At 37.3% G+C, this 115,343-nt stretch carries 113 protein-coding genes (2 of these 113 cut by a window edge); 45 read left to right on the top strand and 68 right to left on the bottom strand.

Annotation, left to right across the window (positions count from 1 at the left end; genetic code table 11):
* The 3 genes from ACO052_RS20615 to ACO052_RS20625 form a co-directional block, all read left to right on the top strand.
* Nucleotides 1–687 carry the 3' portion of a glycoside hydrolase family 53 protein gene (locus tag ACO052_RS20615; RefSeq protein ID WP_422105703.1) on the top strand. Its footprint begins 432 nt before the window's first position, so the window shows 687 of its 1,119 coding nt (coding positions 433–1,119); its start codon lies off the left edge, out of view; it ends in the stop codon at nt 685–687.
* Nucleotides 688–1,016: 329 nt separating this feature from the next.
* Nucleotides 1,017–3,068 carry a tetratricopeptide repeat-containing sensor histidine kinase gene (locus ACO052_RS20620; RefSeq protein WP_422105704.1) on the top strand — a complete coding sequence of 684 codons (2,052 nt, stop codon included), beginning with the start codon at nt 1,017–1,019 and terminating at the stop codon, nt 3,066–3,068.
* Between the two features lie 171 nt (nt 3,069–3,239).
* Nucleotides 3,240–3,872: a chromophore lyase CpcT/CpeT gene (locus tag ACO052_RS20625; protein WP_422105705.1), complete on the top strand. Its 633-nt coding sequence runs from the start codon at nt 3,240–3,242 to the stop codon at nt 3,870–3,872.
* 135 nt (nt 3,873–4,007) lie between these two features.
* On the opposite strand, the gene ctlX is transcribed toward ACO052_RS20625, so the two are convergent.
* Nucleotides 4,008–4,940 carry a citrulline utilization hydrolase CtlX gene (gene ctlX, locus ACO052_RS20630; RefSeq protein WP_422105706.1) on the bottom strand — a complete coding sequence of 311 codons (933 nt, stop codon included), beginning with the start codon at nt 4,938–4,940 and terminating at the stop codon, nt 4,008–4,010.
* A gap of 112 nt (nt 4,941–5,052) precedes the next feature.
* Here ctlX and ACO052_RS20635 point away from each other — a divergent pair, with 112 nt between their 5' ends.
* Nucleotides 5,053–6,804: a M14 family metallopeptidase gene (locus ACO052_RS20635; RefSeq protein WP_422105707.1), complete on the top strand. Its 1,752-nt coding sequence runs from the start codon at nt 5,053–5,055 to the stop codon at nt 6,802–6,804.
* A gap of 320 nt (nt 6,805–7,124) precedes the next feature.
* On the opposite strand, the gene ACO052_RS20640 is transcribed toward ACO052_RS20635, so the two are convergent.
* Complete coding sequence (locus ACO052_RS20640) at nt 7,125–10,499, bottom strand: T9SS type A sorting domain-containing protein (protein ID WP_422105708.1); 3,375 nt, start codon at nt 10,497–10,499, stop codon at nt 7,125–7,127.
* Between the two features lie 126 nt (nt 10,500–10,625).
* Nucleotides 10,626–11,207 carry an NUDIX hydrolase gene (locus ACO052_RS20645; protein ID WP_422105709.1) on the bottom strand — a complete coding sequence of 194 codons (582 nt, stop codon included), beginning with the start codon at nt 11,205–11,207 and terminating at the stop codon, nt 10,626–10,628.
* A gap of 112 nt (nt 11,208–11,319) precedes the next feature.
* Here ACO052_RS20645 and pyrE point away from each other — a divergent pair, with 112 nt between their 5' ends.
* Nucleotides 11,320–11,964, top strand: a complete 645-nt coding sequence (gene pyrE / locus ACO052_RS20650) for an orotate phosphoribosyltransferase (protein ID WP_422105710.1) — start codon at nt 11,320–11,322, stop codon at nt 11,962–11,964.
* Between the two features lie 28 nt (nt 11,965–11,992).
* Nucleotides 11,993–12,388 (top strand): SRPBCC family protein, encoded by a 396-nt coding sequence (locus tag ACO052_RS20655; protein WP_422105711.1) that lies wholly within the window; start codon nt 11,993–11,995, stop codon nt 12,386–12,388.
* On the opposite strand, the gene ACO052_RS20660 is transcribed toward ACO052_RS20655, so the two are convergent.
* A complete protein-coding gene (locus tag ACO052_RS20660) occupies nt 12,385–13,116 on the bottom strand; it encodes a biotin--[acetyl-CoA-carboxylase] ligase (RefSeq protein ID WP_422105712.1) in 732 nt (243 codons plus the stop codon). The genes ACO052_RS20655 and ACO052_RS20660 overlap by 4 nt on opposite strands.
* A 92-nt stretch (nt 13,117–13,208) precedes the next feature.
* Between ACO052_RS20660 and rsfS the strand changes: the two genes are divergently transcribed.
* From rsfS to ACO052_RS20690, 6 genes are all read left to right on the top strand, one after another.
* Nucleotides 13,209–13,580, top strand: a complete 372-nt coding sequence (gene rsfS, locus ACO052_RS20665) for a ribosome silencing factor (RefSeq protein ID WP_422105713.1) — start codon at nt 13,209–13,211, stop codon at nt 13,578–13,580.
* A 32-nt stretch (nt 13,581–13,612) separates the two neighbouring features.
* Nucleotides 13,613–15,556, top strand: a complete 1,944-nt coding sequence (ftsH, locus tag ACO052_RS20670; protein ID WP_422105714.1) for an ATP-dependent zinc metalloprotease FtsH — start codon at nt 13,613–13,615, stop codon at nt 15,554–15,556.
* A 102-nt stretch (nt 15,557–15,658) separates the two neighbouring features.
* Nucleotides 15,659–16,267 carry an LUD domain-containing protein gene (locus ACO052_RS20675; protein WP_299521567.1) on the top strand — a complete coding sequence of 203 codons (609 nt, stop codon included), beginning with the start codon at nt 15,659–15,661 and terminating at the stop codon, nt 16,265–16,267.
* Nucleotides 16,267–17,088, top strand: coding sequence for a phosphatidate cytidylyltransferase (locus ACO052_RS20680; protein WP_422105715.1), 822 nt, complete (start codon nt 16,267–16,269; stop codon nt 17,086–17,088). Before ACO052_RS20675 ends, ACO052_RS20680 begins: the two co-directional genes overlap by 1 nt.
* Entirely contained in the window at nt 17,078–17,731 is a 654-nt protein-coding gene (locus ACO052_RS20685) for a phosphatidylserine decarboxylase family protein (RefSeq protein ID WP_422105716.1), read from the top strand. Before ACO052_RS20680 ends, ACO052_RS20685 begins: the two co-directional genes overlap by 11 nt.
* A complete protein-coding gene (locus tag ACO052_RS20690) occupies nt 17,728–17,994 on the top strand; it encodes an acyl-CoA-binding protein (protein WP_422105717.1) in 267 nt (88 codons plus the stop codon). Before ACO052_RS20685 ends, ACO052_RS20690 begins: the two co-directional genes overlap by 4 nt.
* 5 nt (nt 17,995–17,999) lie before the next feature.
* On the opposite strand, the gene ACO052_RS20695 is transcribed toward ACO052_RS20690, so the two are convergent.
* From ACO052_RS20695 to ACO052_RS20705, 3 genes are all read right to left on the bottom strand, one after another.
* Nucleotides 18,000–18,914 (bottom strand): dimethylarginine dimethylaminohydrolase family protein, encoded by a 915-nt coding sequence (locus ACO052_RS20695; protein ID WP_422108089.1) that lies wholly within the window; start codon nt 18,912–18,914, stop codon nt 18,000–18,002.
* A 423-nt stretch (nt 18,915–19,337) separates the two neighbouring features.
* Complete coding sequence (locus tag ACO052_RS20700) at nt 19,338–20,822, bottom strand: hypothetical protein (protein ID WP_422105718.1); 1,485 nt, start codon at nt 20,820–20,822, stop codon at nt 19,338–19,340.
* A 141-nt stretch (nt 20,823–20,963) separates the two neighbouring features.
* Nucleotides 20,964–22,250, bottom strand: a complete 1,287-nt coding sequence (locus ACO052_RS20705; RefSeq protein WP_422105719.1) for a citrate synthase — start codon at nt 22,248–22,250, stop codon at nt 20,964–20,966.
* A 215-nt stretch (nt 22,251–22,465) separates the two neighbouring features.
* Between ACO052_RS20705 and ACO052_RS20710 the strand changes: the two genes are divergently transcribed.
* Nucleotides 22,466–23,218 carry a DUF481 domain-containing protein gene (locus ACO052_RS20710; RefSeq protein WP_422105720.1) on the top strand — a complete coding sequence of 251 codons (753 nt, stop codon included), beginning with the start codon at nt 22,466–22,468 and terminating at the stop codon, nt 23,216–23,218.
* 31 nt (nt 23,219–23,249) lie between these two features.
* Here the strand turns inward: ACO052_RS20710 and ACO052_RS20715 are convergent, their stop codons facing one another.
* The 36 genes from ACO052_RS20715 to rpsL all read right to left on the bottom strand — a co-directional run bounded on the left by ACO052_RS20715 (nt 23,250) and on the right by rpsL (nt 45,554).
* Nucleotides 23,250–23,762 (bottom strand): DUF350 domain-containing protein, encoded by a 513-nt coding sequence (locus tag ACO052_RS20715; RefSeq protein WP_422105721.1) that lies wholly within the window; start codon nt 23,760–23,762, stop codon nt 23,250–23,252.
* A gap of 1 nt (nt 23,763) precedes the next feature.
* The gene (locus tag ACO052_RS20720) at nt 23,764–24,570 is read right to left on the bottom strand and encodes a hypothetical protein (protein WP_422105722.1); all 807 of its coding nucleotides are present in this window, start codon (nt 24,568–24,570) and stop codon (nt 23,764–23,766) included.
* Between the two features lie 386 nt (nt 24,571–24,956).
* On the bottom strand, nt 24,957–26,249 hold the full coding sequence (eno, locus tag ACO052_RS20725) for a phosphopyruvate hydratase (protein WP_422105723.1): 1,293 nt from the start codon (nt 26,247–26,249) through the stop codon (nt 24,957–24,959).
* 202 nt (nt 26,250–26,451) lie between these two features.
* Nucleotides 26,452–27,555, bottom strand: coding sequence for a glutamine-hydrolyzing carbamoyl-phosphate synthase small subunit (gene carA / locus ACO052_RS20730; RefSeq protein WP_422105724.1), 1,104 nt, complete (start codon nt 27,553–27,555; stop codon nt 26,452–26,454).
* 199 nt (nt 27,556–27,754) lie between these two features.
* Nucleotides 27,755–28,237, bottom strand: coding sequence for a 50S ribosomal protein L17 (gene rplQ / locus ACO052_RS20735; protein ID WP_422105725.1), 483 nt, complete (start codon nt 28,235–28,237; stop codon nt 27,755–27,757).
* 122 nt (nt 28,238–28,359) lie between these two features.
* Entirely contained in the window at nt 28,360–29,352 is a 993-nt protein-coding gene (locus tag ACO052_RS20740) for a DNA-directed RNA polymerase subunit alpha (protein ID WP_299361133.1), read from the bottom strand.
* Between the two features lie 96 nt (nt 29,353–29,448).
* On the bottom strand, nt 29,449–30,054 hold the full coding sequence (rpsD, locus tag ACO052_RS20745) for a 30S ribosomal protein S4 (RefSeq protein WP_422105726.1): 606 nt from the start codon (nt 30,052–30,054) through the stop codon (nt 29,449–29,451).
* A 184-nt stretch (nt 30,055–30,238) separates the two neighbouring features.
* Nucleotides 30,239–30,622, bottom strand: coding sequence for a 30S ribosomal protein S11 (gene rpsK / locus ACO052_RS20750; RefSeq protein WP_422105727.1), 384 nt, complete (start codon nt 30,620–30,622; stop codon nt 30,239–30,241).
* 104 nt (nt 30,623–30,726) lie between these two features.
* Nucleotides 30,727–31,101: a 30S ribosomal protein S13 gene (gene rpsM, locus ACO052_RS20755; RefSeq protein ID WP_422105728.1), complete on the bottom strand. Its 375-nt coding sequence runs from the start codon at nt 31,099–31,101 to the stop codon at nt 30,727–30,729.
* Between the two features lie 100 nt (nt 31,102–31,201).
* On the bottom strand, nt 31,202–31,318 hold the full coding sequence (gene ykgO, locus ACO052_RS20760) for a type B 50S ribosomal protein L36 (RefSeq protein WP_008269159.1): 117 nt from the start codon (nt 31,316–31,318) through the stop codon (nt 31,202–31,204).
* Between the two features lie 80 nt (nt 31,319–31,398).
* Nucleotides 31,399–31,614: a translation initiation factor IF-1 gene (infA, locus tag ACO052_RS20765; RefSeq protein ID WP_007094967.1), complete on the bottom strand. Its 216-nt coding sequence runs from the start codon at nt 31,612–31,614 to the stop codon at nt 31,399–31,401.
* 82 nt (nt 31,615–31,696) lie between these two features.
* Nucleotides 31,697–33,061 (bottom strand): preprotein translocase subunit SecY, encoded by a 1,365-nt coding sequence (gene secY / locus ACO052_RS20770; RefSeq protein WP_422105729.1) that lies wholly within the window; start codon nt 33,059–33,061, stop codon nt 31,697–31,699.
* 12 nt (nt 33,062–33,073) lie between these two features.
* Nucleotides 33,074–33,526, bottom strand: coding sequence for a 50S ribosomal protein L15 (rplO, locus tag ACO052_RS20775; RefSeq protein WP_422105730.1), 453 nt, complete (start codon nt 33,524–33,526; stop codon nt 33,074–33,076).
* A gap of 15 nt (nt 33,527–33,541) precedes the next feature.
* Complete coding sequence (rpmD, locus tag ACO052_RS20780) at nt 33,542–33,721, bottom strand: 50S ribosomal protein L30 (RefSeq protein ID WP_422105731.1); 180 nt, start codon at nt 33,719–33,721, stop codon at nt 33,542–33,544.
* Nucleotides 33,722–33,732: 11 nt separating this feature from the next.
* On the bottom strand, nt 33,733–34,257 hold the full coding sequence (rpsE, locus tag ACO052_RS20785; protein ID WP_299361147.1) for a 30S ribosomal protein S5: 525 nt from the start codon (nt 34,255–34,257) through the stop codon (nt 33,733–33,735).
* A gap of 6 nt (nt 34,258–34,263) precedes the next feature.
* On the bottom strand, nt 34,264–34,620 hold the full coding sequence (gene rplR / locus ACO052_RS20790) for a 50S ribosomal protein L18 (RefSeq protein ID WP_422105732.1): 357 nt from the start codon (nt 34,618–34,620) through the stop codon (nt 34,264–34,266).
* A gap of 10 nt (nt 34,621–34,630) precedes the next feature.
* Nucleotides 34,631–35,173, bottom strand: a complete 543-nt coding sequence (gene rplF, locus ACO052_RS20795; protein WP_422105733.1) for a 50S ribosomal protein L6 — start codon at nt 35,171–35,173, stop codon at nt 34,631–34,633.
* Nucleotides 35,174–35,185: 12 nt separating this feature from the next.
* On the bottom strand, nt 35,186–35,584 hold the full coding sequence (gene rpsH, locus ACO052_RS20800; RefSeq protein ID WP_422105734.1) for a 30S ribosomal protein S8: 399 nt from the start codon (nt 35,582–35,584) through the stop codon (nt 35,186–35,188).
* 117 nt (nt 35,585–35,701) lie between these two features.
* Nucleotides 35,702–35,971 (bottom strand): 30S ribosomal protein S14, encoded by a 270-nt coding sequence (gene rpsN / locus ACO052_RS20805; protein WP_299361157.1) that lies wholly within the window; start codon nt 35,969–35,971, stop codon nt 35,702–35,704.
* Nucleotides 35,972–35,973: 2 nt separating this feature from the next.
* Complete coding sequence (gene rplE / locus ACO052_RS20810) at nt 35,974–36,525, bottom strand: 50S ribosomal protein L5 (RefSeq protein WP_422105735.1); 552 nt, start codon at nt 36,523–36,525, stop codon at nt 35,974–35,976.
* Between the two features lie 2 nt (nt 36,526–36,527).
* Nucleotides 36,528–36,839: a 50S ribosomal protein L24 gene (gene rplX / locus ACO052_RS20815; protein ID WP_422105737.1), complete on the bottom strand. Its 312-nt coding sequence runs from the start codon at nt 36,837–36,839 to the stop codon at nt 36,528–36,530.
* 12 nt (nt 36,840–36,851) lie between these two features.
* Complete coding sequence (gene rplN / locus ACO052_RS20820) at nt 36,852–37,220, bottom strand: 50S ribosomal protein L14 (RefSeq protein ID WP_111685487.1); 369 nt, start codon at nt 37,218–37,220, stop codon at nt 36,852–36,854.
* A 2-nt stretch (nt 37,221–37,222) separates the two neighbouring features.
* On the bottom strand, nt 37,223–37,480 hold the full coding sequence (gene rpsQ / locus ACO052_RS20825) for a 30S ribosomal protein S17 (RefSeq protein WP_111685488.1): 258 nt from the start codon (nt 37,478–37,480) through the stop codon (nt 37,223–37,225).
* Nucleotides 37,481–37,497: 17 nt separating this feature from the next.
* The gene (gene rpmC / locus ACO052_RS20830; protein WP_299361176.1) at nt 37,498–37,689 is read right to left on the bottom strand and encodes a 50S ribosomal protein L29; all 192 of its coding nucleotides are present in this window, start codon (nt 37,687–37,689) and stop codon (nt 37,498–37,500) included.
* Nucleotides 37,690–37,700: 11 nt separating this feature from the next.
* Nucleotides 37,701–38,120 carry a 50S ribosomal protein L16 gene (gene rplP, locus ACO052_RS20835; protein WP_111685490.1) on the bottom strand — a complete coding sequence of 140 codons (420 nt, stop codon included), beginning with the start codon at nt 38,118–38,120 and terminating at the stop codon, nt 37,701–37,703.
* Nucleotides 38,121–38,140: 20 nt separating this feature from the next.
* Nucleotides 38,141–38,854, bottom strand: a complete 714-nt coding sequence (gene rpsC / locus ACO052_RS20840; RefSeq protein WP_076620335.1) for a 30S ribosomal protein S3 — start codon at nt 38,852–38,854, stop codon at nt 38,141–38,143.
* Between the two features lie 9 nt (nt 38,855–38,863).
* Nucleotides 38,864–39,271 carry a 50S ribosomal protein L22 gene (rplV, locus tag ACO052_RS20845; protein WP_422105738.1) on the bottom strand — a complete coding sequence of 136 codons (408 nt, stop codon included), beginning with the start codon at nt 39,269–39,271 and terminating at the stop codon, nt 38,864–38,866.
* Between the two features lie 5 nt (nt 39,272–39,276).
* Entirely contained in the window at nt 39,277–39,555 is a 279-nt protein-coding gene (gene rpsS, locus ACO052_RS20850; RefSeq protein WP_111685493.1) for a 30S ribosomal protein S19, read from the bottom strand.
* Nucleotides 39,556–39,565: 10 nt separating this feature from the next.
* Complete coding sequence (gene rplB / locus ACO052_RS20855) at nt 39,566–40,393, bottom strand: 50S ribosomal protein L2 (protein WP_299521545.1); 828 nt, start codon at nt 40,391–40,393, stop codon at nt 39,566–39,568.
* Nucleotides 40,394–40,487: 94 nt separating this feature from the next.
* Nucleotides 40,488–40,778 (bottom strand): 50S ribosomal protein L23, encoded by a 291-nt coding sequence (gene rplW / locus ACO052_RS20860; RefSeq protein ID WP_111685495.1) that lies wholly within the window; start codon nt 40,776–40,778, stop codon nt 40,488–40,490.
* Between the two features lie 7 nt (nt 40,779–40,785).
* Nucleotides 40,786–41,415: a 50S ribosomal protein L4 gene (rplD, locus tag ACO052_RS20865; RefSeq protein ID WP_422105739.1), complete on the bottom strand. Its 630-nt coding sequence runs from the start codon at nt 41,413–41,415 to the stop codon at nt 40,786–40,788.
* Nucleotides 41,415–42,032 (bottom strand): 50S ribosomal protein L3, encoded by a 618-nt coding sequence (gene rplC, locus ACO052_RS20870; protein ID WP_422105740.1) that lies wholly within the window; start codon nt 42,030–42,032, stop codon nt 41,415–41,417. The genes rplD and rplC overlap by 1 nt, the downstream gene beginning before the upstream one ends.
* A gap of 194 nt (nt 42,033–42,226) precedes the next feature.
* Nucleotides 42,227–42,532: a 30S ribosomal protein S10 gene (rpsJ, locus tag ACO052_RS20875; RefSeq protein WP_007650482.1), complete on the bottom strand. Its 306-nt coding sequence runs from the start codon at nt 42,530–42,532 to the stop codon at nt 42,227–42,229.
* 13 nt (nt 42,533–42,545) lie between these two features.
* Nucleotides 42,546–44,672, bottom strand: a complete 2,127-nt coding sequence (gene fusA, locus ACO052_RS20880) for an elongation factor G (RefSeq protein WP_422105741.1) — start codon at nt 44,670–44,672, stop codon at nt 42,546–42,548.
* Nucleotides 44,673–44,680: 8 nt separating this feature from the next.
* Nucleotides 44,681–45,157, bottom strand: coding sequence for a 30S ribosomal protein S7 (gene rpsG, locus ACO052_RS20885; protein ID WP_299361193.1), 477 nt, complete (start codon nt 45,155–45,157; stop codon nt 44,681–44,683).
* A gap of 22 nt (nt 45,158–45,179) precedes the next feature.
* Nucleotides 45,180–45,554, bottom strand: coding sequence for a 30S ribosomal protein S12 (gene rpsL / locus ACO052_RS20890; protein WP_008269190.1), 375 nt, complete (start codon nt 45,552–45,554; stop codon nt 45,180–45,182).
* 178 nt (nt 45,555–45,732) lie between these two features.
* Here rpsL and ACO052_RS20895 point away from each other — a divergent pair, with 178 nt between their 5' ends.
* From ACO052_RS20895 to ACO052_RS20915, 5 genes are all read left to right on the top strand, one after another.
* Nucleotides 45,733–47,418: a POTRA domain-containing protein gene (locus ACO052_RS20895; protein WP_422105742.1), complete on the top strand. Its 1,686-nt coding sequence runs from the start codon at nt 45,733–45,735 to the stop codon at nt 47,416–47,418.
* A 48-nt stretch (nt 47,419–47,466) separates the two neighbouring features.
* A complete protein-coding gene (locus tag ACO052_RS20900) occupies nt 47,467–49,101 on the top strand; it encodes an aryl-sulfate sulfotransferase (protein WP_422105744.1) in 1,635 nt (544 codons plus the stop codon).
* Between the two features lie 67 nt (nt 49,102–49,168).
* A complete protein-coding gene (rlmB, locus tag ACO052_RS20905; RefSeq protein ID WP_422105745.1) occupies nt 49,169–49,909 on the top strand; it encodes a 23S rRNA (guanosine(2251)-2'-O)-methyltransferase RlmB in 741 nt (246 codons plus the stop codon).
* A 345-nt stretch (nt 49,910–50,254) separates the two neighbouring features.
* On the top strand, nt 50,255–53,482 hold the full coding sequence (locus ACO052_RS20910) for a SusC/RagA family TonB-linked outer membrane protein (RefSeq protein ID WP_422105746.1): 3,228 nt from the start codon (nt 50,255–50,257) through the stop codon (nt 53,480–53,482).
* Nucleotides 53,483–53,488: 6 nt separating this feature from the next.
* Nucleotides 53,489–54,829 carry a SusD/RagB family nutrient-binding outer membrane lipoprotein gene (locus ACO052_RS20915; protein ID WP_422105747.1) on the top strand — a complete coding sequence of 447 codons (1,341 nt, stop codon included), beginning with the start codon at nt 53,489–53,491 and terminating at the stop codon, nt 54,827–54,829.
* A gap of 202 nt (nt 54,830–55,031) precedes the next feature.
* Here the strand turns inward: ACO052_RS20915 and ACO052_RS20920 are convergent, their stop codons facing one another.
* Nucleotides 55,032–55,784 (bottom strand): rhomboid family intramembrane serine protease, encoded by a 753-nt coding sequence (locus ACO052_RS20920; RefSeq protein ID WP_422105748.1) that lies wholly within the window; start codon nt 55,782–55,784, stop codon nt 55,032–55,034.
* Between the two features lie 102 nt (nt 55,785–55,886).
* Between ACO052_RS20920 and ACO052_RS20925 the strand changes: the two genes are divergently transcribed.
* Nucleotides 55,887–57,164, top strand: a complete 1,278-nt coding sequence (locus tag ACO052_RS20925) for a replication-associated recombination protein A (RefSeq protein WP_422105749.1) — start codon at nt 55,887–55,889, stop codon at nt 57,162–57,164.
* Nucleotides 57,165–57,177: 13 nt separating this feature from the next.
* On the opposite strand, the gene ACO052_RS20930 is transcribed toward ACO052_RS20925, so the two are convergent.
* The 4 genes from ACO052_RS20930 to radC all read right to left on the bottom strand — a co-directional run bounded on the left by ACO052_RS20930 (nt 57,178) and on the right by radC (nt 60,733).
* The gene (locus ACO052_RS20930; RefSeq protein WP_422105750.1) at nt 57,178–57,969 is read right to left on the bottom strand and encodes a hypothetical protein; all 792 of its coding nucleotides are present in this window, start codon (nt 57,967–57,969) and stop codon (nt 57,178–57,180) included.
* Nucleotides 57,966–58,652 (bottom strand): YjjG family noncanonical pyrimidine nucleotidase, encoded by a 687-nt coding sequence (locus ACO052_RS20935; RefSeq protein WP_422105751.1) that lies wholly within the window; start codon nt 58,650–58,652, stop codon nt 57,966–57,968. Before ACO052_RS20935 ends, ACO052_RS20930 begins: the two co-directional genes overlap by 4 nt.
* Nucleotides 58,649–59,944, bottom strand: coding sequence for a polysaccharide deacetylase family protein (locus ACO052_RS20940; RefSeq protein ID WP_422105753.1), 1,296 nt, complete (start codon nt 59,942–59,944; stop codon nt 58,649–58,651). The genes ACO052_RS20935 and ACO052_RS20940 overlap by 4 nt, the downstream gene beginning before the upstream one ends.
* 90 nt (nt 59,945–60,034) lie before the next feature.
* On the bottom strand, nt 60,035–60,733 hold the full coding sequence (gene radC / locus ACO052_RS20945) for a RadC family protein (RefSeq protein ID WP_422105755.1): 699 nt from the start codon (nt 60,731–60,733) through the stop codon (nt 60,035–60,037).
* A gap of 59 nt (nt 60,734–60,792) precedes the next feature.
* On the opposite strand from radC, the gene ACO052_RS20950 reads away from it, so the two are divergent.
* The 6 genes from ACO052_RS20950 to ACO052_RS20975 all read left to right on the top strand — a co-directional run bounded on the left by ACO052_RS20950 (nt 60,793) and on the right by ACO052_RS20975 (nt 64,886).
* Entirely contained in the window at nt 60,793–61,236 is a 444-nt protein-coding gene (locus tag ACO052_RS20950) for a DUF1569 domain-containing protein (RefSeq protein WP_422105756.1), read from the top strand.
* A 97-nt stretch (nt 61,237–61,333) separates the two neighbouring features.
* The gene (locus ACO052_RS20955; protein WP_422105757.1) at nt 61,334–61,924 is read left to right on the top strand and encodes an FMN-binding negative transcriptional regulator; all 591 of its coding nucleotides are present in this window, start codon (nt 61,334–61,336) and stop codon (nt 61,922–61,924) included.
* A 39-nt stretch (nt 61,925–61,963) separates the two neighbouring features.
* The gene (locus ACO052_RS20960) at nt 61,964–62,851 is read left to right on the top strand and encodes a dienelactone hydrolase family protein (protein ID WP_422105758.1); all 888 of its coding nucleotides are present in this window, start codon (nt 61,964–61,966) and stop codon (nt 62,849–62,851) included.
* Nucleotides 62,852–62,900: 49 nt separating this feature from the next.
* Nucleotides 62,901–63,701, top strand: coding sequence for a hypothetical protein (locus ACO052_RS20965; protein ID WP_422105759.1), 801 nt, complete (start codon nt 62,901–62,903; stop codon nt 63,699–63,701).
* Nucleotides 63,702–63,903: 202 nt separating this feature from the next.
* Complete coding sequence (locus tag ACO052_RS20970) at nt 63,904–64,371, top strand: Crp/Fnr family transcriptional regulator (RefSeq protein ID WP_422105760.1); 468 nt, start codon at nt 63,904–63,906, stop codon at nt 64,369–64,371.
* A 71-nt stretch (nt 64,372–64,442) separates the two neighbouring features.
* Nucleotides 64,443–64,886, top strand: coding sequence for a hypothetical protein (locus ACO052_RS20975; protein ID WP_422105761.1), 444 nt, complete (start codon nt 64,443–64,445; stop codon nt 64,884–64,886).
* A gap of 18 nt (nt 64,887–64,904) precedes the next feature.
* On the opposite strand, the gene ACO052_RS20980 is transcribed toward ACO052_RS20975, so the two are convergent.
* Complete coding sequence (locus ACO052_RS20980) at nt 64,905–65,549, bottom strand: hypothetical protein (protein WP_422105762.1); 645 nt, start codon at nt 65,547–65,549, stop codon at nt 64,905–64,907.
* Nucleotides 65,550–65,785: 236 nt separating this feature from the next.
* Here ACO052_RS20980 and ACO052_RS20985 point away from each other — a divergent pair, with 236 nt between their 5' ends.
* Entirely contained in the window at nt 65,786–66,673 is an 888-nt protein-coding gene (locus ACO052_RS20985; protein ID WP_422105763.1) for a DUF2268 domain-containing putative Zn-dependent protease, read from the top strand.
* A gap of 28 nt (nt 66,674–66,701) precedes the next feature.
* Here the strand turns inward: ACO052_RS20985 and ACO052_RS20990 are convergent, their stop codons facing one another.
* From ACO052_RS20990 to ACO052_RS21025, 8 genes are all read right to left on the bottom strand, one after another.
* Nucleotides 66,702–68,120 (bottom strand): hypothetical protein, encoded by a 1,419-nt coding sequence (locus tag ACO052_RS20990; RefSeq protein WP_422105765.1) that lies wholly within the window; start codon nt 68,118–68,120, stop codon nt 66,702–66,704.
* 62 nt (nt 68,121–68,182) lie between these two features.
* Entirely contained in the window at nt 68,183–69,535 is a 1,353-nt protein-coding gene (locus ACO052_RS20995) for a TlpA family protein disulfide reductase (protein WP_422105766.1), read from the bottom strand.
* Nucleotides 69,536–69,580: 45 nt separating this feature from the next.
* Nucleotides 69,581–70,933 (bottom strand): UDP-N-acetylmuramate--L-alanine ligase, encoded by a 1,353-nt coding sequence (locus ACO052_RS21000; RefSeq protein ID WP_422105767.1) that lies wholly within the window; start codon nt 70,931–70,933, stop codon nt 69,581–69,583.
* Nucleotides 70,934–71,227: 294 nt separating this feature from the next.
* Nucleotides 71,228–72,634 (bottom strand): TolC family protein, encoded by a 1,407-nt coding sequence (locus ACO052_RS21005; RefSeq protein WP_422105768.1) that lies wholly within the window; start codon nt 72,632–72,634, stop codon nt 71,228–71,230.
* Entirely contained in the window at nt 72,635–73,990 is a 1,356-nt protein-coding gene (locus ACO052_RS21010) for an HlyD family secretion protein (protein ID WP_422105769.1), read from the bottom strand.
* Nucleotides 73,991–74,001: 11 nt separating this feature from the next.
* Nucleotides 74,002–75,663 (bottom strand): peptidase domain-containing ABC transporter, encoded by a 1,662-nt coding sequence (locus tag ACO052_RS21015; RefSeq protein ID WP_422105770.1) that lies wholly within the window; start codon nt 75,661–75,663, stop codon nt 74,002–74,004.
* The gene (locus ACO052_RS21020; RefSeq protein WP_422105772.1) at nt 75,650–76,342 is read right to left on the bottom strand and encodes a TetR/AcrR family transcriptional regulator; all 693 of its coding nucleotides are present in this window, start codon (nt 76,340–76,342) and stop codon (nt 75,650–75,652) included. Before ACO052_RS21020 ends, ACO052_RS21015 begins: the two co-directional genes overlap by 14 nt.
* Before the next feature lie 117 nt (nt 76,343–76,459).
* Entirely contained in the window at nt 76,460–77,413 is a 954-nt protein-coding gene (locus ACO052_RS21025; RefSeq protein ID WP_422105773.1) for a tetratricopeptide repeat protein, read from the bottom strand.
* Nucleotides 77,414–77,564: 151 nt separating this feature from the next.
* Between ACO052_RS21025 and ACO052_RS21030 the strand changes: the two genes are divergently transcribed.
* Nucleotides 77,565–83,858 carry an alpha-2-macroglobulin family protein gene (locus ACO052_RS21030; RefSeq protein WP_422105774.1) on the top strand — a complete coding sequence of 2,098 codons (6,294 nt, stop codon included), beginning with the start codon at nt 77,565–77,567 and terminating at the stop codon, nt 83,856–83,858.
* On the opposite strand, the gene ACO052_RS21035 is transcribed toward ACO052_RS21030, so the two are convergent.
* Entirely contained in the window at nt 83,859–85,136 is a 1,278-nt protein-coding gene (locus ACO052_RS21035; RefSeq protein ID WP_422105776.1) for a hypothetical protein, read from the bottom strand.
* Between the two features lie 162 nt (nt 85,137–85,298).
* Here ACO052_RS21035 and ACO052_RS21040 point away from each other — a divergent pair, with 162 nt between their 5' ends.
* A complete protein-coding gene (locus tag ACO052_RS21040; protein ID WP_422105777.1) occupies nt 85,299–85,670 on the top strand; it encodes a DoxX family membrane protein in 372 nt (123 codons plus the stop codon).
* A gap of 44 nt (nt 85,671–85,714) precedes the next feature.
* Here the strand turns inward: ACO052_RS21040 and ACO052_RS21045 are convergent, their stop codons facing one another.
* From ACO052_RS21045 to ACO052_RS21060, 4 genes are all read right to left on the bottom strand, one after another.
* The gene (locus tag ACO052_RS21045; protein WP_422105778.1) at nt 85,715–86,998 is read right to left on the bottom strand and encodes a hypothetical protein; all 1,284 of its coding nucleotides are present in this window, start codon (nt 86,996–86,998) and stop codon (nt 85,715–85,717) included.
* A gap of 207 nt (nt 86,999–87,205) precedes the next feature.
* Entirely contained in the window at nt 87,206–87,727 is a 522-nt protein-coding gene (locus tag ACO052_RS21050; protein ID WP_422105779.1) for a DUF4136 domain-containing protein, read from the bottom strand.
* A 432-nt stretch (nt 87,728–88,159) separates the two neighbouring features.
* The gene (gene obgE, locus ACO052_RS21055; protein WP_422105780.1) at nt 88,160–89,158 is read right to left on the bottom strand and encodes a GTPase ObgE; all 999 of its coding nucleotides are present in this window, start codon (nt 89,156–89,158) and stop codon (nt 88,160–88,162) included.
* 35 nt (nt 89,159–89,193) lie between these two features.
* Nucleotides 89,194–90,306, bottom strand: a complete 1,113-nt coding sequence (locus ACO052_RS21060) for an adenylate kinase (protein ID WP_422105781.1) — start codon at nt 90,304–90,306, stop codon at nt 89,194–89,196.
* A 167-nt stretch (nt 90,307–90,473) separates the two neighbouring features.
* On the opposite strand from ACO052_RS21060, the gene ACO052_RS21065 reads away from it, so the two are divergent.
* The 9 genes from ACO052_RS21065 (at nt 90,474) to ACO052_RS21105 (ending at nt 98,535) form a co-directional block, all read left to right on the top strand.
* Nucleotides 90,474–91,628, top strand: coding sequence for a 5-(carboxyamino)imidazole ribonucleotide synthase (locus ACO052_RS21065; protein ID WP_422105782.1), 1,155 nt, complete (start codon nt 90,474–90,476; stop codon nt 91,626–91,628).
* A gap of 134 nt (nt 91,629–91,762) precedes the next feature.
* Complete coding sequence (gene purE, locus ACO052_RS21070) at nt 91,763–92,242, top strand: 5-(carboxyamino)imidazole ribonucleotide mutase (protein ID WP_422105783.1); 480 nt, start codon at nt 91,763–91,765, stop codon at nt 92,240–92,242.
* Nucleotides 92,243–92,430: 188 nt separating this feature from the next.
* A complete protein-coding gene (locus ACO052_RS21075; protein ID WP_422105784.1) occupies nt 92,431–94,461 on the top strand; it encodes a M3 family metallopeptidase in 2,031 nt (676 codons plus the stop codon).
* Nucleotides 94,462–94,489: 28 nt separating this feature from the next.
* Nucleotides 94,490–95,269, top strand: a complete 780-nt coding sequence (locus ACO052_RS21080) for a hypothetical protein (RefSeq protein WP_422105785.1) — start codon at nt 94,490–94,492, stop codon at nt 95,267–95,269.
* 47 nt (nt 95,270–95,316) lie between these two features.
* A complete protein-coding gene (locus tag ACO052_RS21085) occupies nt 95,317–95,820 on the top strand; it encodes a GbsR/MarR family transcriptional regulator (protein WP_422105786.1) in 504 nt (167 codons plus the stop codon).
* 61 nt (nt 95,821–95,881) lie between these two features.
* The gene (locus ACO052_RS21090; protein WP_422105787.1) at nt 95,882–96,775 is read left to right on the top strand and encodes a fatty acid desaturase; all 894 of its coding nucleotides are present in this window, start codon (nt 95,882–95,884) and stop codon (nt 96,773–96,775) included.
* 4 nt (nt 96,776–96,779) lie between these two features.
* A complete protein-coding gene (locus tag ACO052_RS21095; RefSeq protein ID WP_422105788.1) occupies nt 96,780–97,661 on the top strand; it encodes an SAM-dependent methyltransferase in 882 nt (293 codons plus the stop codon).
* 57 nt (nt 97,662–97,718) lie between these two features.
* Nucleotides 97,719–98,273, top strand: coding sequence for a sigma-70 family RNA polymerase sigma factor (locus ACO052_RS21100; RefSeq protein WP_422105789.1), 555 nt, complete (start codon nt 97,719–97,721; stop codon nt 98,271–98,273).
* A 4-nt stretch (nt 98,274–98,277) separates the two neighbouring features.
* The gene (locus tag ACO052_RS21105) at nt 98,278–98,535 is read left to right on the top strand and encodes a hypothetical protein (RefSeq protein WP_422105790.1); all 258 of its coding nucleotides are present in this window, start codon (nt 98,278–98,280) and stop codon (nt 98,533–98,535) included.
* On the opposite strand, the gene ACO052_RS21110 is transcribed toward ACO052_RS21105, so the two are convergent.
* Nucleotides 98,518–99,300 carry a hypothetical protein gene (locus ACO052_RS21110; RefSeq protein WP_422105791.1) on the bottom strand — a complete coding sequence of 261 codons (783 nt, stop codon included), beginning with the start codon at nt 99,298–99,300 and terminating at the stop codon, nt 98,518–98,520. The two genes, ACO052_RS21105 and ACO052_RS21110, sit on opposite strands and share 18 nt — an antisense overlap.
* A 173-nt stretch (nt 99,301–99,473) precedes the next feature.
* On the opposite strand from ACO052_RS21110, the gene gcvP reads away from it, so the two are divergent.
* The 5 genes from gcvP (at nt 99,474) to ACO052_RS21135 (ending at nt 105,978) form a co-directional block, all read left to right on the top strand.
* Entirely contained in the window at nt 99,474–102,323 is a 2,850-nt protein-coding gene (gene gcvP / locus ACO052_RS21115) for an aminomethyl-transferring glycine dehydrogenase (protein WP_422105792.1), read from the top strand.
* 107 nt (nt 102,324–102,430) lie between these two features.
* Nucleotides 102,431–103,489 (top strand): 3-oxoacyl-ACP synthase III family protein, encoded by a 1,059-nt coding sequence (locus ACO052_RS21120; protein ID WP_422105793.1) that lies wholly within the window; start codon nt 102,431–102,433, stop codon nt 103,487–103,489.
* Nucleotides 103,490–103,521: 32 nt separating this feature from the next.
* A complete protein-coding gene (locus ACO052_RS21125) occupies nt 103,522–104,049 on the top strand; it encodes a methyltransferase (RefSeq protein ID WP_422105794.1) in 528 nt (175 codons plus the stop codon).
* A 54-nt stretch (nt 104,050–104,103) separates the two neighbouring features.
* Nucleotides 104,104–104,949, top strand: a complete 846-nt coding sequence (locus ACO052_RS21130) for a glycosyltransferase family 2 protein (protein WP_422105795.1) — start codon at nt 104,104–104,106, stop codon at nt 104,947–104,949.
* Between the two features lie 861 nt (nt 104,950–105,810).
* Nucleotides 105,811–105,978 carry a hypothetical protein gene (locus ACO052_RS21135; RefSeq protein ID WP_422105796.1) on the top strand — a complete coding sequence of 56 codons (168 nt, stop codon included), beginning with the start codon at nt 105,811–105,813 and terminating at the stop codon, nt 105,976–105,978.
* Nucleotides 105,979–106,046: 68 nt separating this feature from the next.
* Here the strand turns inward: ACO052_RS21135 and pafA are convergent, their stop codons facing one another.
* Nucleotides 106,047–107,693 (bottom strand): alkaline phosphatase PafA, encoded by a 1,647-nt coding sequence (pafA, locus tag ACO052_RS21140; RefSeq protein WP_422105797.1) that lies wholly within the window; start codon nt 107,691–107,693, stop codon nt 106,047–106,049.
* A gap of 113 nt (nt 107,694–107,806) precedes the next feature.
* Here pafA and ACO052_RS21145 point away from each other — a divergent pair, with 113 nt between their 5' ends.
* Together ACO052_RS21145 and ACO052_RS21150 are read left to right on the top strand one after the other, a co-directional pair.
* Nucleotides 107,807–108,544, top strand: a complete 738-nt coding sequence (locus ACO052_RS21145) for an MlaE family ABC transporter permease (RefSeq protein ID WP_422105798.1) — start codon at nt 107,807–107,809, stop codon at nt 108,542–108,544.
* Complete coding sequence (locus tag ACO052_RS21150; protein WP_422105799.1) at nt 108,544–109,311, top strand: ABC transporter ATP-binding protein; 768 nt, start codon at nt 108,544–108,546, stop codon at nt 109,309–109,311. Before ACO052_RS21145 ends, ACO052_RS21150 begins: the two co-directional genes overlap by 1 nt.
* On the opposite strand, the gene ACO052_RS21155 is transcribed toward ACO052_RS21150, so the two are convergent.
* The 4 genes from ACO052_RS21155 to ACO052_RS21170 all read right to left on the bottom strand — a co-directional run bounded on the left by ACO052_RS21155 (nt 109,312) and on the right by ACO052_RS21170 (nt 114,392).
* Complete coding sequence (locus ACO052_RS21155) at nt 109,312–110,802, bottom strand: DUF389 domain-containing protein (RefSeq protein ID WP_422105800.1); 1,491 nt, start codon at nt 110,800–110,802, stop codon at nt 109,312–109,314. It lies immediately after the preceding gene.
* A 2-nt stretch (nt 110,803–110,804) separates the two neighbouring features.
* Nucleotides 110,805–111,896 (bottom strand): mannose-1-phosphate guanylyltransferase, encoded by a 1,092-nt coding sequence (locus ACO052_RS21160; protein WP_422105801.1) that lies wholly within the window; start codon nt 111,894–111,896, stop codon nt 110,805–110,807.
* A 223-nt stretch (nt 111,897–112,119) separates the two neighbouring features.
* Nucleotides 112,120–112,716, bottom strand: a complete 597-nt coding sequence (locus tag ACO052_RS21165; protein WP_422105802.1) for a SprT-like domain-containing protein — start codon at nt 112,714–112,716, stop codon at nt 112,120–112,122.
* Between the two features lie 86 nt (nt 112,717–112,802).
* A complete protein-coding gene (locus ACO052_RS21170; RefSeq protein ID WP_422105803.1) occupies nt 112,803–114,392 on the bottom strand; it encodes a vWA domain-containing protein in 1,590 nt (529 codons plus the stop codon).
* A 133-nt stretch (nt 114,393–114,525) separates the two neighbouring features.
* On the opposite strand from ACO052_RS21170, the gene ACO052_RS21175 reads away from it, so the two are divergent.
* On the top strand, nt 114,526–115,343 hold the 5' portion of the coding sequence (locus tag ACO052_RS21175; protein WP_422105804.1) for a hypothetical protein. It continues 82 nt past the right edge of the window; 818 of the gene's 900 nt are visible here — the first part of the coding sequence; it begins with the start codon at nt 114,526–114,528; its stop codon lies off the right edge, out of view.

Raw genomic sequence — 115,343 nt, forward strand, 5'->3', positions numbered from 1 at the left:
GTGGTTGCGCAACTAAACGCACAAAACACCTTACCCGACATCATCCAAATTGGCAACGAAACCAATAGTGGTTTTCTTTGGGATTACGGTAGAGTTTGGGACAATTTTAGCGACAATTGGTCAAATTATGCAGCCTTGGTCTCAGAGGCTATCAGGGCGATAAAAGAAGTTGATACAGAAAATAATATTCGTATTATGCTTCATCATTCTGATGTAGAACGCGCTATCTTTTTTTTCAACGAACTGCAGGCTTTTAGTCTCGATTTTGACATCATTGGTCTGTCCTATTATCCACAATTTCACACCAAAGATTTAAATCTGGTGACTTCAAAATTAAATGAGTTAGCCAACACCTTTAACAAAGATATTTTGATGGTTGAAGTGGCCTATCCTTTTACATTGCAATGGAATGACAATCAGACCAATTTTATTGGAAGTTCAGATCAAATTTTGGTTGAGTTTTCTCCCTCACCTCAAGGTCAAAAAGCGTATATCGAATGGTTGATACAAACTGTAAAAAACATACCTGGCAATCATGGCATCGGCTTTTGCTATTGGGCACCCGATTGGGTAGCTTTTGAAGGCAACGAAGTGACCTCAACCTCAGGAACATCTTGGGAGAATCAATGTTTATTTGACTTTGAACTTAAAGCACTGCCTGCGTTAGACGTATTCAATTCTAAATAATTAATTATCAGTATATTACAACAAAAGTGCATTTCATCGATGAAATGGTAGTTTTTCTAGGATTTCTGCCGTTAATCGATACAACTTTTTTTTCGTTAATTTCATCTGTCATTTCATCTAATTTATTAGCATTAAATCCCAAATATTAGCGTTTTTGACCACATTATGGCATTTTTGGTAGGCTATTAAACAATGTCCCAAACATTAATGAGGCTTAATTATCGAACATTAACCACGTTGTTATTGTTTAGTGTTGACTTACTTTTGGCATCCCTCTATAAAAGTTTCGTACACCAAAACATAGTACTTCGTCTATCAACCGCTAAAGGATGAAGCAGTTATTGACATTAGCTGTTTGTCTTATCTCTTTCATTGTACTTTCTCAAAATGAAAGGATAGATGACCTTACGGTACAATTAGCCTACCAAGATGCTGATTCCACTAAGGTAGACCTATCGCTAATGCTCATTAACGAACTCTATGCTATTGAAGATTACAATAAAGCGCTCCGCTACGTTAACGAAACCGCAAAACTTGCCCAAGAATTAAACTATACCAAAGGGCTTGCGGAAAGTACGTATTACCGAGCTTTAATTTATACAGAACGTAACGACTACTACAACGCTATTGATAACTACGATAAATCGCGAAAATACTATCTGCAGATTAGCGACACCCTAGGTGTTGCAAAAGTGAGCAACAGTATTGGCCTTATTGAGATAAAGCGTGGTAATTATGCCATTGGACTTCAAAATTCATTATCAGCTATTGACATTTTCGAAAAACGCGGTTTAATAGACGAGCTGAGTTCGGCTTACAACAATCTGGCCGAAGCTTATTTTAAAACCAATCAAATAGATAAGGCTATAGATTTTAACTTTAAAGCCCTAGATGTTAGAAAACGTATCGACGATCGCGATGGCATTATTGCTTCAACAAAAAACATCGCCGATCTCTATTCTATGCGAAAAGAGCATCGTAAAGCTATAGAGTTTTATGAAAATGTTTTGGATATGTTGAATCCGACCACGGATAAGGATTTGCGTGGTGAAATACTTCCAAAACTCGGTAGTGAATATTTAGAATTTAAAGAGTACGACAAAGCTTCGGAATATTTAGTTGAGGGGTTAAAATACAATAGAAGACAAGGCAACCAAGAAGGTATTTTACTTGCATTGAATGCCATAGGCCATCTAAATCTTCAAAAACAAAAAGTAAGGCTAGCAGAAATTCAGTTGGATGAAGCTTATAATATTGCCCAAAAAATTGATAATAAAGCAGCCTTATTGGAAAACTATAAACTCCACATCGCTTTAGATTCTACACGCGGCTACTTTCAGAATGCCTTCTTTTGGCAAAACAAGTACTACGATTTAAAAGAAAAGCTCTCTGAAATTGACCAACCTACTTTCCCCACGGATGTTGAACCTATTGATTTATATAATCCTAATCCTATTGTAAAGGAAATTGATGATTTAGAAGAGAACCAAAAGGCCAAAAATTCATGGTTAAACCATCCTTTAACCCTTTACGGTGCTCTTGCTGCGGTACTCATTCTTTCAACGCTACTCTTACTCAATTATTTGAAGCGTAGAACCTATAAAGAACTCATTAACGAACAAAACGAAAAACTGGTACAGGAGCAACAGAGAAATGAAGCCATATTAGAGCAAACTCATCATCTAGAAGAAGTTAATCAAGTGAAGGACAAGTTATTCTCTATAGTTTCTCATGATTTAAAAGATTCTATCTCATCCATAAAGGCTTTTTTAGATTTACTAAAAGAAGACAGCATATCTAAGGAAGAATTTAGAGAACTAATTCCAGAATTGAGCGAAAATGCCAACAATGCATCTTCTCTCTTGTTCAATTTGTTGAATTGGTCTAAATCGCAAATGCAAAGTCTTGAGCCCAAACCAGAGCTTTTCAATATCCAAGACGTCTTCCATACTAAAATGGCACTCGTAGAGCAAAAAGTTGAGGACAAACGCATTGTCCTTATTGATGAGTCGCAGCGCGATTTTGTTTATGCGGACCGCAGTATGGTCGAAATTGTGATACAGAATTTAATTACCAATGCGGTTAAGTTTAGTAGAACCGGCGATGTGATAACCGTGTCTAATCAGGATGTCGATGGTAAAGCCTTAATCTGTGTAGAGGACACTGGTGTTGGTATATCTAGAGAAAATATTGATAAACTCTTCAATGCCAAGAATAACTTTACAACGATTGGTACCAAAAATGAGAAAGGAACAGGACTTGGACTAACTATTGCTAAGGATTTAGTAGAACTCAACAACGGAAGAATTTGGGTGGAAAGCACTGTTAATGTCGGTAGTAAGTTCTTTATTGAACTTCCCAAAGCTGCTCCTAAAGCTTAATTAATTTTGTCTATATTTAAGTCTCAAAATATAGCTTTATGAAATGCCCGTTAACAATTTTAGTCGACCCAACGAAATGATGTTAGGGCATTCCATACTAGCACTGAGCCTGCCTGTCGGCAGACAGGCAAAGTCGAAGTGTGACCATTGAAACACAATAAATAATAACAGATGAAACGTTTATTTCCATTCCTAATTTTAGCAATTTTTATTTTTAATTGTAAAAATGAGACTAAATCCGAACCCGTAATTAAGGAGGATACGGAACTCAAAGAACTATTTGCATTGATGCAGGGCTCTTTTAATTCTGAAATACAGTCGCAAGTTGATTCGTCTTATTTTAATATTTCGCTACACATGTATCCTATTTGGGAAGATCAAGGAAATTTTCTTTATGTAGAACAAGCTTTAAACAGCATGCAAGATCGCCCCTATCGCCAGCGTATCTATGAAGTCACCAGATTATCAGATAGTACTTTTAGCTCTGCAGTCTATGCTTTGAATACTGATTCGCTCTGGATTGGTAAGTGGAAAACTCCAAAAGCTTTTGACTCAATTTCATTAAAAGATATTGCTCTTAAAGACGGTTGCGAAGTGGTACTAAAACGCATTTCGGAAAAACACTTCATGGGAAAAACTGGAGACACCACTTGTGTGAGCACTATGCGTGGTGCGTCATTTGCCAGAAGCGAGGTAGAAATACTAGCCGATAAGGTCATCTCTTGGGACAGAGGTTTTGATGCTGAGGGTAACTATGTTTGGGGAGCAGAAAAGGGACCTTATGTTTTTAATAAATTGGATTAGGGAAAATTCCAATCTTTAAAAACCAAATTCCAAAAATCTAAGATATTTCAGATAATTGGTAATCCAAAAAAGGTAACTTATTATGAATTTTTATGGTAAATAGTTTGTCGAATCTAAGTCGATAACTGTTATTTATCATTCTTTCGGCAAAAACACCTCGGCCATCATACAACGCGCACTGCCACCACCACAGGTTTCGATGGTTTCTAAAGAGCTAGAAAGAATTGGACAATAGGCCTCAATGCGTTTAATTTGGTCTTTGGTCAAGCTCTTATGAGCGGCTTCACTCATCACCAAATAGCGTTGGTTATCGGTACCCCGAACTTGTAGCATATTACCGGCAAACTGATGCATTTGGGATTCTGTAATTGCTATAATTTCTTTCCCATCTCCCTTTAAATGCTTTACAACGGTTTTGCGTTCCTTTTTATCATCGATACTATCCAAGCAAATAACAGCAAAATTTTCGGCCAAACACATCATCACATTGGTGTGATAAATCGCTAATCGCTTTCCATCTACAGTTTGATTGGCTGTAAATATGACCGGATTGTATTCAAAGTCTTCACAGAATTCTATAAACAAATCCTCATCCGCTCGTGGAGATAAAGCACAGTATGCTTTTCTATTAACACGATCTAAAGCCACGCTTCCAGTCCCCTCCAAAAATACACCTTCATTCTCAGCTGACGTGTAATCTACAATATGTTCAATATTGAAACCCTCCGCTTCAAGTTGAACAAAAACCTCATCCCGTCTTTCCTTTCTTCTATTCTCAGCAAACATTGGATAAATAGCCACATCACCATTACTGTGAAAACTCACCCAGTTATTCGGAAAAATTGAATCCGGGGTATCATCGCGATCATCATCGCTAGTTACAATAACATTAATACCAACAGCCCTTAATTTTTCAACAAAAGCATCAAACTCCTCCTGAGCCTTAATATTAATTTCAGCATTTTTCAATGCAATGTCTTCCTGAAAGTAATTGTTGACTGCTGTTTGTTCGTTCATCCTAAAATTAACAGGACGAACCATTAAAATCGTTTGGGTGGTTTGTTGCATTTTAAATTTTTGAAGGTTTTGCAAAATTAGTCTTTTTTCTCCTCTGAATTTTACGATATTCACAATTTTTATAACTGAAAAGCTGTAAGTTTGAAACTCAATTACATACACTATGAAAAAGATTCTTATCCTTCTATTTATACTAACCTCTTGCTCTGAAAATTCGGATACCAAAGGTCCAAAAGCATCTAATTTCGATTTTACAACAGTTTTTGAAAAAAGCGAAGGATTGGAAACGGCAACGTATCAAGAAACTATTCAATATTATACAGATTTAGCCGAAAACTATGAAGCGATTTCGATTAGAGAAATCGGTGAGACAGACTCTGGTAAACCATTGCACATTATTACCCTAAATATGAATGGAACGGGGGATGATTTTGAAAAACTAAGAGCTAACAATAGAATCATACTGATTAATAATGGTATTCACCCCGGTGAATCGGATGGTATCGATGCCACGATGATGTTGTTTAGAGATTTGGTTAATGGCTCTATTGAAGCTCCAAAACATACCGTTTTGGTTACCATCCCCATTTATAATATTGGTGGTAGTTTAAATAGAAATTCGGGGACAAGAACCAATCAAAATGGACCAAAAGCCTACGGCTTTAGAGGTAATGCGCGTAACTACGACCTGAACCGCGACTTTATAAAATCCGACACTAAAAACGCCAGAACTTTTGCGCAAATATTCCATTTGGTACAACCCGATGTTTTTATTGACAACCATGTAAGCAATGGCGCAGATTACCAATATACCTTGACCCATTTATTTACACAGCACAATAAATTAGGGGGACCTTTGGGAGGTTATTTGCATAGTGAAATGATGCCTAAACTAGAACAAAAATTAGCAAAAAAACAATGGGACATAACACCTTATGTCAATGTTTTTAATCGTACTCCCGATTCTGGTTTTTCGCAGTTTATGGATTCACCGCGTTACTCTACGGGTTATACATCCTTGTTCAACACCTTGGGTATGATGATAGAAACGCATATGCTAAAACCTTACAAGCAGCGTGTAGAAGGAACTTATGAGCTCATGAAGAGTATGCTAGAAATTACAGAAGAACAAGGCTCAAGAATAACGGAGCTTAGAAATTCGCAAGCAAAAACTTGGTCTTCTGGCAGCACCTATCCTTTAACATGGGCCATTGACACTACAAAATCTTCGACCTTAAAATTCAAAGGTTATGAAGGACATATGATAACAAGTGACTTAACTGGTGCTCCTCGTTTAAAGTACGATAGATCAAAGCCATTCACTAAAGACGTAAGCTATCAAAATTATTTTATACCGACAACTCAAGTCACCATACCAAAAGCTTATATCATTCCCCGAGGTTGGCATAATGTGATAGAATTGCTAAAACTTAACGATGTCCAAATTACCGAGATTAAGAACGACACCACATTAACTGTAGCATCCTATAGAATAGAGGATTACCAAACGCGAACATCGGCTTATGAAGGGCATTATCTTCACTACAACACCAAAGTAAAAACTGCTGAAGAGACCCTAGCCTTTAGACAAGGCGATTATATAATAAGGACCGACCAAAAGGCAATACGCTACTTGGTCGAAACCTTAGAACCCACAGCTCCAGATTCTTTTTTTAATTGGAATTTCTTTGATACCATCTTGCAACAAAAAGAAGGGTTTTCCCCTTATGTTTGGGAGGACAAAGCAAAACTACTCTTAAAGGCTTATCCAAAATTACAAATAGAGTACAATGTTAAGGTAAGCTATGACGAAGAATTTGCCAATAATTGGTTCGCGCAGCTCGATTGGATCCACAAAAAAAGTGAGCATTATGAAAAAGCGCACTTGCAATATCCTGTTTATCGAATAAAATAAAAATTTCTTGAAACGAACTCCATCTGCCAATCCTCCCTGCCTAGTTGGCAGGCGGGCGACGAGACTTCAGAAGGCGGGCCGGTGGATAGGTATCCCCGAGGCAGAGCCATAGAGGTATACTTCGGCAAGCTCAACGTAGCGCATTTTAACCTTTGAGGGTTAAAAACCGAAATTTTATATTTAGATTCCCGTTTTCACGGGAATGACAATTTCAACGGAAACCCCAACGCAGAGCGTCGGGGAATTCTTTTTGATTAAAACTAAAAAGCCACCAAAATTGGTGGCTTTAAAGCCTAAGTCTTCGTGATTATTATGTGCTATTAATCCACTTGAACCTTGGTCGTGAAGTTTCTAAATGCTGAGTTAAGTTGAACAATATAAGTCCCATTATTTAGATGACTCATATCTAATTGGTGCGTCCCATTAGATAAGGTCGTGATAACTCCACTTTTTAATAGTCGACCTTGCATATCAATTATTGAATAATTAATAGTCTCGTCGTCTAATAATGTGGTTTTAATATTTAGATTGGATTTCACTGGGTTTGGATATACAGAAGTCTCGGTTAATTGGTTTAACATCGATTTCTCAAAACTAGTGTAGTCGTTAAACTCATTTGCCCAATTATTTACAGCTTCAACTTCTGGATTTATGCCTCTACCATAACCAAAAAAGTTATTGAAGAAAGTGCAAAAGAATTTGGGTACTACTAAATTAACTGCCCCTCTAACATCTAAGGAAGCGCAAATATCCCCGCCACCTTGTTGCAATAATGGCAGCACATCAAAAGCGGTTGTCACCCCAAATTGAACGATGCTCAAATCTAGCGTACTTGGGTCATAAACCAAGCTATGTATTCTGTAAAATCCTACAGTGTCAATATCAAATGTCGGTGTGGCGGACACATTTAAAATGGTTAAATTAAAGGCATTCGTCAATACAAACAACTGAGAGTAACCGTCTGGGATTACAGGCTCCTGTGCCGTTTCGGCAAAAATTGTTGCAATACCGTCATCTATGCATTGGATTGGATGATCTGAATATAATGTCCCTGCATATGCTAAACATGCTTCCTCTTCGTCAACGTGTATTGGTGCACCTGGAACGTCCAATGCAGCACAAAGGTCGCCACCGCCCTGTACCAATAAGCCATTGACATCAAAACCGGTCGTTATTCCCAATTGTACCACGCTTAGGTCCAGACCTGTCGGATACACCAAGGTGTGGATCGTATAATCGCCTGCCTCGGTCACCGTAAATTCTGGTGTCCCGCCGACCTGCTCTATCACCAAGCCCTCGCCGCTGGTCAATACATAGAGTGTGCTATAGCCCTCCGGAACGTTGGCGTCACCATTTGGTGTTGCCGAGATCATAGCCGATCCCCCTTCGAGGGTCACATTGCTCTCGTTGGCCGTTAGGGTGCCCGCATTAGGATTTGTGATGTGGACCGGTGCTCCTGCGACATCCAACGATGCGCAAAGTTCACCGCCGCCCTGTATCAATAGTCCGTTGACATCAAAGCCAGTCGTTATTCCCAATTGAACGATGCTCAGATCCAAGCCCGTTGGATAGACCAAGGTATGGATCGTATAATCACCGCCGCCCATTACCGTAAACTCCGGTGCAGGACCGACTTGCTCTATGACCAAGCCCTCGCCTCTCGTCAGCACAAACAATGTACTAAAACCTTCTGGAACAAAGGCGTCTCCGTTTGGATGCGCAGAGATCGTTACTTCTCCTGTTGAACAGACCTGCGTCTCGGTCGCCGTGAGCGTTCCTGCTTCCGCCAGGCATGCTTCCTCTTCGTCAACATGTATCGGTGCACCCGGAACGTCCAGTGCAGCACAAAGGTCGCCACCGCCCTGTACCAACAAGCCGTTGACATCAAAACCGGTCGTTATTCCCAATTGTACCACGCTTAGGTCCAAACCTGTAGGGTACACCAAGGTGTGGATCGTATAATCGCCTGCCTCGGTCACCGTAAATTCTGGTGTCCCGCCGACCTGCTCTATCACCAAGCCCTCGCCGCTGGTCAATACATAGAGTGTGCTATAGCCCTCTGGAACGTTGGCGTCACCATTTGGTGTTGCCGAGATCATAGCCGATCCCCCTTCGAGGGTCACATTGCTCTCGTTGGCCGTCAGGGTGCCCGCATTAGGATTTGTGATGTGGACCGGTGCTCCTGCGACATCCAACGATGCGCAAAGTTCACCGCCGCCCTGTATCAATAGTCCGTTGACATCAAAGCCAGTCGTTATTCCCAATTGAACGATGCTCAGATCCAAGCCCGTTGGATAGACCAAGGTATGGATCGTATAATCACCGCCGCCCATTACCGTAAACTCAGGTGCAGGACCGACTTGCTCTATCACCAAGCCCTCACCTCTTGTTAGCACAAACAATGTGCTAAAACCTTCTGGAACAAAGGCGTCTCCGTTTGGATGTGCCGAGATCATTACCTCGCCCGTGGAACAGACCTGCGTCTCCGTTGCCGTTAGTGTTCCCGCATCTGCCAAGCATGCTTCCTCTTCGTCAACATGTATCGGTGCACCCGGAACGTCCAGTGCAGCACAAAGGTCGCCACCGCCCTGTACCAACAAGCCGTTGACATCAAAACCGGTCGTTATTCCCAATTGTACCACGCTCAGGTCCAGACCTGTAGGGTACACCAAGGTGTGGATCGTGTAATCGCCCGCCTCGGTCACCGTAAATTCCGGTGTCCCGCCGACTTGCTCTATCACCAAGCCCTCGCCGCTGGTCAATACATAAAGTGTACTATAGCCCTCTGGAACGCTGGCATCTCCGTTTGGTGTTGCCGAGATCATAGCCGATCCCCCTTCGAGGGTCACATTGCTCTCGTTGGCCGTTAGGGTGCCCGCATCAGGATTCGTGATGTGGACCGGTGCTCCCGCGACATCCAACGATGCGCAAAGTTCGCCGCCGCCCTGTATCAATAGTCCGTTGACATCAAAGCCTGTCGTTATTCCCAATTGAACGATGCTCAGATCCAAGCCTGTTGGATAGACCAAGGTATGGATCGTATAATCGCCGCCGCCAATTACCGTAAACTCCGGTGCAGGACCGACTTGCTCTATCACCAAGCCCTCGCCTCTAGTCAGCACAAACAGCGTACTAAACCCTTCTGGAACAAAGGCATCTCCGTTTGGATGTGCAGAGATCGTTACTTCTCCTGTTGAACAGACCTGCGTCTCCGTTGCCATCAGTGTTCCCGCATCTGCCAAGCATACTTCTTCTTCAGTAATTGTGAACCTGATAACATCTTTATCGCAAGCCCAACCTCTGGCTCCATTGCGCCAATACAACGTCGCGGCAACCTTAAAGTTTCCCGTTCCTAAGTTCCAAGCATTTCCTCCTGCTGGAAATGTGTAAGGCAATACATTCTCAACAATTTGATAAACCGCCCCCGTATCCAGATTTTCGATGCGATACCGGAGACTTTGTGAAAACCCATCTACATGAGCATTGACATAAAATTCATTCGGTAACTCTGAAATATCGTAAGACCCATAGTTCTCAATTTGGGTCGATTCGTTTCCATTGGTAAACTCAAAATTCTCAATGTCACCACACCATCGAGACTCATTTTGAGCAAAACCAAATGTTAAAAAACTAAAGAATAAAACAAATAGGTTGACTTTCAGATTTGGGGTCTCTAGAAGTAACTTGTTTTTCATTGCTTTTTGTTTAATTATTTTTCAATAAAGTTAAACAAAATATAAATTGGACATGATCCGACTTTTAAACTTTAAGAATTATTAACAAGAAATCGGATAAAAAGTTACTTTTTACTGATAAAACGTTTAAACCAAAATTTTGATGTTGGCGTAGCTATTTTCCAAGGCTTTTTGGGATGCCTTATTATCTAACCATTTTACTTGGGTAATCCCTTCTTTTTCTTGTGGATATAATTTGCCATCGAAGTCAGTTTTCATTTCAAACCAATAGGTGACTTTAATTTTGTGATTCCCGTTTCTTTTAAAGATATGATAGGTGGTCGATAAAGGTCTAGTAATTTTTAATCCTTTTACACCGGTTTCTTCCTCTACCTCGCGTATGGCTGTTTCTTCGATAGATTCTTTTAGTTCCACCTTGCCTTTAGGCAAATCCCATTTACTATTCCTATAGATGAATAGCACTTCGTTTTTTGCATTGTAAACCTTACCTCCTCCTGCTACAACATTTGGCAATAGTTTCAAAAAGTGTTTTAAAAGTTTATCAGGATTATGATGTATCAAATGCACCGCTTCTAAATCTGTCGTATTAAGCATTTTAATAACCTTGCCTATGTTTACAGACTTTAACAGAAATGATTTAAATCGCGTTTCCTTTTCGACCTTAGTAGTCAAAACTATAGGCTTATCTCCTACATAAACGGTATACATGGATTTGGTGAGTTATTACTTAACTGTCGTAAAAATATTATTTTTTGCGAAACCAATTTTTAAATTAGAATTTATTTCGTTTAAAACTTATAAAAATCATTAGTTTTGCAAAATGATTTTCAATAAAGAAACCGCAAAAAAAACCGCAGAAGTTTTATTGCAAATAAACGCTATAAAACTACAACCTAAGGATCCATTTACTTGGGCATCTGGATGGAAATCACCGATTTACTGCGACAATAGAATTGTTCTTTCTTATCCTTTAATTAGGAATTATATCCGGGAGACCATGGCCAAGCATATTGAAGACTATTACGGTAAACCCGATGTTATTGCGGGTGTCGCTACTGGTGCTATTGGTATTGGTGTATTGGTTGCTGAATATCTCAATCTCCCATTTGTTTACGTGAGGCCCGAAGCTAAAAAACACGGTCGTAAAAATCAAATTGAAGGTCATATAGAAAAAGGACAGTCTGTAGTCATCATAGAAGATTTAATAAGTACCGGAAAAAGCAGTCTAAATGCTGTTGCAGCGCTTAAAGAGGCCGAAGTGACTATTAAAGGTATGGTCGCTATTTTTTCTTACGGATTTGATCTAGCTACAAAAAATTTCGATGATGCTGGGGTTGAACTCCACACCCTAGGGAATTACGAAAATCTTCTAGAACAAGCTTTAGACACCAACTATATTACTCAAAAAGAACAAGACACTTTAGCACAATGGAATGCTAATCCAAGTGAATGGAACGCAATTTGATAGACACTTTCAAAAAAAAGACAACTAAATGAATTTAGAATCGCCAAAAGTAACATTGGATAAATCCGCAGAAGACACTTTCAATTTTTTATCGGATGTCAAAAATTTTGAAAGTTTAATGCCCGAGAACATTAGTAAATTTGAGGTTTTGGAAGAAGATACATTTCTTTTTGCACTCAAAGGAATGCCAGAAATTACCTTAAAGAAGAAAGAAGCTACCCCAAATCAAAAAATTGTATTGGGAGCGGCCGGTGGAAAATTAGATTTTTCTCTTACTGGGCATATAAGTGAAACAGACACTAATCAGAGCCAAGTACAACTGGTTTTTGATGGTGAATTCAATGCCATGATGGGCATGATGATTAAAGGGCCTATCAGCAAGTTTATTGAGACTTTGGTGTCTAATATGAAGACCGCATTTTAGTACAACAAGGTTATTTCCTTTAGATCAAAGGTCTTAACGATATCGTCTTCCATCCAGATTATTAGTTTCCCGGAGGTCGTTATGCCCTTAATAATACCTGAAATGGTCTCATTGTTAAGGTATTTAAATGTCGACGGCTTTCCCTTTCTGAAAAGAAGGGCTTCATATTGAGTTTTTAACTCTTCGTATTTTTGGGTTTCTAATAATTTGAAATAGAATTGAAGATTCTTTAAAATTTTGGATAAGACCTCATCCTTATCATAGATAATACCGGTAATCAGGCCCATAGATGACGCCTTGGGCAAATCATTAAAAAACTTCTGATTAATATTCAATCCAAAGCCTATAACAGAACCTTTAAACTGATTATTTTTTATGACATTTTCTATTAAAATCCCACATATTTTTTGGTTTGCTGACAAAATGTCGTTAGGCCATTTAATATAAAGTTTCGGAATTTTAAACCCCTTAAGTGTCTTACAAATCGCAAGAGATACGGCCATACTAATATAAAACTGATTTTCTATTTTAAAATCCGTAAACTTCTTAAACACACTGACGGTAAGGTTTTTACCTCTTTCTGAACTCCACTGTGTGCCCATTTGTCCTCGCCCAGTCGTCTGTTGTTCGGCAACCACAACGGTATAGTCCTCTGGTATCGCAACCGACGCCATATCCTTTAGATAGGTATTTGTAGAATCAATGGCATCAAGTTTGATTATAAACATGTCGAAGCGTTCTATTTTATGGTTTTCTTATGAGAATTAGAACCTACAAGAACTAAAAAAATAATAACTTTGCATAAATTTAATTCAATTTAATGACGAAAGACAAAACTAGTGCAGACCAACTCATTACTACAATTATTGGTGGAATAGAAGAGGTTAAAGGAAAAGAAATTACAATTTTAGATTTAAGAGATATTGAAAATACGGTTTGTGATTATTTTATAGTTTGTGAAGGTACTTCGAACACACAGGTTAACGCAATCGTCAACTCCATACAAAAACAAGTTAGTAAAACTACAAAAGATAAGCCTTGGCATGTAGAAGGCACAGATAATGCAGAGTGGATCTTAATGGATTATGTCAATGTTGTTGTACATATATTTCAGAAGCACATTAGAGAATATTATGACATTGAAAGTCTTTGGGGAGACGCTAAAATGACGCAAATAGAAACCAGTTACTAAACAAAAAAGATTACCGCGTTTGCGGCAACAAGATGGCAAAAGACAATAAAAATTTAAATAAAAAACCGAAAGTAAATCCCTATTGGATTTATGGGATAATCATTGCTGTATTTTTATCCATTCAATTGTTTTCTGGAGGTTTTGGTGGATCTACGGGTACACAAACAACTCCATCACAATTTTTAGAATATCTAGACAGAGGAGATGTCTCTAAGGTAGAGATTGTTAATAAACGTGAGGCCCGGGTGTATTTAACGAAAGAAGCTCAGGAACAAGAGGTTCACAGAAAATCCAAACCAAAATCGATTTTACCTTCTGTTACGGCAATGCCAAACTATAAGTTTGAATTTGGTGATCTTCAAAATTTTGAAAAAGACATCCGACAAAGTATCGAAGAAAATAATCTCAGTACTGAGGTCAAATACGAGACGGAACAAAATGTTTGGGGCGATTTCTTGCTGACCTTATTGCCTTTCATCCTGATCATCGGCGTATGGATTTTCATCATGCGACGTATGTCTTCGGGTGCTGGTGGCGGTGCTGGCGGACAGATTTTTAACATTGGAAAGTCTAAGGCGAAGTTGTTTGACGAAAAATCAGATACGAAAACATCCTTCAAGGATGTGGCCGGTTTAGAAGGTGCTAAAGAGGAAGTTCAAGAAATCGTTGACTTTTTAAAATTCCCTGAAAAGTACACTGCCTTAGGCGGAAAAATTCCAAAAGGAGCACTGCTTGTTGGACCTCCTGGAACTGGTAAAACCCTATTGGCAAAGGCCGTTGCTGGTGAAGCTAAGGTACCTTTCTTTTCTTTATCGGGTTCTGATTTTGTAGAAATGTTTGTAGGTGTCGGTGCCTCGCGTGTTAGAGATTTATTCAAGCAGGCCAAAGAAAAATCGCCTTCTATTATTTTTATAGACGAAATAGATGCTATTGGTAGAGCTAGAGGAAAGAACAACTTTTCTGGATCCAATGACGAGCGTGAAAATACATTAAACCAGTTATTGACTGAAATGGATGGTTTTGGCACCAATACCAATGTTATTGTACTTGCGGCGACCAATAGAGCGGATGTTTTGGATAGTGCTTTGATGCGTGCGGGTCGATTTGATAGGCAAATCTATGTAGACCTTCCAGACGTAAGGGAGCGTAAAGAAATCTTTGAAGTACATCTCCGTCCTCTAAAAAAGGAAGAAACACTCGATGTTGATTTCTTGGCAAAGCAAACTCCAGGTTTTTCGGGTGCGGATATCGCTAATGTTTGTAATGAGGCTGCATTAATAGCTGCAAGAAAAGGTAAGAAAGCTGTAAATAAGCAAGACTTTTTGGATGCTGTGGATCGAATTATTGGTGGTCTAGAGAAGAAGAATAAAATTATCACACCAGAAGAAAAACGCGCTGTTGCCTTTCATGAGGCTGGTCATGCCACGGTGAGTTGGATGTTAGAGCATGCTGCTCCACTCGTTAAGGTCACTATTGTTCCGAGAGGGCGTTCGCTTGGTGCTGCTTGGTACTTACCTGAGGAACGCCTGATTGTAAGGCCAGAACAAATGTTAGACGAAATGTGTGCTGCCTTAGGTGGACGCGCTGCTGAACAGGTTATCTTCGGAAAGATTTCTACTGGTGCCTTAAGTGATTTGGAAAAAGTGACCAAACAGGCTAGAGCTATGGTGACTATCTACGGTCTCAGCGACAAAGTAGGCAACCTCACCTACTACGATTCTTCTGGTCAGTCTGAATATGGATTTACCAAACCCTACAGTGAAGAAACTGCTGTTCTTATCGACAAAGAAATATCTGATATTATTGAAGAGCAATACGACCGTGCGGTTAAACTTCTCGAAGCCAATAAGGATAAGCTAACAGAGCTCGCTGAAGTTTTGTTAGACAAGGAAGTGATTTTCAAGGATAACCTAGAGAAAATATTCGGAAAACGGGCTTTTGACAAAAAAGAAGCTGATGCCACAGAGGAAGAGTAAGTGGCATTGCAGTCATATAAAAAACTTAAATTGACGTATTGTTAATTTAAGTTTTTTTATATTTGGAAGTCCCTCAAAAAATAGATTATTAGCAATCATTAAATGAGCTTATTTCGTAAACTCTTCGGAAAAAAATCTGATCAGTCTGAAGAACAGATACCGAATCAGGAACGCGGCAAATACATGCCCGAAATTAAGTTGCCTGCTGATGAACGCTTTACCATAAACTTCAAGGCCAACGGTGGCAAGTTCTTGTATTGTGAAAATATGGATGAAGTTAAGGATAGCTTTAACTCGATATTAGACGAAAATCAATGGCACAACGATAAGGTTTTCTTAATTGATGAACGTTTATCTGCACTTTTTAAAGACTTTAATCTCAACAGTACAACTAAAATATCTGAGAGTTCTTATTTTTTATCCACCTGTGAATATTTAATTTCTGATGATGGCTCTTTACTGATTTCCTCGAACCAAATCGCCGAAAAGAAACTCAAGGAATTACCAGAACACTTTATCATTTATGCCACAACAAGTCAGTTCGTTGAGAACATTGGCGAAGGATTAAAAGGCATAAAAGCTAAGAGTAAAACTAAAATACCAACGAATATTACCACTATAAAGCATTTTAAAACTGCTGACGACAAAGACTTTCTCACTTACGGAAGCAGCGCTAAAAACCTCTACCTACTTCTTTTAGAAGATTTATAATGAAAGAATTATCTATAAGGGCTATCTCTGGGGCTATTTATGTTCTATTACTTATTGGTTCTCTTTATATGCAAAATGCTTTAACTATTTTGTTAGCTGTATTTGGTATTTTGAGTCTTGTCGAGTTGAGCAAATTAATTCATCTTAAGTCATTTGCACAGTATATTATATTCGTACTGTTTTTTGGAGTGTTTTGGTATATGTGCCTATGGAAACATAACCTTAACGGTAGTGACGAAGCCATTCAAATTTTGTTGGTCATTACCATCTTTGTAAACCTCATCCTCATTAAGGATCTATTCACTACCAAAAGAATTCCGTTGTTTAGCTCTAAACGTTACATAGTTACTACCTTTTATCTCACGAGTGGTTTTGTGTTTATGTTATTGATCGCCAACTACCAAAATGTATTTACCCCACTGTTGTTATTAGGGGGCTTTATATTAATTTGGGTTAATGATAGTGCCGCCTATTTAATTGGTAAAAACTTTGGTAAGCAAAAATTATTTCCAAGGATATCGCCTAAAAAAACAGTCGAGGGATTTTTAGGAGGTCTATTCTTTGCCTGCATATCCAGTTATTTTATTTCTTTGTATACAGAAACTCTTGGTTTTACGAGTTGGCTCATTTTGGCAATAATAGTAAGTGTTTTAGGTACCTTGGGAGATTTAATAGAGTCTAAGTTTAAGCGGCAAGCTGGCGTTAAAGACAGTGGAGTCATTATGCCAGGGCATGGCGGTTTATTAGACCGGTTAGATAGTATTATCTTTGTAGCACCGTTTGTGTATTTATTTTTAAGATTGTTAAGCTATGTTTCATAAAGAAGGCCATAAGATTATTTTCGTCACGTTGGTTATTGTTGTCGGTTCGTTTTTTCTAATTGATGAATTTATTTTTAATGAATGGCTTAGAAAAGGCTTGATGATAGCCATTCTTATTTTCTTTATCCTTATTCTTCAATTTTTCAGAAATCCAAAGCGTTATACACATGCTAACGAAAAGCAAGCCCTATCTCCTGTCGATGGCAAGGTTGTGGTCATTGAAGAAGTTATGGAAAATGAGGTGTTTAAAGATAAACGAATTCAAGTCTCTGTATTTATGTCTCCATTGAACGTTCATGTGACACGTTATCCTATAGGTGGTCGTATAAGCTTTAGTAAATACCATCCAGGAAAATATTTAGTCGCATGGCATCCTAAAGCCAGTGAGGAAAACGAGCGTACTACGGTCGTGGTAGAAAATGATGGGTTTGGTAAAGTGCTTTACAGACAAATTGCTGGTGCCTTGGCTAAGCGGATTGTCAATTACGCAAAAAAAGATACCGCAGCGGTTCAGGGAGCTGACTCTGGATTTATAAAATTTGGGTCTAGAGTAGATTTATTTTTACCTTTAGATGCCGAAATAAAGGTTAAGCTCAACCAAAAAGTTAGAGGAGGCGAAAGCATCATTGCCGAGATGAAATGACACCTGAAGAATTACATACAGAGTTTGAAGAAGCCGTAGAGCGTATTAACGCGCATACCGAACCTTTTCCTGCTGATTTTTTACTTCGTCTTTATGCCTATTATAAAAAGGCTACTAACGATTATGGAAGGCCGAGTAGCCGCAAACCCATCATCAATGCCTTTAAAACTAATGCACTATTTCAAGTACAAGATATTAGTGAAGATGAGGCCAAACAAGAATATATTAAACTCGTCAATAATTACTTTTTATATCGTAAATAAAAGAATCAATCCCTGATTAAAGGCATTGTAGAACAGCGCAACAAGCCTTCTTGCTTTGCAATTTCTGCATAAGGGACTTCTTCTACTGTAAACCCATTATCCCTCAACCAGGCATTAAGTCTGGTGAAGTTTTGCTCCGAAATAATAACATCCTCGGAAATGGAAAATATATTGCTGTTCATCGCATACATTTCTTCTTTAGAAATTTCAAATACGTTGTCCTTTCCAAAAAAATCTACTAACCATTGGTATTCACTCTCAACTAAAAACCCATTTTTGTGAATAATGGCCTTATCCTTACCAATGGGTTGAAAACAGCAGTCTAAATGCAGTGCATTATTATAGGGATCTGTATTCGATTTACGCAACTCAAAGGCCTTCACTATTTTATCAGGGAATAAGTCTTGGATCGCTTTTACGGCCTGTATATTGGTACGCGCTGTAATATAATCTGGATAATCTTCTCCGGAATAGGTTCCTATGAAGATATAATCGTTCCAAGGCATCACATCACCACCTTCGACATGGCATTCTTCTGGTAATACAATCCTATTGGATTTATCAACATTAGTCCAAACATATTCTGTAGCTTCAATCTCGTGTTTACGATCTGGTAAAATATTGGCAATAATAATTTTATCTTCAATAACAAAGGAAATGTCTCTTGCAAAAATCTGATTGTAATCCTTCATTACTTCGGGTCGATACACCTTAACATGATAACGCTCTAATACCTCTGCAACAGCATCCATTTCCTTAATCATATCGGCTTCTAAGGGATAAGTCCCTGCCAATACATGCTGACGACTTTTAGGGTCATAGCAGTCTTCGGCTTTAGGCGTTGGTCCATTACTCTCTGCAGTTCCTAAAATAACGGCTCTAAGGCGAGAGGTTTCGTTTTGTATGTTTAAGTTCACTATTCAAACATTTTTAAATGAGAACAAAAATAAACAAAGCTTATCGGATGGATAAGCTTTGTTTATTTAATTTAACATGAGGCCTTATTCTTTAATAAGTTTACTGGAACGAACTTCTCTATCACCTGAAAAACACTAAAAATATAAATACCCTTAGAAATTATTGACATTGGGCCTTAAAGCCCCCGTTAATCTCACTTTTCTATCTAAACAATGCGTCTTTCAATAGAGGTAATAGTTACTATTTAAAATACGTCTCAGTATGTTAAATATTAACGAAAGTAAGCGAAGGATAATGATCTAGATTATTGACTTGAATATGCTAAATATTTAATGGCATCTTATAGTAGACATAATATCCGATTAATAAAAACTCGATCTAGACATATTGCTTCAAAATTAAATGGTTCAAAAATTGAACTTATACTATTGTCCATCCAATAAGGCTTTGACTTGAGCCTTTAACAGTTCTATTTCTTCACCTTGCTTTCTAAGTTTTTTATCTTGCTCAATGGCATACAGTGTTAACTCTTCAATTTTTTGCATTTGCTTCGCTTGCATATCGGCTAAATCTAAACCTTTTTCGACCAACTCATCTGCAGATGCTATGCCAGGTAGATGTTTATTATCTTTAATAAACATTTCAACTTCCTTTAAAGTCGGTAAGTCGTACCCCCCTATAAAAACGTAATCAGCCCAGTCCGCAGTACTTCTTAGAGCAACTTTAACTTTTTCGGTCAGAATACCGCCTTCTACAAACAATCGATACGTATCGTTCGTCATTGGAAAATTGTCGTTATTAGTGATGTCATTTCTATCTCCTACGTAAATAGCACCATTTGCATCAGTATCAAACATTAAGCGGTTGTTGTTCATAGTTACTATTCTGTTTGATATTAATGTTCCATCAACATTATAAAGATTTTCTGCATCTATAATATAAGGATTATCACTCACCCCATTACCACTAATATTTATATAATCGCCAGCGTTAATTATAGTAGAAGCACCTGAGCCCACATCGGTTGTTAAAACCACATCACCATTGGCATTTACCGTAAGCACTTTTCCATTAGAACTTACGGTCGCACTACTTTCATTTATACCTCTAAATCGTAGACCCGAAGTTCCTAATAGACCTGAGCCTATTTCCAATCTGTTTTGTGGTCGTACATGATTACCAAGCCCTAGTCCCATATACCCATTATTATCTATAATCATAACATGACTGGAGGCTGATCCATTTGATATAACAATAGTATTAGAGGTATCTCTTCCTGTTGTTGTTGCTGTTGAAGGCGCATTTGCTACAGAGGTATTACCTATAAATACATTATTTGTCCCAGTAGTGATATTTTTAGCACCACGATAGCCAATAACCAAATTATCAGAACCTGTAGTTAAGCTTTGAGCAGCCGAATAACCCAAAACAATATTCCTATCACCCTCCGTCGCTACACCTAGTGCTCCACTACCAATGCTAATATTATCAACTCCTAAAGTATTCTCATTTAATGATTCAACACCTATCGCTATATTACCACTTCCAGTGTTATTCCTCCTTAAAGCATTTGAACCAACCGCTATATTCCCACTACCAGAAGTATTTGCCCTTAAAGCAGAAGTACCTACCGCAGTGTTATTTATACCATCTAAATTATTTAATAAGGCATAACTTCCTAAAGCATTATTTCTAGAGCCGCTTGTATTAGTCTTTAGAGCCTGATAACCAAATGCATGATTATCAGTCCCTGTATTGTTAAAAAGTGCTTCAAACCCAAAACCATGCGCTCTGAATCCCGTACTATTAAGTCCAGCATCTTGTCCATAAAATGTAGTCTGTCCAATTACTTTAGACATATATCCTAAAACTAATAATAATACCAATAAGAAAATGCTTTTCGATTTCATGATTAATTTGATTTTTATTTTTATTAAAATAAGAATTTTTTTACAAAAAATTCTTATCTCGAATTTATTATTTTGTTAAGTATGTACAAAAAAAGTCTTACCATTTGGCAAGACTTTTTTTGTTTTAAGTTTCTTCTGGTCTTATCTTTTATCAATTGCTTTGAATTCCCTGTAAGTCTCCCCCACATAAAGCTGTCTCGGCCTTCCTATAGGTTCTTTGCGCAAACGCATTTCGCGCCATTGCGCAATCCAACCTGGTAAACGGCCTAAAGCAAACATCACTGTAAACATTTCTACCGGAATACCCATGGCTCTATAAATAATACCTGAGTAAAAATCGACATTAGGATACAGCTTTCTATCTACGAAGTATTGATCTTCCAAGGCCTCCTTTTCTAGTCCTTTAGCAATATCCAAGATTGGATCTTCAACGCCTAAATCCCCTAAAACCTCATCGGCTGCTACTTTTATGATTTTTGCTCTTGGATCAAAGTTCTTGTAAACACGGTGGCCAAAGCCCATTAATCGGAATGGGTCGTTTTTATCTTTGGCTTTAGCCATATATTTTTTGGTATCGCCTCCATCGGCTTTAATGGCTTCGAGCATCTCCAATACCGCTTGATTAGCACCACCGTGCAGTGGTCCCCAAAGTGCTGAAATACCAGAAGCTAGAGACACGAATAAACCCGCATGTGAAGAGCCTGTAATTCTAACGGTAGAGGTTGAGCAATTTTGCTCATGGTCTGCATGAAGTATCAATAATTTGTCTAAGGCATTAATCAAAATAGGGTTTTGTACATATTCGCTATTTGGTTTCTTAAACATCATCTTCAATACATTCTCTACATAGCCCAAATTATCATCACCATATTCTAAAGGTAAACCATGTTTTTTACGCATGGTCCAAGCGACCAATATTGGGAATTTTGCCAATATTCTCACAATAGCATTATACATAGCATCTTCAGAATTGACATCGACCGAAGACGGATAAAAAGCTGTTAGCGCACTGGTTAATGACGATAGCACTCCCATTGGATGTGCTGCCTTAGGAAAGGCGTCCAATATCTTTTTTACATCATCATCAACAACAGATTTTTCTTTTATATCGGCTTCAAATTTATCGAGTTGTTCTTGGTTTGGTAATTCACCAAAAATCAATAGATAAGCCACCTCTAAAAAGTCGGCTTTTTCTGCTAATTCCTCAATAGAATAGCCTCTGTACCTTAGAACTCCTTTTTCACCATCCAAAAATGTAATGGCACTTTCGCAACTCCCAGTATTTTTATATCCTGGATCAATAGTAATCACACCTTCAGTTGCATTTCTTAAGGTTTTAACATCAATAGCAACTTCATTTTCGGTTCCTATTTTTATAGGAAATTCATAAGTGTTGCCATTAATTTCTAAGGTCGCTTTATCTGACATATTTTTTATGGGTTTTTGTGAGTTTTTAAGGATTGTAAATTTACGAAATATCTAAGGATTTATTAAATTTTATTATAATGCTTTTAACAATTTAGATATTCATATAATTGATAATTAATTCGATGCCTTTTTTATCATATCATTAGTCCGAAAATGCAGCCCTGATCTTGAATAAGTAAACATAATTAGTACTTTTGGCCTACTAATAACTACCTATGAACTTTATAAAATTTATTGTCTTTTTTATTACATCGTCATGCCTATCTCAAGTCGTGAATGTGGAGTCCTTGCGCAAACCCAGTGACTCGACACGATGGACAGGTTCTGTTAGTTTGGATGTATCGTTGATTAAAAATACAAATGACCTCTTTAGAATAGCCAATAAAGCACACATCCAATATGATAATGATATTAACTTTTGGTTATTTGTGAACGATTTAAACTTGCAGAAAGTAGAAGGCAGTTCTTTAATTAATAGGGGCACCCAACATCTTAGGTACAACAGAAAAATTTCAAATAAAATAAAATGGGAGGTTTTTGCTCAAGGACAGTACGATGCCATTTCCGAAATTGGTTTTAGAGGCTTAATCGGGACTGGACCGCGCTTTAAACTATCGAAAAATGACAATTATCGATTCTATTTGGGTACTTTAGTGATGTATGAGTATGAAAAAGCCTCCAGCGACATTGCCGACCGTATACAAAGGGATGCCAGAGGAAGTATTTACTTATCGTTCAGTCTATATCCTACGGAAACGATTAGTATCATTAGCACCAGTTATTACCAGCCAAGAATCGACTTGTTCAAAGACTATCGTTTTTCGAGTAACACCTCGTTACTATTCAAGATCTTTGAGGACTTGGCCTTTAAAACCAACTTTAACTTCTTTCATGATGCCTTTCCTGTGACCACCGACGTTCCTAAAACGCAATTTGAACTCACCAACGGTCTATTGTATACATTTTAGTTATTAGCAAAGTTTTTACTACTTTATATACTCAATCAAATTTAACTATATCTGGTTGCGGCACATAGATATCCAATAAGAAGATTAAGCTGTCCTTACATATTAAGGTTATTGCTATCAAAATACTACTCAATAAAAGTGCCACAGCCATATTATTTTGTTTTAATTCACTTATTTCCTTGATATACTTAGTCATCGACTTTAGGAGCGTAAACGAGGTAAATAGTATTATACAAGACATTAAAAATCCAATTAATAGAGCAATAGATGAGTACTTAAATATTTCAAAGTACATCGCGTCCTCTTTATGAATCCTTATCAGCTCAATTGTATTGATAATTGATGGGATAATTCCGCTCAATAGATAACCAATACTAAATATAATCCCTGAAAAGAAAATGCTTATAGCGAGATTATCGTTGTTTATTTTTTGATCTTTTAACTTAAAGAGCTTCAATAGCAGCTTATAGGAAATAAACATAATTACAATTGACAATGCAATTGAAATAATGATTTGACTTAATGCTAGATAAACTAATTCCATATTATATGTTTGTATTATGCATAAGGACAACATCCCAATTATTTATATTAGAAAAATCTTTAGGCAAGGCACCCACCGACCAACCTCGTCCTGTTGTTTCTATAAAGTAATACTTTTTATGTTTATATGTTTTATATTTCCCTGTAGCTGGAATATTTAGTCCCAGCATTGAGTGTCGGTATTCTTTACTACTCAATATGGCGACATCATAATTGAACCTTGACAATAGCGTATACAATAATACGGTTCTAGTATCACAATCTCCATGTAAATTGGATACATATTCTGCTGGCGCAAAAAGACCAAACTTTATGTTGCCAATACATGGTTTAACACGCTCAACCTTGCATGAATCTGTTAACACCAACCCATAAGGAATGTCTTGAATTGCCGTAATCATCAATTCAGCAAATTGCTTTCTACTCAATTCATTTTTAAGTTGATATTCATAGAATTCCGACGCCAAATTTTCGATCATTGGTCTGTCATTTTCAATCAAATTCGTATATAATTTACCCCAAGAATAAACCAAATTAAAACTTGATGGTTTGTACTTACCTTCCTTTTCAGTCCTTACGATAGTTTTAAAGTCTCTCCATTCTAAAGACTCTCTATTTGCCTTAGATTTTTGAACACTGTCAAAGTCTACCCTAAACTTCAATACGTGCTTATTCCTCTGAAAATCGTACCAGGTTTGTTTACTCTCATAATATTTCTCGTAAGATGTTTCGGTACTATCAGTATATAATACTACTTCTTCGGTTTCAACCTCTATTTCTTCTTTATCTTCTATTACTGGTGCAGGCAATTTTAGTTTAGTAATAAACAAACCAAACACAAACAACACGAATCCCACCTTCAAAATCTCCTTGAAAAAGAACCATGACTGATTTTTCTTTTTTGTCTTTATGACGACGCTCTTATTAAATATAATGTAGCTTATGATGCCAATAAATACTATACTTAGTAATATCAATGTTGATGGATCATAATTGAGATTGAATAATACTGCGAGGAATATGCATATGAGCAATACTATTGAAGCGAACATTAGTATTCCTGATAAAACACTATAAATAAACCGTAAAAAACTATGTAATCGCTTCTTGAAAGTCATTAGCTAAAAATACAAAAAGAAAAAGCCTTTCCAATTAGAAGAAAGGCTTTTACTTTTTATTACTTTAGGCTTACAGATTAAGACACTTTAAACGCATTTTCTTGTGGAAAGTAAGCCACATCGCCTAGCTCTTCTTCAATGCGCAGCAACTGATTGTATTTTGCCATACGGTCACTACGCGATGCCGAACCTGTTTTAATTTGTCCTGTGTTTAAAGCCACTGCTAAGTCAGCAATCGTATTATCTTCGGTTTCACCCGATCTATGAGACATTACAGAGGTATATCCTGCGTTCTTAGCCATATTTACCGCAGCAATAGTTTCAGTCAAAGAACCAATTTGGTTGACTTTTATTAAAATTGAATTTGCAATACCATTGTCTATCCCACGGGATAAGCGCTCTACGTTGGTCACGAATAAATCATCTCCGACCAATTGTACACTATTACCAATTTTATCGGTTAAGACTTTCCAACCATCCCAGTCATTTTCGTCCATACCATCCTCAATAGAGATAATAGGATATTTGGCTGCTAATTCTGCCAAGTACTCCGCTTGCTCTGCACTTGTTCTTACCACACCTTTATCACCTTCAAAAATGGTATAATCATAGTTACCATCTTTATAGAACTCTGCTGCGGCACAGTCCAAAGCAATCATAATATCCTCACCAAAGGTATAACCTGCCTTCTCAACAGCTAGCTTTATAGAGTCCAAGGCATCTTCTGTACCTCCTTCTAAATTTGGTGCAAATCCACCTTCATCACCTACCGCCGTACTTAAGCCTCTATCGTGCAATACTTTCTTTAGATTATGAAAGATCTCTGTACCCATTTGCATGGCATGGGTAAAGTTTTTAGCCTTGACAGGCATAATCATGAACTCCTGAAAGGCGATCGGAGCATCACTGTGCGATCCTCCGTTTATGATATTCATCATAGGAACTGGTAAGGTATTGGCAGATACGCCACCTACATACCGGTATAATGGCATCCCCAATTCATTGGCTGCTGCCTTAGCTACAGCGAGAGATACACCCAAAATAGCATTAGCTCCTAATTTGGATTTATTTTTTGTTCCGTCTAAATCAATCATCAATTGATCAATAGCATTCTGCTCAAAGACGGACACACCCAATAATTCTTGAGCAATAACGGAATTCACATTCTCTACAGCTTTTGAAACGCCTTTTCCCATGTAAGTATCACCTCCATCTCTCAACTCAACAGCTTCGTGCTCACCTGTAGAGGCGCCAGAAGGTACAGCAGCCCTTCCCATAATTCCGCTTTCGGTAACAACATCAACTTCTACGGTAGGATTACCTCTAGAATCTAAAATTTGTCTTGCGTGTACATTAACTATAATGCTCATTATAAATTGGTTTTAGTTATTGAAAAAATAAACTCGCGTGAGATGCTGAAACCAGTTCAGCATGACTTGCTTTCGCAAGTCAAAATTACGAAAATATGCACCGTAAAACAGAACAAAAATCATAATTACGATTAATATTTACTATAATGTTTTCGAAACTAAAAAAACGCAACAAAATTTAAATTTCGTTGCGTTTTTTCTATTAAGCGTTTTTGATATTTTCTATAAACTGATCAAACAAATACACCGAATCGTTTGGCCCAGGACTTGCCTCTGGATGGTACTGTACCGAGAAGCAGTTCTTATCTTTTATCTTAATGCCGGCTACGGTATCATCATTAAGATGTATATGGGTAATCTCTACATTGGCATTGGCTTCTGTTTCTTCCCTGTTAATCGCAAAACCGTGATTTTGGGAGGTAATTTCACCTTTACCTGTAATTAAGTTCTTAACCGGATGATTAATCCCTCTATGGCCATTGTGCATTTTATAGGTCGATATACCATTGGCCAAAGCTATGACTTGGTGCCCTAAACAGATACCGAATAAGGGTTTGTTTCTTGAAATAATCTCCTTGGCTACGGCTTGTGCTTCAACCAAAGGTTCAGGGTCACCGGGTCCATTGGATATAAAATAACCATCAGGGTTAAAGGCTTCTAAATCTTCGAACTTAGAATTATGCGGAAATACTTTAATGTAAGCATCGCGCTCGGCCAAGTTTCTGAGAATATTCTTCTTTATACCAATATCTAATGCAGAAATCTTAAACGTTGCATTTTCATTACCAAAATAATAGGGCTCTTTAGTAGAGACTTGAGAGGCCAATTCTAAACCTTCCATATTAGGTTGCTCAGCCAATTGCTTTTTCAAGCTTTCAATAGTATCAACTTCTGTTGAAATCACCGCATTCATCGCACCATGATCTCTAATATAACTTACCAATGCTCTGGTATCGACATCTGATATTGCCAAGGTATTATGTTTCTCAAAATAATCTTCCAAAGAAGCATCACCGGCAGGTCTTGAATATTCGAAACTAAAATTTTTACAAATTAATCCAGCTATTTTCACAGTATCCGATTGATTTTCATCTTCTTTAGTACCGTAGTTCCCTATATGCGCATTGGTGGTCACCATAAGCTGTCCATAATAGGATGGATCAGTAAAAATCTCTTGGTAACCAGTAGTCCCAGTATTAAAACATACTTCCCCAAATGCAGTACCCTCTTTTCCTATAGATTTACCATAGAAAATTGTGCCGTCTGCTAGTAAAATAAGTGCTTTCTTTCTTTGTTTGTATTTCATGTGCCGTTTTTTTAATCGTATTGAGGTCATTGGTAAACTAATATAAATCCTCAGATATTATACGTTAACACCCCTAAAGTCCCCTCAAGGGGACAATACGTTCAATGCAAATTTTGCTTTAAAAAGTTTTACAAAAATCTATAAAAAAAAGGATAACCTAAAATAGATTATCCTTTATATATCAAATGCTTATTAACATTTATTCTTCTTCGTTAGATGCCTGAGTTTCTACCGGTGGAACGGCAGCAGTAGCTCCCTTCTTGCTTCCTCCTCTTCTACTTCTACGTGTTGACTTCTTAGCAGGCTTACCAGCATTGTAAAGCTCGTTGTAATCTACCAATTCTATCATCGCCATATCTGCGTTATCTCCTAATCGGTTTCCTAACTTAATGATACGCGTGTAACCACCTGGACGATCACCTATTTTGGCAGCAACATCCCTAAACAACTCAGTAACTGCTTCCTTTTGTCTTAATCTAGACATCACAATCCTTCTATTGTGTGTTGTGTCTTCCTTAGATTTAGTAATCAAAGGCTCAACAAACTGCTTTAAAGCTTTAGCCTTAGCTGTTGTAGTGTTAATGCGTTTGTGTTCTATTAAAGAACAGGCCATATTAGCCAACATTGCTTTTCTGTGTGCAGACTTTCTTCCTAAGTGGTTGAATTTCTTTCCGTGTCTCATGACTCTTGTTTTATCATCTTGCTACCAAATCCAGACGGTAAACGTCAGGAGAGCAAAATATGATTAATAATTAATTACTACTTATTTGAATGAGATTCCCGTCTCCGCAGGAATGACAATCGTTAGTCTTTATCTAATTTATATTTGCTTAAATCCATTCCGAAGTTAAGACCTTTAACGTTCACTAATTCTTCTAGCTCTGTTAAAGACTTCTTACCAAAGTTTCTGAACTTCATTAAGTCGTTTTTATTGAATGATACTAAATCTCCTAATGTATCTACTTCTGCCGCTTTTAAACAGTTTAAAGCACGTACAGAAAGATCCATGTCAACTAATTTAGTTTTCAATAGTTGTCTCATGTGAAGTGATTCTTCATCATAAGTCTCTGTCTGTGCAATTTCATCCGCCTCTAGTGTGATACGCTCATCTGAGAATAACATGAAGTGGTGAATTAATATTTTAGCAGCTTCTGTTAAGGCATCTTTAGGATGGATAGATCCATCGGTCTGAATTTCGAAAACCAATTTTTCATAATCCGTCTTTTGCTCAACACGGAAGTTTTCGATACTGTATTTAACATTCTTTATAGGCGTGTAGATAGAATCTGTAAAGATGGTCCCTATTGGCGCAGAAGCTTTTTTGTTTTCTTCTGCAGGAACATAACCTCTTCCTTTTTCAATCGTTAACTCCATATTGATGTTTACTTTAGGATCTAAGTTGCAGATGACTAAATCTGTATTTAAGACTTGAAATCCTGAAATAAACTTTTGAAAATCACCAGCAGTGATTTGCTCTTGTCCAGAGATTGAAATCGTAACGGTTTCGTTATCAACTTCATCAATTTGACGCTTAAAGTTAACCTGCTTTAAGTTCAAGATCATTTCAGTAACATCTTCAACGACGCCAGAAATTGTAGAAAATTCGTGATCTACACCTTCTATTCTCACCGATGTTATTGCAAAACCTTCTAAAGACGATAATAGTACTCTACGTAACGCATTACCAACTGTTAATCCATATCCGGGTTCTAAAGGTCTGAATTCAAACTTACCTTCAAAATCCGTTGAAGAGATCATGATTACTTTGTCAGGCTTCTGAAAATTTAATATTGCCATTGTTGTTCTTCGTTTTAATTGCTATTTAGTTGCGCGGTCTATGAGTTTGAAGAAGACTAATAAACCCTTTGGCTAAATCCCAATATGATTAATTTATTATTTAGAATAAAGTTCAACGATAAACTGCTCGTTGATTTGCTCTGGAATCTGAATTCTCGCAGGAACAGACACATACGTACCTTCCATAGTATCGTTATTCCAGGTAATCCATTCGTATACATTGCTAGAGTTAGTTAATGCATTTTGAATGGTCTCTAAAGATTTGGATTTTTCTCTTACACCGATAACATCACCAGCCTTTAATTGGTAAGAAGGGATATTTACCTTTTCACCATTTACGGTAATGTGTCTGTGAGATACCAGCTGTCTTGCACCACTTCTTGTTGGAGCAATACCCATTCTGTAAACCACATTATCTAAACGCGATTCACATAACTGTAATAAAACTTCACCGGTGATACCTTGCGCAGCTGTTGCTCTTTTGAACATGTTTCTGAATTGACGCTCTAAAATACCATAAGTGTATTTTGCCTTTTGCTTTTCAGCTAATTGAATAGCGTATTCAGATTTTTTTCCACGTCTTCTGTTATTTCCATGTTGACCTGGAGGATAGTTTCTTTTTTCGAAGGCTTTATCGTCTCCGAAGATAGCTTGTCCGAATTTACGAGCTATTTTTGTTTTAGGACCAGTATATCTTGCCATTTTAATTGAATTATGAGAGCGATTATAAAATTAAGGTCTTAAGCTTATCCTTCTAAAATCGTTTATCTCTCGTTGATACTTGTTATTTTAAAAATTTCAGTTTGCAAATTTACGCAAAATAAACTAATCTCAACACCTATTGTTGAGATTAGTTTATCTTAAAAGAACCTGAAACTAATTCAGGTTAAACGCGACGTCTCTTTGGTGGACGACAGCCGTTGTGAGGCATTGGAGTTACATCGATAATTTCTGATACTTCAATACCTGCGTTATGTATAGATCTTATAGCAGATTCTCTACCATTACCAGGACCTTTTACATATACTTTTACTTTCTTCAAACCAGCTTCTTTTGCAACTTCAGCTGCATCTTCTGCTGCTAATTGTGCAGCATAAGGTGTATTCTTTTTAGAACCTCTGAAGCCCATTTTTCCGGCTGATGACCATGAGATAACGTCACCCTTTTTATTTGTTAAAGAAATAATGATGTTGTTAAAAGACGCTGTGATATGCGCTTCCCCAGTTGCATCAACAATTACTTTACGTTTTTTTGAACTTGACTTTGCCATATGTTTTAGTTTCTAGTTGTTAGCTTTTAGTTGTTAGAATCCTAAACCTTTCGATTTCGAACAGATTCATCTAACGACCAATTACTAATGACTAATGTCTGTTATTATTTAGTTACTTTTTTCTTGTTAGCAACTGTCTTTCTTCTACCTTTTCTTGTACGGGAGTTGTTTTTGGTACGTTGTCCTCGTAGTGGAAGACCAGCTCTATGACGAATACCTCTGTAACATCCTATATCCATTAAACGTTTAATGTTTAATTGAGTTTCAGAACGTAATTCCCCTTCGATCTTGTAAGATCCAACGGCCTCACGAATGGCACCGATTTCATCATCAGTCCAATCTTGTACTTTAGTGCCTTCGTCAACTTTGGCAGTCTCCAAAATTTCTTTTGCTCTACTTCTACCTATACCATAGATATAAGTTAAGGATACTACTCCTCTTTTTTGTTTTGGTATGTCTACACCTGCAATTCTTGCCATATTAATTTAGTGTTTAGTGTTAGCGTTTAGTTGTTAGAATCCTAAACCTTTCGATTTCGAACAGATTCATCTAACTACTAATTACTAATGACTTTTTCTTTTATCCTTGTCTTTGTTTGAATCTAGGATTCTTTTTGTTAATGACGTAAAGTCTTCCTTTACGACGTACCAATTTACAATCGGCACTTCTTTTTTTAACTGATGCTCTTACTTTCATCTCTTTTTAGTTTAAAAATTCCAAGTGGCTTCGAGAGTGCTTCGACAAGCTCAGCATGACACCTCTGCCATCATGAAAATTTAGTATCTGTATGTTATTCGAGCCTTCGTTAAATCGTAAGGACTCATTTCTAATTTTACTTTATCACCTGGTAATAACTTAATATAATGCATACGCATTTTACCAGATATGTGTGCCGTCACAATGTGACCATTTTCTAATTCAACACGGAACATCGCATTTGATAATGCTTCTATAATCGTTCCGTCTTGTTCTATTGCTGCTTGCTTTGCCATAAATTATTTTTAGTGTTCAATCCTCGTTTAACAAATACCTTGCCTAAAATTTAGCATTGAACTTTCCAAATTGGTTTTATAATTATGTGGTAACAGATTTTCTGTTTTTACCTGTTTTCATCAAGCCATCATAATGCTTATTCAATAAATAAGAATTAATCTGTTGCATGGTATCAATTGCTACACCTACCATGATTAAAAGTGATGTCCCTCCAAAGAATAATGCCCAACCTTGTTGTACACCTACTAATTGATACACAAAAGCAGGGAATACTGCTACTAAGGCCAAGAATATAGAACCTGGCAAAGTGATCTGAGACATAATCTTATCCAGATATTCTGCCGTTTCTGTACCTGGTCTAATTCCTGGAATAAATCCACCGCTACGTTTTAAATCATCTGCCATCTTATTCGTTGGTACCGTAATCGCCGTATAGAAATACGTAAATATGATAATCAATAATCCAAATACTAAGTTGTACCAGAATCCAAATATATCTTGGAAATTAGCTTGCATCCATTGTCCTACGCCACTCTCTGGTCCAAATAATCTACCAATATAAGCTGGTGCAAACATAATGGCCTGAGCAAATATGATTGGCATCACACCAGAAGCATTCAACTTTAATGGTAAAAATTGACGCGATCCGAATACATTCTTTTCATAACCACCAGAAGCTGTTCTTCTTGCATACTGGACTGCAATTTTACGCACTGCCATTACCAAGAATACAGATGCTAAAATGATTAAGAACCAGATCACCATCTCAATTAATATCATCATAAATCCACCATTTCCACCCTCTAATCTTGAGAACATATTTTGGGCAAATGACTGTGGCATTGTTGCTATGATACCTACCATAATTAATAGTGAGATACCGTTACCAATACCTTTATCCGTAATCTTCTCACCCAACCACATCGCAAAGACACAGCCTGTTACTAATATGATTACCGATGAAAAATAGAACACACCTTCAGAGAAACCAGGAAGTAACATTTGGCTTATAGATTGTAGACCTGATAAAGACGGTATTGTCCCTAAATAGGCTGGCGCTTGAACCAAACAAATACCAATAGTTAACCATCTTGTTATTTGTGTAATCTTCTTTTGACCACTAGCACCTTCTTTCTGAAGCTTCTGTAAATAAGGAATCGCAATACCCATTAACTGAACCACAATTGAGGCAGAGATGTAAGGCATAATACCCAAGGCAAATACAGAGGCATTTGAAAAACCTCCACCAGTGAAGGCATTTATTAACCATAATAATCCACCTTGTGCCGCTGAATCTTGTAATTCTACTAATTTAGGGAAATCCACACCTGGTAAAACAACCTGAGCACCAAAACGGTAGACCAATAGCAACCCTAAGGTGAGGACGATTCTATCCTTTAATTCAGTAATTTTCCAGACGTTTTTTAATGTTTCTATTATCTTCATCCTTACTATTTCTTATAAAGTTACAGCTTCACCACCAGCAGCTTCAATAGCAGCTTTTGCCGTAGCAGTAAATTTATGAGCAGTTACTGTTAATTTTGCTTTTAATTCACCTCTACCAAGAATTTTAACTAGGTCATTCTTCCCAGCTTTTCCTAATGATACAAGTGTTTCAAAATCTACAGTATCCTTAATTTTCTTTTCATCTACCAACGTCTGCAAAGTATCTAAGTTGATACCTTGGTATTCTACGCGGTTGATGTTTTTAAATCCGTATTTAGGCACACGTCTTTGCAAAGGCATCTGTCCACCCTCGAACCCTAATTTCTTAGAATATCCCGAACGTGACTTCGCCCCTTTATGTCCTCTACGCGCAGTGCCACCTTTTCCAGAACCTTGGCCACGACCAACACGCTTACCTTGATTTTTTACTGAACCTTCTGCAGGTTTTAAATTACTTAAATCCATTATTAAGTTATATTTTTAAGCTTCTTCTACAGAAACTAAATGTTCAACTTTCTTAACCATACCAAGGATGCTTGGCGTGGCATCGTGCTCTACTACTTGACCAATCTTTTTTAATCCTAAAGCTTCTAATGTCAGCTTTTGTCTTTTGGTACGATTGATTGCACTCTTTACTTTAGTTACTTTAATCTTTGCCATCTTGTCCTAGATTATCCTTTAAATACTTTTTCAAGTGAAATTCCACGCTCTCTTGCCACCGCATTAGCATCTCTTAATTGCAATAAAGCATCAAATGTTGCTTTTACGACGTTGTGCGGGTTAGAAGATCCTTGAGACTTCGATAATACATCATGTACTCCAACAGCTTCCAGTACCGTTCTTACAGCACCACCGGCAATAACTCCTGTACCAGGTGCAGCTGGAATAATGTTTACTCTTGCACCACCGTACTTTCCTTTTTGCTCATGTGGCAATGTGCCCTTAACAATAGGAATTCTAACCAAGTTTTTCTTAGCATCTTCTACCGCTTTTGCAATCGCTGTAGCTACATCCTTAGACTTCCCTAAGCCATGTCCTACAACTCCAGCTTCGTCACCAACTACTACGATAGCAGAAAAACCAAATGCTCTACCTCCTTTTGTTACTTTAGTTACACGCTGTACACCAACTAAGCGATCTTTTAATTCTAATCCGCCTGGTTTTACTAATTCTGCGTTTTTATATTTTTGATACATAATGTCTTAAAATTTTAATCCGGCCTCTCTTGCGCCTTCTGCTAATGATTTTACTCTTCCGTGATATAAGTAACCACCTCTATCAAAAGAAATAGTTTCAACACCAGCTTTTAAAGCTTTTTCAGCAACAGCCTTACCAACTAAAGCAGCAACTTCAGTCTTATTTCCTTTAGACTTTGCAATATCTTTATCTCTTGAAGATGCAGCAGCAATAGTTTCACCAGTTACATCATTCACAACCTGAGCATAAATTTCTTTATTGCTTCTAAAAACAGATAATCTTGGTCTTACTTCAGTACCAGATACTACTTTGCGTATTCTGTTTTTTATTCTTGTTCTTCTTTCGTTCTTTGTCAATGCCATAACTTAATTATTAAGCTGATTTACCTGCTTTTCTTCTAATTTCTTCACCAACAAACTTAATACCTTTTCCTTTGTAAGGCTCTGGCTTACGGAAGCTACGAATCTTCGCCGCGACTTGGCCAACTAATTGTTTGTCATGAGATGTTAATTTAACGATTGGGTTTTTACCTTTTTCAGAAACCGTCTCAACTTTTACTTCTGGAGCAATAGACATGACGATGTTGTGAGAGAATCCAATGGCTAAATCTAATTTCTGTCCTTGATTTGATGCTCTATAACCGACACCTACTAATTCTAATTCCTTAGTAAATCCTTTAGAAACACCTTCTATCATATTAGCAATCAACGCTCTGTAAAGACCGTGTTTTGCTCTGTGATCTTTTTTATCAGAAGGACGTGATAATGTTATCGTACCGTCTTCTAATTTTATCTCAACATCTGAATACGCTTGAGATAACTCACCTAATTTACCTTTAGTGGTAATGACGTTATCTTTAATCTCAACAGTTACGCCTTCAGGAACTGTTATTGGGCTTTTACCTATTCTTGACATAATTTCCTGTTTTTAGTAAACGTAACACAATAATTCACCACCAACGTTTTCGCGTTGCGCTTGCTTTCCTGTCATCACTCCATGAGAGGTAGAAACAATGGCAATCCCAAGACCGTTTAAAATTCTTGGCATTTCGTTAGCGCCAGCATACTTACGTAAACCTGGTGTACTGATTCTTTGAATTTTTTTGATGACAGACTCTTTGGTGTCCTTGTTGTACTTTAAAGCGATTTTAATCGTACCTTGAACTGAAGAGTCGTCAAACTTGTAACTTAAAATATAGCCCTGATCGAACAATATTTTAGTTATCTCTTTTTTTAAGTTAGATGCAGGGATTTCTACTACTCTGTGGTTAGCCTTTACTGCATTTCTAACTCGCGTTAAATAATCCGCGATTGGATCTGTGTACATAATTTTAAATTTTAGGAAGTGGTTTTCGTTCTGACGTTTACTGTGTGAACGAACCTAAATCCCGATTATACAATAGTTATATTGATAATTGTACAGAAGCTAATTCGCTTCAGATTTTTACCAACTTGCTTTTTTTACTCCAGGAATTAACCCTTTATTAGCCATTTCTCTAAACGTTACACGAGAGATACCAAATTGTCTCATATAACCTTTTGGTCTTCCTGTAAGTTTACAACGGTTATGCTTACGTATCGGTGATGCATTTTTTGGTAACTTTTGTAATGCTTCGTAATCTCCAGCTTCTTTTAAAGCTTTTCTTTTCTCAGCATATTTAGCAACCGTCTTAGCACGCTTCACCTCACGAGCTTTCATTGATTCTTTAGCCATAATTAATTCTTTTTAAATGGTAATCCTAGTTCTGTTAATAAGGACTTCGCTTCTTTGTCTGTTTCAGCAGAAGTCACAAATGTAATATCCATACCTGAGATTTTGTTGATCTTATCGATATCAATCTCTGGGAAAATAATCTGTTCTGTTACACCTAAGTTGTAATTTCCACGACCATCAAAACCTGTAGCTCTGATACCGTTAAAATCTCTCACTCGCGGTAAAGCTGTCGTTACTAAACGATCTAAAAACTCATACATTTGCTCACCACGTAAAGTCACTTTAGCGCCAATTGGCATGCCTTTACGTAACTTAAATGAAGCAACGTCTTTCTTAGAAATCGTAGCTACCGCTTTCTGTCCAGATATTTTTGTCAGTTCATCAACGGCATAGTCGATTAACTTTTTATCTGCAACAGCCGCACCAACACCTCTAGAAATTACAATCTTTTCTAGCTTAGGTACTTGCATCACATTCTTATATCCAAATTCTTCTGTAAGAGCAGGAATCACTTTATCCTTGTACTCTTGTTTTAATCTTGCAACGTAAGCCATAATTAAATTACTTCATTAGATTTTTTGGAAAATCTCACTTTGGTATCGCCATCCATTCTATAACCTACTCTAGTAGTTTCGCCCTTGCTTGTTAATAAAGACAAGTTTGAAATATGAATTGATGCCTCTTTCTCTACAATGCCACCTTGAGGATTTTGTGCACTTGGCTTGGTGTGTTTCTTCACCATATTTACACCCTCTACAATGGCTTTGTTTTTATCTTTAAATACTTTGAGTACTTTGCCTTCTGATCCTTTATGGTCTCCGGCAATTACTTGTACCGTATCTCCTGATTTTATCTTAAGCTTTGTCATCTCACTTACCAATTAAAGCACTTCTGGTGCCAATGATACAATTTTCATGAATTGTTTATCACGAAGTTCTCTTGCTACAGGACCAAAGACACGCGTTCCTCTCATTTCCCCTTGTGGGTTTAAAAGTACACAGGCGTTATCATCAAATCTGATGTAAGAGCCATCTGGGCGTCTTACTTCTTTGGCTGTACGTACAACAACTGCTGTTGAAACTGCTCCTTTTTTAATGTTTCCGTTTGGAGTGGCATCTTTAACAGACACTACAATTTTATCTCCTACAGAAGCATATCTCTTTTTTGTTCCTCCTAGTACACGGATCGTTAAAACTTCCTTTGCACCAGTATTGTCAGCTACTTTTAATCTAGATTCTTGTTGTACCATAATTACTTCGCTCTTTCAATTATTTCTACTAATCTCCAACACTTAGATTTACTTAAAGGTCTTGTTTCCATGATCTTTACAGTATCTCCTTCGTTGCAGTCGTTTTTTTCATCGTGCGCAACATATTTCTTTGTCTTTAACACGAACTTTCCATACATAGGGTGCTTTACTTTCTTTACCTCTGAAACAACAATAGATTTCTCCATTTTGTTACTGGTCACCACTCCTATACGTTCTTTTCTTAAATTTCTTTTTTCCATCTTTCAGCAGAATACAATTATTGTTCGTCTCTTTTAGTTAATTCTGTTGCCAATCTTGCTACAGTACGTCTTACGGTACGTAACTGAATTGGATTTTCTAAAGGAGAAACTGCGTGAGCCATTTTAAGGTCAGCATAACTCTTTTTTGTCTCACTAAGTTTTTCTTGTAACTCAGCTGTGGAAAGCTGTTTAATTTCTGATTGCTTCATAATTCTTTTTATTAAGCTTCGTAATCTCTAGCTATGATAAACTTAGTTTTTACAGGAAGTTTTTGTGCTGCTAAACGCAATGCTTCTTGAGCAACGTCTAATGGTACACCACTTACTTCGAATAATATGCGTCCTGGTTTTACAACAGCTGCCCAATACTCAACGGCACCTTTACCTTTACCCATACGTACTTCAAGAGGCTTCTTAGTGATAGGCTTGTCTGGAAATATTTTAATCCATAACGATCCTTCTCTTTTCATGTAACGTGTAGCGGCAATACGTGCTGCTTCTATTTGACGTGCAGTTATAAAAGACGAGTCTAATGATTTGATTCCGAAGGTTCCATTTGATAACAAATGTCCTCTTCCGGAATTACCCTTCATACGACCTTTTTGCTGCTTACGAAATTTTGTTCTTTTAGGCTGTAACATTTTTTCTTTTCTTTAAAAAATTACTTTCTACGACGTTGGTTTTTGTTTCCACCACGTCCACCTTTTCCTTTTTGCTTAGAAAGACCTACTAATGGAGAAAGTTCTCTTTTTCCATAGACTTCACCTTTCATAATCCACACCTTCACACCTAATCTACCATAAGTAGTATGTGCTTCAACAAGCGCATAATCAATATCTGCTCTAAATGTAGATAACGGAATACGTCCTTCTTTGTAGTGCTCAGAACGTGCCATTTCAGCTCCGTTTAAACGACCACTAATTTGAACTTTGATTCCTTCAGCATTCATACGCATTGCTGCAGCGATAGCCATTTTGATTGCACGTCTGTAAGAAATTCTGCTTTCTATCTGACGGGCAATACTTGCTGCAACTAAATGTGCATCTAGTTCTGGTCTTTTAATCTCAAAGATGTTCAACTGAACTTCTTTACCAGTAATTTTTTTAAGCTCTTCTTTCAGCTTGTCTACCTCTTGACCACCTTTTCCGATAATAATACCAGGTCTAGCAGTAGTGATAGTAACGGTTACAAGTTTAAGCGTACGCTCAATAATTACTCTACTTACACTAGCTTTAGATAAACGCGCATGGATGTACTTACGGATCTTATCGTCCTCAGCAAGTTTATCTCCATAATCATTTCCGCCATACCAGTTAGATTCCCATCCTCTGATAATACCTAAACGATTTCCGATTGGATTTGTCTTTTGTCCCATATCTCTATCTTAGCTTTGTGTTTTATTTAATGCATCGATAACCACTGTAACGTGATTAGAACGCTTTCTAATTCTGTGTGCTCTACCTTGAGGTGCTGGGCGTAAACGCTTTAACATTGTGCCGCCATCTACTCTAATCTCTTTGATATAAAGATTGGCTTCCTCAACATCTGCATCTTCGTTTTTAGCTTGCCAGTTGGCAATGGCTGACATTACCAATTTCTCTAAACGACGCGACGCTTCTTTAGGGCTAAACCTAAGAATCTGAAGCGCTTTTTCAGCCTTTTCTCCTCTTACTAAATCCGCTACTAAACGCATCTTTCTTGGGGATGTAGGACAGTTATTTAGCTTAGCAAAAGCAACCTGCTTTTTCTCAGCCTTAATAGCTTCCGCCATTTGTTTTTTACGACTTCCCATGATTCTTATTTTTTACCTTTATTTTTAGCACCTGCATGACCTCTAAACGATCGTGTTGGTGAAAATTCTCCTAATTTATGACCTACCATGTTTTCAGTAATGTATACTGGAACAAACTGACGACCGTTGTGAACTGCAATGGTCTGACCAACGAAATCTGGAGAAATCATTGATGCTCTAGACCAAGTTTTAATAACAGTCTTTTTGTTTGAAGCTACATTTTCTGCAACTTTCTTCTCTAATTTATAATGGATATAAGGTCCTTTTTTTAATGAACGTGCCATACTATCTTAATTATTTCTTTCTACGTTCTACAATATACTTGTTACTCGCTTTCGTCTTAGAACGTGTTCTATAACCTTTAGCTGGAATACCGTTTCTAGATCTTGGGTGACCACCTGAAGATTTACCTTCACCACCACCCATTGGATGATCAACTGGGTTCATAACTACTGGTCTTGTACGTGGACGTCTTCCTAACCATCTGCTTCTACCTGCTTTACCAGATACAATCAACTGATGATCTGAGTTAGAAATAACACCTATCGTCGCCATACACGCTGCTAATACCATTCTTGTTTCACCAGATGGTAATTTGATCGTTGCAAACTTGCCATCTCTTGCCATTAACTGAGCAAAAGCCCCTGCACTACGCGCCATAACAGCACCTTGACCAGGACGTAACTCTATACAAGAAATAATAGTACCTAGAGGTATTTCACTTAAAGGCATCGCATTTCCAATTTCTGGAGCAATACCCTTTTCACCAGATACAACATTTTGTCCCACTTGTAAACCATTTTGAGCGATGATGTAACGTTTTTCACCATCTTGATAGTTCAATAATGCGATAAAAGCTGTTCTGTTTGGATCGTATTCAATGGTCTTAACCTCTGCTGGAATTCCAGTTTTATTACGTTTAAAATCAATGATACGATACTTCTTCTTATGACCTCCACCAATATAGCGCATGGTCATTTTTCCTTGACTGTTTCTACCACCAGATCTTTTTTTCGGAGCAAGCAAGCTTTTCTCCGGCTTATCAGTAGTAATGGCGTCAAATCCATTAACTACTCTAAAACGCTGAGCTGATGTGATCGGTTTTAATTTTCTTACTGACATTTTTTTGTTTTTTGCTTTTGGTTTTTAGGTTTTAAATATTTTTCTGCTCAACTATGAGTTTCTAATACCTCATCCCTAATACCCAAAACCTTTTTTACATGTTAGCGTACAAATCTATTGTCTCACCTTCCGCCAGTTGTACAATTGCCTTTTTAACAGCATTTGTTTTACCATGTTGAATACCCGTTTTTGTGTAACGTGTTCTTCTATCTGGACGGACATTTATAGTACGAACTTTTTCTACAGAAACACCGTAAGCAGCTTCCACCGCTTTTTTGATTTCTACCTTGTTCGCCTTTGTGTTCACTTCAAATGCATACGCATTTAACAACTCACTTTGCATGGTTGCTTTTTCTGTGATAATCGGTTTAATTAAGATACTCATCTGTGTTCTATTTACTTAAGTTCGATTCAATTCCTTCTAATGCACCTTCTAAAAGAACAACTTTATTAGCGTTCATAATTTTATAAGTGCTTAATTCTGAAGCGGTTACAACCTCAGAACCTTTCAAATTGCGCGACGACAAATATACATTATTATTCGTGTCACCCAACACAAACAGCGATTTTTTGCTATCGATCTCTAAGGCCTTCAAAACATTGATGAAGTTTTTCGTCTTTGGAGCGTCAAAATTGAAGTCTTCCAATACAACGATCGACTTATCATTTGCTTTGATACTTAATGCCGATTTACGTGCTAATCGCTTTACGTTTTTGTTTAATTTAAAACCGTAATTTCTTGGTCTAGGACCAAACATACGACCACCACCTTTAAATACACCAGACTTAATAGAACCCGCACGTGCTGTACCTGTTCCTTTTTGTTTTTTAATCTTACGTGTACTTCCTGTAATCTCTGCTCTTTCTTTTGCCTTGTGCGTTCCTTGTCTTTGGTTGGCTAAGTATTGCTTAACATCCAAATACACCGCATGATTATTAGGCTCAATAGCATATACGTCTTTAGAAAGCTCAGCTGTTCTACCCGTATCTTTTCCGTTTATATCTAAAACTGCTACTTTCATTATTTCTCAATAATTACATAAGAGTTTTTGTGTCCAGGAACACATCCTTTAACAACAAGTAAGTTCTTTTCTGGAACTACTTTGTACACTCTTAAATTTTGAACTTTAACTGTGTCACCACCCATTCTTCCGGCCATTTTCATTCCTTTAAATACTCTTGCAGGATATGAAGCTGCACCAATAGAACCTGGAGCTCTTAAACGGTTGTGCTGACCATGTGTTGCTTGACCTACACCACCAAATCCATGACGCTTTACAACACCCTGAAAACCTTTACCTTTAGAAGTTCCTGAAATATCCACGAACTCTCCTTCGATAAATTGCTCAACAGTGATCGCATCACCTAACTTGTACTCCTCGTCAAAACCTTTAAATTCTACGACTTTGCGTTTTACAGAAGTACCCGCTTTTTTAGCGTGCCCTGTGGCAGCCTTATTAGCGCTTTTTTCTGTCGCGTCATCGAAACCTAATTGAAGGGCATTATAACCATCCACTTCTTCAGTTCTGACTTGGGTAACGATACATGGACCTGCTTCGATAACTGTACATGGAATGTTCTTTCCATTTTCATCGAAAATGCTGGTCATACCGATTTTTTTTCCAATTAACCCAGACATATTTATTTATTATTAATTATTACTATTTGTTATTTAAAACTCAAGGCTGAAAATACGCTTCAGCCTTGAATTGTATTTTTTACCGTTTTTCCTTCGCTCGCAGCTCCGGACATTTTATCCTGAACTTGATTCAGGATCTTTTTTACTCTTTTCCTGAGATCCCGAAACGAGTTCGGGATTTCGATAAAACTCTGTTAGACTTTTATCTCAACCTCAACACCACTTGGTAACTCAAGCTTCATCAACGCGTCAATCGTTTTAGAAGATGAAGAGTAGATATCCAATAAGCGCTTGTAAGAGCTTAATTGAAATTGTTCTCTAGACTTCTTGTTAACATGAGGTGAACGTAACACAGTGAAAATTTTCTTGTGTGTTGGTAATGGAATTGGACCTGTTACCACAGCACCTGTGCTCTTTACTGTTTTTACAATCTTATCAGCAGACTTGTCAACTAAATTATGATCGTAAGACTTTAATTTTATTCTAATTTTCTGACTCATTTTCTTTTTAGTTTTAAGCTTCTACGCCTTTTGCTGCTTTAATGACTTCTTCAGATATATTTTGAGGTGTCTCTGCATAGTGAGAGAATTCCATAGTTGAAGTTGCTCTACCAGAAGATAATGTTCTCAATGCTGTTACATAACCAAACATTTCAGATAATGGTACATTAGCCTTCACCACTTTAGAACCTGCTCTATCGCTCATGTCATTTACTTGACCACGACGACGGTTAAGGTCACCTACAATATCACCCATGTATTCTTCAGGTGTTAACACTTCTAATTTCATGATTGGCTCCATGATCACCGCTTTTGCAGCTTTTGCAGCAGCTTTAAATCCTAATTTTGCAGCCAATTCGAATGATAACTGATCAGAATCCACATCGTGGTAAGACCCATCTGTTAAGGTCACTTTCATAGCATCTACTTCGTATCCTGCTAATGGACCGTTAACCATAGCTTGTTTGAAACCTTTCTCTACAGAAGGAACAAATTCTTTTGGTACGTTACCACCTTTAATCTCAGAAACGAACTCTAAACCTTGCTTACCTTCTTCAGCAGGCTCTAGTGTAAATACAATGTCTGCGAATTTACCACGTCCACCAGATTGCTTTTTGTAAACTTCTCTGTGTTCTGCACGCTGTGTAATCGCTTCCTTGTACTCTACTTGAGGCTGACCTTGGTTAACCTCTACCTTGAACTCACGCTTCAAACGGTCAACAATAATATCTAAGTGAAGCTCACCCATACCAGAAATAATGGTCTGACCTGAAGCTTCGTCAGTTCTTACTGTAAATGTTGGATCTTCTTCAGCTAATTTTGCTAAAGACATCCCTAACTTATCAACATCGGCCTTTGTTTTAGGCTCAACCGCGATACCGATTACTGGATCTGGGAAGTCCATCGATTCTAATACGATTGGATTCTTTTCATCCGAAAGGGTATCACCTGTCTTAATATCTTTAAATCCTACTGCAGCTCCAATATCACCAGCTTCAATAAACTCAATCGCATTTTGCTTGTTAGAGTGCATTTGGTAAATACGAGAGATACGCTCTTTTTTACCTGATCTATTATTCAATACATATGAACCTGCATCTAAACGACCTGAATAGGCTCTAAAGAATGCTAAACGACCTACGAAAGGATCTGTAGCAATCTTAAATGCTAAAGCAGAAAATGGTTCTTTTACATCTGGCTTACGTGCAATCTCATTGTCAGAATCTGGATCGGTACCTACAATTGCCTCCTTATCTACAGGAGAAGGCAAGTAACGACATACAGCATCTAATAAGAACTGTACCCCTTTATTTTTGAAGGCAGAACCACAAATCATCGGAATGATAGACATATCCATTACCGCAGCTCTTAACGCAGCATGAACTTCATCTTCTGTAATTGAATCTTCATCTTCCATGAATTTTTCAAGAAGATTTTCATCATAACTCGCTACTTCTTCAATAAGGTGCGCTCTTAATTCAGCAGCTTCAGCTTTCAATTCCTCTGGAATATCAATAACATCAAAAGTTGCCCCTTGTGTTTCATCGTGCCATACGATCGCACGGTTCTTCACTAAGTCAACGATACCTTTAAAGTCCGCCTCATCACCAATGTTCATAACGATTGGCACAGCGTTAGAACCTAACATATCTTTTACCTGTTGGCAAACGTTCATAAAGTTAGAGCCTTGACGGTCCATTTTATTTACGAAACCAATACGTGGTACCTTATAGTTATCCGCTAATCTCCAGTTAGTTTCAGATTGTGGCTCAACACCATCAACGGCACTAAACAAGAATACCAAACCGTCTAATACACGTAAAGAACGGTTCACCTCAACAGTAAAGTCAACGTGACCGGGAGTATCGATGATATTAAAGTGGTAACCTTTTGTATCAGGAGTAGGCTGACCATTTTCTAATGGAAAGTTCCATGTACAAGTTGTAGCAGCAGAAGTAATAGTAATACCTCTTTCTTGCTCTTGCTCCATCCAGTCCATTGTAGCAGCACCATCGTGTACTTCACCAATCTTGTGAGATACACCTGTATAATAAAGGATACGCTCTGTTGTAGTTGTTTTACCAGCATCAATATGTGCTGCAATACCTATATTTCTAGTATATTTTAAATCTCTTCCCATTGTCTTAATTAAAATCTAAAGTGTGAGAATGCTTTGTTTGCTTCTGCCATTTTGTGAGTATCGACTCTTTTCTTAACGGCTGCACCTTCTTCTTTAGCTGCAGCTAAGATTTCTGCTGCTAAACGTTGTGCCATAGATTTTTCGTTTCTTTTGCGCGCATAGCCAATCAACCATTTCATGGCCGTTGATACTTTACGATCTGGACGAATTTGCATTGGAATTTGGAATGTTGCACCACCAACACGACGACTACGTACTTCTACGTGAGGCATCACATTAGATAAAGCATCTTTCCAAACCTCTAGAGCGGTTTTTTCGTCATTATTTTTTTTCTCCTCAACAATATCAATTGCATCGTAGAATACTTTAAAAGCTACAGACTTCTTACCATCCCACATCATGTTGTTCACAAAACGTGTTACCAACTGATCGTTAAATCTTGGGTCTGGTAAAAGCGGTCTCTTTTTTGCTGCTCTTTTTCTCATGTCTTCTTCTTAAAGTTTTAAATTACTTTTTAGGGCGTTTTGCACCATACTTAGATCGACGTTGTGTGCGACCAGCAACACCTGCTGTATCCAATGCACCACGAACGATGTGATATCTAACACCTGGCAAATCTTTTACCCTTCCACCTCTAACCAATACTATCGAGTGCTCTTGCAAGTTGTGACCTTCTCCACCGATGTATGCATTAACCTCGTTTCCGTTTGTTAAACGAACCCTTGCTACCTTACGCATTGCTGAGTTAGGTTTTTTAGGTGTCGTTGTATAAACACGAGTACATACACCACGTCTTTGCGGACACGAATCCAAAGCAGCCGATTTACTCTTCTTGGTTATTTTGGCTCTTCCTTTTCGTACTAATTGTGAAATTGTTGGCATATATTACTATATAAATATTTTGTTAACCCCCACTTTTGAGGGCTGCAAAGGTAGAAATATATATTTATAATTCAAATAGTTGATAATTTATTTTTTGAAGAAATAATAGGATTCATTTTTCACATATATATAATGGTCTATTTTTACGTTATCTTTTGAGTTATTCCTTTAAGATTTAATGATAGTTTTAAAACGTTTTATGATGCTTTTGCTTTTGGTTTTTTCAAACCAAATTAGAAGTCAATCGCTCACTTTAAAAGTGGAAGCGGAAAATGAGAATAAAACCGCAGTAGTTGACTCCATTGGTTACAAGGCATCATTTGGCAATTATTTAGCTATAGCATCCGAATTGGATACGCTTAAATACAAGCTCACCCGACTGGGCTATATAGACACTACTCTAGACTCTTTAACTAAACAAAACGACACGCTATTTAAAGCGCAGTTCTATTTAGGAACCAAAATACATCGCATACAAATTAAATATGATTCAATCTTTGATACTGAATTATTAAATTTTATCGACCATACTGCGAGAGACCGCGCTTTCGAATTGGACATTACGCAACTTGAACCTTCGCTTAATGTATTAAATTCAAAACTAGCCGAGCAAGGCGATCCATTTTCGACCCTACAGTTAGTCAATATTTCAAAACAAAATCCACATTTGATTACCGCGGATTTAAAAATTGTGTCTAATCAGAAAAGACGGATTGATAAAATCATCGTAAAAGGTTATGAAAAATTTCCGCAATCGTATATCAAGCGATTTTTGAAATTAAGAACTGGCAAAACCTTTAATCTCAATGCCATTAAAGACAAGGTTGAGTTATTAGAAGATTTGCGCTTCGCCAATAAAATAAGAGACCCAGAGGTACTCTTCACCAAAGATTCCACGACGTTGTACCTATATATAGAAAAAACCCGGGTGAACAACTTTGATGGTTTTCTGGGTTTTGGTACCAACGAAAATACCAATAGGATTGAATTTGATGGCTATCTGGATTTAAGACTGATTAACAACCTTAACTTTGGTGAAACCCTAAATCTTTTTTACAAAAGCGATGAAATAGATCAACAAACATTTAGAGTAGATGCGGATTTACCCTTTTTGTTTGGCTCCCCTATTGGATTAGAGGTAGGACTAAACATTTTTAGAAAGGACACCACATTTTCTAATGCTAGGCAATATGCAAAAGTGAATTACCAAATCAATGCCCAACATAGGGTAGCGATGGGAATTACAACCACCAATTCTTCAAATCTATTGGATAATGACACCTCTATTTTAAATGATTACACCTCTAATTATTTGACGATAAGCTACAACTATACTAAACCTCAATTTTACGATCCGCTGTTTCCTATAAATTTTCTTTTTGATTTATCATCCGGTTTTGGGGATCGAGAAAATGACCTCGGAAGTCAAAGTCAAACCGTTTTTAATTTAAACACCTTTAAGATTTTCAACTTAAACCCCAAGAACAGTATCTACACCCGATTTAATGGTGCTATCCTAACATCAGATGATTATCTCGACAATGAGCTGTTTAGATTTGGTGGCATCAATTCTATCCGTGGTTTTGAAGAAAATAGCCTCGTTGCCAATTTATATGGTGTCATTAATACGGAATATCGCTATCGGTTGAGCAATGGGATATATGTACATTCCGTTTTAGACGCTGCCTATTTTGAAAATCAGATTACAAATACCAAAGAAAAGTTATTTGGTTTTGGTTTTGGATTGGGTTTATTGACCAATGCAGGCCTGTTTAGGTTAAATTACTCTAGCGGCAAATCTGAAAACAGGCAGTTTCGGCTATCCGATTCTAAGGTACACGTAAGTTTAACAGCTACATTTTGAATACTAAGAATATTCTAATAAATTTGAGAGCTACAAAAAGAAAATGCAATGATGAAAAATTTACTCTTTATTTTTTTATGTGTGCCCTATGTCATTTTATCACAGAATACAGTTGGCACAATTTCAATCACCGAAGATGCCTTTGAGGGTTACACACTGTTTACATCAAACACAAAGACGTTTCTTATAAACAATTGTGGAGAGGTGGTCAATGAATGGAACAGTGCACTACTTCCAGGCAATGCTGTGTATCTTTTGCCTAATGGCAATTTATTAAGGGCAGGTAAATCGGACAATTCTACAAGTGCTTTAAATTTAGGTGGTATTGGTGGTATTATAGAGCTGTATGACTGGGATGATAATTTATTATGGTCTTATACCTACAGCACTGATAGTTTTAGACAACATCATGATGTTTATCCCCTACCTAACGGAAACATCTTGGTTTTGGCTATAACTCCAATGACGAATGGAGAGGCCATACAAGCAGGAAGAAACCCAGCCATGCTTTCTCAAAACGAACTCTACAACGAACAGATTATAGAAATAGAACCTGTAGGTACTGATAATGCCAATATCGTTTGGGAGTGGAATGTAAAGGATCATCTTATTCAAGATTTTGACAATACTAAAGATAATTTTGGGGTCGTTGCTGATAATCCACAACGCTTAGATATCAATTTCTTAAATGGCCTTGATGGTGCCAGAAACTGGCTCCATATTAATTCTATGCAATACAATGCAGAACGCGACCAGATTATTCTAAGTTCTAGACATTTGAGTGAAATTTACATTATAGATCATTCAACGACTACCGCTGAAGCCGCTACTGGTTCTGGAGGAACCTACGGACGAGGTGGCGATTTCTTATATCGATGGGGTAATCCCGAGGCCTATGATCAGGGTACTTCAGCAGATAGAGTCTTATTTGGACAACATTATCCGCACTTTATTGAGTCTGGTCTCCCCAATGAGGATAAAATTATTCTCTTTAATAATGGTATTGAGCGCAATCCTAGTTTTTCTCAAGTAGATATCATGACACCTCCAGAGTCTTCTCTAGGTGTTTATGACTATGTAGCAAACTCTGCTTATGGGCCGTTAACTCCAGATTACACCTATAAAGATCTTTCCACCGACCCTTCAGAGTTCTACACTGCCATTTTGAGTAGTGCTCAACAATTACCGAATGGCAACATTTTAGTTTGTGAAGGTTTTGATGGTTATGTTTTTGAGTTAGACAGCAATGACAATAAGGTTTGGGAGTATATAAATCCTATGAACAATTCAGATGGCAGTGTGGCCTCCCAGTTCGGTTCACCTGTTAATCCGCGTTTGTTTAGAGCTATAAAATTTGCACCCGATTATCCTGCTTTTTCAGGAAGAGATCTCACCCCCGGAAGCCCTATTGAAGGTAATCCAGACTTGACTCCATGCAATGAACTTAGTATATCCGAATTCGATCAGGTGAGTACCACCATTTACCCTAACCCGACAAAAGATGTGATACATGTAGAATCTAATAGCGCGATTGATAGCGTTGAAGTTTACAATATTTTAGGAAGAAAGGTGTTAGTTACCCAAAGCTCAAAGGTTGATTTATCAGAACAACCTAGCGGTGTATATCTTATTAAAATTTATGCCGGTCAAAATAGCCTGAGCAAGAAAGTTATAAAACAATAATTCTAGAAAACCCATTAAGTTTTAAACCATCCTCAATTAGGATGGTTTTTTTATACTTTTGCCTCATATGAAAAATGAGACCACAATTTTTGGAATTCGCGCCATAATAGAAGCGATAAAATCTGGTGAAACTATCGATAAGGTTTTTGTTCAGAAAGGAGTAAGAAGTGAACTCTTCCAAGAGTTAGAGCATTTGCTAAGGTCCGAAGGCATCAATTCATCTTACGTTCCTATTGAAAAATTAAACCGATTAACCAAAGGCAATCATCAAGGAGCCGTAGCTCAAATTTCTCCCATTGCCTTCCATAATATTGATGATCTAGTTATCAATGCGTTTGAATCGGGAACAACACCTTTATTTCTCTTATTAGATCAGTTAAGCGATGTGAGAAACTTTGGCGCCATAGTCCGTACTGCTGAATGTACAGGAGTTTCTGGGATTATCATTCAGAAAAAAGGCGGAGCACCAATAAATGGTGATACGATTAAAACAAGTGCTGGAGCCATTTTTAAAATACCAATTTGTAAGGTTGATCATATAAAAGATGCTGTTTTTCATATGCAATCCTCTGGTGTAAAAGTCATCGCTGCTACGGAAAAAGCTGACGATTTTATATACGATGTATCTTTTAAGGAGCCTTGTGCTATTATTATGGGCTCTGAAGGCAGGGGTATTAATCCCTCCGTTTTAAAAGTTGTGGACCAACAGGCTAAGCTTCCAATTTTAGGAGAGATAGCCTCTTTAAACGTTTCGGTGGCTTGCGGAGCGTTTTTATATGAAGTTGTGCGGCAACGTATTAAAAATTAGTCTTTTACGTCTTTCCTACCAATAAACTCAAAGCATTCGGTTAATGTTTTAGTAAAAAAAGGTAATTTATTTAACGAAAAAATAAAATTTTCCTTAATTTTTGTTAAATTTTAATTGATTATTTAATTTTTTATTAATAATTTTGAAAATACAATACTATTTTAAGATTTTTTTAGGAATTTTTACACGATAAAAACTCTTGAATTCTCACCCCTCACTTAGTATTATTTTAAAACATTACCCCATTTATTAGTGTTTTTCTAAAGGGTCTACCCTACGGTTCGTCCTTTTTCAAAAAATCTTACCCCGTTTATTAGTGATTTTGAAATCTTAATACACAACCATATGAAAACAAAATCTAGGGGAATTATAGTGCTAATACTAGCGCTTGGGATGCAACTATGTTTTGCACAAGAAAGAACAATTACTGGGACCGTAACATCTGCATCGGACAATATCCCTCTCCCCGGGGTAAATATCCTCAAAAAAGGAACAACTACAGGAAGCCAAACTGATTTGGACGGCAATTATTCCATAGTGGCTAGTGAAGGCGATATCTTAGAATTCTCCTATTTGGGTTTTAAGACCTTAAGCATCACCATAGGCACCTCTAACATTATTAATGTATCAATGGAGGAAGATACAGAAGCCTTAGAGGAAGTTGTTATAGTTGCCCAAGGCATTACCGCCAAACCAAGATCCTTGAGTTATGCCGTGGAATCCGTAGGCTCAACGGAAGTAACAAATTCTAGGGAGGCGAACATCGCCACAGCTTTAAGCTCTAAAGCGGCAGGTGTTCAAGTCACCGCTTCATCTGGCTCTGTTGGTGCTTCTGCTAATATAAGAATTAGAGGTAATACATCAATTACCCGATCAAACTCACCATTATTTGTCGTAGATGGCGTACCTATTGATAACTCCTCCTTTTCCGAAGACCCAACAACAACATTTAATAACTCTAGTTTGGCAGGTTCTGACTTTTCTAACAGAGCCATCGACTTAAACTCGTCAGACATTGAAGATATTTCAATACTTAAGGGTATTGCAGCTCAAACACTTTATGGATTAAGAGCCGCTAATGGTGTTGTTATCATCACCACTAAGAAAGGAAAATCCGGAAAAACGAGAATCAGTGTTAATAGCTCCTTTAGTTTCTCGGAATTTAACCAAGCCCCTAGTTTACAACGAGAGTTTGCCCAAGGTGGTATTGACACTAACGGAAACCAAATATGGAGGGGCCCAGAAACTTTTGAAGGGGATTCTTGGGGACCCAGGGTCTCTACATTAGAATACGATGGGGATAGCACATACCCCTTTAACCCTAACGGGCGTTTGGTCCCAGTCGGTGCTGGTAATGGTATAGCAGCACAGACTTATGACCACTATGACTTTTTTAAAACAGGGGAAATCTACGATTTTAATATTGCTGCAAGTGGTGGTAATGATGTTGTACGATATAGAGCATCTATTGGCAACCTGTCCCAAAAAGGTATATCTCCCAATGAGGAATTTGCAAGGAAAACGTTTAGACTGGATTTGGATGCTAAAATGTCGGATAAAATTTCATTAAATGCATCCGCTCAATATACCACCTCTGGTGGAAATAGGGTTCAAAGAGGTTCTAACATATCAGGGATTATGCTTGGCTTAACAAGAACGTCTCCAACGTTCGATAATGGAAATGGGCTCATAGGACAAGAAGCAGCGGATAGCCCTTCCTCCTATTATTATGATATTCCAGGCCAAGAATTACCAGGTCACCGAAGCTACAGAGATGGTATTTATAACAACCCCTATTTTACAGTCGCTAGGAACAAAAATGAAGATGATGTCAACCGTATCATTGGTAAAATGGGGCTCAATTATCAATTTAATGACTGGCTAACCTTTAGAACCACAGCATCTATTGATAGATATACAGATGTCAGAACAATAGGTTTTGACATTTTGGACGCTAGCTTTAGTAACGGTAGGGTCATCTTGGATAATATCTATAACCAAGACGTGAATTGGAATGCGATTGTGTCTGGATTTCGAAGCTTAACTGAGACTATAAATTTAAACTTTAATTTAGGTTATGACGGGTTTTATACCAAATCTAATAGAAGAACTACTTTCGGTGATGGTATGTCAATCCCTGGGTTTTTCAACTTAATCAATACCGAGACGACACAAAATTTTGAAGGTACCAGAACAAATAGAAAATTAATCGGTGCGTTTGTAACGGCTACACTTAATTATAAGGATATTCTATATCTAACGCCATCTTTCAGAAATGACTGGTCGTCAACCTTGCCCGTGGGTAATAACACATTTCAATCGTATTCTATCGGTTCTAGTTTTATTTTTAATGACCTACTTTTTAAAGATTCTAATACGGTGAATTATGCGAAACTCAGATTATCGTATGGAAAAACGGGTAATGATGCTCCTCAATACGCAACGTCAACCAATTTTATTGGCTATACCGCATCTGGTGATGGTTTTATTCAAAGTGCGCTATTTCCTGCCTACGATGTCATATCATTTGAGCAGTCCTCTAGAGCGGGAAACCTCAATCTCAAACCTGAAGAAACAACAGAATTTGAAGCTGGTTTAGAATTTAAGTTTTTTGACAATCGGTTACTTTTCGATATGACCTATTACAATAGGGAAACCAAAGATCAAATCATTCCCGTTGATATTGCCCCTTCTTCTGGTTTTATAGACCGATTTGATAATATTGGATTGATATCTAACAAAGGTGTTGAAGTTTCTCTTGGTGGTGCACCCATAAGAACAACTAACTTTTCATGGGATGTAAGTATTAATTGGACGACTTACGATAATGTGGTCGAAGAATTAGAATCTCCAGATCAGGTTATAACACTAAATGGGTTTTCAGGTACGTCCTCCGTAGCCAAAGAAGGTGAATCTTTCGGCTCTATTTTTGGATCACGCTTTTTACGGGATGAAAATGGTCAAATCTTAATTGATGACGCTGGCTATCCTTTAGGCGATTCTACGGATGGTATCGTAGGTGACCCCATACCCGACTGGCTTGCTGGTATAAGTAATACATTCACCTATAAGAATTTGAGTCTTTCCGTATTATTTGACATAAGGCAAGGCGGCGATGTATGGTGCGGTACATGTGGAATTTTGGATTACTTTGGAACTTCGGCTAGAACATCAATAAGAGAGGGAAGCACTGTTTTCCAAGGCATAGTTCAATCCACTGGACAGCCAAATACCCAAGTAGTCCCATATTTTGACAACACCATTAGCGAAAATAATAATTTTTGGAGACGCTACGGTTTTGGTGGATTATCAGAGTCAAACGTGTATGACGCCTCTTGGGTTAGACTGCGAGAAATTACATTGTCATACAGTTTGCCAGAAAAAATATTGGAGAATTTTTTTATTGAAACTGTTACTATATCTGCCTTTGGCAGAAACTTATGGTTAAGTACAGACTACCCGGGCGTAGACCCCGAAACCAATCTCACTGGTGATACAAACGGCATTGGATTGGATTATTTCAATCAGCCTAATACCAAATCTTACGGACTTGATGTTAAATTTAATTTTTAGACCATTATGAAAAAGATAACACATATAGCAATACTCATTTTAACACTTCAACATTTTTCTTGTGAAATCACCGAAGTCAACGTAGACCCTGACAACCCTGCTACTGTAAATGCCAGCGTTGTATATCCAGGTATGATCACACAAACCCATAGAAACCTAGTCGCACTTAACGGCAGAATTGCCGGTATTGTCATACAGCATTTTGATGGTTTAGATGCACAACAAGCGCAATATGCACAATATAACATAGGTGAAAGTGATATAGACGATGCATGGGATTTTGGCTTATATGGTGCAGGCACTTTAACCGACTGTGATTATATCATAAAAAATTTCTCAGGCGAGGTGAGTGCTTTAGCAAAGCTATATATGGCCGCTAATCTGGGCTTTGCCACCTGTACCTGGGGAGACATTCCATACACCGAAGCTTTCGAGGCGCAATCTACAGGAAACCTTACTCCTGTCTATGACAGCCAGGAAGATATTTATAATACCATACAAACTTTACTTGATGAAGCCTTGGCCGACGGTGTTGGCAATGGTATAGGTGGCACCATAATAGGTAATGTTAATTGGGATGAAACGGCCCATGCCCTTAAAGCGCGTTATTATTTGCACTTAACTTCGGTAGATCCTTCTGCTGCTCAAAATGCTTTAACTGAAGCACAACAAGCTTTAAGCGAAGTGTCAAATCAACCAGATTTTACTTTTTCATTACCTGCACAAAACTCAAATCCACTATATCTATTCGAATTTGATAGGCCAAGTACCTTAGGTTTTGGAACAACTCTAAATAATATGATGACCGGAGATCCCAGATTATCTTTATACACTTCAAACGGTGAAGATTTTACCGATGGTGACCTTTTTTGGGGACAACCAAACTCACCTACTCCGCTTATATCCTATTGGGAAGTAAAATTTATTGAGGCTGAAGCTTTAGTCCGAACTAATGGCAGTGATACCGACGCACTGACGGCTTTACAGGATGCTGTTACTGCAAATATGAATTACATGGGAATTTCGGATCCTTCCAGCTATGTCAATGCTTTAACCTTAACTGGTACTACGGAACAAAAAATTGAAATTATTATTACAGAAAAATATAAAGCACTCTATGGTAATGCACCGATCGAAGCCTGGGTAGATTACAGACGTACTGGTTATCCAGCATTGACACCTAGTCCAGATGCAGTGCCCAGTTTAAATCCATCTTTAGTTATTCCTAGACGTTTTTTATATCCAATAACTGAACGCTTAAATAATGAAGCCAACTATACTTCGGCTATTTCAGCCCAAGGTGGTCATCTGCTAGATGACGATTTATGGGCCTTTCCAAGCAATTGAAACAAATTGTGTTAGTCCTAAAAGAGGCCATTCGCTTAAAAACGAATCGCCTCTTTTACATTGACACATGTATTTAATACTACGCTCTGCAAACCTTATCTAATTCAGATCTTTTTCTCAATTTTAGGTTTAAATACCCTAGAATAGATCCAAATTCAATACATAATGGAATAGGATACCTTATATCATGAATACATCTTAACTAATCGTCCTTCTTTTTGAAAATATACTTGATTTTTATTGTTTGACTTTCATCAGGTTCTGATGTGTCGCCTGTTGCTATGTCATCCTCAGGTAACACTTCAATGAAATTTCCATCTTCATCAAAATGCCTCATAAAAGGATCGTCCTCCTCGTTATAATCAGGTTGTTGCCATTTATAGCGTTCTGGTTGAGCGACTTGCTTTCTAAATATAAGTGCAAAAACGAACCCAGAGATCAACCCTCCCAAATGACCTTCCCAAGATATTCCATCTTTAATAGGAAACACATACCAAATCATACTGCCGTATAAAAATATGACCATTAAGGATAATGCGATAAGCCGATAGTGCTTTGCAAAAATGCCTTTGAAAAATATAAAACTCACCAAAACATATATCAATCCACTGGCTCCTATATGATTCCCAGACCTGCCAATAATCCATGTCAATACACCAGACAATAGAATGCCATAAAGCAGTACTTTCCAGGCAATTTTATTGTAGAAATAAAAAAGCGATAAGGACAGTACAAAAAGCGGGATTGAGTTGTTATACAAATGTTCTATGTTGGCATGCAAAAATGGACTTGTAAAAATACCGAGAAGCCCCTCTAGCTTTTGGGGTTTTATACCAAAAGATTTAATGCCATAATCGATATTTATCTGATACCAAAACACTAACCATATAATAAATACAATTAGTAAAGGGTAAATGATTATTGAATTCGAATATTTAAACTGCTCGGAGGACATACTAAAATTTCAATAGGTACTTCAAATTTATGACCAAAACCCCATACCATGAAATATTGTCATAAGCACTTAGATTATTAGCGCATTTTGTAATTTTGAATTATGAACACGCCCTTAGCCGAACGACTGCGTCCAAAAACGCTAAACGACTACCTGAGCCAACAGCATTTGGTTGGAAAAGACGGTATGCTTTATGCGCAAATAAAAAGTGGAGTTGTGCCTTCACTCATTTTTTGGGGACCACCCGGTATTGGAAAAACGACGCTGGCCAATATCATTGCCAACGAATCTGAACGCCCTTTTTATAAGCTGAGTGCTATAAATTCGGGCGTAAAGGACATTAGGGAGGTTATAGATAAGGCTAAAAAAAGCGGTGGTTTGTTTACGGCTAAGAACCCTATTCTATTCATTGACGAAATTCATCGTTTTAGTAAATCGCAGCAAGATTCACTTTTAGAAGCTGTAGAAAAAGGGTGGGTGACCTTAATCGGTGCGACTACAGAAAACCCAAGTTTTGAAGTGATTTCAGCTTTACTCTCAAGGTGCCAGGTGTATACGCTAAACCCTTTTAGCAAAGCTGATTTAGAAGCCTTGCTAAAGCGTGCCATGGAAGAAGACGAGATCATTTCCAAATTAAATATAGAATTAAAGGAGACCGAAGCCTTGTTGCGACTTTCGGGAGGAGATGCCAGAAAATTACTTAACATATTTGAGCTATTGGTGACCTCATTTGAAAATGAATCCATCAGTATTACCAATGAACTCGTGTTAAAACAAGTTCAGCATAAAGCTGCACGTTACGATAAAACAGGCGAGCAACATTACGATATTATTTCGGCCTTTATTAAGTCCATACGTGGTAGTGACCCCAATGCTGCTGTGTATTACTTAGCGCGAATGATTGAAGGCGGTGAAGATGTGAAATTTATTGCCAGACGCCTTTTGATTTTAGCCAGTGAGGATATTGGCAATGCCAACCCTACCGCTCTAGTTATTGCTAATAACACCTTTCAAGCCGTATCCGTGATTGGCAATCCCGAATCTCGAATTATTTTAAGTCAATGCGCTACGTATTTAGCGAGCTCCCCTAAAAGCAATGCAGCTTACGAAGCTATAAACAAAGCACAGCGATTGGTTAGAGAAACAGGGGATTTATCTGTGCCCCTATCTATTAGAAATGCACCGACCAAACTCATGAAAGAACTGGGTTATGGAGATGACTATAAATACGCTCATAGTTACGAGAATAATTTTGCGGAACACGAGTTTCTTCCCGAAGAGATAAAGAATACCACGCTATACAATCCAGGCAATAACGCGAGAGAACAGTCTCAGCGCAAGTATTTAAAAGCCTTATGGAAAGAAAAATATGGTTATTAAACCTATAAGATCCTTAGAATTTAATATTGAGCGGAACAACATCATATCTGTTTTCTGTTGTTTCAGAATATAACCACTGATCTTTTTCTTTATAAACAATAGCATTTTTACCTTTGACTATAAAGACATTTGGTTTTGCCGTTTTAAGCAATACCATAACTTTTTTTGGTGTCGTATCGACCAATTGAAAACCATTGGTAATTGGTTGCGCATAAAGTACCTGTTCTTCCTTTTTCGTTTCCCTTTGAATTGATTGATCTATTTGCTCTACAATTTCAATCTCTTCATCTAATACTTCTTCCTCTACGTCATCAATTTCTGGTGAAGGAGGTGGTTCTTTTACCAAGGCCAACTGTTCTGATACTGCTTTATTTTGAATTTTTGAGAAATCCAAGGTTACATATGCTTTGTTAAGGGCATCTTTATAGGCCACTGCAAAATCCTTTTCCCTGCTAGCACCTTCTTCTGATTCTAAAAGGACATTGCCGAAACAATCCTTGAAAGACATTTTCAACTTTGTTTTAAGGAATCCACCTTTTACTTTATGGACATCTGCATACATGGCCAGGCATCTATTGGTTGAGAGATCTTCCGGCAGTTGCTCACCTTCACTAAAAAACACATTAAATCCCTCTCCTTTTAATAATACCCGCGTTAGGGTATTTAATCTGAACTTATCTTTAGCATCTAAAAAATCATATTGCAAGGGCACAACGACATATTTATAAGGGGCAGTCTTTGATTGGGATACTACGTTCAAAAAGCCTCCCAATAACATTAGTAGTAATACAAAGTTCTTCTTCATAACAGTGTTTTTATATCCATCAATTGATGAATGGTTTTATAAGGTGTCGATAGCGTTTGGTGTCTACAATTAAAAAATATCGTATCCATGCCAACCCCTTCTGCACCTTCTATATCAGCTTCGAGACTGTCACCAATCATTATACTTTCGTCGGCATTGGCATTGGCAACATCTAAGGCAAAATTAAAAATTTTTGGATTCGGTTTTTTTACACCTACCATCTCTGAATTTGTAATCGTTTTAAAGTAATGTCTGATATTCGAATTTTTTAATTTTCGTTCTTGGGCCTCTTCAAAACCATTGGTGATAATATGCAATTCGTATTTATCTCCTAAATAATCCAGCACTTCAGAAGCCCCTTTAAACAAATGGTTAAATGTCGTCAGATATTCGATATAGGAAACGGATAAATGGTTAATCATAGTATCGTCCACATCCTTTTTTATAGCATCAAAGGCATCTTTTAGACGACCATAACGTAAATCGGCCTTAGAAATACGCTCTTCCCTATAAAGTTTCCAGTAGTCGAGATTGATAGGTGCGTAGACTTCTAAAAAGGCATCCAAGCTTACATCTATACGGTTTAACTCAAAAATCTTCTTAAACGTCAAGCCCGAGTTTTTATCAAAATCCCATAGGGTATGGTCTAAATCAAAAAACACATGTTTTATCTTATCCTTCATTCAGTGGTTTCTATAATTAAATTAAAAAGTGCTCTATACCCTTTCCAACGGTCTACATTACTGAAGGTGTAATTATGAAATATAGGGACAAACGTACCATTAACGGCTTTTATTGCTTCAATAAGTCTTTGTAAATGTTCGGATTTATCGAGTTGCGACTCATACTTTAATAAGGCATAATCCAAACAATGGTAAGGGTTTATTTTTAATGGAGTTTGTACTTCGTAGTCTAAATCGTACCATTGAAATGGCGTACATGTCCCTGCCCTAAACCCTAATGTATCTATATAACCCATCGTAAAGTCTTGGTTGATCTCGAGTTCGATTAAATTTCTATAGGACTTAGGAAGATTCAATTTTGAAAACGAATGTCTCACCGCTTTTAATTCGGTATTAATTATGGATTCCATCTTCAATTTTTCCTTTTTTAAAACAGACACCTCATCAAGCGCAAAATAAGATGCTTTTAATCCTACATCACAATAGTCGGCAATAGACTTAATCAGCGATACAAATTCTTTTTTGTTAGTACTGTTATTCTTATCATAGGTCGAATAATCACCAATTAAAAACAATACCATAAACTTAAAGTCGGATTGTTTTTGTTTTGTAATAATCCATTTAAAGGTATCGTAGGGATCGCGTTTAAATCCCATAAGGACGGAATAGCGTTGGTACAATTGTCTTAACCTCAGCCTTCCGATATCACCTAAAGTTCCGCCTATGGTCCTGAGTAAGCCTTTTTTTCTGAAATAAAAAGCCATGGGTACGTCAATGACCGGTTGTACCTTGTAGTGCCTCTTAGAAAATACAAAATCGGGAAAACGTTGTTTAAGAACAGCCTGTAATTTATAGGCCCAAATATCTACAATGGGTTGATTTAAAAATCGATGTTTATAGGCCAAACTCTCTTTAGCCATAAATCTCCCATAATCATCCTTTACGTGGGGTAGATACTCTTCATAGCGGCTTAATAGATAAAACGATGCCGCAAAAATATCGAATGGCAAATCGCTACGTTCACCTGTTGGGAAAAATCCTTTGGTATCGTCCCATGACTGCACGCTAATATCTATATCTGACAAACCTTGCTCAAACAACAGTTCATGACTGCGTACAAAAAGCTCACTGCTCAAGGGTTTTTTGGTATAAGACATTTTTAGGCTACTATGCGCTATAAAATCCTCAACCTTGGACGTAAACCTCACATCTAAATCTAGGATGCGCTTACAGATATGCTTAAAGGTGTATTTTAAGCGCGGCGTAATCTTATGGGTGTAAACTAATAACAACTTGTTTTAATCTTCAATTTCTAAAATCCAAATTTCAATTCTTCAAAGTCTTAAATTGGTTATTGGTGTTTGTATTTTGATTTTGGTCTTTTACAATAGGTCTTCGTCCGCAAAACTAAAATACGCTTTCTCGGTGATAATAAGATGATCCAAAACTTTAATATCTAGACTTTGGGCAGCTGACTTTAGTTTTCGAGTAATATCCCTATCGGACTTACTAGGTTTTAAGGTTCCAGAGGGATGATTATGACATAAAATCAAGGCTGTGGCACCAACCTCTAAGGCATTTTTTAGAACTAAACGCACATCGACTAAAGTTCCTGTAATTCCCCCTTTGCTCAATTGATTTTTGTGAAGGATTTTATTTGAATTGTTAAGGTACAATATCCAAAATTCTTCATGTGGTAATTCACCTATTATGGGCTGCATAATATCATAGACTGTATGACTGGATGTTATCTTTTTGGGTCTTAAAGCATCCTCTAAACGTCGACGCCGGCCAAGTTCTAAAGCGGCGAGAATGGTAATAGCTTTAGCCATACCTATACCCTTGAACTCCATTAACTGTTTAATGGATAATTTCCCTAAGGTACTAAGATTGTTATCGACATTCGATAAAATCCGTTTGCATAAATCAACAGCACTCTCTTCTTTGCTACCTGCGCCAATTAATATGGCAACGAGCTCTGCATCGCTTAAAACGGTTTTTCCTTTATCTTTAAGTTTTTCTCTGGGTTGGTCATCTTCGGACCAATATTTTATAGGGAATGAATTGGATTTTTTAGACATGCACTAAAGATAAAAATTGTAAATTTAATGCACCAATTTAATCTAATATTTCCATGGCCATGAAATCCTTTTTTGACGACGGTGTCTATGACGAAATCACCACGCGAATTCAACAACTTCAAAACGATTCTAAACCTGTTTGGGGAAAAATGAATGTAGGGCAAATGTTACACCATTGCCAAATGCCTCTGAATATTATTCTTGAAAAAGAGGATTACGGTTTAAAGCCGAATTGGTTGATGAATTTATTATTTAAAAAAAGTATGTACAGCGATAAACTTTGGAGAAAGAATCTACCAACAGCTCCTGGTTTTAAAATCACTGACACCAAAGATTTTGACACGGAATTAAAAGCCATTACACAGCTTTTGGACGAATTGAACTCCCGACGCGAAAAAGACCAATGGCAAGCGCACCCTGCTTTTGGCGAATTGACCAAAGATCAATGGGGTAAAATGCAATATAAGCACCTTGATCATCATCTTAGACAATTTGGGGTTTGACTTCGACTAGGCTCAGTCACCGCTTTAATTATAATCCAAAGATAACTGCCTTGAATATATTCGTATTATTAGCTAGCCATTACTCATAATTCATTGCATGAAATATCCACCAAAACACCATCAAGATGATACCATCGATCACATGATTGATGTGATTAAAACCTATCCCTTAGCTACAGTAATTTCGGTAAAAAATAATGAACCACTCATCACGCATTTACCTTTGGTGTACGAAAACCATAAATTGATTGGACATATAGATATTTATAATCCACAAGCCCAATTACTAAAGGACGACAAGCTGGTTACCATTATTTTTGGCGGGCCACAATGCTATATTTCCCCAACCGTTTATTCAACGACACAGCTACCAACATGGAACTACATAAAAGTCCATATTAAAGGTATTGTAAAAGCCATTGAGAGTAAAGCAGCACTAAAACAGTCATTAATCACTATGACAGAATTTTTAGAAGCCCCCGATCACAACTACGTCCTAGAACCTGATAATCCGCGTTTGAATGCCAATCTCGACTATATTAAAATGTTTGAAATTGATATTACCCATTGGGAAGGTAAATTTAAACTCTCGCAGGATAAAAAAACGAGTGATATGAAAGCTGCTCGTGAGGAGTTGATTCGAGCCAATCAAGAAAGTATCCGCCTATTTTTGGATAAGGTCTTCTGAAAATCAGTAATTTTAAAAGGCCACTTTAAAACTGAAAAGATGAAAGACATAAAAAAGGAAGATATCAAACAAGACCTGTTTGACCTCTACGATGATTATGCCCATAACAAACTCAACCGGCGTCAATTTGTTGAAAAACTGTCTGTTTATGCTGTCGGTGGTCTAACGGTGTCATCGTTACTAAGCTTTATGTCTCCAAATTATATCGATACGCTATTGGTGAAACCAGATGATCCAAGCCTTGATTCTAATTTTATCAATTATGAATCTCCAAAAGGTGGTGGCAGCATTAAAGGTTTATTGTCTAAACCCAAAGCACATAATGAAAAATTAGCAGGCGTCGTAGTGGTTCACGAAAACAGAGGGCTTAACCCTTATATAGAGGATGTCGGCAGACGCGTTGCTAAAGCAAACTTTATATCTTTAGCTCCTGATGCCTTATCACCTTTAGGAGGTTACCCTGGCAATGACGATGATGGTAGAGCCCTACAAAAGAAACGTGACCGCAATGAAATGCTCGAAGACTTCATAGCCGCTTATAATTATTTAAAAACCCATAAAGATTGTAGTGGTAAGGTCGGTGTGGTCGGGTTTTGTTTTGGAGGTTGGATATCCAATATGATGGCCGTGCGCTTATCTGACTTAGGTGCAGCAGTCCCCTATTACGGTAGACAGCCCAATGCTGAAGATGCTAAAAAAATAAAAGCACCTCTTCTACTCCAATATGGTGAATTAGATACTAGAGTCAATGCCGGTTGGCCTGCATTTGAAAAAGTGCTAAAAGAAAACGATATTGAATACGAAGCCTATATGTATCCTGGGGTTAATCATGGCTTCCATAATAATACCACACCCCGGTATGATAAAGATGCTGCCCAATTATCTTGGGATAGAACTATTGCTTTTTTTAATAAGCATTTAAAATAAACTTCAATTAAGCAATTTGAACACAAGGCTTATTTAATTTCTGGAGCTTATGAAAAGACTACAACTTTTTGAATTTGAAGATCTCGATTGGTTTCCAAATACTATTAGAACGGGTATGACTAATCTACTAGTTGTATTACAAAAAATGATGGGTACATCTGATGTCATTGCTTCAATTATCTCCAACACCAAACTAAAAAATGACTTTTCCCAAATTATCGATTTGGGTTCGGGCTCTGGAGGTATAATGCTAGAGGTTATGGAAAAATTAAATGCTAATCATCAAAAAGCGATACCATTAATCTTAACAGATCTGCATCCAAACCCTAAGGTAGTCAAACGTATAAATTCAAGTAACATTCCTCATGTGTCTTATAATGAGAGCTCGATTGATGCAACACATTTAGGCAATTTATCAGCAGGGTTAAAGACTATGATGAATAGTTTTCACCACATGCCTCCAGATATTGCCAAACGTATTTTAAAATCAGCACAAGATAATAAGCAGCCTCTCTTGATTTATGAAATTGGTGAAAACACTATTCCAACACTACTTTGGTGGTTATTACTACCACTGTCTTTAACCATACTCTTTATTATGGCGTTATTGATGACACCTTTTGTAAAACCACTAAGCTGGAAACAATTACTCTTTACTTATCTTATTCCTATAATTCCATTATGTTATGCTTGGGATGGGCAAGCATCAATAATGAGAATCTACACATTCGATGATATTGAATATCTCATAAAGGATTTTAAAAATCAATCTTATAGTTGGGATATAAATAAAGCAAAAAAAGCAAATGGAAAAAAGGCAGGTTATTATATTTTAGGCTTACCTAGATAGGTATTTAAAGAAAAATCGCTTCAGTAATTCCCAACTAATTAATCACCTAAGCTTCCAATCACCTCACAATAGACGGAATGCATCACTGACACAAGAAGATATTTCATAGATAAGATAGCGCTTTATTGTCCTTATTCTACAAGGAAAATCATTCACACAAAAACGGAAGTTCTATCTTTATTACAAATTAAGTTATAGATTCATGCATCAAAAAGCTATAAAAAAAGGTGAGCTTATTCAGCGAAGTGGTGAGTTAAATTCTAAAATTTATCATGTGCATAAGGGATTATTGAGAGGTTATAGTATCGATGAAAAAGGAAAAGAACACATCTTTATATTCGCGCCAGAAAACTGGACCATCGCCGACAACCTCCCACCCGAAGTACCATGTGATTTGTTTATCGATGCCCTTGAAGATTCTATTGTTACAGTCCATGAAAAAGACATTTCCAAAGAACATCAAAATGTAAAACCATTGGTAAAGCGGCTTGCTGTTTTACAAAAAAGAATTATTATGCTGATGAGTTTTTCAGCTATGGATCGCTACCAGCATTTTACAGAAACCTATCCTAATATTATACAGCGTGTCCCTCAAAAAATGATTGCTTCTTACTTAGGTATTACGCCTGAAGCTTTAAGTACTATAAAACGGAAACATTTAAAAAAATAATCACTTCTTAATCTAGATTAATGCAAAAGTGATTTCCTTCCTTCATTTTTGATAAACTAACTTTTTTCAAAATGAAAAATCTATCGCTACTATTTAAAATTTCTACCATTCTTTGGATTATTTGGGGACTTGTGCATGTGCTTGCCGGTGTAATGACCATGAAAGGCATACTCACTGATGATATTACGGCTTCGATTACCGGAATTGCGGATGCCGTTGATCCAGATACCTTGCAACACGATTATCCAAAAGCAGCAGGTGCCATTATTGGACAGCACGGATTTAATTTATTCTGGATCGGTATCGTTACATTTATTTCTGCGTTTTACATCTGGAAGGGCAATAAAAATGCCATCTTCTTGGCAGCCATCACTGGTGGTTTAGCAGACTTAGGGTACTTTCTTTTTATGGATTTGGGTGGTTATGTGAAATTCGTTCCAGGTACCGTAATGACCATCGTTTCCTCCTTGGCCATTATCCTAAGTTTTTATGCTCATTTTAAACAAAAGTCTTAGAACCTTCAATAAGATCTTTTAATCTTGTATGTTATAGGTGTCTAACCGCCTTACTATAAATGGTATATCCTGATTTATAAAAGACGAGGTATTATAGATAAGCCCATAGCCATCTGCATAATAAAAATGATCCAACCCTGGGGATTGGCTACCGTCATTTAAAATGGCATAACGTTGAGAGTAGGTACTTATAAAAGTACCCGCTTCGACCGTGATTTCATTATCCAAAGCAATAAGTTGATCATAAACGATACCCCAATCAGCAGCATCGAGTACTCTGGCCGAAAAATTATTATTGGCGTATTTAATACGGCCATCATCTCGCACCAAATAACCTAGAGAGTCTCTCAACAGCTCAAAATGTTCACCATTTGGATTACAGAACGCAATACCAGCTTCATTACCAGTTGTCCAGCGTCTAAACTTATAGTAAGTGTTGTTGTTAAGGACTTCTGTACCGACAATACTTACCGAATCGATAATACCTGTATTGTCGTAAGTCTGTGTTGTAGGATTGTACTTGTAGTTTTTATACACCCATTGGTTGCCTACATTGAGGGCATAAAAATTTGAAATCGGGTCTTGATTATCTTGATGATCATCTGAGGCAGAGCAAGATAATGTCAATAGTGCGATAAAGCATAAATAAACTGTTCGTTTCATGATTGTGATGATTGATAATAACTTGAAACGTAGTAGTGCTTTATCGTTTTTGAGGTTGGTTAAACTAAAATGGATAACGCATGACAAATGAACTTATTGTGCGTATAATGATAAGATTTGACTTTTTCAAAAATCTTGGTTTTTTAAAGACCAATTTAGAAAATTGTGTATTTGACTTTTTCACTATTTTCCACGAACTTAGTTAACGCAGTTATCTCTTATAAAGCTTGTATACCATGAAGCATCTTATCTTATTTTTAATTGTCTTTAGTACTAACGTTTTAATATATGCTCAAAGTTTTCCATCGGATCCAAACGCATGCGAACTTATCACTAGCGATATCGATAATTTTTGGAAGGCCTTCAACTTAATGGAAAATGGTTATGAGGGTAATCCATTTGATGCGTATTATATGAAAATTGGCAGTCAGGGCGTCATCGACTTTACCCCATATCGTATTGAACATGCCGATACTTTATATCATAATGTAAAAAGGCACAAGCAAAAGTATCTCGACGTCAAAGCCAGTACCTTTAGGGTTAAAGAAAAAAAGAAACAAATCAGAGCGGCATTCTATGCGTTGAAGTATATTTTTCCCGAAGCAAAATTCCCACCTGTTTATTTTGTTATAGGTAATTTTAATTCTGGTGGCACATCGACGCCAAATGGCCTTATTATAGGGGCTGAAACGCAAAACAATATTGATAACGTTCCTTATATAGTGGCTCATGAGCTTATACATTTTCAACAAAAGCGATATCATCAAAACCCGTCGCTTTTAGATCAGTCTATCAACGAAGGTATTGCCGATTTTCTTGGAGAAATGATCTCTGGAAGTCACATTAATACAGTAGCTTATAAATACGGAGAGTCAAATAAGGACAAGCTTTGCAAGGAATTTGTGAAAATAATGGATTCCAACAATTGGGACGATTGGCTCTACGGAACTTCAGGAAAAGATGACCGGCCTAATGACTTAGGGTATTGGATGGGCTATCAGATAGGAAAATCTTACTATGAGAAACAACCCGACAAAACAACAGCTATAAAAGCGATGTTGGATATTAAAGATGCTAATGAGTTCTTGGAAAAAAGTGGTTATCTCGATGACTATTTAGACTAGCGAAATAATACCCTTTGTATTCCAAGAGCTATTCAAACCGTTCAGTAATAAGAAGCGGAAATTCCGCATCTAATCTTGAGCGTTCGGCGTTGAGTTTTTCATCTTTGCTGAATCGATTGCGATGAATTTCTAAAATCATTGCTTCATAATCATATATGGAATTACTGACCTTTAATTCTCGTATGGCACTTTTATGGGCAGAGAGTACATTTATATAGTCTTGATAGGTAGTATCATCTGTGTATACGTATTCAAAAGTGATGGACGGACTAATAAAATATTCGAATTTGTTCACTAGATTTTTTAATGAAACTGGGCTATCATTCACTAATATTTTATTGGTAATATGAACACGAATAGTGTCTGAAAATACGCGCTCTTTATAAGAATCCCAAACGAATACTCTTGGCGGGTCTGATGGTTTTCTCGGAATGGCTTCTTGTAAAGCTGGAGAAATTGCATACTTAATTTGATTATTATAAAATCGTTTCGTCAACTCATCATTGTTTTCAACTTCATAGATAATTCTCGTTTTCCCTAATATAAAAAGTTGAAGTTCAAGCGCTTTTATGGCTTTTAAAGGTATATTTTTATTCGCTCTTAACCTAGGTGTTGACTTTCGCTCTAATTCCAGCGGAATTTCATCATGCCAATCATCAATATAGCTAAGAACCTCATATAATTCTATAGGATCATTATACTCATTAAAATAACCAACTTGGTCTTCAGAAATAAAGTCTATTTTAAATACTGGTCTATTGTAATAACGTATATCATGAAGTTCCTCTTCAAAATTACTCGTAGGAACGTCAATAGTTGGACGTGCTTTATATGCCATCTCATCTATTGACTTGTAGTTAATAACATCGAATTGGCTCAAACAGAGTGTTAACAACAGTAAAGTACAGAAGTGAATGCATATAATTTTCCATCGCCCTTTTTTAATGACGAGACTCAATGTTTTCCAAGCGTCAAAGTAAAGTACAAGAATCAATAAGATTGATGGCAACAAAAAATTCACGATAAATTTTGAACCCATAAATTGCGAAGAAAAGGCAGCAAACAAAAACCAAACCTTAGCAAACCAATGAATAAAATTAAAGCCTAAAAACGCTTGGTCGTTCAATATTCTCGTCCGTTTGTTATTTCTTCGTGGGAATACATGTTGCGGTCGTGAAAACAAATAGCTAATGGACACTGAATTACCCAGAATCATGGATATCGTAGCAAAGAAAACATTGCTTAATTGACGCTCATTTTCGGGCATTACAACAGGGCGTTCCTCGAAATCAAGAAATAGCATTCTATCTGTTTCCCGCAAAACGTAAAAGAAACCATAAATTAACACTGCTGAGGCTAAGCCAAGAAAAATAGACAGTACTATTCTTTTCCAAGACATTGCCTTGAAGTTGACTTCGGAATCATAGAACAAATGGTTAACCTTCATTTGAGATAGCTTGTATACTATAAGTATGAAGTATTAGCCTTTTGTTACCAATAATGGATGTGCTAATTCAATAATTCATCTAGTAATGTGATGGTCTTATCAAATGACGGTCTTGGTGCCTCCGGATCTACAATTTTGCCTTCTGGATCGATTAGAATAAAGCGTGGAATTGAGTTAACTGCTAGGGCATTCATAAAATCGCTATCAAAGGATTTATCGGCAAATAATTGCAACCCGCCAAGTTGCTTGTCTGCTACAAATTGTTTCCAAGTATCTTTAACAGGTTCTTTATCGACAGAGATACTTACAAAAACGATATTATTATTGTGATAGCGTTCTTCCAGTTTCTTTAAATAAGGGACTTGTTTTATACAAGGTGCACACCAAGTCGCCCATACGTCGATATAAACATATTTTCCTTTGAGATCACTTAAGTTGACGATCTTTCCGTCAATGGTCTCATAACTAAACTGAGGGGCATCATCCCCTTTCTTAAGACCATTGGCACTCATCACCTCAGCATATCGTTTTTCAGCAGCTTCAATAAAGGGTTTGTGAGTTGTAATCTTTTTAATCAGATCTAAGTAGTCCTTTGAGCGTTCATTGGTTGAAGATATTTTAGAATAAAATCCATTGACCAAGCTAATTAGTGTTTCTCTTAAAGGTACTTTGCGCAATTCATTGAACATATCATCAACGGTAGGTGCTGCTTCAATTCTCTTATTCCAAATAGAATTAACCAAATAACGATAATACGGTTGTTTGTTATAATCCTCCTCTTTGTTTAGCTTTACATCTTCAATGGGTTGATAAAACTGTGATGACGGTTCTATATCCTCGCCTAAATAAAATTTATAATTCGATTTATAATTCTGGATGCTCAGGAGCCGAGCATACTCTAGGGACTTTTCTTCAGCCGTCTTAAAGAAATCTTCAACCTCGTACTTGTTTAAATCATCTAAATGTATCTGTTTGAGGTTATTAATATTTTCCATGTAAATGGCTTCCTCTACCTTATAAAAAGCCTCCAAATCTTCCGTGAGTTCAGCATCATTAAGTGATTTTTTAGCGAGGTAATTATTTCTTTCAGAACCTTTACCCTCAAAGGCAAGGGTTTTATCAAAGTATTTCGCATCAAAACTTAGGGTAAGCTCATCCTTTGGATAGAGGTAAATATATGCTGTATGACGCCCATAATTAAGAAGGTAGAATCCATCTTCTATTTTTGCCGATAATGTAAAGTTACCCTTAGCGTCTAAGTCTGCTGAAACAACTTCCTCATAGTCAAAAAAGGTAATCTTAACCGAAGTCTCTGTAGGATTGGTCACTTTTCCCGAAAGCTTTACGCGTCCCGATTTTGCATATAATGAGAAACTAAAAACCAGAAAAAATAGGGTATAGATAGCTTTGTTCATGGCATATAATTAAATTATTGTATTCTGTCAATGAATGTCATACTGCTAATATAGCTTTTTCACATCCTCAAAATCTAGGCCTCCATAATTCCCTGAACTCATTAGGAGCAGAGCCTTGTTTTCAAAATCTTGGGAAAACAAGAAATTTTTGAAATCGTCTGGATTAGTATAAATCATTAAATCATCGCGTTTAAATGCATTGGCAATTTGCTCATGGGTGACTTCTTCCAGTTTTTTAATTTCAACTGCATGAGGTGAGTAAAAGACGACCGCTACATCAGCGGCATCTAAAGCGCCTTGGTATTCCTTTAAAAACTCTGCGTTTAAGCTACTGTAGGTATGCAACTCCAAACAGGCCACTAAAGTTCTATTCCTATACTGTTCTTTTACAGCTTTGGTGGTGGCTTCTACTTTACTTGGTGAGTGTGCAAAATCCTTATAAGCCACACTTTTAGAATTTTCAGCAATTTTTTCTAAACGTTTACTGGCGCCTTTAAAGGTAGCAATCGCTTCATAAAAATCATCCTCATCTACGCCCATATGTTGGCAAATCCATTTGGCTCCAGCCAAGTTATTTAAGTTATGTGCACCAAAAATTTCGATAGGCATTGGGCCTTCTGGAGTCTCTAGTAAGGTTTCACCATCCTCAACAGTATACTCCGGAGTCCTATAGGGTATCTTTCTAATTTGGTTTTCTGAGGCTTCTACCACTTGTCTCACCTCAGCATCATCTTCGTTGTAATTAATACTGCCACCTAAAACAATGGAGTCTACAAAGATTTTAAACTGCTTTACATAATTTTCATAGGTTGGGAATACATTAATATGATCCCAAGCGATACCACTTAACAAAGCAATATTGGGTTTATACAAATGAAACTTAGGCCGTCTGTCTATGGGCGAGCTTAAATACTCATCACCTTCTAATACAATAAAGTCGTTGTCCTCAGTCAACTTTACCATCACATCAAAACCTTCTAATTGCGCACCGACCATATAATCCACATCGCGATCATGATAATGCATCACGTGCAAAATCATGGAGGTAATCGTAGTTTTGCCATGACTTCCGCCAATAACCACTCGTGTTTTATCTTTAGATTGCTCGTACAAAAACTCTGGATAACTATAAATCTTTAGATTGAGTTCTTGAGCTTTTAGCAACTCGGGGTTATCGGCTTTAGCATGCATACCTAAAACTATAGCATCTAAATCTGAGGTAATCCTCTCTGGATACCAGCCAAATTGTGCTGGCAATAAGCCTTTGGCCTCTAAACGTGATTTTGAAGGATCAAAAATTTCATCATCACTTCCTGTAATCTTATAGCCTTTATTATGAAGTGCCAAGGCTAAATTGTGCATGGCAGCACCGCCAATAGCGATAAAATGTACATTCATGTAGCAAATATCAACTTACAAAAATCAAATTCCAAATAAGGGTAGATAAATTCTTGTTTAAATAGTCCGACGGATTGAACACCCCTAAAGTCCCCTCAAGGGGACAATAGTTGCAATTTTGATTTGTAGAATGTCCCCTTGAGGGTTATCGAAATTAAAGTAATAGCTTTAGTTGAAGATACCGAGCGTAGTTCGAGCAAATTGTATTGAGAACTTTTACTAACAAGAAGTTCTCGATATAAATTCTATTCATTTCAATCATAGAATTCACTCGAACTGACATCAAGTTATCACTTAAAGTTCAGGATTCACAGCCAAACTATTAAACAACTTTGCCTTAGTACTAAAGAATTTATACTGAATTGAAATGGCCTTTAACTGCGTATCAATCAACTTAGATTCGCGCGAATTGACTAAAAACAGAGAGCTCTCTCCCAATTGAAATTTTCGTTCTTCTGCAACTAGCAAACGCTCCGAATCAGTCACCATTTGTTGTGTAATATCATTTTGCAGCACATAGGAATCGAGTTCTTGTTGCAGGGCATCGATCTTATTCTGAAGATTAACACGCGTCGCATCAATTTCAAATTCAGTGTCCTGCAGCTTGATTTTGGCCAATCTTAAATCCCCGCGTTCTTTCCTCAAGAACAAGGGAAAACTAATGTTAAGCCCTCCTTTATATTCTGCTGTGTTAAACGTCCTGGCCACATCTGGATTTTCGGTCAAGAAGTTATACTCAACGTCCACTTTAGGCAACAATTTATTGGCTTTTAGCCGCGTATCGACTTCCAAACTCTGTAATTTGTAATCCAAAGAAAGTAGCTTTGGATGTGCTTCTAATATCGCATCATTGTTTTGTAACTGATTAATATTAAACGTCGTATCGATCACCGGTTCAGAATTAACATCAGGAATCACATTGGGCTGCAACTCTATAGGGATATTATTATCCAACCATAAAAAGGTCGATAAGTCTAATGCTGCTTTTAAAAATTTTACACGTGACTGTTCAAGGCTTAATCGACGCTGGTTGATGGCTATTCTAGCCTCAACAACATCAATTTGGGCACGTTCGCCAACTTCTGCCCCACGCTCTACACCTCTAAATCGCTGCTCGGCATTGGTGAGGAAATTTTGAAATAATGAGAGTTCGTTATAAGCCTGTAACCACTTAAAGTAAGCCATTGACGCTTCAAACAAAATGGTGTTAACAAAGATGTCCCTATCTGCTTTAGCTTGCTCTCTAAACAACTTGGCTTGCTTTAAGGATGCCATTCGGTCATTGATCAACAAACCTTGAGCTACAGGAATTTTAATTCCCGCCGAATACAAACCATCATCGGGCACAAAGGCTTCAGGGTTTAAGAAATCCCCTGAATTTTCTTCAAATGTGGCCTTTAATTCTATACCATACCAGGTTGGAATCTTAAACATCCCGTTGAGTCTATCATAATACTCTTGGCCCTTAAACTTCTTTCGATCGTAGTCGACTTCAAATTTTGGGTCGAACGCTCCTCTCGATTTTAGGAGCTTTGCCTGACTTTCATCAATAACCAGTTCGGCCTGCTTGACAATAGGATGAAACTTTTTAACATAGCCTAAGTATTCGTCAAACCTCAAGGTCTCGGTAATACCATCGGTTTGTGCAAAACTTGAAAAACTAACAACTATGAAAAGTAGTGTGCTTAGATACTTCATCATTTATTTCTTGGCTTTTTTGGAACTATCGGTGCCTTCCGGTTGATAATAATTAGGTGGGAAGCCATTGAGCTGTCGCCATAACTCAAACCAGATAGGTACATCCTCTAACAAGGCCATAGTAAAAGCCCCTGAACCAGCTCTTATTTCATTAGGCCAGGGATGGTCATCTGGGTCTGGTTTAAGAAGTATCCTGAATCTACCATTAGAACTTATAAATCGCTCCACAGCAACAACCTCCGCACCATAAGTACCATAGGACACATTTGGCCATCCACTGAAAATGATTGCTGGCCAACCATCAAACTGAATCCGTACCTTTTCGCCAGGATGTATTAATGGCAAATCGATTGGGCGCACATAAGTCTCCACGGCTAAATCAATATTCTCCGGAATAATCCCAACCAGTTCTTCACCTTCTTTAAAGGTTTGACCAACCCCACCGCGAAAAGCAGTATTGATGAAACCATCATAGGGAGCCGTGATGTAGAGCATATCGCGCCTTAATTCATAATTTGAAACCTGATTTTCTAGCTTTTGCACATCGGCCTCTGTACTGAATTGACTGGATTGCGCTGAAAACTTTTCACTACGCGCCTTAGAAATTTTGTCGGCAAACTCTTGTTTTACACGGTTTATTTCCAATTTAGCATTTGTCACTTCTGTTTTACTTACCAATAACTTAGCTTCTTGAGATGTTTCCTTAGCTTGGGTTTCTTGAAGTTTTATAGTGGCGTCTTCGAGATTTTTTCTAGCCACAAAACCGTCTTGAAACAAACTGTCGGCACGATTGTACTTAATTTGGGCTATTCTCAGGTTAGTCCGAGCAGCTACCAAATCTATACTATCTGCTTTTACCTTTTGTTTAGCCTGAGCCAATTTATTGTCAGCTTGTTCCAATTTCAATTTACGCTCGTTTGTAAGTGCGCCTATTCGAACCTCTTGCGCTTTAACTTTTTCCTTATAGGATTTCGCAGAGAATTCCTTTGCATCGCGTTGTTGTTGTGTTCGCTCGACCAAATTAGGATCGAAATACTCACTTTTAATCTCTGCAATCTGCATAATGGTATCTCCTTTTTTCACAATTTGTCCTTCTCGCACATACCACTTCTGAATACTTCCAGGAATGGGGGATTGTATGGTTTGCGGTCTCTGTTCCGGCGTCAGTGAGGTTACTAGTCCCCTACCTGAAATATTTTGTGTCCATGGTAGAAATAGTATAATGAATCCAACTATAGCAAAACCTGTTAAGAAGCGGTTAAAATACTTGTAGTAAGACTTATTGAAAACGCGTTTCCCCGAGTTGTATTCGGATAAATCAACTCTTTTATTCAAGGGATTTTTAGATATATTCAACATAGCTATTCCTTTTAGATAATTTCACCGTTATTTAAAGTGATGACATCGGTACACTCACTGGTCCAATCTTTGTTAAAACTAGCGACAATAAGAGACCATGGGTTTTCTGATGCAGTCAGTGCTTTTATAATTCTTCTGGCTTCAGCAGTCTCAAAATGCTCCAAAGGCTCTTCTAGTACTAATACTTTGGGCTGCTTTAAAATCGCTCTTGCCAAAATGATTTTTTTTGCGACTGTAAAAGACATTTGCCTTCCTTCCGGGTAAATGATCGTATCTAGTCCATTTTCCGTATTTTTAAGATAATCTCTTAAGCCTACAATCTCAATAGCCTTATTAATCTCCGCTTCTGAAATACCTCGGCTCGTTAAGGTGAGATTGTCCCTTATACTACCCTCAAACGGTGTTTCTTCAGCCAAGGACAAGCCTAAACAAGATCTGTAGTTGTTAAGATGTATGTTTTTTAAGGATTCATCGTTGACAAAAATCCGTCCGTCCGTAGGTTGAATTATCCCAGAAATCATTCTTAATAAGGTTGATTTTCCTGAGCCACTTGGGCCTTGCACCAAAACACGACTCGACGGTTTAATGGTCATTGATAAGTTCTTTAGGATGGGCACTTCTCTGTTGGGAACACTATAATTAACTTTTTCCAATTCTATTTTAAGGCTTTCCGCTTCGTCCACCTTAATGCCTTCCTGTGGCTCTAATTTTTTATCCACTACCTGTCCCATTTTTTCTAAGGAGGTGAGTACATCATAAAAAGACTCAAGGCCGAGTATTAATTTCTCAACGGACGCAATGACCAGTAAGATGATGATTTCCGCCGCAACGAACTGGCCTATATTCATCTCTTGGCTTAGCACCAATAGGCCACCTATTATTAATAGACCTGCAGTTACTATCACTTTAAATCCTATCATTTGAATAAACTGAATAATCAATATTCTAAAGTGACTTTCCCTAGCCATAAGATAGCCATCGACTAATTTGTCATTTTTTTCCAGTGCTAGTGAGGTTCTACCAGAAATTTTGAAACTCGTTATGGCCCTAGCCACTTCTTGAATCCAATGGGCAACCATATATTTTTTCTTTGATTCTGCCAAACTAGTTTCCATACCTCTTTGAATCGTAAACTTAAAGACCACATAGATTAAAACAATCAAAAGAATCCCGAATGCGATGAAAAATGGATGGTAGAAGGACAATAAAATCAATGCAAATACAATTTGTAGAACAGCGGCAGGTACATCCAATAATAACTTTGCTAAACCCTTTTGCACAGTTAATACATCAAAGAACCGATTCGCTAACTCTGGTGGATAGTAGTTGCGTAATTCATTCATTCTAATTTTTGGAAAGCGATAGGTAAACTCAAAGGATGCTCTCATAAAAATGCGCTGCTGCACTGTTTCTATAATTCGCATTTGCATCAATTGCAAAACACCAACGAATGCCACACCTAAGGTAACGAGTATCACAAGTACAATCCATGATGTGCTGACCTGGGCACCCTGAATGAGGTTGATGATGGCCTGAATCCCTAAAGGAAGAGTCAAGGCTATGAGTCCTGAAAACACAGCGTAATATAAAACTTGTGCAATATCTTTTCGTTCTAGCTTTAATATGCCAACGAAGCGCTGCCAAGGAGTTAAAAGCGATTTATTCTGATCCATTTGTTGTTGTCTTTAATGCGTTTTGGGTTAGATTAAGAAAGAATTGTGTTGGTGTTACCTCCTTACCACAGTCGGTAATAGAACTAAAATGCACCTTTAAAAAGTGTTGATGTAAAGCACCTTCTACAATGGTGCTGGCCAAACTCGAGGGAAACTTGTAATCCGAGTTGACCTTATTGATAATTTCACTCAGTCGTTTAATCAATCGTTTGTAAACCACGAAGTAGCCTTCTTTATTTTCGCTATCGACTTCCTTGGTTAGGTACGATTTAGAATATTCATTGATGATAATTCTATTGAGAATAATTTCATTAATGTGTGTGTAAGTCACATCTTCTTTAATGGTTCGGGTCACGACTTCTATAGCTTTAAACAATTGTTCCTTGCTATCTGGAACATTGTGTGTAGCAAAAACCATTTGATATTCTATCCAAGCCCAGTACCAAGAGGTCAAATAAAGGAGTAACTTGTGCTTGCTCTCAAAATAGCGATAAATAGAGCTCTCGTTAGAACCTATTTTAACGCCCAGCTTCTTAAATGTGAAGCTATCAAAACCGATTTCATCGATAAGCAAAATACTATGCTCAATGATTCTTTTACCTAAATCTGATGACTCCGGATCTTTAATATAGATCTTATCAGGTACTGCAATCTTTAAATTTGATAGTAAATTTATCATACTTAAAATTTTAGATTGCAAATATAATAGTAATACTATCGATTTTGCGTATTTAACAAATATTTAGCCTATTAATAATAATAATAGATATTATAAATAAAAGTTATAGGTAAGCTGTTAAAGCCTAGAAATACTAGTCTTTTCTTTTTGGAAAACTTTGATTTTTGGTAAACCGACAATAGCCTTATCGATCCATTTGAGGGCCTCTGCTTTATCTTTTTTGTGCTTATAAATCTGCGCTAAACGATAATACGCCCAAGCTTTGGGCACTCCATCCTTGGCCGAATGATTTGCTAAATAGGTTTTTAGGCACTTTTCGCCTTTCTCTAACTGAATGTTATAATCTGCACACACTTTTCCAATTTGATAATGCATGGCATTACGTTGGTGCTTCTGGTGTGCTGTTTCAATAGTATTGATGGCTTTATCGGGTTCATCTTGTTCTTCATAAAAATTGGTCAGTTTTTCATAGCATGTCACTGAACCCCCAACTTTAATAGCGAGCTTATAATACTTTTCGGCCAATTCGGGCTCATTATCATACTCATAGACATAACCTTTTGCCAGATAGCCGTCAACTTCTGAAAGGGCTTGAAGCTCATTGGCATACTTCAAGGCCTTAGACGTACTGCCTCCTATGATTCCTGGTAAAGAGATATACAATTCTACCAAGGCCCAGCGTGTATCGATGTGATTTGGATCTAATTCTGCAGCTTTTAAAAAGGAACGTTTTACATCTCCAATAAGACCTAAAGCCTTTAGTTTACTCACACTTAATGCTTTCATACCTAAAGCCCCGCCATACTTATAATGATAGTTGGCATTATTAGGTTCATCTTCAGTTAACTTTTTGTACTGTGCAATGGCCTCATCCCATTCTTCTTGGTGTCCATAAGCGTCACCTAACAATTCAATAGCCTCCTTGTCATTGGGATTAGACTTCAAGAAAGTCAACATTTCCTGCTGTGCTTTCTTAAATTGCCTCTGGTCTAAATAGGTTTTGGCGCTCTCTTTTGAGCTTTGGGAAAAAGCAAATGTAGATAAGAAGATCAACCAGAAAAATCTTTTCATATCGCTAGCAATTTTTTACAAAAATACAATTTATTAACGCGCACATTCACTCGCAAATTGCTTAACTTAACTCATTGAAAAGGGGTGTTAACTTTTTCAAGCTTTTTTTGGAATGCCTTTTGAAGCAATTTCAATGAAAAAATAAATTTGGATGAAAAACTATATCTCAATACTGATGCTGATTTGCTTTGCTTCTTTTTCCGGTGCACAAAACGATTTTGACAACCAATGGAAAAAGGTCGCCCAATTCGAAAATGACGGCTTAACCAAGAGTGCGTCTGACCTTGTTGACACCATTTATGATGCCGCAGTAGCGTCTAACAACGAGCAACAACAGATTAAAGCCTTACTCCACAAGAGCAAATATATGCTGACGCTTGAGGAAGATGCGCAACTCCGTATTGTCAACCAATTTAAAACCGTAATTGAAAAAACAAACAACGTTGTTACTAAACATCTTCTAGAAAATATGCTGGCAACGATGTACTGGCAATATTTTCAGCAAAATAGGTATAGATTTTATAACCGTTCCACCACTAGCGTTAAAGTCAGTGACGATTTTAGAACTTGGGATTTGGAAACCTTATTCAATGAAATTCATGTGTATTACCAGCGTTCTCTAGAAAATGGATTACTGCTTCAGCAAGAATCTTTAGAGAACTACAAAATATTATTAAATGAAGTCGAAGGTTCTAAAACCTACAGACCGACCTTATACGACTTGTTGAGTCATAACGCACTTCAGTTTTATAAGACCAGTGAAAATAGCATTACCAAACCCGCTTATCAGTTTAAACTTGAAGATTCCAGACTTATAGCTGATAGCGAACAGTTTATTAATCTGGATTTGACCTCAAAAGACACATTATCCTTACAACTTAATGCGCTTAAAATCTATCAGAATCTTTTAAAGTTTCATAGAAGTAACATGGCTTCCAAAGCCTTTGTTAGTGTGGATATTGAACGCCTAAAATTTGTGGCCGAACACGCTATTTTTAATAATAAGGAAGCGTCGTTAATTCATACACTTAAAACTAAAGCTGAATCGTTAAAAAGTTCACCGCTTTCTGCTCTATACAATTTTGAATTGGCTTCAACTTATTACAAGTTGGGGAATCAATATGATAGCAACCCCTACCAAGGCGAGGTTGATGACACCCATCGTTGGAAGTTCAAGGAAGCCCTAGAATTATGTGATGCTGTTATTTCAACTTATCCTAAGAGCGAAGGGGCCAAAGCATGCGACATTTTAAAAGTACAAATCCTTCGGCCTAGCTTATGGCTTCAAAATGAGGAGCTCATTCCTATAAATTCAGTTTCTCGAATTTTGGTCAACTATAAAAATTTAGAAGCCCTAGACTTCAATATCTATAGGATTGACATTAACCAGCTCGAAACCTTTAATCAAACCCGCAATGCTGAGGACAAAGTGAAGTTTTTTGGTAAGTTGCGTCCCATCCACACATTCTCTAGTACTTTAAAATCAGAAGGAGACTATCAAGAACACAGCACAGAGCTTATTTTACCCGAACTAACCAATGGTTTCTACCTCATTAAAGCAGATACCAAAACGCAAGAAAATGTATTTGCCGTTTCCCATATTCAAGTCACCAATTTGGCGCTTATTGAAAGTAATGAAAATGAGAATATAGATTATCAACTCATCGATAGGTCCAATGGCTCCCCTATTGTTGATGCTGTGATCAACCTTACTTATAGAAATAACCGAAACAAACTGTTTTCTAAAATGATGTCTACAGATCGTTTTGGAAAATTTAAATTTAAAAAAGACAACAATTATTACCGAAACGTAGAAATAAGAGCGGATCATAAAGACGATATTGCATTTTTTGGTGACTATTATATCAATCGCGCTTATAAGCAAAGGCCTGATCATAAGACGCGATACAAAACATTTCTATTTACGGATCGTAGTATTTACAGACCTGGACAAATCGTTTACTTTAAGGGTATAGTTACTAAAACCGAAAATGAGCAAACGTCAATTGTGGACAACGAAAAAGTGATGACGACGCTTTATAATGTCAACGGAGAAAATATTGCAGAACTAGAACTATCTACGAATGAATTTGGCTCATTTCACGGTGAATTTGTTTTGCCCAATGATGGTTTAACCGGAAATTTTCATATCGAAAACGAGGTCAGGAATTTTAAAGGTTCAGGACATACTTATTTCTTCGTTGAAGAGTACAAACGGCCCAAGTTTAAGTCAGAATTTCAGCCAATTACTGAGACTTACAAAGTTAATGATAGTATTATCGTGAAAGGAACAGCTGTTGCCTTTGCGGGTAGCAACATCACTGATGCTAAGGTCGTCTATCGTGTAAAACGCCAAGTTCAGTATCCAGGCTGGTGGTACTGGAGACGCCCTTATTACAATTCCGAACCACAAGAAATGACGTTTGGTGAGACCAAAACCAATGACAAAGGAGAATTTGATTTTGCCTTTAAAGCCATTCCAGATGAAACGGTATCTAAGGAGAACCTTCCGATATTTAAATATGAAGTGACCGCAGATGTCACAGATATTAATGGCGAAACCAGATCTACAAGCACTATTGTGAATGTAGGTTACCATGCTATGACCTTAAGTATTATTGCCCCAGAAGCTATTGATCGATCCGAAAAGGAGATTGAAATTTCATTAGCATCACGAAATTTAAACGGTGAGGAAGTTTCAGCAAAAGGGACACTTAAAGTCTATAAACTCAAGGCGCCAAATCAAGTACTGAGAACCAGACCTTGGAAAGCACCCGACTATCAAGTCATTTCAGAAGAAGAGTTTAAGCGCTTGTTTCCGCACGACCCCTATCACAATGAGTATCTATTGACCGCATGGAAACGAGGCGATGAAGTATTTCGTACCGATTTTAACACAGAAAAGGATAAAACCATAACCCTAAAGAAATTGAAAAAATGGGATTCAGGGAAGTACGTCATCGTAGCTGAGAGCCGAGATAAATTTGGGCAAAATATCAAAGATGAAGTCTTTACATCACTTTATCATAATGCTGACAAGACTATTGCCGATAAGCAATTATTCGAAGTCTCTTTAGATAAGGATCGTTATGATACAGAAGATATGGCAAAGCTCACCTTGGGGTCCGCAGCCAAGGACATTACAGTTACCATAGACATCGAAAAAAACGGTAAAATTATTTCAACACAACTTGTAAAACTCAGTAATTCTAAGCAATCCATTAACATACCTGTGTTAGAAAGCGATTTGGGTGGTTTTGAAGTCCATTTAGGTTTTGCGGCTTTCAATGCTTATGTGCAAAAGACTTTAAGAGTCAATGTCCCCTATCCGAAGACCGATTTGGAGATAGAAACTGTAACCTTTAGGGACAAGCTACAGCCAGGACAAGAGGAAACTTGGAGTTTTAAAATTAAAGGGCCTAAAGGTGATAAGGTCTCGGCAGAGTTATTAGCCAGCATGTACGATGCTTCCTTGGATGAATTTAGGACACATGATTGGAGTTTTAGTCCAATTGCGACACCCAAATATTACAGCAGAATCAATAAGAATTCCAGACAAAGTTTTGGTAATACCCCTTTTCAATTATTTAATCAATTCAGGCAAGCGACTCGACTAGATTTCCAAAAATATGATGCATTGAATTGGTTTGGGTTATATTTTGGTTATGGAAGTTCACATGTAAGAAAATTATTAGCAAGAGCTCCGGGTATAAAATTTGAAGAATATAAAGATGTACCAGAAGAGTACTTAATAATTGCCGAAGATGAAGCTGGGAATGTAGAAGTAAGAGAAACAGATGCTGGTATTGACTATATGGTTTCGGACTCTGAAAAAACATTAAATTATAAAACAGTTAACCAACAAAGTGGAGGTACAATAATAGCCGAAAGAGTTAAAAAAGAAGAAAAAGAAACTAATTTCGACAACGTCCAAATCCGCAAAAATCTTAATGAAATGGCCTTTTTCTTTCCGCAATTGCAAACGGATGCCGATGGCTCTGTGAGCTTTAACTTTAAAGCCCCTGAGGCTTTGACGAAGTGGAAATTACAATTATTGGCCCATACCAAAACTCTAGAAAGCACTGTGACCCAATTAGAAGCCGTCACTCAAAAGGAACTGATGGTGATTCCAAATGCACCGCGTTTTTTGAGAGAAGGTGATCAGATAAGCATTAGTACCAAGATTGCAAATCTTACGGACAAGGAGTTATCTGGAATAGCACGTTTAGAATTGACGGACCCTATCACTGGGACATCTTTAAATGGCGAATTACTGGTAACTGAGGCTCTCGAAGTTACCAATAAAAATGAGCAAAATGCCGCTTCGGGTACTTCGACAGGCTCAGCATCCACCTCGGCAACCAAGAGTTTTATCGTAAACGCTGGAGGAAACACCCAAATAACATGGAACCTTACCATTCCCGAAGGTATCCAAGTGGTACAATACAAAGTCGTAGCCAAAACCGATGATTTTAGTGATGGCGAACAAAACGCCTTACCAGTGTTATCGAATAGAATGCTAGTGACCGAAACCTTACCGATGTGGGTGCGTTCCAATCAGACTAAAACGTTTACTTTGGATAAGTTAACAAATTTAAAATCGGGGCCAGAGGCTCTCGAAGGTACCAATAAGGACACTTCGAGAACCTCAGTGTCCACTTTAAAGCACCATAAATTGACTTTAGAGATGACCTCTAATCCGGCTTGGTATGCGGTTCAGGCACTGCCCTATTTAATGGAGTATCCTTATGACTGTAATGAGCAAACCTTTTCGAGATATTATGCCAATGCTTTAGCCCATCATATCGTTACCTCAAACCCTAAAATAGAAGCGGTGTTCAATCAATGGGCTTCGACAAGCTCAGCCGCGCTAATTTCAAATCTTGAAAAGAATCAGGAATTAAAGTCTTTATTAATTCAAGAAACCCCTTGGCTACGAGATGCACAATCAGAAACCGAACAAAAAAAGCGAATAGGATTGCTATTCGACCTTAATAGAATGCATAATGAATTCAATTCAGCATTGCGCAAATTGAGAAACAACCAGTTGCCCTCTGGAGCATGGCCTTGGTTTAATGGTGGCTATGCCAATCGTTACATCACGCAACATATCATTTCTGGTTTTGGGCATTTAAAGCAATTAAATGTCTCATCGAGCGCCACGCCTTCCAAAGTCTTGTACGGCGGACAGGCAGTCGAGATGCAAATGATTCAAAACGCCATTCAGTATTTAGATGCACAATTTGTACAAGAATATAAAGACATTAAAAAATACAATAAAGATGCAGATTTAAGTAAGGATCATCTGTCGCACATGCAGCTGCATTATCTGTATACACGTAGTTTTTATCCAGATATAAAACCTTCGGAAGAGGTAGCGACCATTATGGACTATTATAAAGGTCAAATTAAAAAGTACTGGCTGTCACGTTCCTTATATTCCAAAGGTTTAATGACATTGACCATACACCGTATGGATGATACCAAAACTGCTGGTAAAATTCTAAAATCATTAAAAGAAAACAGCATTACTTCAGAAGAATTAGGCATGTACTGGAAAGAAAACACCAATTCCTGGTATTGGTACCAGGCACCTATTGAAACCCAAGCGTTGTTAATAGAAGCGTTTTCAGAAGTTGGAACGGCCATTCAGAGTGAAGCAAAGCATCTGGAAGATATTGATAATCTAAAAATCTGGTTGCTGAAACATAAGCAAACCAATCAGTGGAAAACAACCAAAGCTACTACAGAGGCTGTATATGCCCTATTGCTTCAAGGCAGTTCCTGGTTAGATGTCACGGATATGGTGGATGTAAAAGTCGGTAACGAAACCCTTTCTCCTCAGACTTTAGACCATGTAAAAGTAGAAGCAGGTACTGGCTATTACAAAACATCCTGGACAGGCTCTGAAATTACACCAGAGCAAGGAGAAGTGACCATCACCAAAAAAGGAGATGGTATCGCTTGGGGAGCTCTGTACTGGCAATACTTTGAGGATTTAGATAAAATTACTTCGGCCGAAACACCTTTAAAACTGAACAAAGAACTCTTTTTAAAGACCAATACCGATACAGGTGAAGAAATTTCAGAAATCACTTCGAATACTAAACTAAATGTTGGCGATTTGGTAAGAGTGCGCATAGAATTACGTACAGACCGTTCTATGGAATTCGTACATCTTAAGGATATGAGAGCGGCAGGTTTTGAGCCTATCAATGTCTTATCGCAATACAAATGGCAAGATGGTTTAGGCTATTACGAAAGTACCAAAGACGCCGCTACGAGTTTCTTTATCGACTATTTACCAAAAGGAGTCTATGTTTTTGAATACGACCTACGCGTCAATAATGCTGGTGATATGAGCAACGGTATTAGCACCATTCAATCCATGTATGCGCCAGAATTTAGTAGCCATAGCGAGGGCGTTAGAGTTTTGGTGGAATAATTACCTTATATAAGGTTGATCATTAATTAAATTAAACTTGCTGTTCATCAACAAAAAGTCTTCTTTTCTTAATTGTCGGCATGTAATCTCGGTAGAATCTTTATTAATATGACCTTTAAAGATTATCGTGTCGTTTGTTAGTCTTTCATAACGAAGCAATAAGGGCTCGGTTGAATTATCAATATTAAAAATTTGTATGGATCGGTCTAAAGAGTCTATCGAAGATGAGAACCAAGACACTTTATTTTCATTATCCACAAGTTGAACTTGCCCTCTGTATTCCATAATTAAATATTTCCAGCTTTTCTTTGGCCTATGATTAGTACTATCTTTAGTTCCGATACTTTCAAATGAAAGCACATCATAAATACCGTAAAACTTGGATTTTGTAAACTCCCCGTTTAAAAGGGTATTTCTATTGTTCAATTTATAAGCTGCCAAGGCAAACATTAAAACTATGAATAGGCCTCTCATAGCCATAAGTAGTTTTCTTCTACTTTTTTTATTTAAAAATTCCGGCTTCTCCAATACGATTAATGATGCATTCTTTTTTCTGAAAAAAAAGTCGACCAAGCTTTTAAAATTAGGAGCCATTAAAAACAATGTTATCAATACCAAATGCGAGGTTACCATCTTTAATGGCACACCATAAAAGAAGTTAATGGCCATTACGTTTAGTGTAACCGTTAATGTTATGAATAAGCCAAAAGTGAGAGTGCGCCTAAAGAATAAGCATAAACTCATGACTTCTGCCAATCCCATAAATACGTTATATCCTTTTGAATATCCTAAAAAAGACCAGGCCAATCCCATAGGTGAAGAATTGCCATAGGTGTTCACCAAGGTATATAAGCTAGGCTCAGGAAATTGTAAGTAGACTAATTTTACCAAACCGTAGTTAACCATTATAAAACCTAAATAAAACCTGAGAACTACCCTTAACCAATAATAAAGAGACTTATAATTTTGCCTCTTCCCATCTAAAAATGTCCAAAACAAGGCAACAATTATAGCGATAATGAAAATACACAAAAGCGCCATATAATTAAAGGTGGTGTCAACAAAATTATCCATCACAACCAACCGCTCTTCGGAAATCTTAAAAATGGTTTGTCCTACCCATAGAATAAAATCATGATGAGGTTTAAAAGGAAGCTGAATCATGCTACCAAACCTAGTCACCAGATCATACAGGACAAACAACAAAAAATAGGAAAATGAGAACCTAAAACCTATTTTCTTTAATAGCGACCAAGATGCATGGCTAATTGATGTCATTATAAATTATTTTGTGGTGTAAAAATAGGGTATTCTAGGTGATTAGAATCCCCATTAATCAACTCCCCGTTAGTTAGTGGAGATAACGGCGACAAAAATCAAGAACAAAAATGAAAAACAAATTCGTATCTTGAGTGGTACTAACTAATAAATTTTATAATTATGAACACAAAAGTTTTTATGGTTCTAAGAATTTTACTTGGAATCTTTGTTCTCGTTTTTGGGGTAAACAAATTTGCAAACTTCTTGCCTATGCCAGAAATGTCTGGTGACGCCGGAGCGTATTTTGGAGCACTATCAAGCTCTAAAACCTTAATCCTAGTAGCTATTGTGGAAATAGTTGCAGGTTTGGCTCTGTTATTAAACAAATATGGAGCACTTTTAGCCCTCATTTTAATGAGTGTCTCTGTAAACGCCTTCCTATTTCATGCCGTATTAGATCCAGGTGGGATTGGAGGTGCCGTTGCCTTGCTAGTGCTTAATATAGCAGTGCTTATAGGTTATAAAGACAAATACAAAGACTTATTGAGTTAATTGAAGAGCATATAAGATAAAAAAAGAGGCAGTAAGCCTCTTTTTTATCTGTTGTAAGGATATTCACTTATCCAATGAAACCCACGACTTGTTAGTCGAAAATCTTTAATACCTAAGCGTTTACTCAGTCCTTGAATGGTATCCCCTTGAAAAACAAAATTAAATTCCAAGCCGGTACTATCTAATTTTTTATAGTTAAAATCAAAACTCACCGGTTCCTTTCCCCATCTTGTGAGCTTCAATCTTCGATCTACTAAACTGTCTTTTTCAACTCCAAAATACACAGGCGTATCCCCTTCAAAATTGCGAACTTGCATAGAGCCCTCCCATTGAACCGAAATAGATTTCCAGAGTTTCTTGTTCTTATAATTGGTTATGGTATCCCCATTAATCACAAAATCTGTAATCTTATACATACCATATAATTCAGGTTTCGGAGCTTTTGAACCATATTTCTTTTGTGATTCCAAGGTTTCAATAAAACCATATACAAATACATAAGCTATTAACAACGCCTTAAAGCTATTTATGGCAATTCGTAACCCTCGTTTAAATTTTGGTCGTTTAATTACTTCAATGGTCGTACTGACTTTGGTAAAGAAAAACAGCGCGACTCTTTTAATATCCTTGGATAACAAAAACAATGTCATTAAAACCAAATGAGTAGATAATAGTTTCACGGGGACATCGTAAAAATAATTGACAGCCATAACATTCATTGCGGTCATTAAGGTAATAAGCGCCCCAAAAGTCATGGTTCTTCTGAACAATAAAAGACCAGCTAGTAATTCCGCGACTCCCATAAAAATATTATACCCTTTTGAAAAGCCTAAAAATGTCCAGGCCAGTCCCATAGGAGATGATTCCCCATAAGGCTCTATTAGCCTATAAAATCCTGGATATGAAAATTGCAGCTGAATAACTTTGACCATGCCATAACTAATTAGCATCAGCCCAACATAATAGCGTATACCCGTTGTTAGCCAATAATAGAGGGTATCGTAATCATTGCGTTTTCTATCAATAAATGACCAAATCATGGTGCCGATTAAAGCCACAATTAATGACGTTAACGCAATAAGATTATCGAACATAGTATCACCACTACCCGTGACCTTAACAGTCACTTCCTCCTCTATGCCATAGATATTAGATCCCAGCCAAGGTATAAACTGCTCTATCCATTTTGTTGGGTAGGCAAACAACCAATCCCAAAATGGAAATGCGCCATTATTTTGAAATAGAATGATTAAGATAAAGTAAATGAAGACTAACCTAAATCCTATTTTTTCAAATAAAGACCAGGTTCTATTTTTGATGGATACCATTGAAAAGTCAGTTAGTTAATATTTATGACCTAATATAAAACTTACAGCGTTAGTTTCTAGTAATTGTTATGTATTTATTTTTAACTTGTAAAGCCTTAGATAAGCAAAAACAAATTGAATGCACAAGCCATAAAATTGTATTTATGCGTTAGGCCTAACACTTTAACATTAAAAAAAGTCTCAAGCCTTCAATAGAGCAGGATTAGTTTATTTGTTTGGAGGGTAGGCCGAAAATATTTTCTCTACTAGTTTAACAAAAACGGCCTCTCGTTTCTCAGGTGTGGCGTTTGGTCGGTAAGAGCTTTCACTAACGGCTTGCCAAAACAATTTTTCGTTCTGTTTTTTATCTACAAAATCAATCACGACTTCTCTGGTGTATTGATTCCCTGCTAGAGGTATGCCAACAGAAACGCCACCGCCAACATTTCCTCCGGTTCCTCCTGCTCCTACACCAATATTGGAGTTGTTTCTATTTGGAATATCCTGACTTTGAATATCAATAAAAAAATCAGGATTATCAGAACGTGTCAATCCAAGTGTAGCTAGTTTGGCATCTATGGATCGGATAATGCGTTTAGTATCCAACTCACTCAAACCTGTTTGCATATCGTCAAAATAATTGTAGGTTTTATACTGGGTAAAATCGGTCGATTTTTCATAGTCGTAATTCACTACGGTACCACAGGAAGTCAGGATTAAGGCTATTAAAATAAATCTGAAGGCTTTCATATTTTTTCTTTTAAAGATACTAAAAAAATTCTTGAAATGAACCCCTCTTTGTAGTGAACAGGTATCCCAGAAGCAGGGCCATATGGATATATCTCGACAAGACTTCGACCCTTCGACTCGCTCAGGGCAGGTAGGCTCAGCCTGACAACTCAATAGAGATTTGCTCGTTTCATTTCTGCAAGTGTCACACTGAGCTTGTCGAAATGCTCAACACAACGCATTTCAACCTTTAAGGGTAAAATCACTCTACACCCCTATTAAGCTACGCTCGGTATCTTCAACTAAAGCTATTGCTTCGATTTCGACAATCCTCAAAGGGGCAATCCATATAAATAAGTTTGGTAACTAGTGTCCCTTGAGGGGACTTTAGGGGTGTCATTAGAAGCTATTTTAAGTTTCTGTATGACTTTAAATATAAAATATGACTAATCTTTAATCATTCAACATCTTCCATAATTTATCCTTAAGCGCTGTTAAGCCCTGTTGTGCTACGGAAGAGATAAATAGATACTCACATTCTAAATCTTGGTCTAAAATAGATGACATTTCCGATTTCAACTCCTCATCCAACATATCCGATTTTGAAATGACCACAAAGCGTTCTTTATCTAACATTTCAGGATTGTAGCGCCTTAGTTCATCAACCAAAATTTCATATTGTTCTACAATATCTTTGGCATCTGCAGGTATTAAGAATAATAGGATGGAGTTGCGTTCTATATGCCTCAAGAAATAATACCCTAAACCTTTCCCCTCGGCAGCGCCTTCGATGATTCCTGGAATGTCAGCCATCACAAAGGACTGGTAATCGCGATACTTGACGATGCCTAAATTTGGTTTTAAGGTCGTGAACTCATAATCGGCAATCTTTGGCTTTGCCGACGTCAAAACGGATAATAACGTTGATTTCCCAGCATTGGGAAAGCCTACCAGACCCACGTCTGCCAAGACCTTAAGTTCTATGGTGATATTTTTTTCTTCAAGAGGAATTCCTGGTTGCGCGTATCTTGGTGTTTGATTGGTGGCACTTTTAAAATGCCAATTACCACGACCTCCCTTTCCGCCTTCAGCCACAATCTTTTCTTGACCATTCTCGGTAATTTCAAACAAGGTCTTCCCTGTATCTGTATCCTTAACCACGGTACCGAGTGGCACTTCAATAATGGCATCTTCACCATCGGCTCCAGTACTTCTTCCTGAGCTACCATGCGCTCCATGACCGGCTTTAATATGACGTTTAAACTTTAGATGAATTAAGGTCCAAAGGTTAGAATTCCCTCTTATAATAACATGGCCTCCACGGCCTCCATCGCCTCCATCAGGACCTCCTTTTTGAATATATTTTTCGCGATGTAAGTGCGCAGAACCTTTACCTCCGTTACCAGAAGCCACATGCATTTTTACGTAATCGACAAAATTTCCTTCGGTCATGTTTTGTCATTCCTGCGAAAGCAGGAATGGCAGTTTTAAAGTTGATCTATAACAGAACTAAGTCGTACAGTAATCTCTTCGATGCTTCCAACACCATCTACACCAAAATACTTATCTTGATTAGAGTAGTAACCCTTTAGAATTGCTGTCTTATCGTAGTACTCTTTAATTCGATTTCTTATAATACTCTCATCAGCATCATCTGCTCTGCCACTAGTTTCTCCGCGTTTTAGCAGACGCTCAACCAAAACCTCATCCTCAACTTCAAGAGCAACCATTGCATTAATCTGAGAATCCTTACTATCCATTAACGCGTCAAGAGCTTTGGCTTGTGCATTCGTTCTAGGAAAACCATCAAAGATAAAACCTTTGGCATCAGCATTCTTTTCAACCTCTTTGTTCAGCATATCAATGGTCACTTGATCTGGCACCAACTCTCCCTTGTCCATGTAAGACTTAGCCAACATACCTAAGGCCGTCTCATTTTTAATGTTGTATCTAAATACATCACCCGTAGAGATGTGCACTAAATCGTATTTTTCTTTTAAGAAGTTAGCTTGCGTTCCTTTTCCTGCACCTGGAGGTCCAAATAGCACAATGTTTGTCATGTGTTGTGTGGTTTTTAATTGATATACATCTGGTAAATCTCTTCCTAAACCTCTGTAATCCAATCCGTAGCCAACGATGAATTTGTTTGGAATTTCTTTACCTATATAATGAAGTTTAAAATCTTTATCGTAAGCTTCTGGCTTATAAAATAGGGTTGCGATAAGCAGCTGTTTTACATTTTCATTTTTGAAAATGCGGTGAACTTCTTCAAGCGTATTGCCAGAATCTATGATGTCTTCTAATATAACGACTGTTCTACCTGTTAAATCTTGCGTCAGTCCAATCAATCTTTGAATGTCTTCCGTCGACTTCACTCCTTCGTAAGAGGCCAATTTTATAAAGGTGACTTCACATGGCTTTGGATACTTTTTTACGAAGTCGCTTACAAACATAAATGAGCCGTTTAAAATTCCAACAAAAACAGGCATTTCATCTCCTAAATCCGAAACAATATCATCGACCATATGCTGAACGGCTTCATCTATTTCCTGCTCGGAGATAAAAGGTTTAAAGTATAAATCATGAAGCTTAACGACCATCTTGATATTTTAAAAATGCAAAGATAATGAATTGATTGACGAATGTTGATTTTTGATTTATGAATTTGGAAGTATCTGCCTTAATTAACTTATTTTTGTATCTCAATAAACGTATGATTTAATCTTAAAAATTAAGTTTCCCTTTTTCATGGGAACAGCTTAAGTTGATGAACTATTTCTCTTCAGGTTTTAAACTCGGTATTCTTGGCGGTGGCCAGTTAGGTAAAATGATCTTGTATAATACGCGCAAGTTCGATATTTATACCTGTGTCATGGACCCAAATCCAGATGCACCTGCAAGATTAGCCTGTGATGAATTTACTGTTGGTGACCTACTGGATTATGAAACCGTTATCAATTTCGGAAAGACTGTCGATGTCCTGACTATAGAAATCGAAAATGTCAATGTTGATGCACTCGAAGCACTTGAAGACCAAGGCATAACGGTATACCCATCGGCTAAGACCTTGCGGACTATTCAGAATAAGGCACATCAAAAGTTGTTTTATCGCGATCATAATATTCCGACTGCTGACTTTTCACGCTTTGCACATACCTCAGAGATTAATGATGCTGTAGACAATGGCGGTTTGAGCTATCCTTTTGTATGGAAAAGTGCACGATTTGGATACGATGGACAAGGTGTTAAAGTGGTAAGACGTTATACGGATTTGGTCGATTTACCCAATGTAGAATGCATTGCGGAAGACCTTATTCCATTTAAGAATGAATTGGCTGTTATTGTGGCCCGAAATACCAAAGGCCATTTAAAAACCTATCCTGTGGTCGAAATGGAATTTCATCCCGAAGCCAACCAAGTAGAATATGTGATCTGTCCGGCAAGAATCCCAGACGCTATTGCTAAAAAAGCGGAATTGGTGGCATTAAAAACCGCAGCTGCCTTTGAACATGTAGGCTTATTGGCCGTGGAGATGTTTCAGACCGAAGATGATGATATTTTAGTTAATGAAGTAGCACCGCGACCTCACAACTCAGGTCATTATAGCATTGAAGCCAGCTATACATCGCAGTTTGAACAGCATTTAAGATGTATTTTAGGACTGCCATTAGGGCATACAGAAAGTAAAGTGGCAGGAGTTATGGTAAATCTGGTTGGTGCAGAAGACCATACAGGTGATGTACTTTACAAAAATATTGAAGAGATTATGGCTATGGACGGTGTAACACCTCACATATATGGCAAAAAGCAGACCCGACCATTTCGTAAGATGGGTCATGTTACTATTGTTAACAAGGACATCGCCAAAGCCCGCGAAATTGCAGAACAAGTGAAGCGAACAATTGAAGTCATCAGTGAATAGAAGATGACATCTCGAGCATTGGTTGAGGAACGTATCGATTCCAAAAGCACCTGGCGCAGTAACTCGAGGGGTCATCTAAAGTCATAAACTTTTAAATTTAGGTCTCGACTGCGCTCGACCTGACAAAAAATAGTATGAGTAAAGTAGGAGTCATTATGGGAAGCAAAAGCGATTTGCCAGTAATGCAAGACGCGATAGACATTTTAAAAGGATTTGATATAGACGTCGAAGTCGATATTGTTTCGGCGCACCGCACCCCTGATAAATTGTTCGATTATGGCAAAAATGCGCACTTAAGAGATATTAAAGTCATTGTTGCTGGTGCTGGTGGAGCTGCACATTTACCTGGAATGGTAGCATCCTTATCCCCTTTGCCCGTTATTGGTGTTCCTGTAAAAAGTAGCAATTCCATAGATGGCTGGGATTCCGTGTTATCCATACTACAAATGCCCGGAGGAGTTCCTGTAGCTACGGTAGCGCTTAATGGTGCCAAAAATGCAGGTATTCTGGCCGCTCAAATTCTAGGAAGTTCGGATCAATGCATTTTAGATAAGATTATGGTTTATAAAGAAGGGCTTAAGGCAAAAGTTATCGATTCTGCCAAAGAGCTATAAAAAAAGCCTCGACATCTGTCAAGGCTTATTTTGCTATTAACCAATCCTTTGGAACAATAAGTTCTTGTTCAAAAAGATGATGCAAAAATAACTAAAACTTAACAAAGAACACCCTTTTCTTAATCATAAAATCACGTTAAAATTCACATTATCAACACAGTACGTAAGAAAATATAGACGAATTAAAAATGACAATCCTCAATAAAAACTTTGAAACACCCTATAATTCAGCACCTTTTTCAGAAATAAAGAATAGCGATTTTCTCCCTGCTTTTAAGACAGCCATTGACAATGCAAAATCAGAAATTGATGCGATTACAAATAATGTTCAAGCTCCAACTTTTGAAAATACTATCGAAGCCCTGGATTATTCAGGTGAGGAATTGGATCGGATTTCGAGCATCTTCTTTAATCTAAATTCAGCCGAAACCGATGATGAAATTCAAAAAATCGCCCAAGAAGTATCGCCGCTGCTTTCAGAATTTAGTAACGACATTACGTTGAATGAGGATTTGTTTAAACGTGTAAAAACGGTATACGATTCTAAGTCAAGTTTAGACTTAACCACTGAGCAAGCAACACTTTTAGATAAAAAGTACAAAAGCTTCTCTAGAAATGGAGCAAATTTATCCGAAGTAAAGAAAGTGCGACTTCGTGCTATTGATAAAGATCTCAGCCAATTAAAGCTAAAATTTGGTGAACACGTTCTCGCTGAGACGAATAAATTTGAAATGCACCTAACGGACGAGTCCGACTTATCTGGATTACCCGAAGGTGCAAAAGAGGCCGCCAAGCAACTGGCGGAAAGCAAAGGCAAGGAGGGTTGGTTAATTACTTTAGATTACCCCAGCTATATCCCGTTTATGACCTATGCCGATAATAGAACTTTGAGAGAACGATTATCAAAGGCATTTGGCAGCAAAGGCTTTAAGAATGATGATCTAGACAATCAGGACATTGTTTTGAAGATCGCCAATTTACGTTTTGAGCGCGCCCAACTCTTAGGGTATAAAACCCATGCCCATTTTGTGTTGGAAGAGCGTATGGCCGAAACCCCAGACAAGGTGAATACATTTCTCAATGAATTGCTGGAAAAGGCCAAACCAGCTGCTCGAAAAGAATTTAAGAATCTAGAAGCTTTTGCGAAGGACTTGGATGATATTGACCAGCTCCAAAAATGGGACTCAGCTTATTACTCTGAAAAGTTAAAGCAAAAGCTTTTCAGTTTAGATGATGAACAACTCAAGCCTTACTTTAAACTAGAAAACGTTATTAATGGTGCGTTTACCGTTGCGGAAAAATTGTTTGGTTTGCGATTTGAAGAAATTCATACAATTGATAAATATCATGAGGATGTCTTGACCTATAAAGTTGTCGATGCAGATGATAATTTGGTTTCTATTTTTTATGCTGATTTTTTCCCAAGAGCCGGAAAGCGCAATGGGGCTTGGATGACCTCTTTTAAACCACAAATGATTAAAAACGTCATTAACGAAAGACCACATGTGTCTATAGTCTGCAATTTTACCAAACCGACCAAAAGCAAACCATCCTTGTTGACATTTAATGAAGTCACGACCTTGTTTCACGAGTTCGGTCATGCCCTTCATGGTATGCTTGCCAATACGATATATCCAAGTCTATCTGGTACTAACGTCTATTGGGACTTTGTGGAATTACCAAGTCAGATTTTGGAAAATTGGTGCTACGAAGAAGAAACTTTAAAACTGTTTGCCACCCATTATGACACTGGAGATGTTATCCCCATGGAATTGATCGAGAAAATAAAAGCTTCTGCCACCTTTCAGGAGGGTATGCAGACCTTGCGTCAATTGAGTTTTGGCCTATTAGATATGGCTTGGCACGGTGTTGATCCTTCAAATATTAATCGTGTAAAATCTCATGAGATCGCGGCTTTCGGTGAAACCAACTTGTATCCGGACGTTGCAGAAAACTGCATGAGTACAGCCTTTGCACATATTTTCCAAGGGGGCTATTCCTCAGGTTATTATAGCTATAAATGGGCCGAAGTCTTAGATGCCGATGCCTTTGAATATTTTAAGGAGGAAGGGATATTTAACAAGACCGTAGCGAACAAATTTAAAGCCTATGTGCTATCGCAAGGCGGTACTGAAAATCCGATGACCTTATATAAAAAGTTTAGAGGGCAAGCACCAAAGCCTGAAGCCTTGTTGCGCCGTGCAGGACTGATAAAATAAGCTCAGCTGTTTTTCCGTTTTAGCTTGTATGAAGCTATTAAAATTGGTTGGACACCTATTAATAATTATTCTTTTAACTGTACTTACTCAGATTGGAGGATTAATCTGGATTATTGCCTTAGTTCTATCCTATAGGTTGCAATGGAAAATAAGGTATTCATTTCCCACCATTTATTTGCTGTTCAATTTAGGATTGATTCCATTAGTTGCACCTTACTTTGGAAGGGTGCAGCTGCCTATTTTCAATACAATGTTGAAACCACAAAACTACTTTTACACACTTACTTTTAGAAACTATGTAACACCAGAGCTAAAGCGCAGTTTAAATGACGCCGCCAAAGATTTAGCATCCTTGGGTATTCAAATTAAGTATTTGGATGCGAATTTTCCTTTTACGGATGGGTTTCCATTATTACCGCATTTAAGCCATAATGATGGTAAAAAGGTGGATATTGCCTTTCAGTACAAAGCTACCGATGGAAAGCCCACCAATAAGAAACCTTCTTTATTAGGTTACGGTCACTATACCCATCTGCGAAATCCAACGAATAACTATTGCAAGTCCAAGGGCTTTTGGCAGTATGATATTACAAAATACCTCAATCTTAAAACTCGTGAACATTTAGTATTTGATAAGAAACAAACGAAAACGCTAATTCAAGGCCTACTCCATAATACTAGTAATGCAAAGCTATTTATCGAGCCTCATTTAAAGAAAGAATTGGGATTACAAAATTATGCTCAAATTAGGTTTCATGGGTGTCAAGCGGTACGACATGATGATCATATCCATCTTGAAATAAAATAAACTTTCAATAATTATTGAAAGTTTAAAAATTATTGTATATTTGTGATATGGATTATGTAGAAGCTAAAGAAAAATTTATCAGTACCTGGGGAAGCTTGGGTACGCTTTGGGGTATCAATAAAGCCATGGCTCAAATCCAAGCCTTACTTTTCATTTCTACAAAACCCTTGTCTATGGAGGATATTATGGAAGATCTTAAGATCTCAAGAGGTAATACTAGTATGAATTTAAGGCAACTCATCGACTGGGGTATTGTGACCAAAGTTCTGGTTTCTGGCGAGCGCAAGGAGTTCTTCACCACTGAAAAGGATGTTCAAGAATTAGCCCGAACCATAGCAAAAGAACGCAGTCGCCGAGAAATAAAGCCTGTTATCAAAGTTTTGGAAGAGGTCTCCTCCATTAAGGATGACGGTACCGAGACGACCAAAGAGCTCATAAAACAAACCAAAGCGCTTAAAGAGTTAACGGACGATTTGGATAACTTAATGAATAAGCTTGTCAACCAAAAACAAAACTGGTTAACGAAATCGGTTTTAAAATTGATGAAATAGAAGTTATATTTTTTTAATCCAAACTTTCAATTTTTTCTGAAAGTTTTAAAATAATAGAATTATGAATGAGACTCTAAAAACCAATGCCGGAACCATAAACTTTTCATGGAAAAAAACTATATGGTTATACCTAATGATGTTATCAATTATATTCATTGATTTTTCAATCATAGGTTGGCATGATTTTATTATTAATTTTTGTCTTTTATTTCTTACTGTTGGTATTGGACACTCAGTTGGGTTGCACAGAGGAATTATACATAAGTCATACAAAACAACCAAAGGCTTTCGAAAAATCAGTTTATACTTATTTGTTTTAACAGGTCTAGGAAACCCGTTAAATTGGCTTAAGCAACACTATTTTAGGGACTATTGGCAAAATAGAAAAGATTGCCCTCGGTATTTTCAATACAAACATTCACTCATTACAGATTATTTCTGGAATCTTCATTTAACATTTATTCCAAAAGATTTAAATCGTTACAATATTCCAGAAGAGGATTTAAGCGACCCTACACTATTATGGTTAAGTAAAACTTGGCACGTTAATTACATCGCCTTTATGGCCATATTTTACTTTCTGCTTGGTATTAATAGCATGCTAGTTGCAACATGCCTTCGAACGACTATTATCATTCTTGGTCATTGGTACATTGGTTATGCTTCACATAAGTATGGTTATTCCAGACATAAAATAAAAGGTGCAGACGAAAGTGGCTATAATGATGTTCTGCTAGGGTTGATATCATTTGGAGAAGGATTCCACAATAACCATCATTCATATCCAACTTCGGCAAAATTTTCTTCAAAATGGTATGAAATTGACTTTGGATGGATGCTGGTATGGCTTTTATCCAAGCTCAAAATTATTAAGAATGTAAAAACTCAGGATGCAAATTTGAAGCCTTCTGCAATTCCACATAAAACAGTAATCTGGAAACTACCTAAATTCTAATATCATGAAAACACAAACCCTACCCTACAGTAATTACGAGGCACAAAACCGAATGGACATGGTAGATTTTTATAATAAAGCTACCGAAGACTATGCCTTTTGGAGTAACGATTATAACATGCATTTCGGTTACTTTGTACCATTTAAAACCCATCCGTTTAAGCGCGATTCTATGCTCAACCAAATGAATCGACAAGTCCTAAAACGACTTCATATTGGCAACACCAAAAACCGGCTCATTGACCTAGGATGTGGTATGGGAGCGACCATGCGCTACGCTTTAAAACACTACAAAAATGTCATGGCTTATGGAGTGACCTTATCTAACTTTCAGGTACAAAAAGGCAACGAGTTACTACGAGGTAAAAATGGGATTATTCTAAAAGAAAACTATAACAACACGTCGTTTCGGTCCAATTCCTTTGACTCTGCCATAGCCATTGAAAGCTTCTGTCATTCGGGCCACAATTATAATTCACTTAAGGAAATGTGTCGAATTTTAAAGCCCGGAGGACGCTTTGTTATAGCGGACGCCTTTTTAAAAAAAGACAAAACACAACTTTGTTTAGGTGGTAAGTATTCGTACAACAAGCTATGTAACCACTGGAACTTAGAGAAACTAGAGACACATCACTTTATAAAGAAACAACTAGAAGAACTCGGCTTTACAAATATTAAAGTTGAGGATGTTTCTTTTACAGTAGCACCGTCTGTACTTCATGTGCCATTTGCAATTACAGGGTTTATAGTAAAAAAGCTATTAGGTTTTAAGGGTATTAAACAAGAAAGTCTTCACAATCTAAAAGGTTCGTTTTACGCCCTATTATCTGGTTTGCACCTCAAAAGTTTTGGATATTATATCATTAGTGCTACCAAAAGTTACTGAGCTTATTTTACAAGTTAATATTTTATCCTATTTTTGGTCAAGCAATGCGATATTTAAATGGCAGACCATCAAATAAACCCAAATAACTGGATTAACTTATATTCGGACTACCTCTTTAACTACACTATTTCTAGAGTTAATGACAGAGAAATGGCGCAAGATTTAGTTTCGGAAACGTTTTTGGCAGGACTTAAATCCATGGCTAATTTTAAGGGTGAAGCCAGTGAGCGCACATGGTTAATCTCTATTTTAAAGCGTAAAATTATCGACTACTATCGCAAGATAAATTCCAATAAAGGGAAAGCCGAAGTTAGAATGAGCTATAATGGTGATACAGAAGCTGAAGGCGATTGGTTAGAAGAACGCGTGGCAGATCCCTTTGATAAAACTGCCGAGGACAAGATAGAAAACTCAGAATTGGGCAATGCCATATACGACTGTATGGCCAAATTACCCGAGAAACAAGCTGAAGTTTTTAAGATGAAAACGATTTTAGGTTACGATACAGAAACAATTTGTAATGAATTAGAAATAACTGCGTCTAACCTTTGGGTAATCATCCACAGAGCGCGAACAGCTCTGGCAGATTGCATGGAAAAAAATTGGTTTTAATACAATGAAAAAAGGTTTTTTATTTATAAGCTGTGAAGAAGCACAACATATTTGCGACAAAAGGCAATATGGTGAAGCTACAGGTTGGGAGCGCGTTAAATTAGGCATCAGACTTTCATGGTGTCGTATTACGCAAGCTTATGTCAATAGAAATAATAAGTTGACCGAAGTGATACAGAAAGCCGAGGTAGACTGCTTAAATAACGATGAACGCAGTAAGCTTAAACAACAGTTTGAAGAAGAGCTAGCGAAGCACCAATAATACAGCTAGCCATAGCATTGGTACACTCTCCACCCAAAATGCACTATAATATTTTGATTGGTTTTTGTTAGAAAACACCAAAAACAAAAGTGATATAAACAGGACTATTAGTGTCGATATAATAGAAGTGACATCTATATCATCCTTAAAGTATTCCAAAACAAAAAACAACATTAACAACAAAACCCCAATGATTTTGGTTTTTTTAATACCTATGCTTTGAGGTATGGTCGCCAGTTTAATACTATCATAATTAAGATCCCTAATTTCGAACGGTAAGGTTAAAACTATAACGAGCATAAATCGTTGAATCGCTGTAATGATCATATCCATATGGATAGCAACCATATTGTCTATTAAGGGCAACAGAACTGTAGTAAATGCCCAAACCAAAGCAATCACATAAATCTTTAAGCCGCTTATTTGCCTTAAATTCTTATGATGATCCCTAAAATAGCGCATAGGCAGTAGAGGAACAGCGTATAAAAATGTAATGAGTCCGAAGATTGACACATAAATCATCGAATCAATATTGAGCTGAAGCGCATAGTAACACATGGCAATAAAAGCCATAAACGAAAACACCTGAATCGTTTTTAACCAACCTGCCAATCGTCTGTGATGAAATTTGGCAACCCCAAAATACTTTATAAAATTATACCCAGTTATCGTGGCAAAAAACACAAAATAAAGCACGGTTTTATCATAAGCCAGGTCAAACTGCAGTAGTGTTACCCAAGTCAATGCGCATACCGCAAGTGCCACATGAATACTGCTGTTAATATAAAAATTAAGTAACCGCCTTAAAAACCTCATCAAACAAAAATAATCAATGTGTTAATAACCCAAGTTTTCGGTTAAAAACTTTAATTTTCGTTAACTAAAAACAAAGGCTATTTCCGTATTTTTGCATATCAAAAAAAATAGCTGATTTTAGAATGGATACAACCTCTTTTGCACTTAGACACATCGGCCCAAATTCAGACGAACAGAAAGCCATGTTAAATACCATCGGAGTTACTAGTATTGAACAACTCGTTTCTGAAACTATCCCTGCAGGCATACGCCTTAAAAAGGATTTGAATTTAGATGTGGCCATGAGCGAGCAAGACTATCTCAATCATATCTATAAACTGTCACAGCGTAACAAAGTTTATAAATCTTATATAGGTTTAGGATACCATCCTTCGAATTTACCAGCTGTTATACAGCGAAATGTTTTAGAAAACCCTGGATGGTATACGGCTTACACCCCTTATCAAGCTGAAATTGCACAAGGACGATTGGAAGCCCTCTTAAATTTCCAGACCATGGTGATTGATCTAACCGGAATGGAAATTGCCAATGCCTCTTTATTGGATGAAAGTACCGCAGCAGCAGAGGCTATGAGCTTGTTATTTGCCGTTAGAGACAGGGCTCAAAAAAAAGCCGGTATCAATAAGTTCTTTGTTTCGGATTTGGTCCTACCACAAACAATGGCCTTGTTAGAGACAAGAGCAACGCCGATCGGTATTGAATTAGTGACCGGTAACGAAACAGAATTTAATCTTACCGAAGACTTTTTTGGTGCCCTATTGCAGTATCCAGGCAAAAACGGTCAGATTACTGATATTAAATCTTTTATAGAAAAAGCAAACGCCTTAAATATTAAAGTTGCTGTTGCCGCAGATATTTTAAGCCTTATCAAGCTTGAAGCTCCGGGTAAATTTGGAGCCGATGTCGTTGTAGGTACCACTCAGCGTTTCGGGATTCCCATGGGATATGGAGGGCCTCATGCCGCCTATTTCGCAACAAAAGAAGCCTACAAGCGTGATGTTCCTGGTAGAATTATTGGTGTCACTAAAGATGCGAATGGCCACAGAGCACTACGAATGGCGTTGCAAACTAGAGAGCAGCATATTAAGCGTGATAAAGCAACGTCGAACATTTGTACGGCACAAGTACTTTTGGCAGTTATGGCTGGCATGTATGCTGTCTATCATGGTCCAAAAGGATTAGAATTCATTGCTAATAAAGTTCAAAATACGACAGCTACTTTATCTGCTGCCCTGAAGCGCTTAGGTTTAGAGCAAGTTAATACGCATTATTTTGACACAATCCAAATCAAAGCTGATGCCATTAAAGTAAAACACGAAGCAGAAAAAAAAGAGGTTAATTTTTATTATCCGGATTCAAATACGGTAATTATTGCCATTAACGAAACGACCACAATTGCTGATTTAAATGACATCATATCCATTTTTGAAGCCGTTACAGGCCATAAAACAGATCACATCGTTTCAATTATAGAGGCTAATACTATTCCTGAAGCTTTAAAACGTCGAACAGACTTTTTAACCTTTGATGTATTTAATGCTTACCACTCAGAAACGGAATTAATGCGCTATATAAAACGTTTAGAACGTAAAGATTTAGCCTTAAACCACTCTATGATATCCCTTGGCTCTTGTACTATGAAACTCAATGCAGCATCAGAGATGTTGCCACTGAGCTGGAGCAATTGGGGAAATATGCATCCTTTTGCTCCCCAAGAGCAAGCGGAAGGTTACCAATTAATGTTAAAAGCGCTAGAGGATCAGTTGACCGAAATCACAGGTTTTGCAGCAACATCCTTACAACCTAACTCAGGTGCACAGGGAGAGTTTGCCGGTCTTATGGTGATCAAGGCCTACCACGAATCTAGAGGGGATCATCACAGAAATATTTGTTTAATTCCTTCCTCTGCACATGGCACCAATCCTGCAAGTGCCGTTATGGCTGGTATGAAAGTGGTTGTTACCAAAGCCTCTGAAGATGGTAATATTGATGTTGATGATTTAAGGGAAAAAGCGGAGCATTATAAAGATAACTTAGCGGCGTTAATGGTGACCTACCCTTCTACACACGGCGTTTATGAATCTGCTATAAAAGACATTACCCAGATTATTCACGACAATGGTGGGCAAGTGTACATGGACGGTGCTAATATGAATGCTCAGGTGGGATTGACTAACCCAGGAAATATTGGAGCAGATGTCTGTCACCTCAATTTACACAAAACATTTGCCATTCCACATGGCGGAGGTGGACCAGGCGTTGGGCCGATTTGTGTTGCTCAACAATTAGTGCCCTTTTTACCGGGAAATCCAATTATAAAAACAGGAGGAGATCAAGCGATATCAGCGATTTCTGCAGCACCTTTTGGGTCTTCATTAGCCTGTATAATTTCATACGGTTATATCAAAATGCTCGGCGCAAGTGGCTTGAAGAAAGCTACCGAAGTGGCTATACTCAATGCTAATTACATCAAAGAACGTTTAGAAGGTTACTATGACACGCTTTATACAGGTGAAAATGGACGCGCAGCCCACGAAATGATTATTGACTGTCGTGATTTTAAAGCTAAGGGTATTGAAGTCACCGATATTGCTAAACGCTTGATGGATTATGGATTCCATGCGCCTACGGTTTCTTTTCCAGTGGCTGGGACCATGATGATAGAACCTACAGAAAGTGAGAGTAAAGCCGAAATGGACCGTTTTTGTGATGCTATGATCTCGATACGTCAAGAAATAAATACAGCCTCTAAGGAAGAACCAAATAATGTATTAAAGAATGCACCTCATACCATGGAGATGCTAACTTCAGACGAATGGCTATTACCATATACTAGACAAGAAGCAGCGTTTCCGTTAGACTATGTCAAAGACAATAAATTCTGGCCGAGTGTTAGGCGTGTCGATGATGCTTATGGTGATAGAAATCTGATTTGCAGCTGCGCACCGATTGAACAGTATATGGAAGCTTAGATTGACGTTTGAACATCGTAAAACAAAATCGCCTTGTCGTTCTATTTGTTTTAATATAGTTACCTTGTCGTCTTTGTTATAAATATTATCATTAGAATTCTACATTTATGAGTATTAAAATCACAGGAACAGGTAGCTATATCCCAAAAAGTATAGAAAAGAATGAGGACTTTCATCAACACACATTTCTAAATACTGACGGATCCTCTATAGACTACCCCAATGAGGTTATTGTAGAAAAGTTTAAAGCCATTACTGGTATCGTTGAGCGCCGTTATGCAGATGATCAACTGGTCGCTTCAGATATTGGATTTCTTGCCGCACAAAAAGCTATAGACGATGCTAATGTGAATCCCGAAGATATCGATTATATCATTTGTGCTCATAATTTTGGGGATGTTAGGGCCAACACCATTCAAAGCGATATATTACCTTGTTTGGCCTCACGTATCAAACATAGGCTAAGAATAAAAAATCCCAAGTGTGTGGCTTATGATATACTTTTTGGTTGTCCGGGATGGGTAGAGGGTGTTATACAAGCCCAAGCGTTTATCAAAGCCGGAATGGCAAAACGATGTTTGGTTATCGGTGCAGAGACCTTATCGCGAGTGGTAGACAAACACGATAGGGATTCTATGATCTATTCCGACGGAGCTGGAGCAAGTATCATTGAAGTTTCTGATGATGATAGTGGCATATTGGCCCATGAGTCGGCGTCTTTCACCTACGACGAAGCCTACTATTTGTTCTTCGGCAATTCCAACAACAAAGATTTATGTCCTGATACACGCTACATAAAAATGCATGGTCGAAAGATTTACGAATTTGCTTTAACTAATGTCGCTCAAGCCATGAAGGACTGTTTAGACAAAAGTGGTGTTGACATATCCGAAATAAAGAAAGTATTGATTCATCAGGCTAACGAAAAAATGGACGAAGCCATTATTAAACGTTTTTATAGATTATTTAAAGCTCAAGCGCCCGAAGGTATTATGCCTATGAGTATCCACAAATTAGGTAATAGCTCTGTAGCTACCGTACCCACACTTTTTGACCTGATTAGAAATAACAAACTCGAGCAACACCAAATCAATAAAGGTGATGTTATTATATTTGCAAGTGTAGGTGCTGGTATGCATATCAATGCGATTGTATACCGATATTAATCATAAGATTTCCGATTTCTCGGAAAACAACTATGTACGAGAAAACCTTTCCAAATAAGCGCTTTAGATTAACCCTAGAGTTCCTTAAAAAACATGTAGATCCATCAGAATCTATTCTGGATTTAGGTGTTAAAAATCCGTTTTCAGAGATTATGATCTCTGAAGGTTATAAGGTTGAAAACACCAAAGGAGAAGACCTTGACGAAGATCAAACAAGCATAAAAAATTCTACTGCTGAAGTCGTTACTGCCTTTGAAATCTTTGAGCATCTTTTATCGCCTTATGAAGTTTTAAAATCGATAGAAGCCAATAAATTAGTGATTAGTGTACCTCTAAGACTATGGTTTGCTTCTGCTTATCGAAGTAAAACAGATACTTGGGACAGACACTACCATGAATTTGAAGATTGGCAACTCGACTGGCTCTTAGAAAAAACAGGTTGGACCATAAAAGACAGTGCCAAGTGGACCAATCCTGTAAAAAAGTTTGGCATTAGACCCTTTTTGAGACAATTTACCAATCGCTATTATATAGTTTACGCTGAAAGAAATTCCAAATAACAAATACTAAATTCCAACCAGATTTCTTTAGTTTTGAGCATTGGAATTCTAGTTTTGAAGATTTACGTAATAATACCCGCCCATAACGAAGATGCTTACATCGCTAAGACACTTCAGTCTATAGTCGAACAAACTTTAGTACCCAAAAAAGTGGTCATTGTCAATGACAACTCTACAGATAAAACCGCAGCTATTGTTAGTGCTTATGTTTCAAAATATAATTGGATGTCTTTGGTCAACACGACATCCTCAGAAGAGCACTTACCAGGCTCCAAAATCGTCAATGCCTTTAACCAAGGCTTAAAGATTCTAGATGCGCATTACGATATTATTTGCAAGTTTGATGCCGATTTAGTTTTTCCCAATAACTACCTAGAGCAAATTGCCAATCATTTTAAATCCCATCCCAAATTAGGAATGGCCGCAGGCTTCTGTTATATCGAAAAAAACGGACATTGGGTTTTAGAAAACTTAACACGTAAAGATCATATTCGTGGCGCCCTAAAAGCCTATCGAAAAGCCTGTTTTAAACAGATAGGACAATTAAAGCCATCAATGGGTTGGGATACTGTAGATGAACTTTTGGCCAAGTATCATGGGTGGGATATTTTAACTGATGAATCACTACATGTTAAACACCTTAAACCAACAGGACAATCTTATAATAAAGCCTCAAAATACTTGCAAGGAGAGTCGATGTATAAAATGCGTTATGGCTTTTGGATCACGCTTATATCCGCACTAAAACTGGCTTATAAAAAGGGCAGCCTTCAACTATTTAGAGATTATATGAAGGGCTATTTTAAGGCCAAATCCAACAAGGTCGAATTCTTGGTTTCTAACGAAGAAGGGCAATTTATAAGACGGCTGCGTTGGAGAAAGATGATAAACCGCTCTTAATCGACCATTCAGCATTATGCTGAAAATCAAAATATTACATTAAAAAAAATTTGCAAAATTCCAAATTAAAATTTATTAATTTTTTAAATAATTTACATAATATTATTAAATAGTTAATAAATAATTAATTATATTTATTATTTCGTAAAATAATTAGATTTTTGTTGATAATCCCTTAATTCGGACAATTTAATTGTCTGGAACCCTCACAACATAATTAATACAGAACAAAACTTAAGATTTTGGCCTAGTAAAAAAATGACTAGGTTCTAAAATCTAAAAACAACTCGCAAAGTATAGACAGAAATCTTGGATGTCTCTAAATGGCCAAGATGATATTAATATTTAAATCGTTTAATTATGAAAAATTTAAAGAATCTTGGGGTAGCCTTAAGTAAGACTGAGCAAAAAGGAATAACAGGTGGTTGCAAAGGTTTCTCCGATGGAGAATGCAATCAAGTTGCCCAAAACCAGATCGTGTGTTCGTCCAATTGTGACTGTGATCTTGATGCTTATTGCAATTCATTTACGGGAAGGTGTCAATGCGTAGTGTAAGAGAAGACTGCAATTGAAATTAAGCCTAGTAACTACTTAAAAAGAGTTGTTTAAAAGTAGCTTTTTAGATAACCTCTTTCTTTCAAAAGTTGTTTGTTTTATTCAAAACAAGCAATTATTCGATTAGATAAATATAGGGTGGTATTATAATTTACCTTCTCTATGATCCCAAACAGACACCTCTATTAATAATGTTGATAAACAATTTAACAATGAGTGTGTCGACCAGAGGAAGCTATCCGAATAGGCACAACCCTTGAGTGTCTTTAAATGATCAAGGGCAATTTAATTTTTAAATATTTAATCATGAAAAATTTACTGAATTTAAAAGGTGTTAGCACACTTTCCAAACAGCAACAACAATCCATAAATGGAGGAGGTCCAACAAATGAATTTGATTGTGTTAATAATTGGTGTGGTATTTGGTTTGCCGCACTGCAACAATGTTTACATCCAGAAAATGGTTGTGCTTAAAAAACAAAAATCCGCTCTAAATTAGGGCGGATTATTTTCTTCTTCATTTAAGAAATTATAACGAACCTTTAATCCATAACAAATCCTAAAGGTCGACCAGTGGCACCGTTAGGAAAACTGATTCCCAATAATGCGGATATCGTCGGCGCAATATCAGGAATTACGGTCTTATTTAAAGTCTCGCCATGCTTTATGCCCGCACCAAAAAACAAAAGTGGTACATGGGTATCATAATTTAAGCCACTACCGTGTGTAGACCCTGTTCTTCCATAGGCAATATGCGCAATATCATCCACTATAATAACATCACCTGAACGTTTCTGGTTAAATCCATTTTGAAGTAGAGCCTCAATACCAGTGGTAAAATTAGTGCTAGTCATGGCTTTGGCTGTGTAGACTTTTGCAACATTTGGATAGCTAATTTGCTCATCGACTAAAGCTTGTTCTACCTCATAACGATTTAAACCCAACTCCTTCAACTTAGCCTTATTAAAGAATATTTGATTATTACTTATGTTTTCAATAATATCTGCTGTCCCATAGGTTTCCTTTAAAAACTCCTGAAATTTTTTCTTTCTATCACTGTAATTGACATATCCAGCGGGAATCTTAAGAGATTGCAAGTATTTGGGTACTTCAACAGCACCATGATCTGCCGTTAAAAAAAGCGTGTAATTCCCTTCACCGACTTCGGCGTCCAATGTCAATAACAAACGCTCTAAATCTTTATCTAATCGTAAATAGGTATCTTGGATTTCTTTCGAATTGACCCCAAAGTTATGACCAATATAATCGGTGCTTGAAAAACTAACCGTTAAAACGTCGGTAGCATCATCCTTTCCTAAAGCTTCATTTTTAATAGCCTCAATAGCAAAATCCGCCACAAGACTATTGCCATAAGGCGTATTCTTAATAATATCGAACCATGAATTTTGATCTTTTAAGGCATCCAAATCATATGGAAAGGTCGCCGTGGATTTACCTTTAAAACCCGCTTCAAAATCATTTAAATCCGATCCACTTTCTACGTACGTTGAAATATCATATAAGGTATTCCAAACTTTGAGGTAGGACTCCACCCTACCAGAATTATTGAAATCTTCAACCCATTGTGGCAATGTCTCCATATAGTAATTGCTGGTTATAAAATTCCCTTCTCCCTTGCCTCTAAACCAGTAAGCGGCATTAGCCGTATGACCAGCTGGTAAAACGGCTCCTCTATCTTTAATAGAAATTCCAATGGTTTTACCCTTCATTTGGGTAAATAAGCGGTTTTCGTCAGCAAAGGTGGTTGTCAACATTCGATGTGGCGACATGCGCTCTGATTCTGAAATACTACCCACGGCTACAACCGAATCGTCTGCAGCACAATAGACATTCTTTTTTTCCTTCTTACTGTACCAGTGGTTTGCTATAATACCGTGATACTTTGGTGTAGTCCCTGTAAATATAGAAGCATGCCCAGGACCTGTATAGGTTGGTATATAATTGTAATGATTGTTTTTACAATTAAAACCTTCTCTAATGATGCGCTTAAAGCCTCCTTCCCCATAATGTGCTGCAAACCTTGTAAGGTAATCGTAGCGCATTTGATCTACTACAATACCGACAACGAGTTTTGGCTTAGATTTCAATGCCGAACCCATCATTTTTTCTTGCGAACCACAAGGAAAAAACATCGTCATTAATAGGGTTAGTACAACAAATTTTTTCATAATACAGGTGCCATTCATTCAAACTTCAAAAATACGGTTTTTAGACTATCTTAATTTAATTTAACGTTATATTGCTAATCATTTTTTATACTTTAGCAGTAGAATTTTCTTAGATGAAGTACCTTCATAATATTGGCACTTACTTTATAATGATTAAAGACATGTTTCGCAAACCTACAAAATGGTCTGTGATGAAAACTTTAATCTTAAAAGACGTTGATGACCTCATCATTGGGTCTTTGGGTATTGTTGCCTTTATTTCATTTTTTGTCGGAGGCGTTGTTGCCATTCAGACCTCATTGAATATTAGCAATCCCCTTATACCAAAATATCTCGTTGGTTTTGCTACACGTCAATCCATAATCTTAGAATTTGCTCCGACGTTTATTTCCATCATTATGGCAGGTAAAGTGGGATCTTTTATCACCTCCAGTATTGGTACAATGCGCGTTACAGAACAAATAGATGCCTTAGAGGTAATGGGCATCAATGCCATTAATTATTTGGTATTTCCAAAATTTATTGCCTTAACACTTTACCCATTTATCATTTCCATTTCCATGTCTTTAGGTATTTTGGGAGGATTAGTGGCCTGTGTGTATGGAGGCTATGGTACTTTAGAGGATTATATTGATGGCGTACAAAATGATTTTATCCCTTTTCACATGGCCTATGCTTTTATTAAGACTATGGTCTTCGCTTTTATTTTAGCGACAATTCCTTCCTTTTACGGTTACTTTATGAAAGGCGGAGCGCTAGAGGTAGGAAAAGCCAGTACGACATCTTTTGTATGGACCAGTGTGGTGATAATTTTAGTGAATTATTTAATAACGAGTTTACTTTTAGGCTAATGATAGTGGTAGAAAACTTAAATAAATCGTTTGGCGATGCTCATATTTTAAAAGGGATTACGACATCTTTTGATAAAGGTAAAACTAATCTTATCATTGGACAAAGTGGCTCTGGCAAAACTGTATTTTTAAAATGCTTACTGGGCTTATTCGACTATGAAGAAGGCAGTATTGCCTATGATGGAAAAGTTTTCAATACGCTAAGTCCCGACGAAAAGCGCGACTTAAGAGCAAAAATAGGAATGGTATTTCAAGGTAGTGCTCTTTTTGATTCTATGACTATCGCAGAAAATGTCATGTTTCCTTTGCGCATGTTTACCAAGCAGAGTAAAAGTGAAATGGAAGATCGCGTGGACTTTGTTCTAAAACGGGTTAATTTAGACGATGCCCATCATAAAATGCCCAGCGAGGCCTCTGGAGGTATGCAAAAACGTGTCGCCATAGCCAGAGCAATCGTTAACAATCCCAAATACTTATTTTGTGACGAACCCAATTCTGGTTTGGACCCAAAAACCGCTATTGTTATTGATAATCTGATTCAGGAGATTACAGACGAATACCAGATGACTACGGTGATTAATTCGCACGATATGAACTCTGTCATGGAAATCGGTGAAAAGATTGTGTTCTTAAAAGATGGTTATAAAGAATGGGAGGGCTCCAAAGACACTATTTTTAAAACCGACAATGCAGCAGTGACCAATTTTGTATATTCTTCAGAGCTATTTAAAAAAGTGCGCAAGATGTATTTAGAAGAAAACCAGTAACTAATTTCTACTAATTTTCACTTTCTCAGTCTTTAATTCGCTCTTTAACCACTTCAATAACTCAGATTCTTTTATTCTTATCAAACTATCGGTAAGATTTGATTTCCACCTAACATTTGCTACTGTAACGGTATCTACCTTTACGAAATCACTAGATTCTAGCATCTTGGCATAACCAAAATACGACAAGTCATTAAATTTGATTTTAGCATCTTTTGCCAAAAGGACAAAAGCATTATTATCCATGAGGTTACCTTTTTCTCGAATAAATAATGTTAAGGTATCCAACTCAGATTGTTTAACCAATAACAAACTATCCCGTTGCTCAATAGTAATCAGTGCATTATTGTAGAGATCCATCAAGCGTTCGGCACTTACATTCTTATTACCATTTATGACTAAATCATAATCCCTGATATATTCATATCTATTTAGCTCATTTCTGAGGTCACTTTCTGTCGCTTCACTAATTTCCCCATTGAAGAAAAGTGTTATTCTGCCTTTTTCATTATCGATACGTTCGCGTTGAAGCCATAAGGAGTCATTCCCCTCTATCTCCTCTTTTAGAAACTTGGTATAATCAATATCTATTCTACTCTCTTTAAGCACCTTAACAAAAGTGTAAATTGGCCAAGCCATAACGACAATGGCAACTAATAAGGCAATTCGTGAAATGCGTTTACGCTTTTTGGAGTTCGCATATTTAAGCATTGGAAAGCGCAAAATCTTAAGAACAATAAAAGTCGCTAAAGCAATAAAGATGGTATTAATGGTGAATAGATTCATTGCACCACCAAAAAAAGCAAAGCCTTCTCGGGCACGCTCACCCGTATTACTCACCCAAACTGCAACACCATAGCCTGCGGTACAAAGTGGAGGCATTAAGGCAGTTGCAATGGCCACACCAAATATTACGGAGGCGATGGTTCCCTTTTTAGTACGGGCTATAATTAAGGCCAAGCCACCAAAAAATGCAATCAAAACATCACGTATGTCCGGTTGTGTTCGTCCTAAAAGCTCAGACGTGTCCTCACTCAAAGGAAAAAATTTAAAGAATAGAAATGCCGTCAGAAGACTCAGGACGATCATGGTCGCCAAGTTGATCAGCGATTTTTTTAAAGTATCTATATCATTTATGGCAATAGACATTCCAACCCCGAGGATTGGTCCCATTAAAGGAGAAATTAACATGGCACCGATGACCACAGCCGTAGAATTGGCGTTTAAACCAACAGAGGCTACCATAATTGAGCAAACTAAAATCCAAGCAGTAGCACCTTTAAAAGGAATGTCAGCCTTAATGGCTGCAATGGTAGCATCCCGATCGGTGTCATCCCTAAAATCTAAAAGCTCACTTAAAAACGTTGATATGCTCGAAAATAGGCCTTTGGCGTCTTTCTTTATGGCCTCTTTTTTTTCCTCAACGGCTTTGTCCTTTTCTACTTTTTGTTGTTCGTCTTCAGAAAAATTGAATTTACTTTCTTCGCTCATGATTAACCATATTCCTCTCCAAAATTAGCTTTCACATTCTGGAGTACTTTTTTAATGTCCTGCTCTTTAGTTTTAGGAAAGATAAGCAAAACTTCGTCTTTATCGACAATGATATAATCTTTTAATCCGTCTATAACAACAATTTTATCCTTTTTGGAACGAATCATATTCCCTGTGGCATTATCCACAAGAACTTTTGAATTAACAATAGCATTCTGACTGTCGTCTTTATCTAACTTATCATAAAGACTTCCCCAAGTGCCGAGATCATTCCAATCGAATGTTGCAGGAATCACATAAACATTATTACTCTTTTCCATTACAGCATAATCAATAGAGATGTTTTCGGCCTTAGCATAATTTTCTTTAATAAAGTCATCCTCAAATTCCGTATTGTAAACGGCATAACCATTATTAAAAAGTCGAAAAAGTTCTGGTTGATTCCTCTCAAAAGCAGCAATAACCGATACGGCACTCCACATAAAAATACCGGCATTCCATAAAAAATTGCCTTGTTTTAAAAACGATTTTGCCGTATCATAATCTGGTTTCTCCCTAAATTGATTGACCGATTTCACGTCGACCTCTCCTAATGACTGTTCTTTATCATATTCTATGTAACCATAACCAGTATTTGGAAATGTCGGTGTAATGCCCAAGGTCATTAGGGCATCATGAGATTCGCAATAGTCAAAAGCGGTCTTTACATTTTCAGAAAAAGCGTCTTCATCTTCAATCCAATGGTCGCTTGGTGCTACAATCATTAGGGCATCTTCATTCTCTTTTTGAATTTTTAAAGCAGCGTACAAAATACAAGGTGCTGTATTGCGCATGGCGGGCTCTAAAACCACCTGCCGTTTTGTAACACTTGGCAATTGTTCAAACACCAAATCGTTATAACGCTCATTGGTAAGAATAAAAATATTTTCTTCTGGAATCAGTTTCGCTAAGCGATTAAAGGTCTTTTGAATTAAGGTATCACCTGTTCCCAACATATCGTGAAACTGCTTAGGAAAGTTTTGGGTACTTACGGGCCAAAACCTAGATCCTACTCCGCCCGCCATTAAAATGGCGTAATAATTTTTGTTTTTCATTGATTCATGTCATTCCGTAATTGATACGGAATCTAATTTAAATTAATTATCTCTTATAAAATCCTGCCTCGCACTAGCACTAGCCGACGTCGTCCCACTAGCAAAAGTTATGACGGCCGAAAAGCTTGTGCCTCCGCTTTCAGCCTTCGTAGCAGCCTACTTCGTCGAAGTAGGCAAAGCTATGGCGACACGAGGACGGCGACACGCGGTCCCAAGAATAAAATTATTCTAATAATTCCACTTCAGCATTAGGATTGAACAAATATAATTTTCCTGTTTTTTCCTCAATGCATTCAAAGCGTTTTCTTCTCTTTTTACCGCGAATAAAAACCCTATCGTTATAAAGTTTAAATCTTTGATTCAAATTTACTTCAAATACATAAGTTTTATCATTGGGTTCGTCGAGTTGCTTTAAAGCTAAGGCGAGTTGCGTATCGGTGTCGCTAGACGCCTTAGGGTTTTTAAAGTGATTGGCTAAAAGTGGTAATAGCTCTATTGGGAAAATTTCTGGACGCAAAAAAGGGAGCATTAAGTGTTGAAAGGTCATTTTCCACTCTTTGCCATGAGGTTTAATAAAAGGTCCATAGGTATTGTAAGCTTCAAAATGGGCAATTTCATGAATCAATGTAATTAAAAATCGAAAGGGATTGAGGTTAGAATTAACCGTAATCTGATGTTTACCACCAGGTAATTGCCTGTAGTCACCATGCTTGGTTTTTCGTTCCTTACGGACCTTAACGACCAAATTATCTTTTGTCAATAAGGCTTCAACCTGAGATTGTGCTTCTTTTGGGATAAAGTCTAAAAGCAGTGTTTGCATGAATGCAAAAATACTGGATTTACAAATTGTAGGAGTAAAAAAGTGAAGCACTTTTTATGTAACCTAAAAGTACTTCACTCCATTTTTTATTGGTGATGTGCCAGCAATGATGCCGTCTCTACCATATCTAAAAATTCTCGTCTATAGCCATTAATATCCTCGCCTTTTCCACTTGAAGCCAGAGACTTCACCATGGTATAGGTCAACTCCCCTTTGTATTTTGAGTCTCTTAGTAAAAGCCCCAAGCCTGCAACGGAGGAAGAAAACTTAAAGTTATCAGAGGCTAAGTCCAAGCCTAAGTTTTCATCGACTATGGTATTAACGATTAAGATACTCTCGTCTTCTTTTGGTCTTTTATATCTAAACTTTATGGTGAGTATTTCATTCTTTTTAGAAGCATCTGTCATTCCCGTGGTCTGATATTTTAAATCATCATGTCTGCCAATGAGCTCATCGGAATTTTTAGGAATCACTTCATACAAAGCCGTAACCGTATGCCCCGCTCCCAATTCTCCTGCGTCCTTTTTATCGTCATTAAAGTCTTCATCCTTCATCACTCTATTTTCATAGCCAATTAAACGATAGGCCTTAACCTGATTTGGGTTAAACTCTATCTGAATTTTAACATCCTTAGCTATGGTGAACATATTAGCACGCATATCAGTAGAAAATACTTTCTTTGCTTCCTTAATATTATCAATGTAAAAGTAATTACCATTACCAGCATTGCTTATTTGTTCCATTCTTCCGTCTTTATAATTGCCCATCCCAAATCCACAAATAGTCAAATAAATGTCCTCTTTTCGCTTCTCTTCTATGAGTCTTACCAATTCCGAGCTAGAGGATACCCCAACATTAAAGTCACCATCAGTTGCTAATACTACTCTATTATTGCCATCGGTCATTAAATTTTCTCTGGCCACCTTATAAGCCAGTTTTATACCCTGACCACCTGCAGTGGACCCACCCGACTCGATTCTATTCAGCGCTTCAATAATCGTCTCCTTTTGCGATACCTCAGTAGAGGGCAAAACCAAACCTGCCGAACCTGCATAAGCCACAATAGCCACTTTATCATTCCCACTTAATTGATTCAATAACAATTTCAAGGATTTTTTTAGAAGGGGTAATTTATTATGAGAACTCATTGAACCCGAGGCATCAATTAGGAATACCAAATTACTTGGTTTTAAATCATCATAGTTTAAGGATTTGCCTTGTATTCCAATATGAACAAGTTTGTGCTTGCTATTCCACGGACAATCTGAAACCTCATTGGTAAATGAGAAAGGATGCTCGCCTTTAGGCTGCGGGTAATCATAGTCGAAGTAATTAATCATTTCTTCTATCCTAACCGCATCTTTGGGGGGTAGTTGATTATTAGATAAAAACCGTCTCACATTACTATAAGAGGCATTATCGACATCTATTGAAAAGGTTGATAAGGGGTTCTGCTTTACATCTTTAAAGCTATTCTCATAAATACGATCATACTCCTCTGTATTATGGTCAATGTCGATGACTTCTTCGGCCGCAACTTCTTGAACCGCTATAGCGTCAATGTCATACAACGAACTTTTAGATTGACCATTGGGAGGATAACAAGCACTAGCAAGAACTAATACTACTAAAATGACAGCGAATTTAATTTTTGATTTAAATGGTTTTGCCTTCATAATTTTATATTTTTAATCGTTATAAGAGCAAATCTATTAGACCATTATTTTTTTCCTTTAGAAAACACTTGTAAATCATTTGTAAAGGATTTACAAATGTTACACAATTGATTTTTAACACTTTATATTAATTTTGAATATAGAAGAAAAGCACATATTCTCTCAGTTAAAACTAGCCATTACCAACAGGTTTTTAGAAAATAATAGCGCTACTAAGACTATTGAAGATTGGAGAGGAGATGAAATTATTGCTTTTCAGGAAGATTTATTTACAAGTGTCAAAGCGCGCGTTAGCGAAAAATGGTTTTATACCTATATAAAAAATGATGCCGACAAATTGCCCAGAATTGACATGCTGAATATGCTGAGTAGTTATGTTGGTTTTAAAAACTGGAATGATTTTAAAGAGCAGCACAAAATAGCAATACATTCTAAAGCACCTAAAAAAGTACGTGTAAAATACTTGTGGTCATTGGTATTGATACCCTGTGTTTTATTGGCATTTTCTATTATGAATAAAAAGAAAGATTATCAATTCTGTTTTTATGATGCCATAAAAAATGAGCCTATTAAGAATGTAATCTTAAACATTAAGATTTTGGAGGAAGGTCAATCCCCAATTCACAAGGTCTCCGATTCATTGGGTTGCTTTAGCTATGTGTCTTCCGAAAATGAAATTCGATTCGTTGTAGAATCTCCATATTATAGAACCGATACGATTGTTAGGCAATTTGATAAAGACAAAAGCAGAATTGTAAAACTAACTGCAGATGACTATGCTTTAATGCTGAATTACTACACCAATAAAAATATAAAGGAATGGAAAACACATCGCGACAAACTAGATGCCATTTTTAGTGATGACGCGATCATCTATCAATTATTCAGCAATAGCAACACCGTAGAACTTTATACGAAGCAAGAGTTTATTCAGAAATTAACTATTCCGAC

Source organism: Winogradskyella sp. (assembly GCF_965228925.1).
In the GTDB taxonomy this organism is placed as follows: Bacteria; Bacteroidota; Bacteroidia; order Flavobacteriales; family Flavobacteriaceae; genus Winogradskyella.

Coding starts and splice junctions, on each gene's coding strand:
- ACO052_RS20620 (WP_422105704.1), top strand. CDS start 1,017: ATGAAGCAGTTATTGACATTAGCTGTTTGTCTTATCTCTTTCATTGTA.
- ACO052_RS20625 (WP_422105705.1), top strand. CDS start 3,240: ATGAAACGTTTATTTCCATTCCTAATTTTAGCAATTTTTATTTTTAAT.
- ctlX (WP_422105706.1), bottom strand. CDS start 4,940: ATGCAACAAACCACCCAAACGATTTTAATGGTTCGTCCTGTTAATTTT.
- ACO052_RS20635 (WP_422105707.1), top strand. CDS start 5,053: ATGAAAAAGATTCTTATCCTTCTATTTATACTAACCTCTTGCTCTGAA.
- ACO052_RS20640 (WP_422105708.1), bottom strand. CDS start 10,499: ATGAAAAACAAGTTACTTCTAGAGACCCCAAATCTGAAAGTCAACCTA.
- ACO052_RS20645 (WP_422105709.1), bottom strand. CDS start 11,207: ATGTATACCGTTTATGTAGGAGATAAGCCTATAGTTTTGACTACTAAG.
- pyrE (WP_422105710.1), top strand. CDS start 11,320: ATGATTTTCAATAAAGAAACCGCAAAAAAAACCGCAGAAGTTTTATTG.
- ACO052_RS20655 (WP_422105711.1), top strand. CDS start 11,993: ATGAATTTAGAATCGCCAAAAGTAACATTGGATAAATCCGCAGAAGAC.
- ACO052_RS20660 (WP_422105712.1), bottom strand. CDS start 13,116: ATGTTTATAATCAAACTTGATGCCATTGATTCTACAAATACCTATCTA.
- rsfS (WP_422105713.1), top strand. CDS start 13,209: ATGACGAAAGACAAAACTAGTGCAGACCAACTCATTACTACAATTATT.
- ftsH (WP_422105714.1), top strand. CDS start 13,613: ATGGCAAAAGACAATAAAAATTTAAATAAAAAACCGAAAGTAAATCCC.
- ACO052_RS20675 (WP_299521567.1), top strand. CDS start 15,659: ATGAGCTTATTTCGTAAACTCTTCGGAAAAAAATCTGATCAGTCTGAA.
- ACO052_RS20680 (WP_422105715.1), top strand. CDS start 16,267: ATGAAAGAATTATCTATAAGGGCTATCTCTGGGGCTATTTATGTTCTA.
- ACO052_RS20685 (WP_422105716.1), top strand. CDS start 17,078: ATGTTTCATAAAGAAGGCCATAAGATTATTTTCGTCACGTTGGTTATT.
- ACO052_RS20690 (WP_422105717.1), top strand. CDS start 17,728: ATGACACCTGAAGAATTACATACAGAGTTTGAAGAAGCCGTAGAGCGT.
- ACO052_RS20700 (WP_422105718.1), bottom strand. CDS start 20,822: ATGAAATCGAAAAGCATTTTCTTATTGGTATTATTATTAGTTTTAGGA.
- ACO052_RS20705 (WP_422105719.1), bottom strand. CDS start 22,250: ATGTCAGATAAAGCGACCTTAGAAATTAATGGCAACACTTATGAATTT.
- ACO052_RS20710 (WP_422105720.1), top strand. CDS start 22,466: ATGAACTTTATAAAATTTATTGTCTTTTTTATTACATCGTCATGCCTA.
- ACO052_RS20715 (WP_422105721.1), bottom strand. CDS start 23,762: ATGGAATTAGTTTATCTAGCATTAAGTCAAATCATTATTTCAATTGCA.
- eno (WP_422105723.1), bottom strand. CDS start 26,249: ATGAGCATTATAGTTAATGTACACGCAAGACAAATTTTAGATTCTAGA.
- carA (WP_422105724.1), bottom strand. CDS start 27,555: ATGAAATACAAACAAAGAAAGAAAGCACTTATTTTACTAGCAGACGGC.
- rplQ (WP_422105725.1), bottom strand. CDS start 28,237: ATGAGACACGGAAAGAAATTCAACCACTTAGGAAGAAAGTCTGCACAC.
- ACO052_RS20740 (WP_299361133.1), bottom strand. CDS start 29,352: ATGGCAATATTAAATTTTCAGAAGCCTGACAAAGTAATCATGATCTCT.
- rpsD (WP_422105726.1), bottom strand. CDS start 30,054: ATGGCAAGATATACTGGTCCTAAAACAAAAATAGCTCGTAAATTCGGA.
- rpsK (WP_422105727.1), bottom strand. CDS start 30,622: ATGGCAAAGTCAAGTTCAAAAAAACGTAAAGTAATTGTTGATGCAACT.
- rpsM (WP_422105728.1), bottom strand. CDS start 31,101: ATGGCAAGAATTGCAGGTGTAGACATACCAAAACAAAAAAGAGGAGTA.
- ykgO (WP_008269159.1), bottom strand. CDS start 31,318: ATGAAAGTAAGAGCATCAGTTAAAAAAAGAAGTGCCGATTGTAAATTG.
- infA (WP_007094967.1), bottom strand. CDS start 31,614: ATGGCAAAGCAAGCAGCAATAGAACAAGACGGAACGATTATAGAAGCA.
- secY (WP_422105729.1), bottom strand. CDS start 33,061: ATGAAGATAATAGAAACATTAAAAAACGTCTGGAAAATTACTGAATTA.
- rplO (WP_422105730.1), bottom strand. CDS start 33,526: ATGGATTTAAGTAATTTAAAACCTGCAGAAGGTTCAGTAAAAAATCAA.
- rpmD (WP_422105731.1), bottom strand. CDS start 33,721: ATGGCAAAGATTAAAGTAACTAAAGTAAAGAGTGCAATCAATCGTACC.
- rpsE (WP_299361147.1), bottom strand. CDS start 34,257: ATGTATCAAAAATATAAAAACGCAGAATTAGTAAAACCAGGCGGATTA.
- rplR (WP_422105732.1), bottom strand. CDS start 34,620: ATGGCATTGACAAAGAACGAAAGAAGAACAAGAATAAAAAACAGAATA.
- rplF (WP_422105733.1), bottom strand. CDS start 35,173: ATGTCAAGAATAGGTAAAAGCCCAATAACAGTTCCTGAAGGCGTAACT.
- rpsH (WP_422105734.1), bottom strand. CDS start 35,584: ATGTACACAGATCCAATCGCGGATTATTTAACGCGAGTTAGAAATGCA.
- rpsN (WP_299361157.1), bottom strand. CDS start 35,971: ATGGCTAAAGAATCAATGAAAGCTCGTGAGGTGAAGCGTGCTAAGACG.
- rplE (WP_422105735.1), bottom strand. CDS start 36,525: ATGGCTTACGTTGCAAGATTAAAACAAGAGTACAAGGATAAAGTGATT.
- rplX (WP_422105737.1), bottom strand. CDS start 36,839: ATGACAAAGCTTAAGATAAAATCAGGAGATACGGTACAAGTAATTGCC.
- rplN (WP_111685487.1), bottom strand. CDS start 37,220: ATGGTACAACAAGAATCTAGATTAAAAGTAGCTGACAATACTGGTGCA.
- rpsQ (WP_111685488.1), bottom strand. CDS start 37,480: ATGGAAAAAAGAAATTTAAGAAAAGAACGTATAGGAGTGGTGACCAGT.
- rpmC (WP_299361176.1), bottom strand. CDS start 37,689: ATGAAGCAATCAGAAATTAAACAGCTTTCCACAGCTGAGTTACAAGAA.
- rplP (WP_111685490.1), bottom strand. CDS start 38,120: ATGTTACAGCCTAAAAGAACAAAATTTCGTAAGCAGCAAAAAGGTCGT.
- rpsC (WP_076620335.1), bottom strand. CDS start 38,854: ATGGGACAAAAGACAAATCCAATCGGAAATCGTTTAGGTATTATCAGA.
- rplV (WP_422105738.1), bottom strand. CDS start 39,271: ATGGGAAGTCGTAAAAAACAAATGGCGGAAGCTATTAAGGCTGAGAAA.
- rpsS (WP_111685493.1), bottom strand. CDS start 39,555: ATGGCACGTTCATTAAAAAAAGGACCTTATATCCATTATAAATTAGAG.
- rplB (WP_299521545.1), bottom strand. CDS start 40,393: ATGTCAGTAAGAAAATTAAAACCGATCACATCAGCTCAGCGTTTTAGA.
- rplW (WP_111685495.1), bottom strand. CDS start 40,778: ATGAGTATCTTAATTAAACCGATTATCACAGAAAAAGCAACCATGCAA.
- rplD (WP_422105739.1), bottom strand. CDS start 41,415: ATGAAAGTAGCAGTTTTAGATATAAACGGAAAAGATACGGGTAGAACA.
- rplC (WP_422105740.1), bottom strand. CDS start 42,032: ATGTCTGGGTTAATTGGAAAAAAAATCGGTATGACCAGCATTTTCGAT.
- rpsJ (WP_007650482.1), bottom strand. CDS start 42,532: ATGAGTCAGAAAATTAGAATAAAATTAAAGTCTTACGATCATAATTTA.
- fusA (WP_422105741.1), bottom strand. CDS start 44,672: ATGGGAAGAGATTTAAAATATACTAGAAATATAGGTATTGCAGCACAT.
- rpsG (WP_299361193.1), bottom strand. CDS start 45,157: ATGAGAAAAAGAGCAGCAAAAAAGAGACCGCTTTTACCAGACCCAAGA.
- rpsL (WP_008269190.1), bottom strand. CDS start 45,554: ATGCCAACAATTTCACAATTAGTACGAAAAGGAAGAGCCAAAATAACC.
- ACO052_RS20895 (WP_422105742.1), top strand. CDS start 45,733: ATGATAGTTTTAAAACGTTTTATGATGCTTTTGCTTTTGGTTTTTTCA.
- ACO052_RS20900 (WP_422105744.1), top strand. CDS start 47,467: ATGATGAAAAATTTACTCTTTATTTTTTTATGTGTGCCCTATGTCATT.
- rlmB (WP_422105745.1), top strand. CDS start 49,169: ATGAAAAATGAGACCACAATTTTTGGAATTCGCGCCATAATAGAAGCG.
- ACO052_RS20910 (WP_422105746.1), top strand. CDS start 50,255: ATGAAAACAAAATCTAGGGGAATTATAGTGCTAATACTAGCGCTTGGG.
- ACO052_RS20915 (WP_422105747.1), top strand. CDS start 53,489: ATGAAAAAGATAACACATATAGCAATACTCATTTTAACACTTCAACAT.
- ACO052_RS20920 (WP_422105748.1), bottom strand. CDS start 55,784: ATGTCCTCCGAGCAGTTTAAATATTCGAATTCAATAATCATTTACCCT.
- ACO052_RS20925 (WP_422105749.1), top strand. CDS start 55,887: ATGAACACGCCCTTAGCCGAACGACTGCGTCCAAAAACGCTAAACGAC.
- ACO052_RS20930 (WP_422105750.1), bottom strand. CDS start 57,969: ATGAAGAAGAACTTTGTATTACTACTAATGTTATTGGGAGGCTTTTTG.
- ACO052_RS20935 (WP_422105751.1), bottom strand. CDS start 58,652: ATGAAGGATAAGATAAAACATGTGTTTTTTGATTTAGACCATACCCTA.
- radC (WP_422105755.1), bottom strand. CDS start 60,733: ATGTCTAAAAAATCCAATTCATTCCCTATAAAATATTGGTCCGAAGAT.
- ACO052_RS20950 (WP_422105756.1), top strand. CDS start 60,793: ATGAAATCCTTTTTTGACGACGGTGTCTATGACGAAATCACCACGCGA.
- ACO052_RS20955 (WP_422105757.1), top strand. CDS start 61,334: ATGAAATATCCACCAAAACACCATCAAGATGATACCATCGATCACATG.
- ACO052_RS20960 (WP_422105758.1), top strand. CDS start 61,964: ATGAAAGACATAAAAAAGGAAGATATCAAACAAGACCTGTTTGACCTC.
- ACO052_RS20965 (WP_422105759.1), top strand. CDS start 62,901: ATGAAAAGACTACAACTTTTTGAATTTGAAGATCTCGATTGGTTTCCA.
- ACO052_RS20970 (WP_422105760.1), top strand. CDS start 63,904: ATGCATCAAAAAGCTATAAAAAAAGGTGAGCTTATTCAGCGAAGTGGT.
- ACO052_RS20975 (WP_422105761.1), top strand. CDS start 64,443: ATGAAAAATCTATCGCTACTATTTAAAATTTCTACCATTCTTTGGATT.
- ACO052_RS20980 (WP_422105762.1), bottom strand. CDS start 65,549: ATGAAACGAACAGTTTATTTATGCTTTATCGCACTATTGACATTATCT.
- ACO052_RS20985 (WP_422105763.1), top strand. CDS start 65,786: ATGAAGCATCTTATCTTATTTTTAATTGTCTTTAGTACTAACGTTTTA.
- ACO052_RS20990 (WP_422105765.1), bottom strand. CDS start 68,120: ATGAAGGTTAACCATTTGTTCTATGATTCCGAAGTCAACTTCAAGGCA.
- ACO052_RS20995 (WP_422105766.1), bottom strand. CDS start 69,535: ATGAACAAAGCTATCTATACCCTATTTTTTCTGGTTTTTAGTTTCTCA.
- ACO052_RS21000 (WP_422105767.1), bottom strand. CDS start 70,933: ATGAATGTACATTTTATCGCTATTGGCGGTGCTGCCATGCACAATTTA.
- ACO052_RS21005 (WP_422105768.1), bottom strand. CDS start 72,634: ATGATGAAGTATCTAAGCACACTACTTTTCATAGTTGTTAGTTTTTCA.
- ACO052_RS21010 (WP_422105769.1), bottom strand. CDS start 73,990: ATGTTGAATATATCTAAAAATCCCTTGAATAAAAGAGTTGATTTATCC.
- ACO052_RS21015 (WP_422105770.1), bottom strand. CDS start 75,663: ATGGATCAGAATAAATCGCTTTTAACTCCTTGGCAGCGCTTCGTTGGC.
- ACO052_RS21020 (WP_422105772.1), bottom strand. CDS start 76,342: ATGATAAATTTACTATCAAATTTAAAGATTGCAGTACCTGATAAGATC.
- ACO052_RS21025 (WP_422105773.1), bottom strand. CDS start 77,413: ATGAAAAGATTTTTCTGGTTGATCTTCTTATCTACATTTGCTTTTTCC.
- ACO052_RS21030 (WP_422105774.1), top strand. CDS start 77,565: ATGAAAAACTATATCTCAATACTGATGCTGATTTGCTTTGCTTCTTTT.
- ACO052_RS21035 (WP_422105776.1), bottom strand. CDS start 85,136: ATGACATCAATTAGCCATGCATCTTGGTCGCTATTAAAGAAAATAGGT.
- ACO052_RS21040 (WP_422105777.1), top strand. CDS start 85,299: ATGAACACAAAAGTTTTTATGGTTCTAAGAATTTTACTTGGAATCTTT.
- ACO052_RS21045 (WP_422105778.1), bottom strand. CDS start 86,998: ATGGTATCCATCAAAAATAGAACCTGGTCTTTATTTGAAAAAATAGGA.
- ACO052_RS21050 (WP_422105779.1), bottom strand. CDS start 87,727: ATGAAAGCCTTCAGATTTATTTTAATAGCCTTAATCCTGACTTCCTGT.
- obgE (WP_422105780.1), bottom strand. CDS start 89,158: ATGACCGAAGGAAATTTTGTCGATTACGTAAAAATGCATGTGGCTTCT.
- ACO052_RS21060 (WP_422105781.1), bottom strand. CDS start 90,306: ATGGTCGTTAAGCTTCATGATTTATACTTTAAACCTTTTATCTCCGAG.
- ACO052_RS21065 (WP_422105782.1), top strand. CDS start 90,474: ATGAACTATTTCTCTTCAGGTTTTAAACTCGGTATTCTTGGCGGTGGC.
- purE (WP_422105783.1), top strand. CDS start 91,763: ATGAGTAAAGTAGGAGTCATTATGGGAAGCAAAAGCGATTTGCCAGTA.
- ACO052_RS21075 (WP_422105784.1), top strand. CDS start 92,431: ATGACAATCCTCAATAAAAACTTTGAAACACCCTATAATTCAGCACCT.
- ACO052_RS21080 (WP_422105785.1), top strand. CDS start 94,490: ATGAAGCTATTAAAATTGGTTGGACACCTATTAATAATTATTCTTTTA.
- ACO052_RS21085 (WP_422105786.1), top strand. CDS start 95,317: ATGGATTATGTAGAAGCTAAAGAAAAATTTATCAGTACCTGGGGAAGC.
- ACO052_RS21090 (WP_422105787.1), top strand. CDS start 95,882: ATGAATGAGACTCTAAAAACCAATGCCGGAACCATAAACTTTTCATGG.
- ACO052_RS21095 (WP_422105788.1), top strand. CDS start 96,780: ATGAAAACACAAACCCTACCCTACAGTAATTACGAGGCACAAAACCGA.
- ACO052_RS21100 (WP_422105789.1), top strand. CDS start 97,719: ATGGCAGACCATCAAATAAACCCAAATAACTGGATTAACTTATATTCG.
- ACO052_RS21105 (WP_422105790.1), top strand. CDS start 98,278: ATGAAAAAAGGTTTTTTATTTATAAGCTGTGAAGAAGCACAACATATT.
- gcvP (WP_422105792.1), top strand. CDS start 99,474: ATGGATACAACCTCTTTTGCACTTAGACACATCGGCCCAAATTCAGAC.
- ACO052_RS21120 (WP_422105793.1), top strand. CDS start 102,431: ATGAGTATTAAAATCACAGGAACAGGTAGCTATATCCCAAAAAGTATA.
- ACO052_RS21125 (WP_422105794.1), top strand. CDS start 103,522: ATGTACGAGAAAACCTTTCCAAATAAGCGCTTTAGATTAACCCTAGAG.
- ACO052_RS21135 (WP_422105796.1), top strand. CDS start 105,811: ATGAAAAATTTACTGAATTTAAAAGGTGTTAGCACACTTTCCAAACAG.
- pafA (WP_422105797.1), bottom strand. CDS start 107,693: ATGAAAAAATTTGTTGTACTAACCCTATTAATGACGATGTTTTTTCCT.
- ACO052_RS21145 (WP_422105798.1), top strand. CDS start 107,807: ATGAAGTACCTTCATAATATTGGCACTTACTTTATAATGATTAAAGAC.
- ACO052_RS21150 (WP_422105799.1), top strand. CDS start 108,544: ATGATAGTGGTAGAAAACTTAAATAAATCGTTTGGCGATGCTCATATT.
- ACO052_RS21155 (WP_422105800.1), bottom strand. CDS start 110,802: ATGAGCGAAGAAAGTAAATTCAATTTTTCTGAAGACGAACAACAAAAA.
- ACO052_RS21160 (WP_422105801.1), bottom strand. CDS start 111,896: ATGAAAAACAAAAATTATTACGCCATTTTAATGGCGGGCGGAGTAGGA.
- ACO052_RS21165 (WP_422105802.1), bottom strand. CDS start 112,716: ATGCAAACACTGCTTTTAGACTTTATCCCAAAAGAAGCACAATCTCAG.
- ACO052_RS21170 (WP_422105803.1), bottom strand. CDS start 114,392: ATGAAGGCAAAACCATTTAAATCAAAAATTAAATTCGCTGTCATTTTA.